Origin of the sequence: Pseudomonas sp. CFBP13509 (assembly GCF_005233485.1) — a bacterium.
Taxonomy (GTDB): domain Bacteria; phylum Pseudomonadota; class Gammaproteobacteria; order Pseudomonadales; family Pseudomonadaceae; genus Aquipseudomonas; species Aquipseudomonas marginalis.
In genome coordinates, this window is sequence record NZ_QGAA01000001.1 from 564852 (window position 1) to 677435 (window position 112584).

Sequence of the window (112584 nt, forward strand, 5' to 3'; positions counted from 1 at the left end):
GCATCCGTTCATGCCGTTCATCACCGAAGAAATCTGGCAGCGCCTCGCGCCGCTGGCCGGCAAAGACGGCAAGACCATCATGCTGCAACCTTGGCCGGTGGCCAACGAAGCACGTATCGATGAGGCGGCCGAAAGCGACATCGAATGGCTCAAGACCCTGATGCTCGGCACGCGCAACATCCGCGCCGAAATGAACATCGGCCCGGGCAAGCCACTGGCGGTATTCGTGAAGAACGCCAGCGCCGAAGACCAGCGTCGTCTCACCGAGAACGATGCGCTGCTCAAGAAGCTGGCGAAGCTGGAATCGATCACCGTATTGGCGGATGGCGCCGAAGCGCCACTGTCAGCGACCGCGCTGGTCGGCGAGATGGAAGTGCTGGTGCCGATGGCCGGCTTGATCGACAAGGGCGCGGAACTGGCCCGTCTCGACAAGGAAATCCTGCGCCTGCAAGGTGAAGTGGCGCGGGTGGGCGGCAAGCTGTCCAACGCGGCATTCGTCGACAAGGCACCGGCTGAAGTGATCGATAAGGAACGCGCCAAGCTGGCCGAGGCCGAACAGGCTTTGGGCAAGCTGGCGGAGCAACATGCGCGGATTTCCAGCCTCTAAGGGGCAATCCGTGTGAAAAAAGAGACCTTCGGGTCTCTTTTTTTGTGCTTGCGGTCAATGTGGGAGGGGGCTTGCTCCCACATTTGACCGAGTTATCCTCGGGAATGTGTGACAATGGCCGCCACTTTGAGCCAACACCAGAATCATCATGACCGCCCCCACTACGCCCAAACCTCCACGCAAGAAGCCTAAGACCGCAGCCACGGCCAAACCCGTCGCGCCGCGCAAAGAGGCTACCCTGCACCCACGCAACCGCCACACAGGCCGTTACGACTTCCAGGCGTTGATCAAGACCACGCCGGAACTGGCGCAATTCGTGATCATCAACCCCTATGGCAAAGAGAGCATCGACTTCGCCAGCCCGGACGCGGTGCGGGTGTTCAACCGGGCGTTGCTCAAGGCCTTCTATGGCATCCAGCATTGGGACATCCCGGCGGATTACCTGTGCCCGCCGGTACCGGGACGTGCCGACTACGTGCACTTCCTCGCCGACCTGCTGGCCAGTGTCAACGAGGGCAAGATCCCGCGCGGTTCAATCGTCAAGGTGCTGGACATCGGCATGGGCGCCAACTGCGTCTACCCGCTGATTGGCTATATGGAGTACCGCTGGAACTTCCTCGGCTCGGAGGTCGACCCTATCGCCGTGGCCGCCGCCAAGGCCATCGTGCAGTCCAACGACCTGAGCAAGGTCATCCAGTTGCGCCAGCAGGAAAACCCCAAGCACATCCTGCTGGGCCTGCTGGAACCGGGTGAGCGTTTTGACCTGACCATGTGCAACCCACCGTTCCATGCGTCCATGGACGAAGCCACCAAGGGCAGCGAGCGCAAGTGGCGCGCCCTGGGCCGGGCCGATCCCAAGCGCAAATTGCCGGTGCTCAACTTCGGAGGCCAATCGGCCGAGTTGTGGTGTGAAGGCGGTGAAGCGCGCTTCGTGACGCAATTGATCGCCGAGAGTGCGCACTTTGCCCACAAGGTGTTGTGGTTCAGCACCCTGGTGTCAAAAGCGTCAAACTTGCCCGCGATCGAGACCGCCCTGAAAAAAGCCGGCGTGCTGGAAAGCCAGGTGGTGGAAATGTCCCAGGGCCAGAAGCAGAGCCGTTTCGTGGCCTGGACCTTCCAGACCAAGAACGAACAGCAGATCTGGCGCCAGCGCTGGGTGCGATAGAGACAAATCCCAGGCAACAAAAAACCGTGCCCGGATCGCTCCGGAGCACGGTTTTTTTTGCTGCGTCTTACTTGTTAACAGCGTCGGTCAGGCCTTTGGCCACAACCAGCTTGATAACTTTCTTGGCAGCGATTTCGATGGCAGCGCCAGTCGAAGGGTTACGGCCAGTACGGGCAGGACGCTCGGTCACTTTCAGTTTGCCAACGCCTGGCAGAGTGATTTCGCCGCCGTTTTCCAGCTGGTCAGCAACAACTTGGCTCAGTTGGTCCAGCAGAGCGCGCACGGTGGTTTTCGGTGCGTCTACTGCTTCAGCCAGGTCAGCGATCAGTTGGTCTTTAGTAATAGCCATTGTGGTGTTCCTTCCCTATCAAATTCATATGGATTGCAGAGTGCAGTGTCAGCCGTCGAGCCCGACCGTCATGGCCTGGCACCCCCGGCTATAACCACGGAGATCGGGGTTATAGATGCTTGAAACGGGGATTGGTTCGACCTGACAGATGCTGAATGCACGCTTATCGCCGAGACTTGGCGTAAGACGGGGCAAAACTAGCACAGAGACGGGGAAATATCCGCCTCTACCTACCCATTTGGTCAGCTTTATCGCTCTAAACCGTGAAAAAAAGGCATATGCCTCGTCCGAGAGCACCCAAAATGCCCTTCGACGCGTGTCTTGACCAATGGGTGCGGTACACTGGGCGACTTTTCGGGGAGGCCGACCGCTCCCCTTCAACCAGCCGAGAAGCCCATGCCGATCCGTCATTGCATCGTCCACCTGATCGACAAAAAACCCGACGGCACACCTGCAGTTCTCCACGCCCGCGACTCCGAGCTTGCCGAGTCGGCCGCCATCGAGAACATGCTTGCCGATCTCAACGAGAGCTACAACGCCAAACAAGGCAAGGCCTGGGGTTTCTTCCATGCCGAATCCGGCGCGCACCCGTTCAGCGGCTGGTTGAAGGAATATTTCGAGGGTGGCCAGGATTTCACCACGTTCAGCCGCACCGCCGTCGAACATCTGCAAAAACTGATGGAAGAGTCCAACCTCTCCACCGGCGGCCACGTGCTGTTTGCCCACTACCAGCAAGGCATGACCGACTACCTCGCCATCGCCCTGCTGCACCACAGCGAAGGCGTGGCGGTAACCGACGAGCTGGACGTCACCCCGTCGCGCCATCTGGACCTGGGCCAGTTGCACCTGGCAGCGCGTATCAACGTGTCCGAGTGGCAGAACAACAAGCAGTCCAAGCAGTACATCTCGTTTATCAAAGGCAAGAACGGCAAGAAGGTCTCGGAATACTTCCGCGACTTCATCGGCTGCCAGGAAGGCGTCGACGGCCCGGGCGAGACGCGCACCCTGCTCAAGGCCTTCAGCGACTTCGTCGAAAGCGAAGACCTGCCGGACGAATCCGCCCGCGAAAAAACCAAGACCCTGGTCGATTACGCCAGCAGCCAGGCCAAGCTCGGCGAGCCCATGGGCCTTGAAGAGCTGTCGGGCTTGATCGATGAAGATCGGCCCAAGGCGTTCTACGACCATATCCGCAACAAGGACTACGGCCTGTCGCCGGAAATCCCGGCGGATAAACGCACCCTCAACCAGTTCCGCCGCTTCACCGGGCGCGCCGAGGGCTTGTCCATCAGCTTTGAAGCACACTTGCTGGGCGACAAGATCGAGTACGACGAGGCCGCCGGCACCTTGATCATCAAGGGCCTGCCGACCCAACTGACCGACCAGCTCAAGCGCCGCAACTGATGCTCGGCGGGGTCCTCAAGAAAGTCCTGCTGGTGTTGCTGGTGGTGGTGGTTATCCAGAACTGGGGCAAGATCGAGCGGCTGTTCAACCCCTCCCAGGTGGTCCCGGAGCAGACGCGAGCCTCGGCGCGGGTGGTGCTGTATGCCACCGAGTGGTGCGGCTACTGCAAGCAGATCCGCCGCTTCCTGGACCAGAAGGGCATTCCGTACCAGGCCGTCGATATCGAGAAGGACGCCCAGGCGCGCAAGGCGTATGAGGCGCTGGGTGGTGGCGGGATTCCGTTTGTGGACGTTAACGGGACGCTGATTCGCGACTACAACCCTGACGCGATCATGGCCGCGCTGAAATAATCAGCGCACCACGATTACCCGCCCCAACAGGCTGTGCTGCTCGAACCCCAATACCGCTTGCAAGGCGTTGAGTACCGCCTGCGGGTCTTTGCTCGGGAAGCTGCCGCTGACGCGCTTGGCACCCATCTCTTCGTTGAGCAGCAGGATGCGGCCAGGGTAGTAACGCCCCAAGTCCTTGACCACCTCCGCCAGCGGCGCCTTGTAGTAGTTGAGCCAGCCATCCCGCCAGGCCAGGCGGGATTCGCTGTCGACCGCGTGCAAGGGATCGGCGCTGCCATCGGCGTAGGCCACTTGCTGGCCCGCCGTCAGAATTTGCTGCGGACCCTGTTTCGACGCGGTCACGCCCACCCGTCCCGACAACACCGTCACCTCGGCCCCCGCCGGTTGCAGGCGCACTTCGAACTGCGTCCCCAGCACCCGCGCTTCGCCGCCGCCCGCCTCGACCACAAAGGACTCGCCGGTGTGGGTGACGCTGAAAAAACCTGCACCGCGACGCAATTGGATATGCCGCTCACCGTCGCTGAAGTCCACGGCAATGGCGCTGTCCGCATCCAGCGTGACCCGGGATTGATCGGCCAGGGTGACGGTCTTCACTTCTCCCGGTGCGCTCACGTAATCGGCGCCGAAGTCATCGATCCACCGCGAAGGCTGCCAACCGGCGCCCATGGACACCATCAACACCAGGCACGCCGCCATGGCTAATGCGCCGGACCAGCGCACCACCCGCGAGCGCGTCGGGGTGTTCATCGCATTGAGGTAACCCTGCAATGCCAGCGCGTCTTCATCCGCCAGTTGGCGTGCCGGCACTTCGCTCAACTCCCAGAGCACCTGGGCCTGGGCATAGGCTTCGACGTGCGCAGAATCTGCCCTTAGCCAGCGGCTGAACGTGGCCTGGTCGCCACTGCTGGGCTGGTCGTGCAACAGGCTCAGCCAGGCCAGTGCGGCTTGTTCCTGGTCAGGTGTGGGGGTCGGATTCACGGTGCTTTCCCTGGCGTGCGCGATGGCGATGGTTCGCGAAGGCTGGCTTTGCAGGCTTCGAGGGCACGCATCATATGTTTTTCCACGGCGCTTTGGGACAGGCCCATGGCCTTGGCGATTTGCGCGTACTTGCGCCCGTGAATGCGGTTGAGCAGGAAGATCTGCCGGGTGCGCTCCGGCAGGCTGCGCAGGGCGGCTTCGACATGCCGCAGGTCGTTGCCCGCCTCGAGCGCCGCCTGGGGTTCGGAGCCCTGGTTATCCTGCTGTTCCGGCAGCCAGCCTTCACTGCTGCGCACCCGCGCGCCTTCGCTGCGCAGGTGGTCGATGGCGATATTGCCGGCGCAGCGCAACAGGTAGGTGCTGAGTTCTTCGACCTGCACCAATGGCCGACGCCAAAACCGCAGGAAGAGGTCCTGCACCAGGTCGGCCGCCGTGGCGCGGCACCCGACACGGCGGCTCACCAACGCTTCCATCTGCGAACGCTGGGACAAGAACACCTGCAGGAAATGCGCGCGCCCACCCGCCGCGTCAGCCTGGGGGCTGTCCTGGGAATCGGGTGGGGTGCTGATCATCATGGCGGCGGCTCAGAACGTTGCGAAGGCGGCAACAGGGCAGGCCAGCAGGCCGACGCCTGCCAGGATCAAGGCCAGCCTTGGCCGATACGGCAACAACAGCACCAGCAACAGGGCGCTGAGCATCAACACCGCGCACCACTCCACCAGGCCCTGGCCCCAACCGGCGACAGCCACGGCGGGCCAGATCGAGACGGTCAGCAGCAGCCAACCGATGACGCGCAAAGCAATACGCCGCCGAGGTGATGGCCTGCTGTGCAGCAGTTCGCCGTGGTGACGGTCGGTGGACAGGCACAAGGCGGTAAACCCGGCGTAACACATCAGCAGCGCGAGGAGCATTCAGTTCGCCTCCTGCTTGAGCTGCAGCGGCCGCGCCCGTTCGGTCTTGGGCTGCGGGGCCTTGCGGTGCTGCATCTTCCAGGCTGCCCAGGCGAGGAACACACCGCTGGCCAGGCAGGTCAGGTCGAAGCCCGCCATGGCCCAGTCGCCCGTCGCCAGTGAAGCGCCCAAGTGCTGCGACGTGGTCAGGGCATTAAGCAACGGGATTGCGGCAAACAGCAGTGCTGCGAAGCTCAATTGCTCAACCCAACCCTGGCGGCCCCGGCGCAGGATCGCGTGCAACAGGCTCAGGCCCCAGGCGATAAAGAAGGCCTGCACTTCCCAATCGGAGCGCTCGGCAAAGCCCACCGGCAATAAACGGTTGGCCCAGAAGAAGGCTGCAATGGCGATCAACAGCCCGGACATGCTGGCGATGTTCAGCACTTCCACCAGCCGCAGTTCAAACGGCATCACGCCGTTTTTTGCATGTTTGAGTTGCCGCTTGCCGAGCCAGATCACCAGTCCCGTGCCGATCATCGCCGTGCCCGCCAGGCCGCAGATAAAGTACAACCAGCGCAGCACCGGACCGGCGAAATGGCCCATGTGCAGGCCATAGAAGCTGCCGCCGATCGCCGCCGGCAGCGATTGTTCAGCACTGACCCGCAACAACTCACCCGTGTTGCCGTTGAACGACACGGTACTGCCGAAGTCATGCACCACGCGGTCGGAGCTGGCACGGAACAGGTTCACCGAAGCGTTTACATCACTCGGGTTGTTCACCGCCAGCCGCCCGACATGCCCACCCGCCCACTGCGCCCTCGCCTGCTCGTACATCGGCAGCAATGACAGCAATTGGCCTGGCTGGCCCAGCGCCGGCGCGTTGTTGGTGGCGGGGAACACGTCATTGAAGAAGGCCCGGGTGTCGTTGCCATAGGAGGCCACGATCGGCGCCGGCATCACCATGCTCATGAAAATCACCAGGCTGCTGTAGGTGATCATCAGGTGAAACGGCAGCACCAGCACACCCACCGCGTTATGCCCGTCGAGCCAGGAACGCTGGCCTTTGCGGGGGCGGAAGGTGAAGAAGTCCTTGAAGATTTTCTTGTGGGTGATGATGCCCGTGATCAACGCCACGAACATCACCATCGCTGCAATGGTCGACAGCCAGCGGCCCCACGGGTAAGGCATTTGCAGCTGGAAGTGGAAGCGGTAGAAGAAATCCCCGCCCATGCTTTCCCGGGCCTCTACGGCCTGCCCGCTCACGGGGTCGAGGGTTTTCTGAATGAAATTGCCGCGTTTGCCGGGGTCGACTTTGTCTTGCCACATCACTGACAGGCCAGGGTCGCGGCTATCCGGCAAGGTGATGAACCAGCGTGCGGCCGTGGGTGCGACCTTCTGCAGGTAGTCTTGGGCGACACTCAGGCTGCGCGCATCATCCAGGGGATGGGCCTGCACTTCGGGCTGCATCCAGTGACTGATCTCATCCTTGAAATAGGCCAGGGTGCCCGTCAGGAAAATCGCAAACAGCAGCCAGCCAAAGATCAGCCCGGCCCAGGTATGCAACCAGGCCATGGCCTGACGAAAGCCCTCTTTCATGTGCGTGCCATCCACAAGCCCAGGCCTGCCAAGGTGGCGAACGCCGCGCTCGGCAGCATCACGCCGCACCACGCGCGCCATGCCGTACGGCAGGCGAAGCACCACAGCACTGCCAACAGGTAGAACACGAACGAACTCATCATCCCGGTGATCACCGCATCGGCGCGGGAGACAGGCATCCACAGTGCCAGGCAGATACTGGCCAGGGACGCCATCAGGTAACCGCCAACCACAGCGGCGAGCACCCGCGATGTGACAGCGAGACGATAGGAAGCAGGCAGTGAGGTTTTGCTTTTCATGCGGGAGGCGCCAGGTTCATCAGCGCGCAATATTAATGATAAATATTCTCATAAGCAAAACAGAACGGATGAAACACCTGCCTTCACGCATTGCCGAACGGTTGGCGGCGCCCTACAATGCGAACAATTCTTGTTCTCTAAAGCATGCCCATGCTTGTGGAGTGTTTGCGTTGCAGCCGTCCAACCCTGTCGAAGTGCTCTACAACGACCATCACCACTGGCTCACCGGCTGGTTGCGAGGCAAGCTCGGCTGCCCGGAAAGTGCTGCAGACCTGGCACAGGACACCTTCATCCGGGTCCTGACCGCACGGGAGGCGCCGACGCTGGTCGAGCCCCGCGCGTTCCTCACCACGGTCGCCAAGCGTGTGTTGTTCAACTTCTACCGCCGCCAGGACCTGGAGCGCGCCTACCTCGACGCCTTGGCGCAGATGCCTGAGCAGGTAGCGCCATCAGAAGAAGAGCGCGCGATCATCCTGCAAACCCTGCTGGAGCTGGACCAGTTGCTCGATGGCTTGCCCACCCAGGTCAAACGCACGTTCCTGCTGGCCCAGCTCGACGGCCTGACGTATGCGCAGATCGGCGCCGAACTGGGCATCTCCATCGCCACCGTCAAACGCCACCTGAATAAAGCCGCCATGCGCTGCTATTTCGCCCTATGAATGTCTCGACCCAGGTTGCCGAACAGGCCGTGCACTGGCTGATGGAAATGCAGCAAGGCGCGCTCAACCCACGCCAGCAGGCGGCCTGGCAACAATGGCTGAATGCCCATAGCGAACATCAGCGCGCCTGGGACCATATCCAGCGCGTCAACCAGCGCCTGCGCGGCATGCCCTCGCCCCTGGTCCATGCGGCGTTGAACGCACCTAAGTCCAGCAGCCGGCGCCAGGCGCTGAAGTTGTTGCTGATCCTCGGCGCCGGTTCGGCCGCCGCCTGGAGCCTGCGCCAGCAGCATATCCTGCCGCCGTTGAGCGCCGACTATCGCAGCCCCGTCGGCCAGCGGCGTAAGGTGCAATTGGCCGACGGCAGCCAGTTGCAACTCAATACCGGCAGCGCCGTGGATGTGCACTTCGACGGCCGGCAACGGCTGATCCGCCTGCTCGAAGGCGAGATCCTGCTCACCGGCAATGCCGGCAGCACGCCGCTGCAGGTGTTGACCGGCCAGGGCCTGCTCAGCAGCCAGGCGGCGCGCCTGAATGTGCGCCAGTTCAACGACCACACCCAACTGGCGGTCTTGGACGGCCGCGTCGAGGTGATGCCCAACACCTACAGCGGCCTGCCCCTGACGGTCGAAGCCGCGCGCCAGGTCAATTTCACCCGTAAAGGCTGGGACACTCCGCGCCCTACCGACGCCAACAGCGGCGCCTGGGCCGACGGCATGCTGGTGGCCGCGCATATGCGCCTGGAGGACTTTCTCGCCGAACTGGGTCGCTACCGCCGTGGCCAGCTCAATTGCGATGCGCAAGTCGCCAACCTGCTGCTGTCCGGCAGCTACCCGCTGGACGACAGCGAACGCATCCTCGACCTGCTGGAGGTCAGCCTGCCGGTCAAGGTGCGGCGTTTTACCCGCTATTGGGTGAGCGTCCAGGCACGTGCATAAATTATTTTCAGCCACCGTGAGCCGTTTTCCGCACCTCGCGTGACAGAGAAGGAAAGCCACCTTGATCCTTCCTTCTCAGGACCGCCCTCCATGCCCCAGCAACCCACCCTTCTCGCCCGCACCTTGCGCCAACTGCTGCTGGGCGCCAGCCTCAGCCTGACCGTACTGCCTTGCGTGATGGCGGCCGATACCAAGCCGTATCACATCGCCCCAAGCTCGCTGGAAGCAGCCCTGAACCAGTTTGGCCGTGAAGCCGGCGTGTTGATTTCCTTCGGTTCCGAAGTCACGGCGGGCATGCAAAGCCGTGGTTTGTCCGGCAGCTACAGCGCCGCCGAAGGCCTGCAGAAGCTGCTGGAAGGTACCGGCCTGCAAGCCCGCGCCGAAGGCGACAACGCCTACAGCCTGCAACCGGCAACGGCGCCGGCGGCTGTCGAGTTGGCGACCTCCAGCGTGGTCGGCGACTGGCTCGGCGATGCGGCGCAAACCAATGTCTTCGAACACCCCGGCGCCCGTGACGTGATCCGCCGCGAAGAGTTCGAACGCCAGGGCGCCACCCAGGCCAAGGACGTGCTCAACCGCATCCCCGGCGTCAACGCTCCGGACAATAACGGCACCGGCAGCCACGATATGGCGCTGAACTTCGGCATTCGCGGTCTCAACCCGCGCCTGGCCTCGCGCTCAACGGTGCTGATGGACGGCATCCCTGTGCCCTTCGCGCCGTACGGCCAGCCGCAGCTGTCCTTCGCGCCGATCAGCATGGGCAACATGGACGCCGTGGACGTGGTGCGTGGCGGCGGCGCGGTGCGCTACGGCCCGCAGAACGTCGGCGGCGTGGTCAACTTCGTGACCCGCGCGATCCCGGATGCACCCACCGTCAAAGGTGGCTTGCAGACCGAGACCAGCCCGTCTTCCAGCCATGACGGCTTCAAGACCACCGGCAACCTGCTGGCCGGCGGCACTGCCGAGAATGGCCTGGGCGGCGCGATTTTGTATTCCGGCACCCGTGGCGGCGACTGGCGCGAAAACAGCAACACGCGCATCGACGACCTGATCCTCAAAGGCAAATACCAGCTCGACGACGCCAACAGCTTCAACGCCATGGCGCAGTACTATGAAGGCCAGGCCGATATGCCTGGGGGCTTGAACGTCGCGGACTACAAGGCCGATCCATATCAGTCCACCCGCCCCTACGACAAATTCTGGGGCCGCCGTACGATGTTCAACGTCGGCTATCGCTACGAGCAGGACCGCCGCGAATTCACCGTCAACAGCTTCTTCACCAAAACCCTGCGCAGCGGCTACCTGGACCAGGGCACCTTCCTGTCGCTGTCCCCGCGTGAGTATTGGGTGCGCGGCTTGGAAACCCGTTTCGCCCAAGGCTTTGACCTCGGCCCGACCAGCCATGAAGTGGGCGTCGGCTACCGCTACATCAACGAAGCCGGCCACGAGTTGCGCTACCGCACGCCGATTTCCGCCAACAACCAGCAAATCCCCAGCACCGACAGCCGCAACGACCGCGACACCCGCGGCGGCACCGAAGCCAATGCGTTCTTCGTCGATGACCGGATTGATATCGGCAAGTGGACCATCACCCCGGGCATCCGCTACGAGATGATCGAGTCCCAGCAGAGCAACAACCTGACCAACGTCAAATACAAAGGCGACTACAACACCGCGCTGCCGGCGTTGAACGTGCTCTATCACCTGACTGACGACTGGAACCTGTACGCCAACACCGAAGGTTCATTCGGCAGCGTGCAGTACAGCCAGATGCCCAACCGTGTGACCAGCGGTGAAGTGAAACCGGAAAAAGCCCGCACCTGGGAACTGGGTACCCGCTATGACGACGGCACCTTGCGCGCAGAGATCGGCGCGTTCCTGATCAACTTCGACAACCAGTATGAAAGCAACCAGACCAACGATTCGGTGATCGCCCGCGGCGAAACGCGCCACCAGGGTATTGAAACCAGCGTCAACTACGCCCTCGATGGCTTGAGCCCGGCGCTGGCCGGTTTCGATGTGTACGCTACCTACGCCTACGTCGACGCCACCATCCGCGAAGACGGCCCGAACAAAGGCAACCGCGTGCCCTTCTCGTCCAAGCACAAGGGCACCCTTGGCGTGGGTTACACCGAAGGGCGCTGGAAACTCAATGTGGACAGCAGCTATCAGAGCAGCCAGTTCGCCGACAACGCCAACACTCAGGCAGAAAGTGCTGACGGCGCCAACGGTCGAATCCCCGGCTACATGCTGTTCAGCAGCCGCGCAGCCTATGACTTCGGCCCGCAACTTTCGGATCTGAATGTGGCGGTCGGCGTGAAGAACATCTTCAACACGCAGTACTTCACCCGCTCGTTCGACGACAACAACAAGGGCAAATACGTGGGTGAGCCGCGTACGCTGTACGTGCAGACCTCCATCGCGTTCTAACTGCCCGCCAGGCAACTGGGGGTGGCGGCGACCAGAGCGTCGATTGCACAACGCGTCTTGGCCGGCATATGCACGGCTGTCGGCCAGATCACATGGATCGGCGCAGGTTGCTCGCGATAGCCGGGCAACACCGCGACCAACTGCCCCCGCAGCACATAGTGCGCAATCAACCAACTCGGCAACCAGGCCAGGCCGACGCCCGCGATGGCGGCATCGGCCACCGCCTGGAGGTCGTCCATCATCAACGGCGAGGCCACGGGATTGCGCTGCGAGGTCGTGCTGCGATAGGCAATGCCGCGATGGCCGGCAAGGTCTTCGATGCATTCAATCGGCCCGACGCGCTGCAAGTACGCCGGTGACGCCGCCAGCCCAACGGCCTGTTCGCCCAGGCGACGTGCACTGAGGCGGTCGGTGTCGGGCAGCGGGCCGATCCGCACAGCGACGTCGAAGCCTTCCTGTGCCAGGTCCACCAGCCGATCGGCGAAGCTGATCTCGATCTCCAGTTCCGGATAGCGCGCCATCAACCCCCACAATGCCGGGGCCGCGTAGTGATGCCCGAAGGCCAGTGGCAAACTCGCCCGCAAGCGGCCGCGTGGGTGTTGCCGGCCGCTTTCCAGCACCGATTCGGCCGCCTCGAGCTCCGCCAACGCGCGCAGGCAATGCTCGTAGTACGCCTGGCCGTCCTCGGTCAGACGCTGGCGGCGGGTGGAGCGCTGCAACAGGCATGTGCCCAGGCGCGCTTCCAATCGCGCCAGGCCCTTGCCGACCGCAGAGCGGGTGAGGTTCAGCCGTTCGGCTGCCCCGGTCAGGTTGCCGCTTTCGACGATGTGCAGAAACAGCTCAACGCCATCAAAACGCGGTGTCGTCATGGCTCTATTGTCGCCCTGAATTCCCCTATGAGCGGAAAACTTATCACGAATAACGAAACAGATTCCCCTGAAAATAACACGACACTTCATCCACAGGAGAATCCCATGCCACCCGCCGCCACGTTAACTACCGCCAGCCCCCCGCGTACCGCCAGGAATGGGCTGGCCCTCACGGCCGTGTGCCTTGTCGCCCTGATGTTCGGCCTGGAGATTTCCAGCGTGCCGGTGATCCTGCCGACGCTCGAGCGGGAGTTGGGCACGGGCTTCCAGGACGCCCAGTGGATCATGAACGCCTACACCCTGGCCTGCACCAGCGTGCTGATGGCAGCGGGCACATTGGCCGACCGCTTTGGCCGTCGCCGCATGCTGGTGCTGTGCCTGTGGGTGTTTGGCCTGGCTTCACTGGCCTGCGGGCTGGCCGAGGATGCCTCGCTGCTGATCACGGCGCGGTTTATCCAGGGCATCGGTGCCGGGGCGATGATGATTTGCCAATTCGCCATCCTCTCGCACCTGTTCCGCGAACCGGCAGCACGGGCACGGGCGTTTGCGATATGGGGCGTGATTGCCGGCGTGGGCCTGGGCTTCGGGCCGATGATCGGCGCATTGATCCTGGCGGTGGCAGATTGGCGTTGGGTGTTCCTCGTACATGTGCCGCTCACCCTGTTCACCCTGGTGCTGCTGCGCATCAGCGTGCAGGAATCCCGCGACCCGGCCGCCCATCGCCTGGACATCGCCGGCATGCTCACCCTGACCCTGTCGGTGTTTGCCCTGGTGTACTTCATCACCCAAGGCAGCGAACACGGTTTCGGCACACCGGCCATGCTCGGTTGGGCGGCGTTGTCGGGGCTCGGCCTGCTGCTGTTCATCACGGTCGAGCTTCGCAGTGCGCACCCGATGTTCGACTTCTCGGTGTTCCGCATCCAGCGGTTCAACGGCGCGTTGATGGGTTCGATCGGCATGAACTTCAGCTTCTGGCCGTTCATGATCTACCTGCCGTTGTACTTTCAGGCAGGCCTGGGTTACGACACCTTGACCACCGGCGCCGCTCTGCTCGCCTATACCCTGCCGACCTTGCTGGTACCGCCACTGGCCGAGCGCCTGGCCCTGCGCTATGGCGCCGAACGCATCATCCCCCTCGGCCTGGGCCTGATGGGCGCGGGCTTTCTGGCCATGGCCGCCGTCAACGGCGCCGAGCACCCACGTATCGGGCTGGTGCTGCTCAGTTGCGTGATCGCCGGCGCAGGCCTGGCGCTGACCAACTCGCCCACCACCAATACCACCACCGGCTCGGTATCGGCCGACCGCGCGGGCATGGCCTCCGGCATCGACCTCAGTGCGCGGCTGATCACCCTGGCGCTCAACATTGCCCTGATGGGGTTGGTGCTGTTGCTGGGGATCAGCCATCACCTGGCCGAGATGCTGCCCGCCACCACGGCAATGGATTGGCCGGTTATCAGTCAAAACATTGCCGCAGGAAAACTCGAATCGATGGGGCTGACAGTCAACGACACCCAGGCGGCACTGCGCCACGGCGCCGGTTGGGCGATGCTGTTTGCCGGGTTGGGTGCTGGCGGGCTGGCGATGCTGAGCCGGTATTTTTTCCGACGCGGCGCCTGAACGAAAACGGGCCTGCAGATGCAGGCCCGTTTGCAGGGGGTGAAAAGAACGTCAGCCGTTGATGACCGCGTTTTCGTTTTCCAGGAATTCCTGTTCCAGCGCGTCTTCGTTCACTTTGTTGATGGGCTGGTTTTTCGCGGCAGCGCGGGGCTTGCCTTGCAGTCGACCAAACAGATGTTCCAATGCGTGATCCAGCTTGGTGGCCGCGCTGTCAATCGCTTGTTCCAGGGTATCGCCCTTGGCGGACACCGACAGCGGTTGATGGCCTTTTGGCCGCGCTTCCAGTCGGCAACTTAAATCGTGGGGACCGGGCTTATCGCCGTTCTCATCCCGCAGGTAGACCTCCACTCGGGTCAGGTCTTCTTCATAACGTTCGAGCGTGCTCTCAATGGTAGTACGTACCCACTCCTCCAGTCGGATGCTGCTTTCAATATGGTTATCGCTATTGACTTGGATTTGCATAGTTCTTCCCTTATTTCAGCTAGCTCGCGAGAGGTCACAAACTGCAACACCGGGGTGGTGAAACCATGACCTCTTGATTACACAATTGAGCAGCTAGAGAAACATTTCAACCCCTTTGCAAAGATAAATCCCACATTACAAATTAACCCTGACGACGAGCAGAAACGCTGTTAGGGTGGGGAGTTAGTTACATCTTCTTACGCCCCGCAATCCTCACAATTGCCCCTCCCCCAGCGGGTGCAAGGCGCGAAAAATCCCTGCTTCCTCCACCAGCCAGTCATGCACCGCGCGTACGCCCGGATGGCTCAGGGCGCCCGGCGCATATAGCAACACATAACGTTTATAGTTGGGCACCGCGAGGCCGAACGGCACAATCAAGGTACCGCGTTCCAGCTCATCGTTGAGCAAGGTGCGTCGCGCAATCGCCACGCCCATGCCGGCGATGGCGGCTTCGATGGTCAGGTGGTTGCGGTTGAAGGTGTGGCCACGGCGTACATCGGCGACGTGATAGCCGATGGCATTCAGGTAGAACTCCCACTCCGCATACTCATAACTCCCACGCCAAGCGGTAATGTCATGCAGCAGCGGGAAATGCACGAGATCGGCCGGCCCGTGCAAGGGCGGTCGACCCCGCAACAGGCTGGGGGCGCAGACCGGGAAAATCTGCTCATCCAGCAGGGCTGTGGATAACAGGCCGGGGTAGCTGCCGTCGTTGAGGTCAATGGCCAGGTCAAAGTCGCCCTCGTGCAGGGCGATGCTGCTGTCCTCGGCAACCATACGCAGTTGGATATCCGGGAAGCGCTGCTGCAAGCGCGGTAAGCGTGGGGTCAGCCATTTGCCGAGAAATGATGGAATCGAGCGCAGGCGAAGCGTGCCGCTGATCATCCCCGCATCCAGCCGCTGCAACTCGGCGTCGATGCTGCCGTAGGCCTCCCCCACCGTTGCCGCCAGGCGCTGGCCCTCGGCACTCAGCTCCACCCCCCGTGCCCGTCGATGAAACAGCCGAAACCCCAGGCGCTCCTCCAACTGGCGGATTTGCTGGCTCACCGCCCCCGGCGTGATGTGCAGTTCTTCGGCGCAGCGGGTGAACGACAGATGCCGGGCAGCGCAGGAAAACACGTGCAACCAGACATAAGTCTGGCCATGGAGAGGGCGAGCCATATAGTTTAGTCCTGCTAAAGGGTGTCTTAGGATAATTCGTTGGTCAGTGCCGATCTAGAGGCTCAGTATCGCGCCAATTGCGCTCGTCCTACAAAACATGGCAGCGATTCCTACTCCATTTCTTGTAAGGCTTTAGCATGGCTATCAGTGTTTTCGATCTATTCAAGGTGGGCATCGGCCCTTCCAGCTCCCATACCGTCGGCCCCATGCGCGCGGCGGCGACCTTCGCCCAGGCCTTGAACGACCAGCACTTGCTGAATGAAACGCGCCGGGTCGAAGTGCGCCTGTATGGTTCGCTGTCCGCCACCGGTGTCGGCCACGCCACCGACCACGCCTGCGTCATGGGCCTGATGGGCGAATGGCCGGATCAGGTCGATCCCACTTCGATCAACACGCGAATCCAACAGCTGCGCGAGTCCGGACGGTTGTTGCTGGCCGGTCAACAGGAAATTGCTTTCAACTGGCAAAGAGACCTCCTGCTGCTGGACGAAAGTCTGCCCTACCACCCCAACGCCATGTCCCTGCACGCCTACGGCGACAACGGCCTGCTCAGCGAGCAGACCTATTATTCGGTGGGTGGCGGTTTCATCATCGAAGCCGCTGAAGCGGCTTCGGGCATCGCGCCGGCCAACGATGTGCAATTGCCCTACGACTTCTCCAGCGCCGTCGAGCTGCTGGCCCTGTGCAACAAACACGGCCTGCGGGTTTCCGAATTGATGATGGCCAACGAACGCGCCTGGCGCAGCGATGAACAGATCCGCAGCGGCCTGCTGCATATCTGGTCGGTGATGCGCGAATGCGTGGAACAAGGCCTGCGCCGCGAAGGCATCCTGCCCGGTGGCCTGCACGTGCCACGGCGTGCAGCGAAATTGCACCGCAGCCTGTTGGAAATCGGCAAACCCAATGTGATCACCTCGACCTTGTCGGCCATGGAATGGGTCAACCTGTTCGCCCTCGCCGTCAACGAAGAAAATGCCGCGGGCGGGCGCATGGTCACGGCGCCGACCAATGGCGCAGCGGGGATCATCCCGGCGGTGCTGCATTACTACATGAAATTCAATGCCGACGCGTCTGACGACGATGTGGTCAATTTCTTCCTGGCCGCCGCAGCCGTCGGCATTCTGTGTAAGAAAAACGCCTCGATCTCCGGTGCCGAAGTCGGTTGCCAGGGCGAAGTCGGCTCAGCCTGCGCCATGGCCGCCGCCGGCTTGGCCGACATCCTCGGCGCCACCCCCGAGCAACTGGAAAACGCCGCCGAAATCGGCCTGGAACACAACCTCGGCCTGACCTGCGACCCGGTCGGCGGTCTGGTGCAGGTGCCGTGCATCGAGCGCAATGCCATCGCCGCGGTCAAGGCCATCAACGCCACGCAAATGGCCCTGCGCGGTGACGGCAAGCATTTCATTTCCCTCGACCGGGTGATCCGCACCATGCGCGATACCGGCGCCGACATGCACGACAAATACAAAGAAACTTCACGGGGCGGCCTGGCGGTCAGCTGGGTGGAGTGCTGATTGCGCTGTCAGCGATCGTTTTTTCCGTGTTGCCCTGAAACGGATCACCGATTTCAATAACAACATAGAACCCATGTGGGAGGGGGCTTGCTCCCGATAGCGGTGCATCAGTCAATGAATACTTGGCTGATGCACCGCTATCGGGAGCAAGCCCACACACATAAGGAGCTCATTGTTTGACAGATCGCTGTACGGCACGCCCTTTGCTGTACAGCTCATGAGGTAAACGGAATTTGTACAACCTCAGCGACGGAGTGGCCGGTGGTCAGGCAACGCGAACTAATCACGACACCGGTCGTCAATGACTGCATGTTCTTATCAGGCGGTAACGCACCATGGACAATCCTTTTCAGATCATCACCGACACCTTCACCCCAAAATACCGCGTCAACCTGAGCATCCAACGGCTCGACGGCAGCATCATGCTCACCCTCTCGGATGAGACGGGCGTAGTCGCCAAACGCATGATCAGTGCCGAACAACGCAACGACCCGCAACGGCTCAAACGCCTGGTGCAAAGCATTCAATTCGGCATCGCCATCGAGCAGGGTCACAGCGCCATGGAGATCCTGGCGGTGATGACGGACGGCGACAGCCACAAACTGCTGCAGCGGCCACCGACCCGTCCCCTGCCCTTCAGCGTCGGGCTTTAAAGCTCGCCCTTCTCGGTCTCCAGGTTCGCCTCGCCCTTGCGACGCGGGCCTTCGACCTTCACCGACGGGAACGCCGACGACGCGTAGCGCACCACCAGAATCGCAAACGCCAACAGCAGAATCCCACCGCACAGGTAGATGATGCCGATGTCGGGCGGGTTGTGGTGAGACACGTTAGAGATCAATAGGCGCGTCAGCGCGGTGATCGCCACGTAGATCAGGAAGCGCACCGGCATGTGGTTGGTCTTGAAATAAATCCCGACCATCGCGCCCAATTCCAGGTAGATGAACAGCAACAGGATGTCATCGATCTTGATGTGTCCATTCTCCAGCATTCCCAGAAATTCCATCACCGCTGCCCAGGCGGTCACCGCACCGATGGCGAACAACGCCAGGTAGTGGAACGACTCGACAAACAGGTTACCCAGGGACTCGGCCAGCCCATGGACGTTCTGGCGCAGCTTTTCGGCCCAATTAAATTTCACGATGGTGCTTCCTTAGGTCGGTTCGACCGGATAATGCGGGTTGGACGTGACGGTTGTTCTGCATGCAGAAAAAAGGCCAGAGGCGGGAAGTGAGATGGTGGCCGCTTGATATGAGGCACTTATTCGGGGGGAGGGGTTAAAAGCTTGGCCTTGATCAGTGCGTTCATTTCGCTCATGACTTGTTCATGAGCGACTCCAGGGCGAGGGTCATCCAAAGCTTCTTGCACTTTGGTCCGAAACCAAAGGTCGTAGGACGCTTCGGAATCAATGCCTTGCGCAATTTCAGGAAATTCACTTTTCAAAGGTATGAACGCCTATATCTGTGGCGAGCGAGCTTGCTCGCGTTGGGGTGCGAAGCTCCCCCCAACCTGTCACCGAGATTTATCTGGAAGAACACCTTCGCCTGACTCGGGGCTGCTGCGCAGCCCAACGCGAGCAAGCTCGCTCGCCACAACAGGCTCGCTAGGCAAAGGTATTGGTGAGTCCTCAGGCAGGTGCGACTTGCTCCAGTGCCCGGTCGACCAGCAGACCGCTCATTTCCACCAACTGGTGAATCGCCAAAACCAGGCTTCGCTGTGGCCCATCAAGATCAAATGCCAGCGTACTGGCCATTTCACGGACGCTGTTTAACGTTTCGCTGGCATGGGCCAGTAGAGTTTCTTTGTCTGCGTTGGGCGTTACGTTGAAAAGCGTGACAGGCGGCTCAGGACTCAAATAATCGGTATCACGGGGAGGATTTTTCCCCATGGTGCAACTCCGCTGGTTAACTGGATAGGTTCCCTTAAATTCAAGCCGCCAAGCTCGGCCCTGCACAATCAGGACCCGGAAAAGGTAAGCCGGCGTAGGATTACCCGGCAACCTCAGCGTGTTGTCAGAAATTTCCGTTGTAGTAACCCCCTATTTCCCGGCTACATTAAAAAACTGCTACCCAAACCCCACGGTTTGGCTTACCCTTTTAGCTGTATATAAATACAGTAATCGCAAAAGACAACTATCGTGAAGGCATGTGAGGTGGTGAATGGCCGTCGAAGTGGTATACCGCAGCAGCCGAGATCTGGAGCGTTTGTTCATGGATAAAGCCGAAGCTGACCGTCATGACAAGATGCTTGAACTCGCTGAGTTGCTCGCAGAAGTGTTGCAAAAAGCCGTGCCGTCACTGAGCGAGCAGCAGGTGGAGGAAGCCGGGATCTACATGGCGAAGAATCGCGATGTATTTGCCAAGGCCTTCAAGAGCCAACCGGACGCGTTGTCCGAGTTGCTGAACGCGCCGGCGGAATAAAGCCCGAATTGAACAGACCCTGAATCATGGATTCAGGGCCTTTTTAATGCGTGGTCTATTTGTAGAGCAATCGCTCGGCCAGTTCGTCCGCGACCCGTGCGGGTGAGCGTTTTTCGGCCTGGGCGTGGGCGAATATTTCCGTCAGGCGCGTGCCGATATTGGACAGGTGCGCGGTGATGGTAGGCAGCTCGGCGCCGCTGTGCTTGAGCGCGACGTAGATCAGGCCGCCGGAATTGATCACATAGTCCGGGGCGTAGAGGATGCCGCGGCCTTCGAGTTGGTCGGCCACTTGCAGGTTGGTCAGTTGTGCACTGGCGGAACCGGCGACGGCGGCGCAGCGGAGCTGGCCGACGCTCTGGCGGTTGAACACGGCGCCCAGGCCGCAGGGTGCGAGGATGTCGCACGGGGTGCTGAGCAAGGCGTCGTTGGCGATGGGATGCGCGCCGAGCTGTTCCATGGCCAGCTGCACCTTGCCGTGGTCGATGTCGCTGACCAGCAGCTCGGCGCCGGCGGCGTGCAGTTGTTCGGCCAGGGCGAAGCCCACGTTGCCCAGGCCCTGGATGGCCACGCGCAAGCCTTCGAGGTTGTCGCTGCCCAGGCGGGCCATGGCGGTGGTGCGGATACCGGCGAACACGCCCATGGCGGCATGGGGCGAAGGGTCGCCGGCGGCGGTGGTGCTGGTAACGAAGCGAGTGTGCTGGGCGATGCAGTCCATGTCGGCGACCGAGGTGCCGCTGTCGGTGGCGGTGATGTAGCGACCGTCGAGTTGCTCGATGCAACGACCGAAGGCTTCAAACAGCGCCGCACGGTTTTCCACATGGGCGGGGCGCAGGATCACCGCCGTACCGCCACCCACCGGCAACCCGGCCAGGGCGGCCTTGTAGCTCATGCCTTGGGCCAGGCGCGCGGCGTCCGCCACGGCGCTTTCATCGTCGGGGTAGGCAAGGTAGCGACAACCACCCAAGGCTGGGCCCAGGCGGCTGTTGTGGATGGCTATGACCGCCTTCAACCCCGTCACCGGGTCGATGCTCAGGTGCAGCGATTCAAGGCGGGTGCTGTGCATGAGAGCAAACATCGTCGAGCTCCCGAATCACTTCTTGTGTCGCCAAGTATAGGCTTGCGGCAGAAAACTGCCGAAGTGCGCTGGAATAAGCCGTCCGGTTTTGTAGGTCTTGTGACATAAGCGGATAGGATATTTCTTAAGCCACTGGACGAAAATTCCCAGCAAGGCTAAAACGGGGGCATTCGCCGGAGAATGCAATGAATCCCCGTCACGCTTTTTTCGCCTGCCTGGAACGTTCGCCCCCCGCGCTGTTTGAAGCCGCGCTGTGGATCGCCGCCGAGCATGACCCGACGGTGCAACCGGCGTTGATCATGCAGGACCTGAAACTGCTCGAGCAACAGGTCAGCCTGGGCATGCCCCTGCTGCCGGCGGATGAACTGGGCCAACCCTTGCTGCGACGCATGAATGACCTCGGCTTCGCCCAGGATGACTTCACCCCGCTGCGTCCCGCCGCCGCCCTGCTGGACAAGGTGTTGCAACGCAAACGCGGGCAGCCCCTGGCCATGGGGTTGATTGCCATGGAGCTGGCGCGACGCCTGGGCATTCCCATGGTCGGCGTCAACTTTCCCGGCCACTTCCTGCTGCGGGTGCCCGGTGCCGATCACCTGCTGGACCCCTGCGGCGGACGACGCCTGTACCCCAACGATTGCCGCGAGCTGCTGCAACGCCAGTATGGCCCCAACCTCAAGTTGCAGGTCGACCACTTGCACACCGCCGAACCCCGTTCGATCCTGCAACGGCTGTCCCGCAACCTGCGCCAGTTGCACCTGGCCAATGACAACCCCCTGGCCGCGCTGATCGACGCCGAGCGCGTGCTGGAACTGGGCAATGCCAGCGCTGCCGATTACCTCGCACGGGCCAGCCTGTATCAACGCCTGGACTGCCCCAACGCCGAGCGCTTCGACCTTGAACACGCGCTGATGCTCAGCGAAGACCCGATCCAACGCTTGCGCCTGACTGAACGCCTGGGGCACCTGCCGCCCAACTCCGTGGTGCATTGAACCCACTGCTCTCAAGCGCCTATTTCCCTGTGGCAAGCGGGCTTATGTGGTGAGCGGGCTTGCCCCGCGCTGGAGTGCGAAGCGCTCCCACGATTTTTAGGGCCGCTACGCAGCCCAGCGCGGGGCAAGCCCGCTCACCACAGTGATCCTGCTCGATGTAGATGCAACATCTTCAGTGATTGGCCGGTACCTTGAGGATATCGCCGTGCAAAGAGCTCTTCGGCGCGTCAGGCGCGGGCGAGCGCACTTGAATGATCAACAACGCCGCGATCACCGCCGGAATCGCGCAGAAGAAGAAAATCTGCTGCACCGGAATATGCATCGCCAGCAGCATGCTGCCCAGCAACGGGCCCAGGATCGAGCCGAAGCGCCCTACACCCAATGCCCAACCCGTACCGGTGGCGCGTACATGCGCCGGATAAAAATTGCTGGCGAAAGCATTAAGGGTCAGTTGCCCGCCGATGATGCAAAACCCGGCGGCAAATACACAGGCCACCAGATAGCGCGGATTGTCGTGGTTCAGCCCCAGCAGCACGGTACACACCGCCGCCGCCGCCAGCACGCCGGACAACAGCCGCACCTTGCGCTTCAATCGGTCGGCAAACCAGGCCATGCCGATGGCACCCAAGGTGCCGGCGAACAGGAACATCGAGGTCACCAGGTTGGCTTCACTCAACGCCAGGCCACTTTCCAGCAGCAGCGACGGCAACCAGCTGATCATGAAATACAGCAGGATCAGGCTGACAAAGAAGGTCGCCCAGATCAGCACGGTCGGGCGTGCATAGCCATGGCGAAACAGCTCCACCACCGTCAACGGGCTGCCCTGCTCGTGGCGGTTTTCTTCCTCGCCCGCCAGCGGCGCACGCCACCCAGGCAACATGCGCGCGGTGACCTTATGCAAGCGTGCATACGGCGGCGCATCGCGCAGCAGGCGCGGCAGGGATTCCGGCAGCAGCCACACCAGGAAAGGGAACAGCAGCAACGGCGTCACGCCGCCGGCAAGAAACACCGCCTGCCAGCCAAAGCCGTCGATAAATCCTGCGGCCACAAACCCACCGGCTGCGCCGCCGAACGAGAAGCCGCACGCCGCCAACGTCACCATCAAGGTGCGCAAACGTGGCGGGGAATAGTCCGACATCAACGCCATGGCACTGGGCATCGCGCCGCCCATGCCGATACCGCAAATAAAGCGCGCCGCCATCAGCGTTGTCAGCGAGCTGGCGAAGATCATCAACACCGTGAGGCTGGCATAGATCAGCACGCAGCCCAGCAGGATGCGGCGTACGCCAAAGCGGTCGGCCAGGGGTGTCACCAGCAACGAGCCCAAGGTCAGCCCCAGTAGGTTGGCACTGAACACCGGTCCGAACGCGGCCTTTTCCAGCCCCCAATCCGACGCCAGCGCCGGCACCACATAACCCAGCACCTGGGCATCGTAGCCATCGGTTACCAGCAACAAGGCCAGCAACAGGAGAATCAACCACTGGTAGCGCGACACCGGACGGGCATCGAGTGCCGCGCGAAAGCTGGCAATCTGATTGTGCATCGCAAGGTACCTGTTTTTATTATTGTGCTCACGCTCTGCGTGGGCACGATCACTCAGGAGTGTCGGGTTGATTGGCAGGATGGGCCTGGATAAATGCCGGATGCTGCGCCGCCAACGCCGCCACCCTGCCGATGCGTGGATACGCCCCCAACGGCACCTTGAAGCGCTCCGCCGCATACAGTTGGGGAATCAGGAAGGCTTCGGCCATGCCCGGCTGCTCGCCAAAGCAATACCCCTTATCGCCAATCAACTGTTCCACCGCACCCAGCCCCTGGCTGATCCAATGCCCGATCCACTCCAGCACCTGCGCCTCGTCATGTCCCCACTGACGCAACAGGTTCTGGGTGCTGGAGTTGTGCAGCGGGTGAATATCGCAGCCGATGATCGACGCCACTGCGCGTTCATGGGCACGGGTGGCCATGTCCTTGGAAAGCAGCGGCGCCTGTGGATAACGTTCGTCCAGGTATTCAATGATCGCCGCGGACTGAATCAGCAGCTCGCCGTCATCGGTGCGCAAGGCCGGAACGCGACCTTGGGGGTTGATGGCCAGGTATTCGGGCTGGCGATTGGCGCCACCCGCCGGCACCAGCAGGTTGACGGGCACCGCAGTGAAAACCAGGCCCTTGAGCGCAAGGGCGATGCGCACCCGGTAGGACGCCGTAGAGCGGTAGTAGGTATAGAGTTCCATCGCCCTGCCCTCCTAGCGCGCCGAGACCACAGTGCCACGGCATTCGCCGAAGCCGATGGAGGCGAAGCCTTCACGGTTGCAGCGGGCGCGCAGGATGACTTCATCGCCATCCTCCAGGAACCGGCGCACTTCGCCGGAAGGCAGCTCGATGACCTTCTTGCCGCCTTCGGTCATCTCCAGCAGGCTGCCGAACTGCCCGGCCTCAGGACCCGACAACGTCCCCGAACCAAACAGGTCGCCGGCCTGCAATTGGCAGCCGTTGACGCTGTGGTGCGCCACCAATTGCGCGACGGTCCAGTACATATGCAGGCTGTTGCTCAGGGCCAGGCGATGAGCCGGCAGGTTCTGTTCGCGCATGGCGGCGGTGGTCAACAGCACCTCAAGTTCGATATCCAAGGCGCCAGCGGCCTGGTCACGCTTATCCAGCAGGTACGGCAGTGGCTGCGGATCGCCTTCGGGCCGCGCCGGCTGTGCTTTGCGGAACGGTTCCAGGGCTTCGGCCGTGACCACCCACGGTGAAATGCTGGTGATGAAGCTCTTGGACAGGAACGGGCCCAGCGGCTGATATTCCCAGGCCTGGATGTCCCGCGCCGACCAGTCATTGAGCAGGCAGAAACCGGCGATATGCTCGGCTGCATCGCCGATGGCAATCGAGTCGCCGATGGCGTTGCCCTGGCCGATCCAGATGCCCAGCTCGAGTTCGTAATCCAGGCGCGCACAGGGGCCGAAGCTTGGTTCGGTCTGGCCGGCCGGCAAGGTCTGGCCTTTGGGGCGACGGACGTCAGCACCCGAGGGGCGAATGGTCGAGGCGCGGCCGTGATAACCGATCGGCACGTACTTGTAGTTCGGCAACAGCGGGTTATCCGGGCGGAACAGTTTGCCGACGTTTTGCGCATGCTCGATGCCGACGTAGAAGTCGGTGTAGTCGTTGATCTTCGCCGGCAGGTGCATCTGGCAATCGGCGGCGCGGTGCAGCACCTGCGCTTCACGGGCCTGCAGCTTGCTGCCCTCGGCGAGCAGCTCCAGGAGGCGCTCGCGCAAGGCCACGCGCGGGCCACGGCCCAGCTCGAAAAAGGCGTTCAACTGGCCGCCCGCAGTCGCATCAACGGCGCGGCGGGCTTCGCCTTCAAACTCATCCACGGCGGCGTGCAGGTCGAGGATCGCGTCGCCAATCGCCACGCCACTGCGCGGCACCGAGCCGTTGATGCTGAACACACCCAGCGGCAGGTTTTGCAGGGGGAAATCACGGTGACCATTGGCGGAGGCTACCCAACTGCGGGTAGGGGTTGGCTGCGTCATGGGTTATCTCCGGTTCGGGTTGAAGGTGACGGGCAACGAGGCCCAGCACGCGTCATAGGAAAGTTGCAGTTGCGGGCACTCCAGGGCGAACTGAGTGGGACGCAGCACTTGGCTGGTCTCGAACATGAAGGCCATGGTGTTATCGATCTTGTGCGGTGCCAGGTCCACGTTGATGGCCTTGGTGCAGGTCTCGCCGTCCGGGCCGTGGGCGCTCATGCAGCTGTGCAGCGACGCGCCACCGGGCAGGAAGCCTTCGGCCTTGGCGTCGTAGGCGCCCTGGATCAGGCCCATGTACTCGTTCATCAGGTTGCGGTGGAACCACGGCGGACGGAAGGTGTTCTCGGCCACCATCCAGCGCGGCGGGAAGATCACGAAGTCGAGGTTGGCCAGGCCGTGCACGCTGGTGGGCGATGTCAATACGGTGAAGATCGACGGATCGGGATGATCGAAACTCACGGTGCCAAGGGTGTTGAAGCGGCCCAGGTCGTATTTGTACGGCACGTTATTGCCGTGCCAGGCCACCACGTTCAGTGGTGAATGGTCCAGCTCGCACGCCCACAGTTCACCGAGGAATTTCTGCACCAGCGTGGTCGGTTGCCTGAGGTCTTCGTAGTGGGCCACCGGGGTGAGGAAGTCACGCGGATTGGCCAGGCCGTTGCTGCCGATAGGCCCCAGGTCCGGCAGGCGCAGCGGCGCGCCATGGTTTTCGGCGACGTAACCGCGCGCCTGTGCATCCAGCAGTTCGACACGAAATTTGAGGCCACGGGGCAACACGACAATGTCCAGCGGCTCGACGTCCAGCACCCCCAGTTCGGTGGCGATGCGCAGGCGGCCCTGCTCGGGCACGATCAACAGTTCGCCGTCGGCATTGAAGAACACGCGGTCCATCGAGCGGTTGGCGCGGTAGGTGTAGATGCTGATGCCTGAGGGTTTTTCCGCCCCTGAGTTGGCCACCATGCCGACCAGGCCGTCGATAAAGTCCGTCGGCTCACTCGGAATATCCAACGGGTTCCAACGCAGGCGATTGGGCGTCACCGTCCCCAACGGGCCGCCGGCCAGCTGCCGCTCCAGCTTGACGAACGCCGGGTGATTGGCCGATGGCTGGATGCGGTACAGCCAGGTGCGGCGGGCTTCGCTGCGCACCATGGTGAAGGCGGTGCCGGAAAACAGTTCGGTATACAGCCCGTAGGGTGCTTTTTGCGGAGAGTTCTGGCCGACCGGCAAGGCGCCGGGCAGGGCTTCGCTGGCGAATTCATTGCCGAAGCCCGACAGGTATTCGAGGTTCATGGATCATCCTCAAGGCGGAAGTTGTTTTTATCGTAATCCAGTTACGCATAACGTAATTTGATCACTATCGACCGTCAAGCTATAAAGACGCCCATTCATCTCTCGGATTCTCGCCCCTCCATGGAAAAGCCCCGCGACACCGGTAAACAGAAAGTCCGATCGGCCGAAGTAGGCACCGACATCCTCAAGGCCCTGGCCGAACTGTCGCCCTCCACGTCGTTGTCGCGGCTGGCCGATCATGTGCAGATGCCGGCGAGCAAGGTGCATCGTTATTTACAGGCGCTGATCGCCTCGGGTTTTGCCGAACAGAACGCCGCCACCAACCATTACGGCCTGGGGCGCGAAGCATTGCGCGTGGGCCTGGCCGCACTGGGCAGCATGGACGTGCTGAAAGTCGGCGCGATGCCCCTGGCAGAGCTGCGCGACGAGTTGAATGAAACCTGCTTCCTGGCGGTATGGGGCAACCAGGGCGCGACGGTGGTGCAGATCGAACCGGCAGTACGCGCGGTGACGGTGGTGACGCAATTGGGGTCGGTGTTGCCTCTGCTCAGTTCGTCCACCGGGCTGGTGTTCAGTGCCTTCCTGCCGTCGCGGGAAACCGTCGAGTTGCGTGAGCGTGAAATCCAGGCCGGCACCGCCCATGCCCTCGCCGACGACCAGGCCTACGCCATGGCCTGTGAACAAATCCGCCGGCGCGGCCTGCACTTTGTGCATGGCCTGCTGATGCCGGGGGTGGATGCGCTGTCGGCACCGGTATTCAACGCGGTCGGGCACGTGGCGGCGGTGATGACCGTGGTCGGCCCCACCTCGCTGTTCCACGCCGACGAAGATGGCCCGGCGGCGCAGCGCTTGCTGGCAGCGACCCGGGCCGTGAGCTGGCGGATGGGCTACCAGCCCTGAATCAGTCGTGCCAGTGCGCCAGGGCCACGGCCAGGCGGTTTTCCAGGGCGCGGATCGGTGCCGCATCGCTCAGGTAGTTGTTGCTGATCATCGAAAACACCAGCCGCCGCCCGTCGGCATCGGTGATATAGCCGCTCAGCGATGACACGCCGGCCATCGAGCCGGTCTTGGCATGCAGGTTGTTTTCGGCCGCCGTCCCGCGCAGTCGATAACGCAGGCTGCCGCCGGTCATACGGTCGGCATTGCCGGCAATCGGCAAGGCGTTGTACCAGGCGTCGAACCAGGGCTGTTTGGCGCTAGCCAGCAGCAGGTCGGTCAGGTTCTGCGACGAGACCAGATTGCGCCGCGACAAACCTGAGCCATCCACCTGGCTGAGCGTCGCCGGGTCCAGGCCCTGGCGCTGCATGAACGCCGCTACCGCCACCACGCCCGCCGCCGCCGTACCCGCGTTGGCCGTTTTGCGGCCCATGGCCTTGAGCAACGCTTCGGACATGTTGTTGTTCGAGAGCTTGAGCAGCGGTGTGATCAAGTCCTGTAACGGCGCCGATTGATGCTCCGCCAACACCGTCGCCGTCGCGGGGCTGGCGCCACCGATCACGCGCCGGCCCAGCACCTGGATGCCCTGCTGCGCCAAGGCCTGCTCAAACAGATTGGCCACCAGTTGCGTCGGTTCCCACACACTCACCCACTGCCGACTTTGCTTGCCCGGGGCGAGCGCGCCGCTGAGTTGCAGCAGGTTGGTACCGTGCTGGCGGGTAATGGCGTAGCTGTTGCCGGGGCCGCTGACGGCACGGTTGCTCAGTTGCACGTAGTCGGTGGACGGGCTCAGCATCACGCTTACTGGCTGGCCGAGCGCGACGGGCGCCTTCGCGGTGACAAGCAAGGTGCCCGCGTCAAAATCCGCATTGGGAGACACCGTCAATGCCGAAATCTGCGCGCCGTAGTAGGTGCTTTCATCGTCTTGCGCCCAATCCACGCCCAGGCGTTCGGCGTCGAACCAGGTGTCGTCGAAAACCAGGTCGCCTTGTACCTGGCGCACGCCCAGGCTCGCCAACTGGGCGGCCAATGCCTGGTAGTCGACGAACTGCGTGGTCGGGTCGCCGAGGCCGCGCAGGTACAGGTTGCCGGCCAGGCGCTCGCCTTGCCGGGTGCCGTTGCTCAACAGCTGGGTGGAAAAACGGTATTGCGGCCCCAGCACATCCATCGCCGCAGCGGTGGTGAGCAACTTAAGGTTGGAAGCCGGAATCAGACGGGTGCACGGGTTGTGCTGATAGAGGGTACTGCCGCTGCGGGCGTCGCGCACCATGATAGAAACCGTGGCGCCGTTGAGGACAGGATCGGCCAACAGCTGATCCAGGGTTGAAGGCGTGGAAGGCTGCGAAACACTCGCGCAGCCGCCCAGTAAAACGCTCAGGCACAGCAGGTGCAGCCATCGTCCAAAGTGCATCAGTACTGTGTTCCGCAAAGCCATTAATGGCCGCAACGCTAACAGCTCCGTACCTTTGTGGCGAGCGGGCTTGCCCCGCGTTGGGTGGCGAAGCCGCCCTTAATGATGCCGTCGCGTTCTTTCAGGAACACCATGGAGTCTGTTTTGGGGCTGCTTCGCAGCCCAACGCGGGGCAAGCCCGCTCACCACAGGAAGCCCACTCACCAGAGGAAGCCCACTCACCAGAGGAAGCCCGCTCACCAGAGGAAGCCTGCCCACAACAAGGAGCACACTTGCCATAGGGAGCTCGCCAGGTTTTAGAACTCCAGGGTGCTGGACACCGATACCTGCCGCGCATCGCCCATGGACACAAACAAGCGACTGGCCGCCGAGGTGTAGTAAACGCGGTCGAACAGGTTTTTCACGTTGACCTGGAACTTGACCTTCTGCCCGTCGATCCTGGTGTCGTAGGTGGCGAAGGCGTCAGCCACGGTGTAGCCCGGCAGGTTGAAGTCGTTGGCGGCGTCGCCTGCGCGTTCGCCGACGTAGCGTGCACCGGTGCCCACGCGCAATTGGTCGCCGCCGAAAATGTTGCCGAAGTCGTAGGCCACCGACAGCGAGCCGGTGTGCTTGGCCACGTTTTGCAGGCGGTTGCCTTCCAGCGTCGGGTCGTTGTCCTTGATGTCTTCGGCGTCGGTGAAGGCGTAGCTGCCGATCAGGCTCCACTTGTCGGTCAACTGGCCGCTGGCGTCCAGTTCCAGGCCACGGGAACGCACCTGCCCTGCGATGCTGTAGATGGTGTTGGCGCCGGAGCCCACCGACACCAACACATTGCGCTTGTCGATAGTGAACAACGCTGCGCTGGCGGTGATGCGCCCGGGGATGTCGAGCTTGGCGCCCAGCTCCCACGACTTGGATTCCTCCGGCGTGAGGTCACCGGTCAACGTGCTGCCATCGGCCAAGGCGGCGATGGTGGAGTTGGGTTTGAACGACTCGGTGTAGCTGCCGTAGAACGACAACTCATCGGTGTAGCGATACACCAGGCCGGCACGCGGCACCCAGGCCTGGCCGTTGCCGTCGGTGTTGGCCTTGAACGGCACGCCCTTGCCGGCGTACTGGTCATACATCTGATAGCGCGCACCGGCCACAAAGATCCACTGGTCGGTCAGGTGAATCGCGTCCTGGAAGAACAGCGAGTCGCTGCGCAACAGGTCGGTCTGGGCGCTGTCGGCGGCGCTGACGGTAGTGCCCGCGACTTCGTTGCCGTACACCGGGTTGTTGTAGTTGAACGTACCGCGCGAGTTCTGGCGAATCAGGTCGGCGCGGTAGATCTTGCGGTACTCGTCGTCCAGGCCGAACACCAGGTCATGCTGCATGCCCAGCACATTGACCTTGCCTTCCAGGCTGGCCGTGGCGAAACGGTCGGTGGTGATCGCACCTTTGGTGCCGTCCATCTTGCGGGTCAGGGTGCCGTTGGTATTTACCGCGCTGACACGCACCTGGCTGGCATCATAGGTCTCACGGTTCCAGCTGTAGCCGAAATGGGCTTTCCAGTCGTCGTTCAAATCGTGGTCGGCTTCAAAGCGGTACAGGTCGGAACGCCCTTCCATGTTGTTGAACGGCTCGTCCAGACGGCGAGTGGCCGGGATGTCCAGCGGGTGGTTGGACTTGTCGATGGCGGTGCCGCGGTCGAACGGCGAGAGAAATTCGCGGTGTTCGTAGGCGAACAACAACTTGGTTGAATCGCCGTACCAGGCCAGGGACGGCGCCACCAGCGACTCGCGGTGGGTGCCGAAATTGCGCCAGTAGTCTTCGTCTTCATGGTCGACGATCAGGCGATAGGCCAGGCCCGAGTCACCGATCGGCCCGGTGGTGTCGAGGCTGCCACCGCTGCCGTTCTTGCCGTTGCCGAAGGTGGAGCCGCGCACGGTCAGGGCTGTGGATTGGGTCAGCTCGGGCTTTTTGCTGACGATATTCACCACGCCGCCCGGGTCCTGGATGCCATACAGCAGCGAGGACGGGCCCTTGAGCACTTCGACACGCTCCGCCGTGGCGTTCAACGCACGGCCCTGCACCACCGGCATGCCGTCGCGCATGATCGAGCCGTTACGGTTGTCGCCAAAGCCGCGCAGCATCACCGCGTCCTGGGTGCTGGCCAGGGTGTTGGCCTGGGTGATGCCGCTGATGTTGCCCAGGGCGTCATCCAGATTGCGCGGGGTCTGGTCGCGCAGCACTTGGGCGGGGACCACGTTGACGGTCTGCGGGCTTTCCAGCAGCAAGGCACGGGAGCGCATCACCGAGCTGGTGGGCGGCGGCTGGTAGCTGGTGCTGTCCTGGGGTTGGCCGATGCCACTGATGGTGGTAGCGCCGAGGTTGACCGCGCCGTCGGTCGGCAGCGGCTCAAGCGCCAGGGTGCGGGCGTCGATCTGGCGGAAGGTGAACCCGGAGTTGCCCAGCAGGCGTTGCAAGGCCTGCGTCGCGCTCATCTGCCCGCTGACCGCCGGGGCGCTGAAGCCGTAGGGCGCTTCATCGGTGTAGATCACACTGATACCGGTGACCCGGCTGAAATCACTCAGGGCCTGGGGCAGCGGTTTGGCAGCCAGGGCAAACTTGAACTGGGCGCTTTGCTGCTCCTGCGCCTGTGCCACACACAGGGGCAGCAAGGCCAGCCCCGATACCGCCAGTACCGAGGCTCCCAGCCACTGTTTAACCAAACCGCCCGCCGTCGACTTCATGCTGTGAGAACCCGTGTAGAAAACGCTGTTAATGCGAATAGATCGCAGTTTCAAGAACTACACGGATGGGCCGCCGGTTTACCTCACGTTTATTTGCAAATATTTTCAGTTAGTGCGCCTGAAGGCGAAAACCAAAGCGCGGGAAGTGCACGTGCACGGTGCCGGCGCGTGGGTCGGTACGGCGCAGGATCAGTTCTTCGCGCCCGGCAAACAGCAATTCGCCGGCGACCGGGTCGACGCCGTAGTCGATGGCGCTGATGCTCACCTGCTGGCCGGCCTTAAAGCCATTCAAGTCCTCGAACACTTCGTCCGGCAACGCTGCCGGTGTGGCGTCGCGCGCAACCTCCAAGGCTTGCTCGGCCGTCATCTGGCTGGACGTGCCGTGGCCGAAACCGAGCACGCGACCCAGCCATGCAGACACAGCCGGATAAGCATCCACCAACGGCGCAGTCACCGGCGTGGCCTTGAGGAACCACAACGGGTGGGCCAGGGCAAAGTCGGCAATCGACGGCTCGCCAAACAGGAAGTCCCCGGCCTCGCGCTGCAATTGCTGCTCCAGGCGCGCCATGATCGCTGGCCATTGGTGCTTGGCCAGTTCGGCTGGCAACTTGCTCGCGGTGCCGCCGCTGAACAGCGCGGCGCGGTCGGCGAGAAACGCCTTGATCGCTTCCGGCGGCAGTTTGCCGAAGCGCACCGCCACCGATTCCGGCTGAAACACCAGGCTCACCGCGTGGGCAAACACCACGCTGTCGGCCCAGGTAGCAAAGGTTTGGGTGATCATTTCCTGGCCGAGCGGGAACAGCGCGGGCGCGGTTTTTTCCTGCTCCAGGCGGCGGGCGATCAAGGCGGTGTCGCAGTAGATATCGGCGCCCACTTGCAGCACTGGGGTTTTACGGTAGCCGCCGGTGAGGGCTGTCAGGTCTGGCTTGGGCATCACCGGCGAGATATGCACCGAATGCCAGGACAAACCTTTGAAGCCCAGCAGCAGCCGAGCTTTTTCCGCGAAAGGAGACGTTGGGTAGTGGTGCAGGATTAGCTCAGGCATGCTGGGGTCCACGGGGTAAATGAACCCGCAGCTTAGCGTGCAACCGGCTCTGGTGGCGTGATGGGAGCCTATCAGTCAGATCAATGAGCCCTGCGCCGCCAGACATTCCTTGGCGCTCTTCTTCAGTTTCTTGATCAACCGCTCCTGGCGCAGCGCCTCGCCCTTGCTCGCGCATTGCTCCGTATACACCAGCGCCACCGCCGGGCTGCTCAGGAAAAACCGCGCGCCTTTGCCGCTCTGGTGCGAGGCGAACCGGCGCAGCGGGTCATTGCTGATGCCGCAATACAGCGCGCCGTTGGCGGCGCGCACCAGGTAGACGTACCAGGGTTTGGGTTCAGCGGGATCAGTCACGGCAAGCTTCAACACACCAGAGGAGCGCCAAGCTTATCAACGACTGGCCTGGAATGCCTTCAAGCCTTTGTTCGCCTGGGCGCGCACGGCGTTTTTCACCAGCGGCGTCCAGCCCAGCAGCAGGCCCTTGGTGCCCAATGCCTGGCGCGACCAACGCCACAGGTCGAAGTGATCGTGGTGCTCGCAGATCTTGCCGTTACGAAACACAAAACGCGCCTGGATATCGTTGACCACAATATTGCCGGTCTGGCTGAACAGGTAAGTCGCCACCCAACGGGCACTGCCCGTGGTGTCATCGCTGCGAACCTGGTCGAACGTCAGCGAAAAATCCTTGGCCCGCGTGGTCAGCATGCGCCACATGTCGCCGGCATCGCGCCCGCGCAACTCGCCGAAAGCCGGGTCGCTGAACAGTACATCCTCGGTGTAGCAGGCACTCATGGCCTCGGCATCCAGCCGTTGAAACGCACTGTAGAACGTGGTGATCAGCGCGGTGTGGGCGTCACTCATGGGCAGCTTCCATCCATCAGGTTCAGGGCTCGGTACGATAAGCCCTGGCGCGGTTGAACACTATCGGCATTTATCCGGCGAATGCCGGTGCACCTACGGCACCATGCCGCAACTGCGGGCATAGGCGAACAAGTCGACATCGGTAGAGATGCACAGACGCTGCATCGCCGTACTTTTCTGCTTGCTGATGGTCGAGATGCTGCGATTGACCCGAGCGGCGATCTGGCTGACCGTCAGCCCACTGGCCAGCATGCGCACCACCTCCCGTTCCTTGCCCGACAACTGTGGCTGTTGCGACTGGTCGCCGGTTCCAGCCTGTATCAATTGCACCCGCAAGCACTCGCTGACAAAGGTCTGGCCTGCGCTGACCGAATTGATCGCCAGCGGCAACTCTTTGGCCGAGGCACTTTTGGCCACAATCGCCTGGGCCCCATGGGCAAAGGAGGCGCGCAACGTGGCGACGTTGGCGAACATCGTGACCAGAATCACCGGCAACTTCGGGTACTGGCGGTGCAACAGGCTCAACAAGCCATACCCGTCGGCCTGCTGGCCACCCGGCATGGCGAAATCGGTCACCAGCACGTCACAGGGGGTCGTTTCCAGCAAACGCAGCAGTTGGTCAGGCCCATCGGCCTCGCCGACCACTTTGCACCTGCCATTGGCCTCGACCACCACTCGCTGCCCGATACGCACGATGGGATGGTCGTCAGCAATAATCACGCGAAGCATAAACACCCACAGATGATGGCAACTTGATTCAGCGCAAAATACCCTCGCCCGCGGCCCTCAACAACCGTCTAAATCCAGGCGTTTGCGTTGCGATCAACGTTTCGTAGCTGCTCTATGCAGGCCTACAAAATAAAAAGAAAAACCCTACATCCATAGACTGCAATTCAGGCTTTATTTTTCCTACAAACAGCAATGGCTTCACAGGGAACCCAAGTACGTGAGGTAGTCACGCAGCTCCCGCTCAAAGGCTTCCAACGCAGGCGTGCTCTGCCTGATGCCCTGAGCATGGACTTGATCGATCAAGCTCATGCCTCGCCCCTCCAGTTCAGCCACGCCGAGAAACGCCAGGCTTCCCACCAGGCGATGCAGGCGTTCGACAGTCGAAGGGACATCCGAGGCCAGTCGGGCTTGAAACAAGGCAGCGCTGTCCTCCTGGGCTTCACAGAGCAGGCTGGCCAGCATCTGGCTCACCACTTGGGCATCTCCAAAGGTATCAATCAGCCCGGCACGGGTTGGCCAACGCGCTGACAGCCGATAAACCGGTGCAGCAACGGGCGGGCCGGGAAGCCACAGTGCCAGCACTTCACGCAGTTGATCGAAGGTCAATGGTTTGAGCAGCCAGGCGTCCATGCCTGCTTCGCGGCAACGTTGCGGATCGTCGTCTACCAAGTTGCCGGTCAAGGCAATAATCGGTACGCGTGCCGACGCATTCGCGCATTCGCGCCGTCGAATCGCCCGGCTCATGCTGTAGCCGTCCATGACGGGCATCTGGCAGTCGCTGATCACCAGATCGTAGGGGTATTCGGCGAGCGCCGCGAGGCCGTCCAGCCCATCGACGGCCAGCTGATGGCCAAGCCCCAGTTTATGCAGAAACCACCCCATCAAGGCGCGGTAGGCGGAGTGGTCTTCCACCACCAGCACCTTCAAATGCTGCCAGTGTGGTGGCAGCGCGGTCGAGGGAGTCAATTCACGGGAAAGCACTGCGCTCAACGATACGCCAGTCTCCATGGTCACCTCAGTGTTGCGATCGGTTCGCCAGCGCCCGGTTGGCGCTGGCGCAAGAGTCAGAGATGCGCCTAAGCACACTCATATGACCGTTATCGCCAGACTAAAATATCTTCATGACCACTTCTAAGACGATGCAACAACTACGAAAAACCAATTTTCCTACATGATCTCGCATCTATTCCGACATGGACCCGATTGACTTTCAGGCCCCCTCGGCATTGTCGTAAAAGTTGTATTTCTCGCGGCCCCTCCCCTCGCTACATTGCGCCCCACCCCGATCAGAGGGAACGGGCTCGCCGCACTGCGGCAGCCTCGACACAGCGCGCCAAGCCACCTTGCAACCTGCCCCTCAACGGGACTGGTAAAGGCTTGCGCACGCCTTAAACAGCCGACCTTGCACTGGAACAATCTGAACAATGAACAAGTCCCTGAATCTGGTGGGCACCGCCCTGTTACTCGCCAGCACAACATCGGCCTTCGCCGCCAGCTCCGTAGACCTGACAGTAAAGGGGTTGATCACGCCGAGCGCCTGTACCCCCAACCTGCCTGGCGCCGTCGACTTTGGGAAAATCTCCGCCAAAGACCTGAGTCAAGAGAGCCAAACCCTGCTTGAGGTCAAAACCCTGCAACTGACCGTGAGTTGTGAAGCCTCCACGCTGTTTGGCATCAACCCCGTCGACAACCGTGCAGGCTCCTCAATGCGCGCCGGTGCCTATGGCCTGGGTCTGATCAACGGAACAGAGAAGCTGGGGCGGTATTACATCACGCTGCGCAATCCCGTCACCGATATCCCCTCGATCATGCTGACGATGTTCACTGACGGGCGGTGGTCAGAGCTTTATGAGGACGATGCGGTGGAACCGAATCGATTGTTTGCCTTCGGCGATTTCAACGGTGAGAGCGGTTGGGCACCTCACCCCCTCAAGAATGCAGCCGTGGAAATCGTACTCAACACCGCTATCGCGCCAGCAAAAGACCTGACCTTGACCAATGAAGTGGCATTGGACGGCTCAGCGACACTGGAAGTGAAGTACCTGTAACCCGGTCGACGCTACGTAGACCCCTCTTGTAAAGAGCCCTTTGCCTATGAACGCTTTTGCCTCCCGACTCATGTTGACACTGTTGTTCGCGCCGCCGGTAATGGCCGCCAGCAACACCGACCTCACCGTCAAAGGCACGATCACACCCAGCGCCTGTGCGCCACTGATCTCCGGCGGCGGCACAATCGACTTCGGAAAAATGGCAGTCAAGGACCTCAACGCCGGGCAATACACCTCATTGCCCAACCAATCCATGCAATTGAGCGTGCGTTGTGAAGCACCGACGTTCTTCACCCTGACCACCGTCGACAACCGCGCCGGCTCCTCTGCCAACCACCAGTACTGGCATGGGCTGGGCCTGACCCAGGAAGGCGAAAAGCTCGGCGGCACGGTTTTCCATCTCTATGGTCCCGTGGCTGATGGTGTCGCGGTACGCACCATCACCTCACAAGACGGCGGCGTGACGTGGCTACCAACCAGCCTGCTGACGCACACCCTGCTGACCGCCGTCGCGGTGGGCAACCAACTGGTGCCGATCGCGGTGAAGGATTTCGACGCTGAAATCCGCCTGTTCACCCACATCGCCCCCGCCGATAGCCTGACGCTGACGGATGAAGTGCCCGTCGACGGGCACGCCACGGTCCAGGTCAGCTACTTGTAAGTGCCACACACAGACTCGTTCGAAAGGAACTCGCCCCTATGAAAGCCCTGTTAACCACCCTCACCACCAGCCTGCTGCTGCTCGGCTCCGCCAGCACCTACGCCGCGTCTACCGTCGACCTGACCGTCAAGGGCCTGATCGTGCCTAGCGCCTGCACGCCAAACATGAGCAGTGGCGGGATCATCGACCACGGCAAGATTTCCGCAAAAGACCTGCGTCCGGACAACCCTACACACATCGGGACCCATGTCATGACCCTGGTGGTGGTGTGCGATGCGCCCATTCAGTTTGCCCTGCACTCCATCGATAACCGTGCTGGTTCATCCATTTCCTCTTCCGACTACGGCTTGGGCCTGATCAACGGCACCCAGAAGCTGGGCTGGTACAAGCTGATGCTGCGTAACGCCGTTGCCGACGGCGCACAGATGCAACCGATTGCCTCCTCGGATGGCGGCAACACCTGGTACAGCGAAAAGTTCTGGGACGCCGGCTTGTACATGGCGCTGGCCACCCTGGACGACGCCACCCAACCGGCCTCCATCAAGGAACTGGTGACGGAGTTGGTAGTAGACACCTCCATCGCCCGCACCGATGGCCTGGACCTGAGCAACGAGGTGACGCTCGACGGCTCGGCCACCCTGGAAGTGAAGTACCTGTAAGCCTTGGGCGCCCATGCCTGGCGGGAACAGGCAGGCATGGGCATTTCTTCCGTTTCGGCCGTTTGCACGTCGGCCAGTGGCGCAAACCGATGACTACCTACCCTCGCCTCTTGGCGACAGTCCTTTTACTGACGAACGCTACGGCGGCCTTTGCCGCGTCGTTTGTCGACATCACGGTGACCGGTCGGCTGACGCCGGACGCTTGCCACGTGACGCTGTCTGACGAGGGCACGGTCGATCACGGCAAAATCCCGGCTCACACCCTCAGTCCCAGCGAGTTCACCCTACTGCCCAGCCAGGCATTGGCGCTGAATGTGCAGTGCGCCAGGCCCATGCTATTTGCCCTGGTTGGGATCGACAACCGCGCAGAGTCCGCCTTGGCCCCCGGGCTTTACAGCCTGGGCAGAAACATCCACGCGCCCGCCGAACGCCTGGGGTCGGTGGCGCTGTCTTATCGCAACCCGTTGGGCGATGCGCAACCCATGCAAGCGCTGGCTTCCAGCGACAACGGCGAAACCTGGGCACCGCACCCCAATGCCTCCCCCAGGACCTACGTCGGTTTTGCCCCCATCGGTGATCGCCAGCCCGACTTCATCGGCCAGTTGAGCGCCCAACTGCAAATCGACACCGCCATCAACCTGGCCCAGTACCTGACCCTGAACCAGGAAGTGCCGCTCGACGGCTCCATCGTCCTAGATTTGCGCTACCTCTGACTTCTTTATGCTGCCCCTATGGGAAACCCCGTCATGACGACGACATTGTTGAAAACCGCGGCCTGCCTGGCTGCCCTGACGTTGCTGCCGGCCACTTATGCACAGGCCGATGGCATGGTCCCAGACACCTCCGTGGTGATCATTTACGAAACCGATGGCGAAGCCGCCGTATCGGTGACCAACACCGACAGCCAACTCGCCTTGCTGCACGTCACCCTGGAAGATGTTCCCGAGGACACCGAGTCGTTACTGGTGGTCACGCCGCCACTGTCGCGGGTCGAACCGTCCAAATCGCAACTGGTGCGTTTCATCCTGCAAAGCCAGCAACCGTTGCTCACCCAGCGACTCAAGCGGGCAATCTTTGAAGGCATGCCCCAGGGCCGGCCGGCCACTGAAGCCGGGCATGCACGGGTAGGCGTGACGGTGCGCCAGAACTTGCCGGTGATCATTCATCCCAAAGGCCTGGCGCGCAATCGCACACCGTGGACTCTACTGAGTTGGTCGCAGCACGGCGCCACCTTGCAGGTGCGCAACGACAGCCCGTATGTGGTGCGCCTGGCCCAGGAACTGCGCCTGCTGCCCGGTGATGGCAAGGCGATGCTGCCGCGCACCTACGTGTTGCCGGGAGAAACCCTGAGCATGCCGGCCACCGGCGGCCCGGCCAGCACCGTACGGCTGCAACCGGCCACGGTGTATGGCTTTGCGGTAGCCGCCTACGAAGCCCCTCTGACCTGACGGCATACACCAGGCGCCCGGCGCCTGCATAACGAAGTGACGGCTCGAAGACCGTCACCAGGGCGCACAGACGCCCATCACTTGAGTGCCTTTCGTGAAAACAGTATTTAGCGACCGTGACGGCGAAGCCGTGCCCGACACACCTGCCCGCATCACTCGCCCGGCCATGCTGTTGGCGTGTGTGCTCTGGCCCGCAGCATCCTGGGCCGAAGCACGACCGGGGTTTGATGCCACGACCCTGCACCAGCGGGGCATTGATCCACAATTGGCCAGCCTGTTGCTCGACGCACCGCGCTTTGCCGCAGGCCGACATGCTGTCAGCCTGCGGGTCAACGGCCAGCGCCGGGGGCGGCTGGAGGTGGGGTTTGATCAGCAGGGGGCACTGTGTTTTGACCGCGCCCTGCTGGACGCCGCCAACCTGATCGTCCCCGCAGATGACGGCCCCTGCCATGACTTTCTGGAACGCTACCCACAAAGCCTGGTGGAGCCCGACCCGGCCAGCCTGACGGTGTCGCTGGTGGTGCCGACCGAGGCGTTGCGGCCTGCGCAACAAGACGTCTCGGGCTATGAAACCGGTGGGGTTGCCGGTTTGCTCAATTACGACCTCACCGGGTTCTACAACCGCTTCGGTGACGGTGACAGCCGTTTCGGCTCGGCCAATACCGAAGTCGGCTTCAACGCCGGCGACTGGATCGTGCGCAGCCGCCAGGTACAGACCTGGCAGGACGGTCTGTCGCGCAGCACGCACCTGGAGGCCTACGCCCAGCGCACGTTCGCCAGCCACCAGGCCGTGCTGCAACTCGGGCAGATCAACCTCTACAACCCAGTGCTGTCCGGCGCGCAGATCACCGGGGTGCAGGTCCTCACCGAACAGGCCCTTCAAGAGCAGGGCCAGGGCGCGACCATCGAGGGGATAGCCAACAGCCCGGCGCAGGTCGAGGTGCGGCAGAACGGCGCGTTGATTCACTCCACAGTGGTCCCCGCCGGGCCGTTTTCCCTGACGGACGTGCGCCGTTTGAACTCGCGCTCCGACGTCGAAGTCATCGTCCGCGAAAGCAGCGGTGGCGAGCGGCGTTTCACCGTCCCGGCGGCCATGCTCGGCCTTGGTTTGCCAGCACCGGGCTATTCGGTCGCAGCGGGGCGCGTGCGCAACATCGGCAATGCCCAGGGCGATGATCCTTGGGTGGTCAGCGCAGGCTGGACCGGCGCCGTGCACCCGCAACTGTCCCTGGGCAGCGGCGTGCTGGCGTCCAGCGAATATCGCGCGGGCGGGTTGAGCCTGGGCTGGCTGCCGTGGCTGGACAGTCAAATCCAGCTGTCCAGCCAACTCGCCGATACCCAGGCACGGGACAAGGTTCGCGGGCTGCAGACCGACCTGTCATGGGCCCAGCGCCTGAATGATCAGTGGTCGTTCAGCGTGGCCAATTCCTGGCGCACGGCGGGCTATCGGGAGCTGGAAGAAGCCACCTACGAACCCGAGACCACTCAGCAACGGCGCTCGCGTTATCGCGATCAACAAAGCGCGACGTTGGGATGGTCCCACCCGTGGTTGGGCGCGTTCAGTGCGGGGGCTTCACGCTCCAGCAGCTTTGATGGCGACAGCAGCAGCCGGGGCCTGGTCTCCTGGGGCACCAGCGTGCGCGGGGTGTCGCTGTCGGCCAGCGGCGAATGGCAGATGGGCGGCCGCCAGCAACAAGACAATGCGGTGTACCTGAACATCAGCGTGCCCTTGGGCGAGAGCCGCCGGGCCCGCGGCTGGGTGCGCAACTCCGGTGGCGAACACCGCGCCGGGCTGGGTTTGAGTGAGCAGATCGACGATCAACTGAGCTACCGCGTCAGTGCCGAACACGACACCCGTGATCGACAGGTGGAAACCACGCTGGGCCTCTCCGCCCTGCCGCGCTATAGCCAACTGGACTTCAGCTACAGCCGCTCCGACGCCGAGCGTTCGAGCTACCAAGGCAGCGCCCGAGGCGGTGTGGTGATGCATGGCGGCGGCGTCACATTATCGCCCTACCCAGTGCGCGACACCTTCGCCGTGGCATCGGTGGGCGACATCAGCGGCATCAAACTGAGCACCCCCAGCGGGCCAGTGTGGACCGACTGGCAAGGCCAGGCCGTGGTGCCGCAGGTCAGCGCTTACGGCCGCAGCCCGGTGGAAGTCCAGACCCGCTCGCTGCCACGCAATGCGGATATCAACAACGGCCTGGCAATGATCGCCGCCGGGCGCGGGGCCGTGGATCGGGTCGAATTTGGCGTGACCCGCACACGTCGGGTATTGCTGCACGCGCACAGCGAACAGGGCACACCCCTGCCGCGCGGGGCGTCCGTCAGTACCGCTGGCGGGGAGTTCGTGACCCTGGTCCAGGATGGCGGCCAGGTGTTCCTGCCCAATGTGCTGGAGCAACCGCAATTGTGGGTCAGCGCCCCTGGCATGACGCGTTGTGCCCTGCGCTTCGAGTTGCCGGAAAAGAGCGACCCCCAGGTGTATTTCGAAACCGCGTCCGCACGCTGCGATAAATCATGAGGACCCTCACCATGAATACCGCTTCTACCCTGTCCCGCCTGGCCATGAGCGTGATGCTGCTGATAGTCGCCAGCAACGCCCTTGCCGAGGACGAGTGCCAACTGAACCTCAGTGAATCACTGCTGGATTTCGGCCTGATGAGCCGGATCGCACAACAGGACAGCGCCCTTGAGCGCCCGTTGGGTGAGCGCCGCGTCAGCCTGAATGTGAGCTGCGCGCAGCCGACCGACATGAGCCTGTTTTATCAGGCGCTGGCGGCCACTTCGCAGCGGCTGCGGTTCACCGAGCATGGCAGCTACGCGATCCAGGCCAGCGACGCGGTGCTGGACGGCACCGCCGTGGAGCTGGGATTGATTTCCGCACTCGGCCAGCCGCCGGTGGCCCGTGGCGCGCTGCTGAACTGGCGCACCGGCCACGGCATCGCACCGGTCAACGGCGAGACGCTACTCAACGGCCAGCATTTTTCCGTGCAATTGACCTTCAGCGCCTTCGCCGATATCGCCGCCACACGGGTCACGGACGCCACCACCTGGGAAGCCTCCGGGACGTTCCATGGCCGTCATAGCGCGCGCGAAGTAAATCTGCGCGCCCACTTCGCCCCCGCCGCGTGCAAACCTCAACTGTCCAACGGTGGCCTGGTGGATTACGGCACGTTGCTGGCGAAAGATCTGAGCCCCACCCACGAAAACCCACTGCCCACCCGCACCTTGCAGTTCTCTGTCAATTGCGACGCGCCCACCCCCTTTGCCCTGCTGATGCACGACAACCGCTCCGGCACGGCCACCGGCGGCACCGATGAAACCGCCTATGGCTTGGACCTGGACAACAGCGGGAACAAGATCGGCCGCTACTACCTGAACATCGACCCGGCAGACTTCACCGCCGACGCCTACCGCACGCTCTACCGCACCGACTCCACCAGCAGCGGCCAGGCCTGGAGCACCTCCAGTGCGCGGCAGATTCCCATCGCCGCCCACAGCCTCATGGGTTTTACCGACAGCGCCGGCAACACCCGCGGCCCCATTGCCCTGCAGAACCTGGCCGGCACCGTGCGTATCAAGGCGTACCTGGCGCCCACCCAGTCCATGGACCTGCGCACGGTGGTGCACATCAATGGTTCCGGCACCCTTGAAATCATCTACCTCTAATCACTGGAATCCGCTGAATGAACAAGTACTGCCTGGTTTTTTCTTCACTGCTATTGCTGCCCTCGACCGCGCCGGCACTGGCGGCGTCGACCGTGGAGCTGATCGTCAAGGGCAGGATCACGCCCGTCGCCTGCACGCCGCTGCTGTCCGCTGGCGGCTTGATCGACTACGGCAAGATTTCCCAGCAGGACCTGAACCTCGACAGAGGCACACGACTGCCGATCAAACATCTGCAAGTCAGCATTGGCTGCAACGCGCCGAGCCGCTTTGCCTTGCGCATGCGTGACAATCGCGATGGCACGGCCACGGTCAATAGCGAGATTTACTACGGGTTGGGGCTGGACCAGAGTGGCAATCGCATCGGCCTCTATTCCATGAGCTTCGACCCGCGTAGCACCCAGGCAGACAGCACCACACCCCTGTACGGCACCGAGTCCACCACCGGTGGCCTGGCCTGGCGCACCGCCAACCTCAACCCTATCGATATCGGGGCCAACAGTTACCTGGGGTTCACCACCGCCGAAGGCAGCACCGCCGGGCCCTCGGCGATCCAGGCGTTAACCAGCACCGTCAAGGTCGAGGCGGTGATCAATGCCAAGCAGAACCTGGACCTGAGCAGCGACACCTTGCTCGACGGCTCGGCGACCCTGGAAGTGCTGTACCTCTAGACTTTCTCGCTGCTGACCTTCACATACAGCGCCCGCCCCGCCCCCAGCCCGGCAACGATGGCGCCCAGGCCGATCACCGCGAAAATCCAGCCGATGGCCGACCAGCCGCCCGTCCAGTCGTGCACCAGGCCCACCGCAAATGGGCCAATGGACGCCAGGGTGTAGCCAAAACCCTGGGCCATGCTCGACAGGTTGGCCGCCACATGGGAGTCGCGCGAACGCAGCACGATCAGGGTCAGCGCCAGGCTGAACGTACCGCCCTGGCCCAGGCCGAGCAGGATCGCCCAGCCCCAGAGGCCGTCCAGCGGTGCATACAGGCAACCGAACAAACCGCCGAGGGTCAGCAGCATCACCACTACGATCGCCAGGCGCTGGTCTTTGCCACGGGTGGCGAGCCAGGGTGCGGCGAGGGAACTGAACAATTGCATGACGATAGAGCCGGACAACGCCAACCCGGCTTCGGTGGCGCTCAGGCCACGACCGATCAGGATCGACGGCAGCCAGCCAAACACGATGTACGACAGGGACGATTGCAGGCCCATGTACAAGGTGACCTGCCAGGCCAACGGATCACGCAGCAGGCCCTTCACTCGATAGGCGACCTGGTGGGTAGCGTGTTTGCGGCCGACCTGCGGTAACCAGAACAACGCCGCCGCCAACGCCGGCAGAATCCAGAAGCCCAGGCCAATGGTCCAGCGGTCACCGAAGTAATGACTCAGCGGCACCGTGGCACCGGCGGCCAACGCCGCGCCCAGGCACAGGGCCATGGTGTAGACCCCGGTCATGGCACCGGCCTGCCTGGCGAAATCACGCTTGATCAGGCCCGGCAGCAAGACGCCGATGATGCCGATGCTCGCACCGGCGATCAGGCTGCCGGCGAACAAGCCCACTTCGCCAAAAGCGCTGCGCAGGAGGATGCCGGCGGCCAGGGTCAGCAAAATCCCCAACACCACCCGCTCGGCGCCAAACCGCCGGGCCAGGATCGGCGCCGTGGGTGCGAACAGGCCGAGGCACAACACCGGCAGGGTGGTGAGCAAACCGGCCTTGGCCGCCGACAACCCCAGGCTGCTGGAGACGTCGGCCAGCAATGGCGCCACGCTCGACAGCGCCGGACGCAGGTTCAAGGCCACCAGAATCAGGCCCAGCAGCAGCAACCAGGGGCGACTCACCACCGGGTGGCTGCTTTGCACCACTTCGTCGTCGGCCTCGGCGTCGATCAACAGTTCGTCCAACTCGCTCGTACGTTTGGTTTCAGGGTTCATTGATCAACTGCCGGCAAAGGGATTTGGCGCGTTCCGGGTCCTGGTGTTCCACGGCTTCGAGCAGGGCGATATGCAGGTCGAACACCGCCTGGCGACGCGGCGAAATGTTCAGGGTCTGGCGCAACTGCGCGCCGACGATGGCGGAAAAGTACTGGTACAGCTCGCTCAATGCCGGGTTGTGCGCGGCGTCCACCAGGCGTTTGTGGAACAGCAGGTCGGCGCTGATATAGGCCTCGAGGTCACCGTGGTACAGCACCGCGCTGGCCTTGAGTGCCTCATGCAAAGCGGTGAGGTCGGCTTCGGTACGGCGCACCGCCGCGAGCCCGACGGCCTCCACTTCCAGTATCTGCCGCGTCTCCTGCGCCTGCTCCAAGGTGCAGTGGGATAACGCGCGCATGGCCCCCAGCGGGTCGGTCATGGAGCGCAGGTAACTGCCGTCGCCCTGGCGGATCTCGATCAACCCGGAAAACGCCAGCACGCGCATGGCCTCGCGCACGGTGTTGCGGCTGATGCCCAGTTCGGCGGCCAGCTCCGGCTCGGTGGGCAGGCGTTCGCCGATGGCCCACCGGCCTTCGCTGATACGCCAGCGCAATTGCTCAAGGGCCTGGTCCACCAGGGAGCGTTTGATCAAGGGGGCGATGTCTGTCATGGGATGCAGGCTTTCGTCCAATCATAGGATGAATTTTCCTACAGCCTATTCAGAGTTGCCTACAAAGGCAACGCACTACGGTTCTTAGGCAGCAAAAGGAGCAGTATTTTCGATTGGTAAAATTACCCTCAAAGGGTAATTATTCGGCTCAGGTGTCTTATGGAAAAGTACACACCTCATTACGATCTGGCGGTGATCAAGGCGGATGTCAGGCGGCTTGGGAGGAAAGCGTTCACCCAGTCAGCACAACGATGCGGCTGGGATCTGCGCTTTAGCCTTGAGGACATGCAGGACGTCATCTATGAGTTGCAAAACTGGATGTTGTACAAGTCGATGACCACTTATGGAGACCATCGAGTCTGGCAGGACGTGTACCACACTCATTCGAAAGGCATGGAGATTTACATCAAGGTCACTTACCGCACAGACGGTAGGCCTCCGGTGATCTCCTTCAAGGAGAAAAAACCATGAAAAAAACCGAGCTGTGCTACATCTGTGGCGCCCCTGATGCGTTGAGCTATTTCGAGGGCCGCAGCGAAACCATCAGCGTCAAAGGCATGGAACGTCGAGTCGACAATCTGGCAGGCTGGGAATGCAACGTATGCGGCGACGGCTTTTGGGACCCCGATACCGATAGTGCAGATCGCTATGGACAAGCGGGTGACGAGCTAGTCCTCGCCGCCCGAAAAATGATCGGCGCCGAGATGAAGCGCATCCGCCGAAAACTGCACCTTACGCAAAAGGAAGCAGTGGATCTGCTGTCCGGTGGCGGCCACAACGCATTCTCTCGCTACGAACGCGGCGAACTTCTTGCCCCCAAGCCCTTGGTGCTGCTGATGCGATTACTGGATCGCCACCCGCATCTGCTTGCGGACGCGAAAGTCCTGGCTGAAGGCGCGGATATGCGCGGCGCCTTCACCTACACCGTGAACAACGACATTGAAGCAATCAAAGCGTCCTAACCCTCAAAAATAAACCCGGCCAGGCCGGGTTTATTTTTTCAGGCATCGATCAATGCAGGATCTGGCTCAAGAACAGCTTGGTCCGGTCATTCTGCGGGTTGTCGAAGAAGTCATTCGGCGCCGCCTGTTCGACGATCTCGCCCTTGTCCATGAAGATCACGCGGTTGGCCACGGTGCGCGCAAAGCCCATTTCGTGGGTGACGCACAACATGGTCATGCCGTCTTCGGCCAGGCCGATCATGGTGTCGAGTACTTCCTTGACCATTTCCGGGTCGAGGGCCGAGGTCGGCTCGTCGAACAGCATGATTTTCGGCTTCATGCACAGGGCACGGGCAATCGCCACGCGCTGTTGCTGGCCGCCGGACAGTTGCCCCGGAAACTTGTGAGCCTGCTCCGGGATGCGCACACGCTCCAGGTAGTGCATGGCGATTTCCTCGGCCTTGCGCTTGGGCATCTTGCGCACCCACATCGGCGCCAGCGTGCAGTTCTGCAGGATGGTCAGGTGCGGGAACAGATTGAAGTGCTGGAACACCATGCCGACTTCACGGCGGATCGCTTCGATCTGCTTGAGGTCGTTGGTCAGCTCCACGCCATCGACCACGATGCGGCCCTGCTGGTGCTCTTCCAGGCGGTTGAGGCAACGGATGGTGGTGGACTTGCCCGAACCCGACGGGCCGCACAGCACGATACGCTCGCCCTGCTTGACGTTGAGGTTGATGTCTTTCAACACATGGAACTGGCCGTACCACTTGTTGACGCCCTGCATCTGGATAATGCCTTCAGGGCTCACAGGCTGTTTGATCGCTTCGCTCATAACATCAACTCCTAACGCTTGTGGCCTGTGTCGAGCTTGTGTTCCAAATGAATGGAATAGCGCGACATACCAAAACAGAAAATCCAGAACACCAGGGCGGCAAACACATAGCCTTCGGTGGCCATACCCAACCATTTAGGGTCGGCGGCGGCTTGCTTGACGCTGTTGAGCAGGTCGAACAGGCCGATGATGATCACCAGGCTGGTGTCCTTGAACAACGCGATAAACGTGTTGACGATGCCCGGGATCACCATCTTCAGGGCTTGCGGCAGGATCACCAGGCCCATGCTGCGCCAGTAACCCAGGCCCATCGCCGCAGCCGCTTCGTACTGACCTTTGGGAATCGCCTGCAAGCCACCGCGCACCACTTCGGCCACGTAGGCCGACTGGAACAGGATCACGCCGATCAACGCCCGCAGCAGCTTGTCGATGCCCATGCCTTCGGGCAGGAACAAGGGCAGCATCACCGAGGACATGAACAGCACGGTGATCAACGGCACGCCGCGCCAGAACTCGATGAAGGTCACGCAGACCACACGAATCGCCGGCATGTTCGAGCGCCGCCCCAAGGCCAGCACAATGCCCAGAGGCAAGGCGCCGGCGATGCCGACGGTGGCGATGACCAGGGTCAGCATCAGGCCGCCCCATTGGCTGGTGGCCACATTGGTCAGCCCGAAGATCCCGCCGTGCAGCAGGAAGTAGGCGATGATCGGGTACAGCACCAGGAAGCTCAGGCCATAGACCGCCTTGCGTGGGAAACGCGAGATGAACAACGGCGCCACGCCGACGATGGCCAGCCACACGGTCAGGTCCACACGCCAGCGCAGGTCGCCGGGGTAATAGCCGTACATGAACTGCCCGAAGCGCTGCTGGATAAACACCCAGCACGCGCCTTCCTTGGTGCAGTCGGCGCGGGTGGTGCCGACCCAGTTGGCATCGAGGATGGCCCACTGCAGGATCGGCGGCACCACCAGGTAGATCAGGTAGAACGCCAACAGCGTCAGCAGGGTATTGAGCCAACTGGAGAACAGGTTGGCGCGCATCCAGGCCATCGGTCCGAAGACTTTGCTCGGCGGCGGCATATCAGGTTTGAAAGTATGCGAACTCATGTGCGTTTCCTCACCGCTCGATCAGCGCAATGCGCTTGTTGTACCAGTTCATCAGCAGGGAAATGCTGATGCTGATCGCCAGGTACACGCTCATGGTGATGGCAATAACCTCGATGGCCTGGCCGGTCTGGTTGAGCACCGTGCCGGCAAACAGCGAAACCATTTCCGGGTAACCGATACCGGCGGCCAGCGACGAGTTCTTCGCCAGGTTCAGGTACTGGCTGGTCAGCGGCGGAATGATCACCCGCAGGGCTTGCGGGATGATGACCTTGCGCAGCGTCGGCCCAGGGCGCAGGCCCAGGGAGCGCGCAGCTTCGGTCTGGCCGTGGCTGACGGACTTGATGCCCGAACGCACGATCTCGGCGATAAACGCTGCCGTGTACACGGTAAGCGCCAGGGTCAGCGCCAGCAGTTCAGGGATCAGTACCCAACCGCCGACAAAGTTGAAACCTGAAAGCTTTGGTATTTCCCAGTGCAGCGGCGCGCCGAAGATCAAGGCACACAGCGCCGGGATCACGATAAACAGCGCCAGGCCCGCCCAGAACTTATGGAAGGGTACGCCGGTCGCTTCAAAATGCTTGTTGGCCCAACGCGCCATCAGCACGATGGCCACGATGGCAACCACGATACTGGCCACAAACGGCCAGAACCCGTCAGCGGCCAGCGCTGCCGGCATGTTCAGGCCACGGCTGCTGACAAAGAAGGTGTCACCGAAGTTATGGCTGTTGCGCGGTCCCGGCATGGTCAGGAACACCGCGAAGTACCAGAACAGGATCTGCAGCAGCGGCGGAATGTTGCGGAACACTTCCACATACACGGTCGCCAGCTTGTTGATCATCCAGTTCGGTGACAGGCGCGCCACGCCGATGATGAAGCCCAGCAGGGTCGCCAGGATCACCCCGATAAAGGTCACCAGCAAAGTGTTGAGCAGCCCGATCACAAAGACGCGGGCATAACTGTCCGATTCGGTGTAGTCGATCAAATGCTGCGCGATGCCGAAGCCGGCACTGCGCTCAAGAAAGTCGAAACCAGAGGTAATGCCCCGGTGCTGAAGGTTGGTCTGGGTATTGTCGAAGAGGTACCAGCCCAGCGAGATCACCGCCACAATCGTGATGATCTGGAAGAGCCACGCACGCACTTTGGGATCGCTGAAGCTGAGCTTCTGCTTTGGTGCGCCGATTTGATTTTGCATGAAGTGCCCCGGAAAGAATGGAACAGAACATCACCCGGCGGTTGGCCCACCGGGTGACAGAACCATCAGCGATCAGCGCACAGGGGGTGCGTATTGAATGCCGCCGGCGTTCCACAGCGCGTTCAGGCCACGGTCGATTTCCAGCGGGGTGCTCTTGCCCAGGTTGCGCTCGAACACTTCACCGTAGTTACCGACTTGCTTGACGATCTGTACGACCCAATCCTTCTTCACTTTCAGGTCTTTGCCGTATTCGCCGTCAGCACCGAGCAGACGCGCAACGTCCGGGTTCTTGGTGGACTTGGCTTCAGCTTCAACGTTTTTGGACGTGATGCCGGCTTCTTCAGCGTTGAGCATGGCGTAGCCCACCCAGCGCACGATGGCCAGCCACTCGTCATCGCCGTTACGCACGACCGGGCCCAGCGGTTCCTTGGAAATGGTTTCCGGCAGAACCACGTAGTCCTTCGGCGCGGCCAGCTTGCTGCGCTGGGCGAACAGTTGGGACTTGTCGGAGGTCAGTACGTCGCAACGACCGGATTCCAGCGACTTGGCGCTTTCATCGGAGGTGTCGAAGGTGATCGGGGTGTATTTGAGGTTGTTGCCACGGAAGTAGTCGGAGACGTTCAGCTCAGTGGTGGTACCGGCCTGGATGCAGATGGTTGCACCGTCCAGTTCCTTGGCACTTTTGACGCCCAGCTTGTTGTTAACCAGGAAGCCGATGCCGTCGTAGTAAGTGATGAAGCCCGGGAATTTCAGGCCCATGCCCGCATCGCGGGAGCTGGTCATGGTGGTGTTGCGCGACAGGATGTCGACTTCGCCGGATTGAAGCGCGGTGAAACGCTCCTTGGCGTTCAACTGGCTGAATTTGACCTTGGTGGCGTCGCCGAAAACGGCAGCGGCCACGGCGCGGCAAACGTCAGCATCGATCCCGAGGATCTTGCCGCTGGCATCCGGTACCGAGAAGCCCGGCAAGCCGTCACTCACGCCACATTGCACAAAGCCTTTCTTCTGCACGGCGTCCAGAGTGGCGCCAGCCTGGGCGAAACCACTGACACCCAGTACAGCCGCCGCGCTAACGATGGCCAGGGTGGATTTCAATACCTTCATTCAAACCTCCAGTTGCTCTTGTTGTGTCGAAGCTCCAACCTCAGCGCACCCTTATGAGGCGATATCGACCCGTGTTGGCTTTTTTTGGGGTCAAGCGGCATGAGGCTTTCGCGGTAATTCCAGCGGCTATCCTGAAAGCGGCAGTCACTGATAGTGTTACCGTCCCAGGAAAGTTCTGACATCGACCTACACATAGCAAGGCGCGTACCAGAGTGGCGGCTGAGTCGTTTCAGCCCCTCGTCAATGGAAAAAGATTCAACCTTGCGACATTCTCTTAACAGATCAACCTGTCGCGCACCGTTACGACGCACCCAATCGGAGCGCACGCACATATATGGAGCAGACATGACCGAACCCTTGATTCTTCAGCCCGCCAAGCCCGCAGACGCCTGCGTAATCTGGTTGCATGGCCTGGGTGCCGATCGCTACGACTTCCTGCCGGTGGCCGAGGCGCTGCAGGAAAGCTTGCTGTCCACCCGCTTTGTATTGCCCCAGGCACCGACCCGTCCGGTGACGATCAATGGTGGCTACGAGATGCCCAGCTGGTACGACATCAAGGCCATGAGCCCGGCCCGCTCGATCAGCCTGGAAGAGCTGGAAGTGTCGGCAAAAATGCTGACCGATCTGATCGAAGCACAGAAGAGAACCGGAATAGACGCTTCGCGGATTTTCCTCGCGGGCTTTTCCCAAGGTGGCGCCGTGGTATTCCACACCGCGTTCCTGAATTGGGAGGGGCCATTGGGCGGCGTCATCGCCCTCTCCACCTACGCGCCCACCTTCAGCGATGAGCTTGAATTGTCGGCCAGCCAACAACGCATTCCAACGCTATGCCTGCATGGCCAGTACGACGAGGTGGTACAGAACGCCATGGGCCGCAGCGCCTACGAGCATCTGAAAACCCGTGGTGTCACCGTGACATGGCAGGAATACCCAATGGGCCACGAAGTGTTACCCCAGGAGATACACGATATAGGGACTTGGTTGACCGCTCGCCTGGGCTGAACCCCAAGTTTATGTAGCCGTATGACAGACGCACTACGCCGCGCCCGATTCTTGCATTACACTGGCCGGCGTACATTCCTTAACCAATTAATGAGATCACCGTGCTCAAAGCACTCAAGAAGATGTTCGGCAAAAGCGAGGCTGAGCCGCTCGCGCCTGTTCCCAGTGCTCCTGTCCCCACCTCCGGCAGCCGCAATGACGGTCAACAGCCAGGCCGGACTGCACCTGTCGCCCAGCCGAAGACGCCGACGGTGACACCGCCCGAACAGGCAAAACTCGAGACGCAAGCCGCACCCGCCCCCAAGCCTCGCCGGGAACGCGCGCCCAAACCGCCGGTGATCCCGTGGAAACTCGAAGACTTCGTCGTCGAGCCCCAGGAAGGCAAGACCCGCTTCCACGATTTTGACCTGGCCCCGGAACTGATGCACGCCATCCAGGACCTGGGGTTCCCGTACTGCACGCCGATCCAGGCGCAGGTATTGGGCTTTACCCTCGCCGGCAAAGACGCCATCGGCCGTGCCCAGACCGGTACCGGCAAGACCGCCGCGTTCCTGATCTCGATCATCACCCAGCTGCTGCAAACGCCGCCGCCGAAAGAACGCTACATGGGTGAACCGCGTGCGCTGATCATCGCGCCTACCCGTGAACTGGTGGTGCAGATCGCCAAGGACGCCGCCGACCTGACCAAGTACACCGGTCTCAACGTCATGACGTTCGTCGGCGGCATGGACTTCGACAAGCAGCTCAAGCACCTCGAAGCCCGCCACTGCGACATCCTGGTGGCGACCCCCGGCCGCCTGCTGGACTTCAACCAGCGCGGCGACGTGCACCTGGACATGGTCGAAGTGATGGTGCTGGACGAAGCCGACCGCATGCTCGACATGGGTTTCATCCCACAAGTGCGTCAGATCATTCGCCAGACCCCGCCAAAGGCCGAGCGTCAGACCCTGCTGTTCTCCGCGACCTTTACCGAAGACGTGATGAACCTCGCCAAGCAGTGGACGACCGAGCCGTCGATCGTCGAGATCGAAGCGCTGAACGTCGCCAGCGAAAACGTCGAACAGCACATCTATGCCGTGGCCGGTGCCGACAAGTACAAGCTGCTCTACAACCTGGTCAACGACAACGGCTGGGAACGCGTGATGGTGTTCGCCAACCGCAAGGACGAGGTGCGCCGCATCGAAGAACGCCTGGTGCGCGATGGCGTGAATGCCGCGCAGCTGTCCGGCGATGTGCCGCAACACAAGCGCATCAAGACCCTGGAAGGCTTCCGCGAAGGCAAGATCCGCGTGCTGGTGGCCACCGACGTGGCCGGGCGCGGGATTCACATCGACGGCATCAGCCACGTGATCAACTTCACCCTGCCGGAAGTGCCGGACGACTACGTGCACCGCATCGGCCGTACCGGCCGAGCGGGGGCTGCGGGCGTGTCGATCAGCTTTGCCGGGGAGGATGACTCGTATCAGTTGCCGTCGATCGAGACGTTGCTGGGGCGCAAGATCAGTTGCGAGACACCGCCGACGCACTTGCTGCGGGCTGTAGAACGCAAACGCCCGTAAGCTGAAATGCGATAAAAAATGTGGGAGGGGGCTTGCTCCCGATGGCAGTGGGTCAGTCACAGATAAAGTGACTGACACCCTGCCATCGGGATGCAAGCCCCCTCCCACATTTGGTTCTGTGTTCGGCTGGCTATTTCCAGCGATCCGCTGCAGCGTGGTCGCTGTCTCGCCCTTCCACCCAGCGCGCGCCTTCGCTGGTATTTTCCTTCTTCCAGAACGGCGCACGGGTTTTCAGGTAATCCATCACAAACGCACAGGCATCGAACGCGGCCTGGCGATGGGCACTGGCGGCGGCCACGAACACTATCGGCTCGCCAGGCTCGAGCGCACCGATACGATGCAGCACTTCGAGCTTGAGCAGCGGCCAGCGTTGCTCGGCTTCGACGGCGATCTTGGCCAAGGCTTTTTCAGTCATGCCCGGATAGTGTTCGAGGAACATGCCAGACACCTCGCGCCCCTCGTTGAAGTCGCGCACATAGCCGACAAAACTCACCACCGCGCCCACGCCCACATTCGCCGCGTGCATCGCGTTGACCTCGGCACCGGGGTCAAACGGTTCGACCTGTACACGAATGGCCATGTTCAGCCTCCGGTCACGGGCGGGAAGAACGCGACTTCATCACCGGCCTGCAACGGCTCGTCGAGAGCGCACAACTCTTGGTTGCGAGCACACATCAAGCTGGTTTCGTTGAGTACTTCAAAGCCCGGATCAGCGGCCAACGCCTGGCGCACGGCATCGACCGTGGCGAAGTCGCCTTCCATCTCAAGTGAATCCAGGCCTATTTTTTCGCTGTAACGCGCGAAAAACAGTACGTTGATGCTCATTGTCCATCCGCCTTGAAATGCCCGCTCTTACCGCCAAGCTTTTCCAGCAGGCGAATGTTTTCGATGGTCATGCCGCGATCCACGGCCTTGCACATGTCGTAGATCGTCAGCGCCGCGACGCTGGCCGCCGTCAACGCTTCCATCTCTACGCCGGTCTGCCCGGACAGCTTGCAGCGTGCGACGATGTGCACCGAGTCTGCGCCATCGGCACTCAGTTCGACCTTGACACCGGTCAACATCAGCGGGTGACACAGGGGGATCAAATCACTGGTTTTTTTCGCCGCCTGGATCCCGGCGATGCGGGCCACGGCAAACACGTCGCCCTTGGGATGGGCGCCGTCGACAATCATTTGCAGGGTCTCGGGCAGCATGCGCACCCGCGCTTCGGCCACCGCCTCCCGGAACGTCACGGACTTGTCGGTGACGTCGACCATATGGGCGCGACCTTGGGAATCGAGATGAGTTAGCACGAGGCCTCCTTGAGGCAGCAAAAAAGCTACAAGCTGCAAGCGGCAAGTGAAAAGCTCACAGGACGCACTTGCAGCTTGTAGCTTAAAGCTTGCTACTCAGAGATGCGACTCTGCGTATTCAGCCAGAATCGAGCGAGGCACCCCTTGCAGCGCGATATGCACGCCGTTCGGGAAGTCCTTGAAGCGTTCCGTCAGGTAGGTCAGCCCGGAGCTGGTCGCGGACAGGTAAGGAGTGTCGATCTGTGCCAGGTTACCCAGGCACACCACTTTGGAACCGGCGCCGGCACGGGTGATGATGGTTTTCATCTGGTGCGGGGTCAGGTTCTGGCATTCATCGATCAAAATCAGGCTCTGCTGGAAGCTGCGACCTCGGATGTAGTTGAGGGATTTGAACTGCAACGGCACTTTGCTGAGGATGTAGTCGACGCTGCCATGGGTGTTTTCGTCATCCATGTGCAAGGCTTCGAGGTTGTCGGTGATCGCCCCCAGCCACGGCTCCATTTTTTCCGCCTCGGTACCGGGCAAAAAGCCGATTTCCTGGTCCAGGCCCTGCACGGAGCGAGTGGCGATGATGCGGCGATAGCGCTTGGTCACCATGGTCTGCTCGATGGCGGCAGCCAGGGCAAGGATGGTTTTACCGGAACCGGCAGCGCCCGTCAGGTTGACCAGGTGGATGTCCGGGTCGAGCAGCGCATACAGCGCCAGGCTCTGGTAAATGTCACGCGGTTTCAGGCCCCAGGCTTCCTGGTGCAACAGGGGTTCCTGATGCAGGTCGAGGATCAGCAGCTTGTCGACCTGGATCTCTTTGATCCAGCCCACGAAGCCCTGTTCGTCGACGATGAATTCATTGATATGCACGGCCGGCAGATTGTCGATCAGTTGTACCTGGTGCCAGGTACGGCCATGGTCCTGACGGGTTTCGACCTTGCTGACACGGTCCCAGAACGAGCCGGTCATCATGTGATAACCACGGGACAGCATCGACACGTCGTCGACCAGTTGGTCGGTACTGTAGTCCTCGGCAGCGATCCCACACGCTCGTGCCTTGAGGCGCATATTGATGTCTTTGGTCACCAGCACCACGCGCAGGTCCTTGTCGCGAGCGTGCAGGTCGATCAATTGGTTGATGATTTTGTTGTCGTTCAGGTTTTCGGGCAGCAGGCTGTTGGGCTCGCTGCGCTTGCTCATCAGGATCGACAGCAAGCCCTTGGGCCCGCTTTTGCCGCGCTGGATCGGCACGCCGACCTCAACGTCCTCGGGTGACGCTTCGCCCAGGGTCTTGTCGATCAGGCGGATGGCCTGGCGGCATTCGGCAGCCACGCTGTGGTGCCCACTTTTGAGTTTGTCGAGCTCCTCAAGCACGATCATCGGGATGGCGACGTGGTGTTCTTCGAAGTTAAGCAGTGCGTTTGGATCGTGGATCAGTACATTGGTATCAAGCACATAAAGGATTGGCTGGTCGGAAGAAGGGTTACGTCCATGATCATCCATACTCGGTCACCTTTGTGGGAGCCAGTCGACGCAATACCACAACAGTGCTGCGCCTCGATTCGACCACCGACTGCACCTGAGTGACGTCAAGCGCAGTGCCCACATGAGGAGTCTTGGAAGACGCCACCTGTGTTGCAGGTTTCGGCGATCTGACTTCGTAATACCGCAAAACCCATGACAGGAAAAAGCACTTTGACGCTTTTTTGAAGTTTATTTTTCAGGATGACGAATAGCACTAGCCGAGTGCCCCATGCACCGTTAAAGTCGGAAGTCCGCCTGCATCGAAATGTCGCACAAAATCAGCGTAAAAATGCCTCGCACCCAACAGGGCCGGGCACTTCATCCTTTTAACGAAACGCCTCCCGGCAGTCCTGCCAACCCAGCCCACTCTGCGCCGTTGCCTGCAGCAACATCGGCAGTGCTACCCGCGCCTTGTCCTGGGTGTCGTGAAACACAATCACGCCTTTGCGCCACAACAGCATCAACGTCAGCACCCGTTGCGCCGACTCATCGGCCTTGAGCTTGCCCGGCTCGTCCTGGGAATCGATGTCCCATAACGCCACCTGCAAGCCCTGGGACTGGAAGAACCCCTGGCTGTCCGCGCGCCGCTGCCCGTAAGGCGGGCGGAACAGCGGCACGTAGTTTTCCGGCATCAGGTTCTGCACCAACTGCGCGCTGCGGGTGATGGAACTCTGCCAGTCCACCCAATGGCTGTGGGAACGGTACTGCCAGCCCTGGGTGCCGACGCACTGGCCCTGGTACAACGCCTCCACCTCAGCGGCGGAACTGCGCTCCACACGGGTTTGCAGGCTGCTGCCGAGGACAAAGAAGGTGGCGTTCATCTTCTGCTTGCGCAGGTAGTCGGCGAGCCAGTCGGTATTGCCGCTGACCGGTGCCGGACCGCCGTCGAAGGTCAGCAGGAACAGGCGGTCGTTGAACTCGTCGCCGTTGCGTTCATGGTCGCCAAAGCGCGCGACTTCGCTGCTGATCTGCGGAAACAGCGCGGCCTTGCGCAGCAGTTCGTCCAGATAACGCTCATGGAAGGCATGGCTGGGTGCAGCCCAGCCTATATAGAAAGAGTCTTCGCTGATCGCCAGCTTGCCGGCCTGCTCCCGCAGGTCGTCCATGCTCTCCACCAGGTAGCAGAACGAGGCGTCGACTTCGCAGCTCTGCTGGGCGAACGTGTAGTTCTCCAGCAGGCGCTGCCACAGCTCGCGGCGCAGGTCGTCGATGGCCGCCAGGTTGATGATCTTCAAGCCCAGGCGCTGCTTGAGTGCGGTTTCATCCTGGGATTCACTGGCCAGCAGGCTGTGGGCGAACATCAGGATTTCCGCACGCGAGGCCACATCGAACAGCGCCGGGCTGCTGAGTTTTTCCGGCCAGGTGCCACGGTCCAGGCTGGCTACATCCACCGGCGCCGCCTGGGCATTCAGGCACAGCAGGCACGCCGACAACAAAAGCGCTATTCGCACACAGGGTCTCCCTCTCCAGAGTCACCGGCCATCATAGCGGATCGCGTCTATCGCCATCATAGGTGGAGTCAAATCGCCCCAGCCCCTAGAATCCCCGCACGATTTACAGGAGACGACTTCATGCTGATGGTGATTTCCCCCGCCAAGACCCTCGATTTCGAGACCCCAGCGGTGACCCAGCGCTTTACCCAGCCACAGTACCTGGACCATTCCCAGGCGCTGATCGAGCAACTGCGCGAACTGAGCCCGGCGCAGATCAGCGAATTGATGCACGTGTCCGACAAGATCGGTGGCCTCAATGCCGCCCGCTTCGGCAGCTGGAACCCGGCCTTCACCCCGGAGAATGCCAAGCAGGCCTTGCTGGCGTTCAAGGGCGACGTGTACACCGGCCTCAACGCCGAGACCTTCAGCGATGCCGACTTCAGCTACGCCCAGGACCACCTGCGCATGCTCTCGGGCCTGTACGGCCTGCTGCGCCCCCTGGACCTGATGATGCCGTATCGCCTGGAGATGGGTACCAAACTCGCCAACGCCCGTGGCAAGGACCTGTACGCCTTCTGGGGCACGCGCATCAGTGAGTGGCTGAACGAAGCCCTGGCCGAACAAGGCGACGACGTACTGCTCAACCTGGCCTCCAACGAGTACTTCTCGGCGGTCAAGCGCACAGCCCTGAACGCGCGGATCATCAACACCGAGTTCAAGGACCTGAAGAACGGCCAGTACAAGATCATCAGCTTTTACGCGAAAAAGGCCCGGGGCATGATGAGCCGCTTCGTGATCGAAGAGCGCATCAACGATCCGACCAGGCTCAAGCAGTTCGATGTGCAGGGTTACCGCTTCAATGCGGAGCAGTCCAAGCCGGACAATCTGGTGTTCCTGCGCGATCGTGCACCGGAATAAGGCCGTACCCGCCTCTTTCAGACAATGAAATCCAAATGTGAGAGGGGGCTTGCCCCCGATTGCGGTGGTTCAGTCACGAATCTATCGACTGATGCACTGCCATCGGGGCAAGCCCCCTCCCACATTTTTATCCGCGCTTCACGCCAAGAATCGTCATTTATTTGACGTCAAAAAATATCCCGACACATCCCTAACATTTCTTTCACTCGACATTTGCGATTTTTTTTCGTAGTGGCACCACTTTTTTAAAACACTAGTGGCACAAAACTATCCCTTCGCGCCAACTACCCGTAACTACTGGCCCAAATAGCAAGTGCTATCAATATAGTACCAGTGCCATCTTTACCTATATTTCAAGAAATTTCGGGAAACAGGATGAGCGGCCAGGAACTTCGTCCTGAAGCGCCGCTCATACCACCGGTAACGAAATTCTCTGTTTCTGTAGGAGATGACTTACAAGGCGGACCAACGGAAGTAGCGAAGTTGTCATATTCAACTTTGACTCAGTGGTCACATTACCAACCGATTAGTTGAGAGCGGCGATAAGGATCCATTGCCACGAACTATAAGGCCAAGGCTGTGCTTACCCTAATGGGTCAGTGAGACAACCCAAGGCATTGATATGTAAAGGCTTACAGCCTCTATCAAGGCCCTGCGGCACTGGCGTCAGGCCCTTCTCCCAGGAAGGCTGGCTGCATTTCAGGGCAGGCCCCAATAACAAGGCCAAGTTGCGCACAACTTGAGTGCAATAGTTAGTCACTCGTTATTCAACATGCCTGCACGCGGCAAGTCGGCGTCTATTCGCCCAACTTTCGCGGCATTTGTGACGTTTGCAAACATGAACTCCGGCCATCTAATGGCATGATTTAAATACAGAGGTAATTGCGATGCGCATCAGCATATTTGGTTTGGGTTACGTTGGCGCAGTGTGTGCCGGTTGCCTGTCTGCCCGTGGCCACGAAGTGGTCGGCGTAGACATCTCCAAGGAAAAGATCGACCTGATCAACGCCGGCAAATCGCCGATCGTCGAGCCGGGTCTGGGCGAACTGTTGAGCCAGGGCATCGCAAACGGTCGACTGCGCGGCACCACCAACTTCGCCGAAGCCATCCGTGATACTGACCTGTCGATGATTTGCGTCGGTACGCCGAGCAAGAAGAACGGCGACCTGGAACTCAACTACATCGAATCGGTATGCCGCGAGATCGGTTTTGTCCTGCGTGACAAGACCACCCGCCACACCATCGTGGTACGCAGCACCGTGTTGCCGGGCACCGTCGCCAACGTGGTGATCCCAATCCTCGAAGACTGCTCCGGCAAGAAAGCCGGCGTCGACTTCGGTGTTGCGGTCAACCCGGAATTCCTGCGCGAATCCACCGCCATCGCCGACTACGACCTGCCACCGATGACCGTCATCGGCGAATTCGACAAAGCCTCCGGCGATGTCCTGCAGTCACTGTACGAAGAACTCGACGCACCGATCATCCGCAAGGACATCGCCGTAGCCGAGATGATCAAGTACACCTGCAACGTGTGGCACGCCACCAAGGTCACCTTCGCCAACGAGATCGGCAACATCGCCAAGGCGGTCGGCGTCGACGGTCGCGAAGTGATGGAAGTGGTCTGCCAGGACAAGACCCTCAACCTGTCCCAGTACTACATGCGCCCAGGCTTCGCGTTCGGCGGCTCCTGCCTGCCTAAAGACGTGCGCGCCCTGACCTACCGCGCCGGCTCCCTGGACGTGGAAGCGCCGCTGCTCAACTCGCTGATGCGCAGCAACGAATCCCAGGTGCAGAACGCCTTCGACATCGTCGCCGGCCACGACAAACGCAAAGTCGCCCTGCTGGGCCTGAGCTTCAAGGCCGGTACCGACGACCTGCGCGAAAGCCCACTGGTCGAGCTGGCGGAAATGCTGATCGGCAAGGGTTACGACCTGAGCATCTACGACAGCAACGTCGAGTACGCCCGTGTCCACGGTGCGAACAAGGACTACATCGAAGGCAAGATCCCCCACGTGTCGTCACTGCTCAACTCGGACTTCGATGATGTGATCAACAACTCCGACGTGATCATCCTCGGCAACCGCGACGAGAAGTTCCGTGCCCTGGCGCAGAACGCACCGCACGGCAAGCAAGTGATCGACCTGGTGGGCTTCATGTCCAAGGCCACCAGTACGACAGGCCGTACCGAAGGCATTTGCTGGTAACAGCAACGGTAAGTTTCGAGCCGCAGGCGTACCAATCCCCAGCGCTTGCAGCTCGAAGCCTTCTTCACCTTCGGATGACGCTTATGTCCAAGTTAAAACACGTACTGCTCCAATCCGCCGGCTGGCTGTTCTTTCTGAGCCTGCTGATGGGTCTCGCCCTGCTGTTGCCGGCGAGTACGTTCGACTCCGAGTCGAAGAATTTTATTTTCCTGATTGGCGCCGTCGGTATCTGGCGCTACTCGATGGGTGCTACGCATTTCTTTCGCGGCATGCTGTTCCTGTATGTGGTCTACCCGCACCTGCGCCGTAAAGTGCGCAAGCTGGGCAAGGCTGCCGACCCGTCCCACGTGTTCCTGATGGTCACCAGCTTCCGTATCGATGCGCTGACCACCGCGCAGGTCTACAGCTCGGTGATTCGTGAGGCCATCGAATGCGGCTTCCCCACCACCGTGGTCTGTTCGCTGGTGGAAATGTCCGATGAGCTGCTGGTCAAGAGCCTCTGGGAACGCATGAACCCGCCGGATCACGTCAAGCTCGACTTCGTGCGGATCGCCGGTACCGGCAAGCGCGACGGCCTGGCCTTCGGTTTCCGCGCCATCTCCCGCCACCTGCCGGACGACCGCGCGGTGGTTGCCGTGATCGATGGCGACACCGTGCTCGCCGAAGGCGTGGTGCGCAAGACCGTGCCGTGGTTCCAGCTGTTCGGCAACGTCGGCGGCCTGACCACCAACGAATTCTGCGAAGTGCGCGGCGGCTACATCATGAGCGAGTGGCACAAACTGCGCTTCGCCCAGCGCCACATCAACATGTGCTCCATGGCCCTGTCCAAGCGCGTGCTGACCATGACCGGCCGCATGTCGGTGTTCCGCGCCAACGTCGTGACTGACCCGGGCTTTATCGCCGACGTGGAAAGCGACTCGCTGCAGCACTGGCGCCTGGGCCGCTTCAAGTTTCTCACCGGTGACGACAAGTCCAGCTGGTTCAGCCTGATGCGCCTGGGCTACGACACCTTCTACGTGCCGGACGCCGCGATCCACACCGTGGAACACCCGCCGGAAAAGAGCTTTATCAAAGCCAGCCGCAAGCTGATGTTCCGCTGGTACGGCAACAACCTGCGCCAGAACTCCCGCGCCCTGGGCCTGGGTGTACGCCGGCTGGGCCTGTTCACCAGCATCGTGTTGTTCGACCAGCGCGTGTCGATGTGGACCTCCCTGCTCGGCCTGACCGTGGCAATCATCGCCACCTTCAAGTACGGCGGCGCGTTCATCCTCGCGTACCTGCTGTGGATCGGCATCACCCGCCTGATCCTGACCCTGCTGCTGTCGTGCTCCGGCCACAAGATCGGCCCGGCTTACCCGGCGATTCTCTATTACAACCAGATCATGGGCGCGTTGGTGAAGATCTACGTGTTCTTCCGCCTTGATCAACAGTCCTGGACCCGCCAGGACACCAAACTGACCCGCGATTTGGCCAGCTTTCAACGTTGGTTCAACACCTGGTCGTCTCGGACCATGACCTTCTCCGCCGGCAGCATCTTCGTTGCCGTGTTGCTGATGATGGTCTGACCCTGCCAAGCCTGAATTAACCAAGGAATTACACCGTCATGAACAGCCAAGTAAACGCCAACGTTGTCCACGAATCCGAAGCACAGCGCCAACATGCCCGGGTCAAAATCCCGGCCAAGCTGCGCTTCTTCAACACCGACCGCACCCAGACCGAAGCACGGGTGATCGACCTCTCGGCCGGCGGCCTGGCGTTCACCGCCACCCAGCCGTTGACCGTGGGTGAAGTGCACAAGGGTCGCCTGCAATTCGTCATCGATAACCTCGGCCTGGCCATGGACGTAGAGCTGCAGATCCGCTCCTACGACCGCCAGACCGGCCGCACCGGTTGCCAGTTCCAGAACCTCGACGCCCAGGATATTTCCACCCTGCGCCACCTGATCACCTCGCACCTGTCGGGCGACATCGTGACCATGGGTGACGTGCTGGCAACCCTGCAACGCGACAACTTCACCAAGGCGCGCAAGGTCAAGGACAGCGGCAGCAACATGAGCGCCTTCGGTCGCCTGCGCGCCGTGACGTTCAGCCTGGCGATCTTCCTCGTCGGCCTGGCAGCCTTCGGCTTCGTGTTCAAATCGGTGTACGGCATGTACTTCGTCAGCCACGCCCAGGCGGGCCTGGTCAGCGTGCCCGGCATGAACGTGACCATGCCCCGCGACGGCACCGTGCAAAGCCTGCTCAAAGGTGACGCGGTGGCGGCCAAAGGTGCACCACTGGCGACCTTCAGCACCAGCATGCTGGATGTGCTCAAAGGCCACCTGGACGAAGACCAACTGCAACCGGCCAAGGTCGAAGAACTGTTCGGCAAGCAAATGACCGGCACGCTCACCTCCCCATGCGATTGCGTGGTGGCGCAGCAACTGGTCGCCGACGGCCAGTACGCCAGCAAAGGCGACGTGATCTTCCAACTGGTGCCACGCGGCAGCCAGGCTAACGTCGAAGCTCGCTTTACCTACCGCCAGTTCGGTGACGTGCGCCCAGGCACCCCGGTGAGCTTCCAGGTGGCCGACGAAGAACAGACCCGCACCGGCACCATCGTCAGCAGCACCAGCCTGAACAGCGCCGACCTGTCCTCCGACATCCGCGTCCAGATCAAGCCTGACGCCCCGCTGGACAGCGCCTACGCCGGCCGCCCGGTGGAAGTGACCAGCGACCGTGGCCCATCCCTGAACTGGCTGATCGATAAAGCCATGGCTGCGGGTCTTTAATCATGAGCGCCCTTCGAACCCTGCCGGTGCCCCTGGCGCTGGCCATCGCCCTCGCCGGTTGTGCCGGCCTGCCCGACCAACGCCTGGCCAATGAAGCGCTCAAGCGTGGCGACACCGTCACCGCGCAGCAGAATTACCAGCAACTGGCAGAACTGGGTTACAGCGAGGCCCAGGTGGGCCTGGCCGATATCCAGGTAGGCACCCGCGATCCGGCGCAAATCAAACAGGCCGAGGCCACTTACCGTGCCGCGGCGGATACCTCGCCGCGCGCCCAGGCCCGCCTCGGTCGCCTGCTGGTGGCCAAGCCGGGCTCCACCGAAGCCGAACATCATGAAGCCGAAGGCCTGTTGAAAAAAGCCTTTGCCAATGGCGAAGGCAACACCCTGATCCCGCTGGCGATGCTGTACCTGCAATACCCCCACAGCTTCCCCAACGTGAATGCCCAGCAGCAGATCAGCAAGTGGCAGGCCGCCGGTTACCCGGAAGCCGGCCTGGCCCAGGTCCTGCTGTATCGCACCCAGGACACCTACGACCAGCATCTGGATGATGTGGAGCGCATCTGCAAGGCCGCGCTGAACACCACCGATATCTGCTATGTCGAGCTGGCCACGGTCTACCAGAAAAAAGCCCAGCCGGAAAAACAGGCCGAACTGCTCAAGCAGATGGAAGCCGGCTACAGCCGCGGCACCGTCACCGCACAACGCGTCGACAGCGTCGCCCGCGTATTGGGCGACGCCACGCTGGGCAAGACCGACGAGAAAACCGCCCAGGCCCTGCTGGAAAAAATCGCCCCCGGCTACCCGGCTTCCTGGGTCAGCCTGGCGCAACTGCTCTACGACTTCCCCGAACTGGGCGACGTCGACCAGATGATGAAATACCTGGACAACGGCCGCGCCGCTGACCAGCCGCGCGCCGAGCTGTTGCTGGGCAAGCTCTACTACGAAGGCAAGTGGGTGCCGGCGGACGCCAAGGCGGCTGAAGCGCACTTCCAGAAAGCCGTGGGCCGCGAAGTAGCTGCCGACTACTACCTCGGTCAGATCTACCGCCGTGGTTACCTGGGCCAGGTCTATTCGCAAAAAGCCCTGGACCACCTGCTGACCGCTGCGCGCAACGGCCAGAACAGCGCCGACTTCGCCATCGCCCAATTGTTTTCCCAAGGCAAGGGCACCAAGCCCGACCCATTGAATGCCTATGTCTTCAGCCAATTGGCCAAAGCCCAGGGCACGCCAGAGGCCAATGACCTGGCCACGCAGCTCGAAGCCCCGCTCACACCGGAACAACGCGCCCAAGGCCAACGCCTGGTGCAACAGGAACTGGCCGCCCGCGGCACCCTGGCCCAGAGCACGCTGCAACTGCACGCCCTGGAAGAAGAAGACGGCGAGGAATCCCTATGAAGCTCAATCCATTCGTGCAGGCCGGCATCGGCCTGACCTTCGCCCTGCTGTGGTCGTGCCCGACCCTGGCCGCGCTGACCGAAGCCAAGAATTTCGGCCTGGAAGTCAAAGTCACCGGCCAGTCCGAAGATGACCGCGACCTCGGCACCCAGAAAGGCGGCGACGTCAACGGCATCGGCCTCGACCTGCGCCCGTGGATCTACGGCGAAAGCGGCAACTGGAGCGCCTACGCCATGGGCCAGGCGGTGGCTTCGAGCGACATCATCGAGACCGACACCCTGCAACAGTCGGCGGATGACGAAAACCAGCAAACCACCAACAACGACCGCAAGACCAAGAAAAACTACCTGGCCATGCGCGAGTTCTGGGTCGGCTACAGCGGCTTCACGCCCTACCCCGGCGAGATCCTCAAGCTCGGTCGCCAACGCCTGCGCAATGACGACGGCCAATGGCGCGACACCAACATCGAAGCGCTGAACTGGACCTTCGACACCACCCTGCTCAAGGCCAACGTCGGCGCCGCCGAACGTTTCAGCGAATACCGTACCGACCTCAAGGAACTGTCGCCCAAGGATAAGGACCGTCAGCACCTCTACGCCGACGCGTCCTACCAGTGGACGCCGGGCCAGTGGATCGGCCTGCGTGGCCACCACACCCATGACAACGGCAAGCTCGACTACCCGGAACCGGGCGTCGCCACCGACTCCCTGGACAAGCGCGAGAACGGCGACCTGACCTGGCTCGGCATCGAAGCCAACAGCGACGCCTACAACTGGCGCAACACCAACACCGTCAACTACTGGGCCAGCATCACCGGCATGAAAGGCGACCGCGACTCGGTCAATGCCTTGAACGCCGACGGCACCCGCCCGACAGAGGCCAAGCGCAGCGATGACGTGAGTGGCTGGGCGACCGACCTGGGTATCCGCCTGCGTCTGGACCCGCAATGGCAAGTGGGTGCGGCCTATGCCCGCGCCAGTGCCGAGTACGAGCAGAACGGCCTGCAAAGCAACCGTTCGAACTGGACCGGTACCCAGTCCCGCGTGCACCGTTTCGGCGAAGCGTTTCGTGGCGAGATGAACAACATGCAGTCCATGAGCCTGTTCGGTTCCTGGCAACTGCGTGAGGACTACGACGCCAGCCTGGTGTACCACAAGTTCTGGCGCGTCGACGGCAACAAGCCGGTGGGCAGCAATGGCATCGACGCCGTGCAGAACAACACCGATGACGTCACCGGCGCGATCCTGTCCAGCACTTCCCTGCCCCTTGAAGACGGCAAGAAAGACCTGGGCCAGGAGATGGACCTGGTCGTCACCAAGTACTTCAAGACCGGCCTGCTGCCAGCCGCACTCAGCCAGTCGATCGACGAGCCGTCGGCCCTGGTGCGTTTCCGTGCCGGTGTGTTCAAGCCAGGTGATGCCTACGGCAGCCAGGTCGACTCGTACATGCACCGCGCGTTTGTCGACGTGATCTGGAAATTCTGATGGGAGCCTGCGCAATGAATGCTCAAAGCCTACTCGTCGCGGCAATGCTGATGGCCAGTGCCACAGCGTTTGCCGATACGGCGGCCAAGGCGCCGACCATCGCCAAGGAACTGCAACAGGCCAAGACCTACACCATTTCCAGCCCGCCGACCGCGCCGCTGGAAATGGCCAAGCCAGCCCTGCCGGACCTGTCGGGCTACACCGCCGCAGCCATGGAAAAGAAGATCGTACGCACCAAGCCCGGCAAGATCAGCATCCGCCGCATGATGCAGGAAGACGCCCTGAAGGACTTTATCGGCGGCGACAACAAGATGGCCGAATGGGTGGTGCGTCAGCACGGTATTCCCCAGGCGATCTTTGTCGACGACGGTTACATGAACCTCAAGGACCTGCTCGGCAAAGTGCCCAAGCAGTACTTCAGCGAAACCTCGCCGGGCGTGTTCCTGGCCAAGTTGCCGATCGTGGTCGGCCGCAAGGGCATCCTGGACATCGATAAAAACACCCAGGAACTGCGCCTGTCCCAGCAAGCCGGTTCGTTCCTGATCAACGACGGCCAGCTGTTTGTGCGTGACACCAGGATCACCGGTTGGGACGAAAAAGCCAACGGCCCGGCGCTGTTCAAGTCGCCCAAGGAATTCCGCCCGTTCCTGCTGGCCTGGGGCGGCACCGAGACTTACGTCTCCAAGACCAAGATGGCCAGCTTCGGCTATGCCAACAGTAAGTCGTACGGGGTGAGTATTTCCCAGTACACGCCGAACATGGCCAAGGTGCTCAAGCGCCCTGAGCCGACCGGCTGGATCATCGATTCCGAGTTCTCGGACATGTGGTACGGCTTCTACTGCTACGAGACCACGGGCTTCGTGATCAAGGGCAATACCTACAAAGACAACATCGTCTACGGCATTGACCCCCATGACCGTTCCCACGGCCTGATCATCGCGGACAACACCGTCTACGGCACCAAGAAGAAGCACGGCATCATCATTTCCCGTGAGGTGAACGACAGCTTCATCTTCAACAACCGCAGCTACGACAACAAGCTTTCGGGCCTGGTGATCGACCGTAACAGCGTGAACAACCTGATCGCCGACAACGAGATCTACCGCAACCACACCGACGGCATCACCCTCTATGAGAGCGGCGACAACCTGCTGTGGGGCAACAAGGTGATCAGCAACCGTCGCCACGGCATCCGCGTGCGTAACAGCGTGAACATCAAGCTGTACGAAAACACCTCGATGGCCAACGGCCTGACCGGCGTGTACGGCCACATCAAGGATTTGACCGACACCGACCGCGACATCGCCCTCGACCCGTTCGACGCCAAGGTCTCGCTGATCGTGGTCGGCGGTGAACTGGCGGGTAACGGCAGCGGGCCGCTGTCCATCGACTCGCCACTGAGTATCGAGCTGTACCGCGTATCGATGCTGGCGCCGACCAAATCCAGCGGCATCAGTTTCTCCGGCGTGCTGGGCGATCGTCAGGAAGAAATTCTCGACCTGCTGGTGCGCCAGCAGAAAGCCGTGCTGATCGACCCTGTCGAACGCCAGACCGAAATGCAGGACTGAGGATGACCCTTATGCACCCACACATGATCAAACTGCTGAGCCTCTCGGGTCTGACCCTCGGCCTGCTTGCGGCCAGCCAGGGCGTGCGCGCCGACGAAATCAAGGCGCCGACCTTCACCGCCGAGCCCTGCTGCAGCCTGTGCCCGGCCGCCCACGACGCGAAGAACTACACCACGCGCTACCAGCAGAACTTCACCACCCTGGTGCAAGCCCAGGGCGACTGGCTGTTCCGTACCCAGGAAGACCTGCGCACCGAATTCGACACCAGCCCGGCCGGCTACAAGCGCATGCAACAACTGCACGACGCGTTCAAGGCCAAGGGCGTGGAACTGGTGGTGGTCTACCAGCCGACCCGTGGCCTGGTGAACCGCAACAAGCTCAACCCCGCGGAAAAAGCCTCGTTCGATTTCGACAAGGCCCTGGGCAACTACAAGACCATGCTCGGCCGTTTCGCCAAGATGGGCTACGTGGTGCCGGACCTGTCACCGTTGACCAATGAGCAACTGCCGGACGAACTGCCGGCCCACGACTTCTACTTCCGCGGTGACCAGCACTGGACCCCGTACGGCGCCCAGCGCACGGCGAAAATCGTCGGCGCCAAGGTGCGTGCAATGCCTGAGTTTGCCGATATTCCCAAGCGCGAATTCGAGACCAAACGCTCCGGGCGCATGGGCAAGACCGGCACCCTGCACAACATGGCCGGGCAATTGTGCGGCACCAGCTACGCGATCCAGTACATGGACCAGTTCACCACCGAGCCGAAAGGCGAAGCCGGTGACGGCGACCTGTTCGGCGATTCGGGCAACCCGCAGATCACCCTGGTGGGCACCAGCCACAGCGGCAAGAACTACAACTTCGCCGGCTTCCTGGAACAGGAAATCGGTGCTGACATCCTCAACGTCGCCTTCCCCGGCGGCGGCCTGGAAGGCTCGATGATCCAGTACCTGGGCAGCGACGAATTCCAGAAGAGCCCGCCGAAAATCCTTATCTGGGAATTCTCGCCGCTCTATCGCCTGGACCAGGAGACCATCTACCGCCAGATGATGGCGCTGCTCGACAACGGCTGCGAAGGCAAGACCGCGCAGATGAGTGCGAGCACAACATTGAAACCCGGCAAGAACGAATTGATGGTTAACAGTTCGAATAAAGACCTGCGCAACGCCAACCATCAGGTTGATATCCGCTTCGCCGACCCGTCGGTGAAAACCTTGCAAGCCACCCTCTGGTACATGAACGGGCGCCACGAGGACATCAAGATCGAGAAACCCGAAACATCCGATACAGATGGGCGTTTCGCCTTTGAACTGCGCACCGATGAAGACTGGGCCTCGCAGAACTTGCTGGCCGTGGAAGTGCAGGGCCCCGAAGCGGGCGCTGCCGCGCAGAAGGTCGAAGCGAAAATTTGCACACGCAACGTATTCCCAGCGGGCGGTCAACAGACCGCCTCGACGCCGTGAAATAAGCGTGCAATGAGGTTACTTATGCAGAAGTTATGGATTCCATCGTTGCTGGGCCTGGCGATCTTCGCCGGTGCAGCCAACGCCGCCGCCCCGCTGCGTCCGCCCCAGGGCTACTTCGCACCGATTGAAGCGTTCAAGACCGGCGACTTCAAGGAAAACTGCGACACCATGCCGACGCCCTACACCGGGCCTCTGCAATTTCGCAGCAAGTACGAAGGCTCCGACAAGGCCCGTTCCACGCTGAATGTTCAGTCGGAAAAAGCCTTTCGCGACAGCACCGCCGACATCACCAAGCTGGAAAAAGACACCAGCAAGCGCGTGATGCAATTCATGCGCGACGGTCGCCCGGAGCAGCTCGAATGCACCCTGAACTGGCTGGTGTCGTGGGCCAAGGCCGATGCGTTGATGTCCAAGGACTTCAACCACACCGGCAAGTCCATGCGCAAATGGGCCTTGGGCAGCATGGCGTCGGCCTATGTACGCCTGAAGTTCTCCGACTCGCACCCGTTGGCCAACCACCCGCAGGAATCACAACTGATCGAAGCCTGGTTCAACAAACTGGCCGATCAGGTGGTGAGCGACTGGGACAACCTGCCGCTGGAAAAAACCAACAACCACTCCTACTGGGCCGCCTGGTCGGTGATGGCAACCTCCATCGCCACCAACCGTCGCGACCTGTTTGACTGGGCCGTGAAGGAATACAAGGTCGGCGTGAACCAGGTCGACGACCAAGGCTTCTTGCCCAACGAATTGAAGCGTCAGCAACGCGCCTTGTCGTACCACAACTACGCCCTGCCGCCGCTGGCGATGATCGCCAGTTTTGCCCTGGTCAACGGTGTTGACCTGCGCCAGGAAAACAACAGCGCACTCAAGCGCCTGGGCGACAAAGTGCTGGCCGGGGTCAAGGACCCGGAGATCTTCGAACAGAAGAACGGCAAGGAGCAGGACATGAAGGACCTCAAGGAGGACATGAAGTATGCCTGGCTCGAACCGTTCTGCACCCTCTACACCTGCGCGCCGGATGTGATCGAGCGCAAGCACGGGATGCAACCGTTCAAGACCTTCCGCCTCGGGGGTGACCTGACCAAGGTCTACGACCCGACGCATGAAAAAGGCAACAAAGGTAGCTAAGGCTGAATGGATTACCTGTAGTGAGCGGGCTTGCCCCGCGCTGGGCTGCGAAGCAGTCCTAATCGATCCGCCGCCGTGTGCCAGGCATACCGCGGTGTAGGGTTTTGGGGCGGCTTCGCCACCCAGCGCGGGGCAAGCCCGCTCACTACAAAAGCTGCATCGCCGCCCATGAAGTTGTGGGGGGTTTGGGGGGGCTCTGGCCCTTGACTGTTGGTTAAACATGGAGAGATCGGGATGGTTTTCTCGTCCAATGTGTTCCTGTTTCTGTTCTTGCCGATCTTTCTCGGCTTGTACTACTTGAGCGGGCAACGCTATCGCAACCTGCTGCTGCTGTTGGCCAGCTACGTGTTCTACGCCTGGTGGCGAGTGGACTTCCTGGCGCTGTTCGCCGCCGTCACGCTGTGGAACTACTGGATCGGCCTCAAGGTCGGTGCCGCCGGCGTGCGCACCAAGCCGGCCCAACGCTGGCTGCTGCTGGGCGTGGCGGTCGACCTGTGCATCCTCGGCTACTTCAAGTACGCCAACTTCGGCGTCGACAGCATCAACGTCATGATGAAGTCGGCCGGCCTGGAGCCGTTCATCCTCACCCACGTGCTGCTGCCGATCGGGATCTCGTTCTACATCTTCGAGTCCATCAGCTACATCATCGACGTGTACCGTGGCGATACCCCGGCGACCCGCAATCTCATCGACTTCGCGGCGTTCGTGGCGATCTTCCCGCACCTGATCGCCGGCCCGGTGTTGCGTTTCCGCGACCTGGCCGACCAGTTCAATAACCGCACCCACACCCTCGACAAATTCTCCGAGGGCTGCACGCGGTTCATGCAGGGTTTCATCAAGAAGGTCTTCATCGCCGACACCCTGGCGGTGGTGGCCGACCATTGCTTCGCCCTGCAAAACCCCACCACCGGCGATGCCTGGCTCGGCGCGCTGGCCTATACCGCGCAGCTGTACTTCGACTTCTCGGGCTACAGCGACATGGCCATCGGCCTGGGCTTGATGATGGGTTTCCGCTTCATGGAAAACTTCAAGCAGCCGTACATCAGCCAGTCGATCACCGAGTTCTGGCGGCGCTGGCACATCAGCCTGTCCACCTGGCTGCGTGACTACCTGTACATCACCTTGGGCGGCAACCGTAAAGGCACGCTGACCACCTACCGCAACCTGTTCCTGACCATGCTGCTCGGTGGCCTGTGGCACGGTGCGAACATCACCTACATCGTGTGGGGTGCCTGGCACGGCATGTGGCTGGCGATTGAAAAAGCCATCGGCCTCAACACCGCACCGCGCAGTTTCAATGTCCTGCGCTGGGCCTTCACCTTCCTGCTGGTGGTGATGGGCTGGGTGATCTTCCGCGCCGAGAACCTCCACGTCGCCGGCCGTATGTACGGTGCGATGTTCAGCTTCGGCGAGTGGTCGCTGTCGGAACTCAACCGCGCCAACCTCACCGGCCTGCAAGTCGCGACCCTGGTGGTGGCGTACGCAACATTGGCGTTCTTCGGCCTGCGCGACTTCTACACCAACCGCCCTGCCGAGAAAACCAAGCCGGCCGACCCGAGCCTGATCAAGGCCGTGCCGGGCGACAACCCGGGCAGCATCCACGAGCCAGGTTTCACCGTTGGCCGTGACGCTGCCGTGCAACCGGCCTACTGGACTGCTGACTGGCCACGCTACGCCATGCGCGCTGCAGTGCTGCTGCTGTTCGTGGCGTCGATTCTCAAACTGTCGGCGCAGAGTTTCTCGCCGTTCCTTTACTTCCAATTCTGAGGGAGCCGACCATGACCCGTTCATTACGCGTCCTCTATATCGGCCTGTTCCTGGTGCTGCTGCTGGCCCTGGGCGCCTGGTCGCTGCGCAGCTTCCTGGACTTTCGCACCAACGCCGACGCGACCGTGCTCAACGGTCGCTGGACCAAGGCCGTCGAGACCCATTACGACGAGGAGTTCCCGATCAAGCGATTGGGCACCAACCTCTGGGCCGCGCTGGACTACAAGCTGTTCAATGAAGGCCGCCCTGGGGTGGTGCTGGGCCGCGATCACTGGTTGTACAGCGACGAGGAGTTCAACCCCGCCGTCAACGAAGACCAGAACCTTCAAGGCAACTACGCGCTGGTCGAAGGCGTGCGCCAGAAGCTCAAGGCCCAGGGCATCCAACTGGTGATGGCGATCGTGCCGGCCAAGGTGCGCCTGTACCCGGAACACCTGGGTGAAGTGAAACCGGCGAGCATCCACGCCAACCTGTACCAGGACTTCCACGCCCGTGTGGCCGCCGACAAGATCATCGCCCCGGACCTGCTCGGCCCGCTGCAACAGGCCAAGCTGGGCGGCAAGCAGGTGTTCCTGCGCACCGACACCCACTGGACCCCGGACGGCGCCGAAATCGCCGCCAAGCAGTTGGCTAAAACCATCGCCGACAAGACCCCGCTCCACGGCGAGCCGCAGCGTTTTGTCACCGAGGCCGAGAAGACCGAGCCGCATAAAGGCGACCTGCGTCTGTTCCTGCCCCTGGACCCGCTGTTCGAAAACCTGATGCCACCGAAAGAGCCGCTGGAAAAACGCGTCACGCACCTGGCCGAAACCAAAGGCGACGACGCGCTGTTCAGCGACAGCGAAACCCCGGTGGCGCTGGTGGGCACCAGCTACAGCGCCAACCCCAACTGGAACTTCGTCGGCGCCCTCAAGCAAGCCCTGGGCAGCGACGTGGTCAGCTACGCCGAAGACGGCCACGGCCCGATCCTGCCGATGCTCAGCTACCTGAAAAGTGACGACTTCAAGAACAGCCCGCCACAGGTGCTGATCTGGGAGTTTCCTGAACGTTATCTGCCCGTGAACAACGAAATCGGTGATGCCGACCCATCGTGGGTTGCGCAACTTAAACAAGCCGGTTCGCGCCAACAAAACATGGCACTGAACACCCCAGCTAAAAACCCAAAATCCGAGACGCCCGACCGGGCGCAAAACTGAAAGAGAGGTAACTCACATGACTTTCACTACTACTCCGCGTCGTCTCGCTAAGACTCTGGCCCTGGCTGCCGGTATGAGCTTGGTATCCCTGTCCGCCTTCGCCGGTGACGCTGCCTTGTACGGCCCAGTCGCACCGAAAGGCTCAAGCTTCGTGCGGATCTACAACGCCTCCAACCAGGAAGTCAGCGCCACTGTCGGCAGCACCAACCTCAGCGACGTGGCCCCGCTGGCCAGCAGCGACTTCAGCTTCATGCCCGGCGGCGACTACAGCGCCAAGGTCGGCAGCCAGACCGTGCCGGTCAAGCTCGCCCCGGACCACTACTACACCCTGGTCAACAACAACAGCGGCCAGCCACAGCTGATCGAAGAACCGCCGTTCAAGAACAAGCAGAAATCCCTGGTGCGCGTGCAGAACCTCAGCGACAAGGCCCTGACCCTGAAGACCGCCGACGGCAAGACCGACGTGGTCAAGTCGGTGGCTGCCAAAGGCCGTGGCGAACGTGAAATCAACCCGGTGAAGGTGAGCCTGGCGTTGTATGACGGCGACAAGAAAGTCGGCGACGTGAAGCCAGTGGCCCTGGAGCGTGGTGAGGCAGCGGTGCTGTACGTCACCGGTTCGGGTTCGAGCATTTCGCCAGTCTGGGTAAAACGCCCGGTGTCGACCCGCTGAATGAATTTTCCGGGTCGGCTTCGGCCGGCCCGGACACGAGACAAAAACAAGAGTGAAACGACAAACCTTCGTAGCTCTGACCCAAATTGATTCAAGGAGAAACACATGATCCCAGTAATCCTTTCCGGTGGTAGCGGCTCACGTCTTTGGCCGCTTTCCCGTAAACAGTTCCCAAAACAATTCCTGGCCCTGACCGGCGAGCACACGCTGTTCCAGCAAACCCTGGAACGCCTGGTGTTCGAAGGCATGGACGCCCCGATCGTGGTCTGCAACAAGGACCATCGCTTCATCGTCAACGAGCAACTGGCCAACCGTAAACTGGAGTGCCAACGCATCCTGATGGAACCCTTCGGCCGCAACACCGCGCCGGCCGTGGCCCTCACCGCGATGATGCTGGTCAACGAAGGCCGTGATGAACTGATGCTGGTCCTGCCGGCCGACCACGTGATCGACGACCAAAAAGCCCTGCAACGCGCCCTGGCCCTGGCCACCGTGGCCGCCGAGCGTGGCGAGATGGTGCTGTTCGGCGTGCCGGCGACCCGTCCGGAAACCGGCTACGGCTACATCAAGTCCACCAACGATTCGCTGCTGCCCGAAGGCGTGAGCCGCGTACAGCAATTCGTGGAAAAACCCGATGAAAAACGCGCCGTCGAGTTCGTCAAAAGCGGTGGTTACTTCTGGAACAGCGGCATGTTCCTGTTCCGCGCCAGCCGCTTCCTGGAAGAGCTGAAAAAGCACGATCCGGACATCTACGACACCTGCGTGCTGACCCTGGAACGCAGCCAGCAAGACGCCGACACCGTGACCTTCGACGAAGCCACCTTCGCCTGCTGCCCGGACAACTCCATCGACTACGCCGTGATGGAAAAAACCCAGCGCGCCTGCGTGGTGCCGTTGAGCGCCGGCTGGAGCGACGTGGGTTGCTGGGCTTCGCTGTGGGCGGTCAACGATAAAGACGCCAACGGCAACGTCACCAAGGGCGACGTGGTGATCCAGGACAGCAAGAACTGCATGATCCACGGCAACGGCAAGCTGGTATCGGTGATCGGCCTGGAAAACATCGTCGTGGTGGAAACCAAGGACGCGATGATGATTGCCCACAAGGACAAGGTCCAGGGTGTCAAGCAGATGGTCAACACCCTCAACGAACAGGGCCGCAGCGAAACCCAGAACCACTGCGAAGTCTATCGTCCGTGGGGCTCCTACGACTCGGTGGACATGGGCGGCCGCTTCCAGGTCAAGCACATCTCGGTCAAGCCGGGCGCGTGCCTGTCGCTGCAGATGCACCACCACCGCGCCGAACACTGGATCGTGGTCAGCGGCACCGCCGAAGTCACCTGTGACGAGAACGTGTTCCTGCTCTGCGAGAACCAGTCCACCTACATCCCGATCGCCTCGGTGCACCGCCTGCGCAACCCCGGCAAGATCCCGTTGGAGATCATCGAAGTGCAATCGGGCAGCTACCTGGGCGAAGACGATATCGAGCGGTTTGAAGATATCTACGGGCGCTCGACGCCGGTTGAACGCGGCGTTTCGGTGAAAACTATCGCGCAGTAAAACAGTCGTACAAGAAGCCCTCACCCAGCCCATTGCGTCCCCTATCCGCAGTGGGTTGGGTGGGGGCTTTTTGTTTGGGATTTGCGCTGGCGGTGAGGGCCTCATCGGGGCATGGGTATCTACACAACTTCCAGTGAATACGGAATCTATGGCAATCAGGCTTCTGTGGTGAGCGGGCTTGCCCCGCGCTGGGCTGCGAAGCGGCCCCTAAAACGTTCACCTCGACTGATTCTGGCACTCTGCGGTGACCTTATTGGGGCTGCTGCGCAGCCCAGCGCGGGGCAAGCCCGCTCACCACAGAGTTATGTGTCAGCCTTTAAGAGTTGTGTAGATACCTATGCTCATCGGGGGCAAGCCCACCACAGCACTCAAGCTACCCAATCCCACCTACGCTTAAGTTAGGATGCTCGTTCCCTACTCGAGGTGGTCTCCATGTTCTTCGGCGTTCTACTGATCATCACCTGGCTGATCCTCCTGCTGCGCTACCCGGCCAAGGCATTGCCGGTGTCGTTGGCCGCTGCCGTCGGCCTGGGTCTTGTCGCGGTGTGGGTGGTGTGGCTGGACAACCGCGAAGCCTCGCAACTGGCGCGCCTGGAACTGCGCATCACCTACGCCCCGCAGGAATGCCCGGCCGACCGACCACTCAAGCTGACCCTGAACAACGGCAACGACGTCCCCCTCACCGAACTGCGCTGGCGCGTCGCCGCCTATGCGCCGGGCGATACGGTCAACCTGGCCGACAACGTCTATGCTGCCCCGCGCTATCGCGGCCCCGGCGAGTTGCAGGCCGGCGCCACTTGGGACGACTGCCTGCCGACCCCGCCCCTGCGCCCCGGCTACCGCGCGCAAACCCTGGAATTTCGCGCCGAGCACCTGCAAGGCAGCTTCTCGGACTGACAAAGGACTGATCCATGCCCAACGTACTCATCACCGGTTGCTCCAGCGGTATTGGCCGCGCCCTGGCCGAGGCCTTCAAATCCGCCGGTTTCAACGTGTGGGCCAGCGCCCGCCGCCCGGAAGACGTCACCGCCCTCGCCGCCGCGGGTTTCAATGCCGTCGAACTCGACGTCAATGACAGTGCCGCTTTACAGCGCCTGGCCGAACAACTGGGAGAGCTGGATGTACTGATCAACAACGCCGGCTACGGCGCCATGGGCCCGCTGCTCGATGGCGGCACCGAGGCGATGCAGCGCCAGTTCGAGACCAACGTATTTTCCATCGTCGGCGTGACCCAGGCGCTGTTCCCTGCCCTGCGCAAGCGCAAAGGGCTGGTGGTGAATATCGGCAGCGTTTCCGGCGTGCTGGTCACGCCGTTTGCCGGCGCCTACTGCGCGTCCAAGGCGGCGGTGCATGCGTTGAGTGATGCACTGCGCATGGAGCTGGCGCCGTTTGGCATCCGAGTGATGGAGGTGCAGCCAGGCGCCATCAATACAAGCTTCGCAAAAAACGCCGGCGCCCTGGCCGAACTGTTAATCAACGAAAAATCGCCGTGGTGGCCGTTGCGCGAGGGCATTCGCGCACGCAGCCAGGCCTCTCAGGACAAGCCCACCCCGGCCGGCGTGTTTGCAGCGGATGTGCTCAACGCCGTGCAACAGGCAAAGCCGCCACGCCTGTTACGCTCGGGCAATGGCAGCCGGGCGTTGCCGTTGATGGCGGCGTTGTTGCCCAAAGCATTATTGGAAAGCGTGTTGAAAAAACGCTTTGGTTTGAAGGGGAGTTTGTAAATGATCGACTACAGCGACTTTTTCGAAGAAGTCATCCAGACCCACGTCGAGATCGAGCAATGGTTTGCTGGGGTTGCGCCTGACGGCACCTTGCAAAACCTGCTTGCGCGCTTCTCGCCGGAGTTCAGCATGATCGCCCCCGCCACCGGCACACGCGTCAATGCAGCCGGGGTCAACGCGCTGTTCACGCGCCTGGGCGGAATGCGTCCGGGGCTGAAAATCACCTTGAGTGAAATGGCTGGGATTGACCGGCATGCACGCGGTGCGACGGTGACTTATCGTGAGCATCAGGTGGACAACAGCGGCACCCAAACGGATCGGCGGGCCACCGTGGTGTTTGAGAAGCAGGCGAGTGGCGCGCTGTTGTGGCGCCATTTGCATGAAACCTATGTAGCTCAATGAACTAACTGCCCAGCCGGATCCTACAAAAAACAGCGAATGGGCTGACAGCATTACAAGGAAACTATCCCCAGGCTCTTTCACCTCTGTCTACTCACAGGTGAAAGGATGCCAAGGGATTTTATGCGAAGCGGTGTGCCGGATGCGCACACCACGACTCGCCAGCGGCTGACCAGCCTGCTGGACCTGCCCAAACTTTATCGAACCATTGACGCCGACCCGGCCATCGTCGGGGCAGGTGTGGTGCATATCGGCAGTGATTATCAGGTGACGGTGCTGCGTGAGTTTGTGCCGTTGTGCAGTATCAGGCCCAAACGGGTGATTCTTCGGGAAGTGGCAGGTCCGATGATGACTGCCGAGGAGTACGCACAGTGGATGGCAAACTCGCCGCGCGAGTCGCAGCTATGGCGCGAGGCAGCGGGGATGACCCTAGCGTGTGGTGGGGCTGTGATCGGGATTATCGTTGCCAAGGCAGGTATCGCATCGGCGCCTCTCAGCTTAGGTTCCAGCCTTGCAGTTACTTACATTGCTTACACCGCTGCGGCTGCCAGTGCTTTGCAGTGTGGCAACGGCATATGGAGAACCTACAAAGAACTAACCAACCCGGCTGAAAACGATTATTACGACAGCCTTAGTTGGTATCAGGCAATGACCGTAGCCTTGGATGGCATTTCGCTGGTGGGCGCGGGCAGTACCACGTTTGTCACGGTAAAGGCTGTGATGACGATCAAAAATACGACGGGCCGCAACCTGACCGACATTTTGAGGCGCATGAGCCGCCAGGAACGCGCAAAGCTGACAAACGAAGTTCTGCGCCTGCAGAACCCTAGTCATCCTCGCGAAATAATTCGGCTAAAGCAGCTGGCCGGAACACTCCCCAAGCGCTTCAACAATGCCCAGTTACGCCAAGACCTTCTCATTCAACTCTCCGATCAGGTGGGTGCCGCTCTGGCAGTTACCGGCAGCGGCCTGTCCGGAAACATCCACGCTATTGTTATCGGCATTTATGAAGAGTTCAGCAGCCATGAACAATGACATCAATACCCTGCAAGATCCCCGAACGTTAACTCGATACACCCGACGGTTTGCATTTACCGTGGGTATGGGGATCTCAATGAACCTAGTCAGTATTTCAGGCAGCCTGTCACATAGCCTGTCGTATTACGCACGAATAAATTATCTCCCTGGCGAATATGCGGTCGTGGCGAGCATGGCACTGCTACTGGCCATGTGCATTGGCCTGACCTTGGTGGCGCTGGGGTTTCGCTCTGGGCCGCCACTGCTTGCAGGCGTCGCGGCCTTGAACGCCTTGCTGTCGGCAGGCTACCTGGGGAACAACCCAGTTACGTTGTTTGCACTATTCCCACTATTTCAATCGCTGTTCTGCCTGCTGATTCTTAATACAAGAAACCACCGCCGCTTCGTCAGCATGCTGCGGGTAAAACGTCGACGAAAAATCAGAGCCAACACACAAACCTGAAGCGGCGCCCAATCTGCCTGTCAACAAAAATCGAATGTGGGAGGGGGCTTGCTCCCGATTGCGGAGTATCAGTCACTTGATACGTTGACTGAGTCACCGCAATCGGGAGCAAGCCCCCTCCCACATTTCAGTTCGGCGTTTGGTTGACGATCACCGTGCACGTAATCCCCGCCGCCAACAACACCCCCTCCGGCACTTCATCAATATGAAGCCGCACCGGCACCCGCTGGGCCAGGCGCACCCAGTTGAAGGTCGGGTTCACATCGGCGATCAATTCGCGGCTCTCGGGGTTGTCGCGGTCGTAGATACCGCGGGAGATGCTTTCTACGTGCCCCTTCAACGTCTCGCCGCTCATCAACTGCATGTCAGCTTTGTCGCCGACGTTCACATGGGGCAGCTTGGTTTCTTCGAAGAAGCCATAGACCCAGAACGAGTTCATATCCACCACGGCCATCTTGGCTTCGCCGATGCGCGCGTAGTCGCCGCGATGCACGTTGAGGTTGGTGACGTAGCCGTCCACTGCCGCCACGACCTGGGTGCGTTTCAAGTTGAGTTCGGCCGCTTCGAGTTGTGCCAGTGCGTGCTGGTAATCCGCCAGGGCCGAGTCAGCGATGTTGCTGGCGTCGTCGCGGTTTTCCCTGGAGATCACCAGGGCGTCGAGGTCGGCGCGGCGGTGGGCGTTGACCTTGCGCATTTCCCAGGTGGCCTTGCGCGAGGCGACCAGGGACTGCGCCTGCTTGACCGCGATGCGGTAGTGCTCGGGGTCGATCTGCATCAACAGGTCGCCCTTTTTCACCAACTGGTTATCGCGCACCGGCACGTCGACCACTTCGCCGGTGACGTCGGCGGCGACGTTGATGATGTCGGCACGCACGCGGCCGTCGCGGGTCCACGGCGTTTGCATGTAGTGCACCCACAACGTGCGGCCAATCCAGATCGCCAAAGCCAGTACCAGCAAGGTCGCGAGCAGGCTGAAAAACTTTTTCATCGGGGCATTCTCAACGGTAGACGGTCAGCGCCAGGGCGCCGAACAGGCAAACGAACAGGCTCAGGCGCAGCAGCGCCGGGTGCCAGAAAAACCGGTACAGGTCGAAGCCGGCCAGGAGGCGGTCCAGGGCCCAGGCCAACGCGGCCGCGATCAGGAACATCAGGGTCATGGTCGGCATATAGATGCCGTGGAATGCGATTTCACGAGGCATTCGGGGTTCCTTTGAGGGCCGCCAGCGGTGATTGCGGGTCCAGCAACGAGGTGCGGATAAAGTGCAGGTAGCTTTTCACCCGGCGCAGGGCCGAGGTATCGAAGTGCGGGGCGAAGGGTTCGTCTGTGGCCTGCACGCGGCTGATCGCGTGGTCGACGGCGATCAGGCCACGCTCCAGGTTGCTGGCGCTGGGTTGCAGGAACAGGCGCACCAACGAACGCCCCATGACCCGGATCGCCTGGCGCCACGGCTGGGATTCGGCATAGGCCGGGTGTACCGGCAGGATCGCCTGTTCCTTGCGCAACTCGATGATCGCGTGGCCGACTTCCAGCACCACGAACATCCAGCGCAGCAGGTCGCGTTGCACTTGCGGCTGGCCGACAGCGAGGCCGTAGGCCTGGTGCAGGAGGTCTCGGGTGCGGCTTTCGAAACTCGACGCCAACCCCTTGAGCTTGCCGCTGATGGCATACACCACCTGTTCGCGCAGGTCCTGCTCCAGGCGCCGCCACAGCCAGCGGCTGTTGGGCGGCAGGATGATCGCCCCCGCCGCCGCGCATACCAGCATGCCAATGATCATGGCGATGTAGTCGTTGATAAAGATGTAGGGGTTGTAGACCGTGAGGTTGTCCGGCACCGAACCGGTGCTGAAGAAAATCAGCAGGCCTACGCCCACACCGGCATATTGCGGGCGTGAGGCGAGGAACGCGCCGAGGATGATCACCGGGGCGAGCATCACGCACAGCAGCGGGAAGCCGTCGATCCACGGGAACACGAAGAACATTTCCACAAAGCCCACCAACGCGCCGATCAAGGTGCCGCAGGCCATCTGGAACGCCATGCGCTTGGGGTTGGGCGTGGCGGCGGACAGGCCGACGGTGGCAGCGGCGATCAAGGTCATGGTGGCACCGCTGGGCCAGGCCGTGGCCACCCAGTAACTGCCCAGCACAATCAGGATGAACGACGCGCGAATCCCCGAGGCGGCGCAGGCCAGCCAGTTGGTTTTCGGGCTGAAGGTTTCGTCCCATTGCTCCCGTGCATGGCTGTGATCGGCCAGGGAGGCATGGGTTTGCGCGTAGTTGTGCAGGTCATCGACGAAGCGGTAGAGCAGTTCATAAGCGGTGTGAAAATCCAGCTGTTCGGCCTCACTCGGGTTGCCCTCCTGGAAGGTCGCACGCAGGCTGCGGACTTTGGCAGGCAGGCTGTCCTTGTAGGCACTGAGCTGGTTGACCAGGCGCGCGGCATCGGGGCTGGTGAGGGCACGGCCGGAGAAGCCGTCGAGGACTTCGGCGAGGTCCTGCAGGCCCGGTTTGATCGCCGCCACCACATGATCCGCGGAATCCGTGCGCAGGCGTTCGAGCAACTGGTGCAAGGCATTGAAGCGCGTGGTGATGCTCATGAACTCGCTGTTGAGGCGACTGAGCCGACCGTTGCGCCGGCGCATATGCGGGTCTTCGAACACCGTGAGGCTGCGCAGCCCTTCCAGGCCCACGGCCTCGGCGATAAAGCGCACGTTGCTGGCCTCGAACCCTTCACGTTGGCTGCGCCCGCGCAGGCCGTCGGTGACGAACAGCGCGAACACGCCAAAGCGCTGATAGAGCGCGTTGCGCATCGCTGCACTGGAGGTCTGCGGCAGGATCGCCGCGCTGACCAGGGTGGAACACAGGATCCCCAGGGAGATTTCCAGCACCCGCCACACCGCCGCCATAAAGGCGCCGTCCGGATGGGCCAGGGCCGGCAGGCCGACCATCGCTGCCGTGTAACCGGCCAGCACGAAGCCGTAGGCGCGAAAGTTACGGTTGCGTGTCGCGCCAGCGGTGCAAATGCCGACCCAGATCGCCAGCGCCCCCAGGAACAACTCGGTGTTCTGCGCAAACAACGCGATCAACACCACCATCACCGCCGACCCGGCCAGGGTGCCGAGGAAGCGATAGAAGCTCTTGGCAAACACCTGGCCGCTCTGCGGTTGCATCACGATAAACACGGTGATCATCGCGGTGCGTGGTTGCGGCAGCTCCAGGCGCATGGCCAGCCACAGCGTGAGGAACGCGGCGATCAGCACCTTGAAGATGTACACCCAGGTCACGCCGTCGCTGCGTGCCCAGTCGAAAAAACCACGGCGCCACTCAAGGGAATGCAGCCAGCGCAGCGGTGCAGGCATCGGAGTCATTAAATCCTACTCAGTGACCAAACTATTCAGTGATCAAACATGGCAAGCGCCGCCGGGGTCTTGCTCGGGAGGGTCTTGGCGTCCTGCGGTAGGTCTTTGCCGGCGTCGAGACCGCCACCCAGTGCGGTCACCAGTTCGGCATGGGCGCCAAGCCGCGCGGCCTGGACCTGCTGCTCGACCTGTTGTTGGCGAAACAGCAGGGTCTGGGCATTGAGTACATTGAGGTAATCGGTCAGGCCGCGCTGGTAGGCGATCATCGCGATGTCGTAGGTCTTCTGCGCCGAGGCCACCGACTGCGCCGCAAATGCTGCTTGTTTGTCCATGGATTCACGGCGAATCAACTGGTCGCTGATGCCCTTGAGCGCATTGACCAGGGTCTGGTTGTAGCGCGCCACGGCGATGTCATAGCCGGCGCTGGCTTCCCCCAGCTCGGCACGCAGGCGGCCGCCGTCGAAGATCGGCAAACTGATCGCCGGGCCGACGCTGTAGTTGAATTTCTTGCCGGCGAGAAACGCCAGCATGCCGCCGCCGGTGGCCATGTAGCCGAGGCTGCCGACCAGGTCGACGTTGGGGTAGAAACCGGCGTGGGCCACATCGATGCCACGGGCTTGCGCCGCGACCTGCCAACGGCTGGCAACCACATCCGGGCGCTGGCCGAGCAATTGCGCGGGCAGGCTCGAGGGCAGTTTCAGTGGTGCGGCAAGGGACAGCGTCGGACGCTGCAACGTGGCCCCCTCCCCCGGGCCTTTACCGGCAAGCGCCGCCAGCTGGTTACGGCTCAGGGCGATTTCCTCGTCCAGGGCATCCAATTGGCGATGGGTTTCCGGCAGCGGCGTTTCGGCCTGGCTCACGTCGAAATGGGTGCCGATCCCGGCGTCCAGGCGTTTGTTGGCCAGGTCGAGGATCTGCTGTTGCTGGGCCAGGGTCGCCGCGACGATATCGCGGTTGGCGTAATGCAACGACAGCTGGATATAGGCGCGCACCACGTTGTTCTGCAGTTCAAGCTGGGCCTGGCGGGCTTCGGCCGCGCTCATGTGGGCCAGGTCGACGGCACGCTCGGTGGCGTTGCTTTCGCGGCCCCACAGGTCGAGGGCGTAGCTCAACCCCAGGGACGCATTGTTGTCCCAGGTGTTGGCACCGCTCAATTCCCCCGGGCCGTAGAACTGATCCTTCGGCCAATTGTGGCGTTTGAGGGTGGTATCAGCGTTGATCTGCAGCGACTCGGCCGACTCGGCAACCCCGGCCATGGCCCGCGCTTCCCGCACCCGCGCGGCAGCCATCGCCATGCTCGGGCTGTTTTGGGTGGCGAGTTCGACCCAGCGGTTGAGCTGGGGGTCGCCGTAGGCCTGCCACCATTGTGCGGTGGGCCAATGGGCATCCTGAGCGGCGCTGCGGATCGCTTCGTCGGTGGCCAGGGTAGTGGCATTGAGGGCCTGGCCTTGGGGGGCGATTCCTCCGGTTCCGATGCAGCCGCTGATTGCTAACGATAAAGCGCAAACACTGAGAGCCTTCAGCGCTCGGTTAATGAGAGTCTTCAGCTCTCTGCTGATGCGACGCGGCACGGCGAACGAATTCCTGAGGTGGTGTTGCGGGGGGAGGTGGCGCAATTCTAGGCGGCGGCATGGAGGACGATAAGCTGGCATTCCTGTGAATCTTTGTTACCGTTCAAGCGATAATCCGTTGGTAGGGATCCCTGGACGGCGTAACTTTCTGTCACAATTTGGCATCTCCCCTGAGAACTCTCCATGGACACTTTGCAAAACATGCGCGCCTTCAGTTGCGTGGCCGAAGCGGGCAGCTTCACCGCCGCCGCCGCGCAACTGGACACCACCACCGCCAACGTCTCGCGCGCGGTCTCCAATCTTGAGGCCCACCTGCAAACCCGCTTGCTCAACCGCACCACCCGCCGCATTGCCCTCACCGAGGCAGGTAAACGCTACCTGCTGCGCTGCGAGCAGATCCTGGCCTACGTCGAAGAAGCCGAGGCCGAGGCCAGCGACGCCCACGCCCGCCCCGCCGGACAGCTGAAAGTGCACACCATGACCGGTATCGGCCAGCACTTCGTCATCGACGCGATCGCCCGCTACCGCCGCACCCACCCGGACGTGACCTTCGACCTGACCCTGGCCAACCGCGTGCCGGACTTGCTGGACGAGGGCTACGACGTGTCCATCGTGCTCGCCAGCGAGCTGCCGGACTCGGGCTTCGTCTCCCAGCGCCTGGGCATCACCTACAGCATCGCCTGCGCCTCGCCGGACTACGTCAAGGCCAAAGGCTGTGCGCAGCGCCCCCAGGACTTGCTCAACCACGCCTGCCTGCGCCTGGTCAGCCCGGTGATCCAGTTGGACAAGTGGACCTTCAACGGCCCTGAAGGCCAGGAAAGCGTGGCGATCAATACGTCGCCGTTCCTGGTCAACTCCGCCGACGCGATGAAAACCGCGATCACCAGCGGCATGGGCGTCGGCCTGCTGCCGGTGTATGCGGCCATCGAAGGCCTGCGCAACGGCACATTGGTGCGGGTCATGCCCACCTATCGTTCCCAGGAGTTGAATCTGTACGCCATCTACCCGTCTCGCCAGTACCTGGATGCGAAGATCAAGACCTGGGTGGAATACCTGCGCGGTTCGTTGCCGGAGATCCTGGCGGCGCACCAGGCGGAGCTGGTGGCGTATGAGTTGAGCGGCAGCCTCAGCGGTGCACGGCTGGCGAACTGATTTCTACCAGGCGATACACGTCTTTAAATGTGGGAGGGGCGGTGTCCTGACAATTGCCGGCAGGAATGTTAGCGTGCTTGGCATTCTTCCGTAGTCGATGAGCCCGCCTGCAATGAAAAAGACCGTCCTCGCCTTCAGCCGTGTCACCCCGCAAATGATCGAACGCCTGCAACAGGATTTCGACGTGATCGCGCCCAACCCCAAGCTGGGCGACATCAACGCTCAATTCAATGAAGCCCTGCCTCACGCCCACGGTTTGATCGGCGTGGGTCGCAAGCTGGGCCGCGCGCAGCTCGAAGGCGCGGGCAAGCTGGAGGTGGTGTCCAGCGTGTCGGTGGGCTACGACAACTACGATGTGCCGTACTTCAACGAGCGCGGGATCATGCTCACCAACACCCCCGACGTACTGACCGAAAGCACTGCCGACCTGGCCTTCGCCCTGCTGATGAGCAGCGCGCGCCGGGTGGCCGAGCTGGACGCCTGGACCAAGGCCGGCCAATGGAAAGCCAGCGTCGGCGCGCCGCTGTTCGGCTGTGACGTGCATGGCAAGACCCTCGGTATCGTTGGCATGGGCAATATCGGCGCGGCCGTGGCCCGGCGTGGGCGCCTGGGCTTCAATATGCCGATCCTGTACAGCGGCAACAGCCGCAAGACCAAGCTGGAACAGGAACTGGGCGCGCAATTGCGCAGCCTCGACCAGTTGCTGGCCGAGGCGGATTTCGTCTGCCTGGTGGTGCCGTTGAGCGACAAGACCCGCCACCTGATCAGCACCCGTGAGTTGGGTCTGATGAAGTCCAGCGCGATTCTGATCAATATCTCCCGTGGTCCGGTGGTCGACGAACCGGCGCTGATCCAGGCCCTGCAAAACCAGACCATTCGCGGTGCCGGGCTGGATGTGTATGAGCAGGAGCCGTTGGCCGAGTCGCCGCTGTTCCAACTGAGCAACGCGGTGACCCTGCCGCATATCGGTTCGGCGACCCATGAAACCCGCGAAGCCATGGCCAACCGCGCGCTGGACAACCTGCGCAGCGCCCTGCTGGGCCAGCGCCCGCAGGACCTGGTGAACCCGCAGGTGTGGAAGGGCTGACACGGGCCCAGCCCGACAAAAAATCGGGTTAAAGCCTGGCTCTCCCGAGTCGATAACCTTCAATAGAAGTTCGTCATCCCTGATCCACAGAAGGTTTTTATGTCCACCACCAAAGCCCGCGCAGACTCACTCTCGCTTCTGCTCTTTACCTTGCGCAGCGGCAAGCTGATGGCCATCAACCTGCTGAAAGTCAGCGAGATCATCCCTTGCCCGCCGCTGACCAAGCTGCCGGAGTCTCATCCCCACGTCAAAGGCATCGCCACCCTGCGTGGCAATTCGTTGGCGGTGATCGACCTGAGTCGCGCCCTGGGGGAAATGCCCCTGGAAGACCCGAACGGAGGCTGCCTGATCGTCACCGACGTGAGCCGTTCCAAGCAGGGCCTGCATGTGCAGGCCGTCAGCAAGATCGTGCACTGCCTGACCACCGATATTCGTCCACCGCCCTACGGCTCCGGCGGCAACCGCGCGTTTATCACCGGGGTAACCCAAGTGGAAGGCGGCCTGGTGCAGGTGCTGGACATCGAAAAAGTCATCCACGGCATCGCCCCGGCGCCGATTGAAGCGGCGCCTACCGACCTGACCATGGAAGAGGCGGAAGTGCTCGGCAATGCGCGGATCCTGGTGGTGGATGACAGCCAGGTCGCCCTGCAGCAGTCGGTACACACCCTGCGCAACCTTGGCCTGACCTGCCACACCGCACGCAGCGCCAAGGAAGCCATCGATGTGCTGCTGGAGCTGCAAGGCACCGCCGCGCAGATCAATGTGGTGGTGTCGGACATCGAGATGTCCGAAATGGACGGTTATGCCCTGACCCGCACCCTGCGTGAAACCCCGGACTTCCAGGATCTCTACGTGCTGCTGCATACCTCCCTGGACAGCGCGATGAACAGCGAAAAGGCGCGCCTGGCCGGTGCCAACGCGGTGCTGACCAAGTTCTCCTCGCCCGAACTGACCAAATGCCTGGTGGTCGCCGCCCAGACCGTGGCGCAACAGGGGCTGTAACCGGTGGCGGAGCATTTCCAACTGCTGCGCCGCGACCTCACCGGCAGCCTGCCTGCACCTCAATGGCCGGCCCATACGCAGTTGGATCACTACCGCGACGAGCTGGCCCCGGCGATCCATGCGGTGCTGCGCATGACCCAGGAGCAAGGGGGAGGCCGCGTTCCTCATCTGCACGCCTGGCAGCATCTGTTTGTCAGCGACGCCGAATTCGATCCCACGCTGTGCCTGGTGGCCAGCAATGGCGATGGCATTCTCGGCGTGGCGCAGTGCTGGACCAGCGCGTTTATCAAGAACCTGTCCGTGCATCCTTGCGCTCAAGGCCAAGGCTTGGGCCGCGCGTTGCTGCTGCACTGCTTCCAGGTGTTCAAGCAGCGTGGCGAACCCTATGTCGACCTCAAGGTACTGGAGAGCAACCGGCGCGCCCGGCAACTGTACGAAAGCGCGGGCATGGTCTTTGTGCTGCGGGATGTGGTCGCCGAGGACTGACAGGCGCTGGCGCATAACTTGCTTCCAGAGCAGCACAACGGTGGATAGAGGTAAAAACCCGTCACTGTTCCTGTGTGCCCTCTGACCTAGCCTGGTGACAGATCCGCCATGAACACCCATTTTTCCTGCGTCGGTTGCGGCAAATGCTGCAGCGATCACCACGTCCCCCTGACCCTCCAGGAAGCCCGCCAATGGGCGGCTGACGGCGGTAACGTCATCGTTCTGGTGGAGGGTTTCCTGAGCAATGGCCTGGGCCTGCCTCAGCAGCAGCGCGAACATGCCGAGCGCCGTTCGGTGGTGGTGCCCAGCGGCAACACCGAGGCGTTTGTGGCAATCACCTTTGCCGCCTACAACGCCGGGCGCTGCCGGAATCTTGACGCAGACAACCTATGCCGCATCTACGAGCGCCGCCCGTTGGTGTGCCGCATCTACCCGATGGAGATCAACCCCCATATCCCGCTCAACCCCGCCGCCAAGGATTGCCCGCCGGAATCCTGGGAACAGGGCCCGGCGTTGATCGTCGGGGGTGAATTGATGGACCAGGAACTGGTGGAGCTGATCCAACGCTCGCGCCAGGCCGACCGAGACGACGTGCAGACCAAAGAGGCGGTGTGCGCCTTGCTCGGCATTCGCACCACGGCGCTCAAGGGGGATGGATTTACCGCGTACCTGCCGGACATGAGCGCGTTTGCCCAGGCGATTGAGCTGGCGGTGGACCAGCCGTCCGTGGCCAGTGAGTGGGTGTTTCATGTCTCGGGGATGGACATCGCCGAGCAGATGCTGGATGCCGGGGCGCAGATTGCCACCGAGGTGCCGGCCAACTATGCGTTTATCTCGCTGCGGGCGGCGTAGACCTTAAAGGCCGCCTCGTGCGGCGGTCGATCAGTGCTCGGCAGGAACGGCGTCAAGGCGGTAGGGCTGGATGATCCGCTGGTACTCGCCGCTCTGCTTCAGTTGTTCAAGGGCGCAGTTGAGTTCGTTGCGCAATGCGGTGTCAGGTTTGCGCACTGCGATGGCCACACCATCGCCCAAAAGCTCGGACGAAATGGCAGGGCCGACGAAGTCGAAATCGTGGCCGTCTTCGGTGTCGAGCAAGGCTTCACGAATTTCTACCGTGCCTTGCAGGGTCGCATCAATCTCGCCGGCTTTAAGGCTGCTGACTAATTCATTGTTGAGCCAGAAGCTCTTGACGATGACGCCATTTGGCGCCCACATCGAGCGGGCAAAAGCCTCACGGTTACTTCCCAGCAACACGCCGACACGCTTGCCCTTGAGCGACTTTACCCGCGGCTGCAAGTTGGACATGCGACGGGCCACCAGGCGCGTGGTGAAGGGGTAGAGGTTATCGGTGAAGCCCACCCAGCGTTGCCGTTGCGACGTCGGCGCCATCCCCATGATCGCGTCGAATTTCCTGGCTTCAAGGGAGATGAAATCTTCGGCAAGCACCTGGTCGACCCAGATGCAGCGTGCATTCAACTGCACGCACAGGGCGTTGCCCAACTCGATATTCAAGCCGACCAACTGCCCTTGCGGGTCGCGGCTCTGGAACGGGGGGAACTGTGCAGCAACGGCGAAACGGATTTCACGCAGCGGTGGATCATCGGCCGCAGAGACATCCGCCGCAAGCAACAGGGCAAACACTACACAGATGTGTATCAGAGCCAAGGGAGACGTCCTTTTCCGGAAAGACCAGCATCGCCCTGCTTCCCCCTGAAATCACAGGGGCAGAGCAAAGGCTGTGCAAGCTTTCAAGAAACGGTCGTAGGCCTACAATCAGAAATTTCAGCAGAGGCTGTAGGCAATAATCGACACGATGTGCGACTTGTTAATCTCAGCGTTTACCCATCGAACGACGAGTACCCGGCGGTGCCATGCCTGGCGACTTGGTATGGCCGTTCTTGGCGCCGTTTTTGTACCACGGTTGGGCCGCATTCCTGGCCCCAGCCAACTCACCCGGCTTGAACGGAAACTTGAACGCCGGGATCTCGGCTTTTTCAACGCCTTCGGCGCTGGCCGGATCGACGATGTCGGTCGCTTCAACAGGGGGTTGTGTCGGGGAAGTCATGAAAGCTCCGGGGCGTGCAAAAAATGATGCGGGGCCGGCTTGCGGGCCACACTGGCGCGCAGTATACCTGCGAGCTTCAGATCTTTAACCACCACCGGTACGAATGGTCGGAGTTTGCTGACAGCGCTGTCAGTTAGCCGTCACCGTGCTGACCGGGTTGAAGGGCTATAAAGACCGCTCACTCTCCCCATCCTTTGCCCCGGCGCCTCACCCATGCACATTCAACGAAAAACTGCCCTGATCGTGGGTGTCCTCGTGGTCGTGGCGGTTGCAGCCTGGGCGCTGACCCGGCCAGCCAAGGCCAGACTGGCGGCACCCACCGCGATCCCGGTGCGGGTGGTGAGCGTAGCGCAGCAGGACATTCCACGCTTTGTCAGCGGCATCGGCACGGTGCTGTCCCTGCACAGTGTGGTCATTCGCCCGCAGGTCGACGGCATTCTCACCCAATTGCCGGTCAAGGAAGGCCAGTGGGTCAAGGCCGGCGACTTGCTGGCCAGAATCGATGATCGCTCGATCCGCGCCAGCCTCGACCAGGCCAGGGCGCAACTGGGCGAGAGCCAGGCGCAGTTGCAGGTGGCGCTGGTCAACCTCAAGCGCTACAAGGAATTGAGCGTCGACGACGGCGTGTCCAAGCAGACCTACGACCAGCAACAAGCCCTGGTCAACCAACTCAAGGCTACCGTCCAAGGTAACCAGGCCGCCATCGATGCAGCCCAGGTCCAGCTGTCCTACACCCAGATTCGCTCACCGGTCAGTGGCCGCGTCGGTATTCGCAATGTGGATGAAGGCAACTTCCTGCGCACCAGCGATACCCAGGGCCTGTTCTCCGTGACCCAGATCGACCCGATTGCCGTTGAGTTCTCTTTGCCGCAACAGATGCTGCCGACCCTGCAAGGCCTGATCGCCGCGCCTGCCAAGGCCAGCGTCGACGCCTACCTGGGTGCCGACACCGACGGCCAGACCGGCGACCTGCTCGGCGAAGGCCACTTGAGCCTGATCGATAACCAGATCAGCTCCACCACCGGCACCCTGCGCGCCAAGGCCGAGTTCAACAACGCCTCGCAACGCCTGTGGCCGGGACAACTGGTGACCATCAAGATCCAGACCGCCCTCGACAAAAATGCCTTGGTGGTGCCGCCGACCGTGGTGCAACGCGGCCTGGATTCGCACTTCGTGTACCGGGTCAACGGTGACAAGGTCGACGTGGTGCCGGTGCAAGTCACCTATCAGAACAGCGACGTCAACATCATCAAGGGTGTGCAGGCCGGTGACGTGCTGGTCAGTGATGGCCAGTCGCGGCTCAAGGCCGGTGCCCAGGTGGAGGTGCTCAAGGAGCCCCCGCAGGTGATCCAGACCGTCGATGCCAAGGTGCAGCCATGAACGGCAGCCGGTCGCCCTCGGCCTGGTGCGTCGACCACCCGGTCGCCACCCTGCTGCTGACCTTCGCCCTGGTGCTGCTCGGGGTCATTGCCTTTCCGCGCCTGGCCATCGCGCCACTGCCGGAGGCGGAATTTCCGACGATCCAGGTCACCGCACAACTGCCTGGCGCCAGCCCGGACACCATGGCCTCCTCGGTAGCGACGCCGCTGGAAGTGCAGTTCAGCGCCATCCCCGGCATGACCCAGATGACCTCCAGCAGTGCCTTGGGCTCAAGCCTGTTGACCCTGCAATTCACCCTCGACAAGAGCATCGACACCGCCGCGCAGGAAGTGCAGGCAGCGATCAACACCGCATCCGGCAAGCTGCCCAGCGACATGCCAAGCCTGCCCACCTGGAAGAAGGTCAACCCGGCGGACAGCCCGGTACTGATCCTCAGTGTCAGCTCCGACAGCATGCCCAGCACCGAGCTGAGTGACTATGTGGAAACCCTGCTGGCGCGGCAGATCAGCCAGATCGACGGCGTCGGCCAGATCAACATTACCGGCCAGCAGCGCCCGGCGATCCGCGTGCAGGCTTCCCCCGACAAACTCGCGGCCATCGGCCTGACCCTGGCCGATATCCGCCTGGCCATCCAGCAATCGAGCCTCAACCTGGCCAAGGGTGCGATCTACGGCGAGAACAGCGTGTCGACCCTGTCGACCAACGACCAACTGTTTCACCCGGAGGACTACGCCCGACTGATCGTGTCCTACAAGGATGGCGCCCCCGTTCAACTGCGCGATATCGCCAAAGTCATCAACGGTTCGGAAAACGCCTACGTGCAGGCCTGGTCCGGCGACACTCCGGGCGTCAACCTGGTGATCTCGCGCCAGCCCGGCGCCAACATTGTCGAGACGGTGGACCGCATCCAGGCCGAACTGCCGCGCCTGCAAGGCATGCTGCCGGCTTCGGTGCAGGTCAGCGTGTTGACCGACCGCACCAAGACCATCCGCGCGTCCCTGCATGAAGTGGAAGTCACCCTGCTGATCGCCATCCTGCTGGTGGTGGCGGTGATGGCGCTGTTCCTGCGCCAGTTGTCGGCGACGCTGATTGTGTCCAGCGTGCTCGGCGTGTCGCTGGTCGCCAGTTTTGCCCTGATGTACCTGATGGGCTTCAGCCTGAACAACCTCACCCTGGTGGCGATCGTGATCGCCGTGGGCTTTGTGGTCGACGATGCCATCGTGGTGGTGGAAAACATTCACCGCCACCTCGAAGCGGGGCTCGACAAGCGCGAAGCGGCGATCAAGGGCGCCGGCGAGATTGGCTTTACCGTGGTGTCCATCAGCTTCTCGCTGGTGGCGGCGTTTATTCCGCTGCTGTTCATGGGCGGTGTGGTCGGACGGCTGTTCAAGGAATTCGCGCTGACGGCCACTTCGACCATCCTGATTTCGGTGGTGGTCTCCTTGACCCTGGCACCGACATTGGCCGCGCTGTTCATGCGCGCCCCGACCCATCCGGCCCACGACAAACCCGGCTTCAGCGAACGCCTGCTGGCCGGCTATGCGCGCAACCTGCGCCGCGCGCTGGCCCATCAGCGCAGCATGGCCGCGCTATTCGTGGTGACCCTGGCCCTGGCCGTGGCCGGCTACGTGTTTATCCCCAAGGGCTTCTTTCCGGTACAGGACACCGGTTTTGTGCTCGGCACCAGCGAAGCGGCGGCCGATGTGTCATACCCGGACATGGTCGCCAAGCACAAGGCCCTGGCTGAGATCGTCAAGGATGACCCGGCGGTGCAGGCGTTTTCCCACTCGGTGGGCGTGACCGGCAGCAACCAGACCATCGCCAACGGGCGCTTCTGGATCGCCTTGAAAGACCGCGGCGATCGCGACGTGTCCGCCAGCCAGTTCATCGACCGCATCCGGCCCAAGCTGGCGAAAGTGCCGGGCATCGTGCTGTACCTGCGCGCGGGGCAGGACATCAACCTCAGCTCCGGCCCCAGCCGCGCCCAGTACCAGTACGTACTCAAGAGCAACGACGGCCCGACACTCAACACCTGGACCCAGCGCCTGACCGAAAAACTGCGCGCCAACCCGGCGTTTCGCGACCTGTCCAACGACCTGCAACTGGGCGGCAGCATCACCCATATCAGCATCGACCGCCAGGCCGCCGCGCGCTTTGGGCTGACCGCCACCGATGTCGACCAGGCGCTCTACGACGCCTTCGGCCAGCGCCAGATCAACGAGTTCCAGACCGAGATCAACCAATACCAGGTGGTGCTGGAGCTGGACAGTCAACAGCGCGGCAAGGCCGAAAGCCTGAACTACTTCTACCTGCGCTCGCCACTGACCAATGAGATGGTGCCGTTGTCGGCAGTGGCCAAGGTCGACGCGCCGACCGTGGGGCCCTTGTCCATCAGCCATGACGGCATGTTCCCCGCCGCCAACCTGTCGTTCAACCTGGCACCCGGTGTGGCGCTGGGTGACGCGGTGATCATGCTCAACCAGGCCAAGAATGAAATCGGCATGCCGACCACCATCATCGGCAACTTCCAGGGCGCGGCACAGGCGTTCCAGAGTTCGCTGGCCAGCCAGCCCTGGCTGATCCTCGCGGCGCTGGTGGCTGTCTACATCATTCTGGGTGTGTTGTATGAGAGCTTCGTGCACCCGCTGACGATTATCTCCACCTTGCCCTCGGCGGGGCTGGGCGCGCTGATCATGCTGTCGCTGATGGGCCAGGACTTTTCGATCATGGCGCTGATCGGCCTGGTGCTGCTGATCGGCATCGTGAAGAAGAACGGCATCCTGATGATCGACTTCGCCCTGGACGCCCAGCGGGTACGCGGGCTGCCGCCGGAAGAGGCAATCTATGAAGCCTGCATCACGCGGTTCCGGCCGATCATCATGACCACCCTCGCCGCTCTGCTGGGCGCGGTACCGTTGATGCTCGGCGCTGGCCCTGGCGCGGAAATGCGCCAGCCCCTGGGCATCGCGGTGGTCGGCGGCTTGCTGGTGAGCCAGGCGCTGACGCTGTTCACCACACCGGTCATATACTTGTACCTTGAGAAATTTTTCCACCGGCCCAAGCCAGGTGCCGAGCTGGCGACCACACACTGAGGCCAAGGCACCGCCCTGGAGCAAAAGGCTCATGCGCGTACTGATTGTTGAAGATGAAGAAAAAACCGCCGATTACCTGCACCGAGGCCTGACGGAGCAAGGCTACGCCGTCGATGTGGCGCGCGAGGGCGTCGAGGGCCTGCACCTGGCGCTGGAGAACGATTACGCGGTGATCGTGCTCGACGTGATGCTGCCCGGCCTCGATGGCTTTGGCGTGCTGAGGGCGTTGCGTGCGCGCAAACAGACACCGGTGATCATGCTGACCGCCCGCGAGCGCGTGGAAGACCGTATCCGCGGCCTGCGCGAAGGCGCCGACGATTATCTTGGCAAACCGTTTTCCTTCCTCGAACTGGTGGCGCGCCTGCAAGCCCTGACCCGCCGCAGCGGCGGCCACGAGCCGGTGCAAGTGACCGTTGCCGACCTGTGGATCGACCTGATCAGCCGCAAGGCCAGCCGCAATGGTGTGCGCCTGGACCTGACCGCCAAGGAGTTCTCGCTGCTCAGCGTATTGGCGCGGCGCCAGGGCGAGATCCTCTCCAAGACCTCGATTGCAGAAATGGTCTGGGACATCAATTTCGACAGTGACGCCAACGTCGTGGAAGTGGCGATCAAGCGCCTGCGCGCCAAGCTTGACGGGCCGTTCGAACACAAGCTGCTGCACACCATTCGCGGCATGGGTTATGTGCTGGAGAATCGCAGTGTCGGCTAATTCCATTGCGCTGCGCCTCAGCAGCATGTTCACCCTGGTGGCGGCGCTGATATTCCTGTTGATCGGCGGCGCGCTGTATCAGCAGGTGGATCGCAGCCTGGGCTTGCTGCCAGGGGCGGAGCTGGATGCGCGCTACAGCGTGTTGGAATCCTCTGTGAACCGCTTCGGCACGCCGGACCATTGGGTGAAGATTCAAGCCAAGCTCAAATTATTGGGTGAGGAAGACAAGCGTATCCGCTTCTGGGTCGTCAGCAGCGATCCGAACTACGAGTACGGCAACCCCGATGCGCGGATCCGCACCTTCGCCGAAGGCCCGACGGGCAAGCGCGACCTGCACCTGCCGGGGCGCGAATACCCGTTCAAAGTGCTGGTGAGCCAGTTCCCGGCCAAGGACCAACGCCCGCCGCTGCGTTTCATGATCGCCATCGACACTGAGAACTTCCGCGCGACCCAGCACCATCTGCTGGTGGCACTGGTCAGCCTGGCGCTGGTCGGCGTGGCGCTGGCGGCGCTGCTGGGGTTCTGGGTGTCGCGCATTGGCCTCAAGCCGCTGGGCAAACTCTCGGATGAAGCACAGAAGCTGGCGCCGCCGAAGCTCTCCGGGCGCCTGCAACTGTCACCGCTGCCGCCGGAGCTGAGCCAGTTCGTCAACTCGTTCAACTCCACACTGGACCGCGTGGAACAGGCCTACTCGCGCCTGGAGTCGTTCAACGCCGACGTCGCCCACGAACTGCGCTCACCGCTCACCAACCTGATCGGCCAGACCCAGGTCGCCCTGACGCGCGGGCGTTCGGCCGAGCATTATTTCGAGGTGCTGCAATCCAACCTCGAGGAATTGGAACGCCTGCGCTCGATCATCAACGACATGTTGTTCCTCGCCAGCGCCGACCAGGGCAGCAAGGCCACCAAGCTGATTGAAAGCTCATTGGCCGACGAGGTAGCCACCACCCTCGACTACCTGGACTTCATCCTCGAAGACGCCCAGGTCCGGGTGCAGGTCCACGGCGACGCCCAGGTACAGATCGAAAAAGCCCACCTGCGCCGCGCGCTGATCAACCTGCTGAGCAATGCGGTGCAGCACACCGCGCCCGGGCAGGTGATCGACGTGAACATCGACGTGCTGGAGCATCAGGTAGCAATCGGCGTGACCAACCCTGGCGATGTGATTGCCAGCGAACACCTGCCCCGGCTGTTCGAACGTTTCTATCGGGTGGATGCGTCGCGCAGTAACAGCGGGGCGAATCACGGTTTGGGGCTGGCGATCGTCAAGGCGATTGCGCTGATGCATGGCGGCGATGTGTTCGTGCGTAGCGATGTCAGCGGCAATACCTTTGGCATCACTCTGCCGGTCTAGACATCTCCCCCATCGCCCCAGCATCACTGTTGCTGTTTTGGCAACAGTCATTATCTTGTTACACTCTGTATCGCAGCGCTCGCCTGCGTTAATTTGACGCATCGATGAGCGCGACGGCAAAGGCAGCTGACCCGCTTACCCGAATTTCCCTCGACTTATTTCCAGGGCTCTACACTGGGAATCTGTCTTAAAGCCGCTGACTTCAGCGGCTTTTTTTTGCGGTAAAAAAAGGCCAGGCACACCCCCACGACACTGGCCGTTTTCGATTGACCAAAGGAGCTCCACCGGTGAAGAACTCGCTGACGTTCACCCCGTTATTCCTCGCGATTGCAGCAACGATCGTTCCCCTTGCCCACGCGGCAGACACCACCCCCGCCGACGGATTCGTCGAAGGCTCGCACCTCAACATCAACACCCGCAACTACTACATGAACCGCGACCGTCGCGACATCCACACCGATGACAGCAAGGAATGGGGCCAGGGTTTTATAGGCACCTTCGAGTCCGGCTACACCCAGGGCACCGTCGGCTTCGGCCTGGACGCCCACGCCATGCTCGGCCTCAAGCTCGACGGCGGTGGCGGCACCGACGGTTCCAGCATCCTTCCCTACGGCAGCACTGACGGCAGCGGCAAAGCGCCCGGTTCGTTTTCCACCGCAGGGGGCACCTTGAAGATGCGCGCCTTCGATACCGAGTTGAAGGCCGGCGACCTGTTCCTCAACAACCCGGTGATCGCCGGCGGCATGACGCGCATGCTGCCGCAGACTTTCCGTGGCGTGAGCCTGAGCAACCACAGTTTCGACGGCTGGATGCTCGAAGGCGGCCAGGCCAGCTTCACCAAGCTCTACAACCAGAGCGGCCACCGACGCATCGGCACCAGCTATGGCGCATTGCCGAGCAACGCTGACAGCCAGCACATGAATTGGGCGGGCGTGTCGTTCAGCGGCATCCCGGGAGTGACCAGCAACCTGTACGCTTCCGAACTCAAGGACGTGTGGCACCAGTACTACTACGACCTGGACTACACCTACGCGCTGAACGACCTGGTCAGCCTCAACCCGGGCCTGCACTACTACCACACCCAGGACACCGGCCAGTCGCTGCTCGGGGATATCGACAACAACACCTACAGCCTGCACTTCACCGTCGGCGTGGGTCACCACAGCGTCACCGCCGCCTACCAGCGGGTCAACGGCAACACGCCGTTCGACTACATCAGCCAAGGCGACAGCGTGTACCTGGACAACTCCCAGCAATACTCGGACTTCAACGGTCCCAATGAGCGCTCATGGAAGCTCAAGTACGCCTACGACTTCGCCGGCCTCGGCATGCCTGGCCTTACCTCGGCGGTGTCCTACATCAGCGGTAAGACCGATCTGACCAAAGTCGACCCGCAAAGCCGTGGCTACAGTGCCTGGTACAGCGCTGACGGCAAGGACGCCAAGCACTGGGAACGGGATATCGATTTGAAGTATGTGGTGCAGGGTGGCAAGGCCAAGGATTTGGCGGTGCGCCTGCAATGGGCGACCAATCGCGGCAGTCATGGCTACTCGGCGGTAGACCGGGATGTGGATGAATACCGGGTGATCGTCGACTACCCGATCAACGTGTTCTAACGCGTAGATCTTTCTTTTTAACCGAGTATTTAATTTTCATCGGGTAGAACTAAACTGCCAGCATCCACATCGCTGAAGTCTGCCCGATGAGCCAACGCCATGTCCGTATCCTGCCCGCACGCCCAGAACTGTTAATGGTTTTGGGCAGCGGTATCACTGTTGTCTTGATCGTGGTCATCGTCGCAGCGTTGCTGATCCGCGAACACGCCAGCACCCTGCAGGCCGCTAAGCGCTCAACCACCAATATTGCGCAGTTGATCAATGCCGACGTGCTGCGCAACGTCGAACTCTACGACCTGGCCCTCAAGGGGTTGATTGCTGCCAGGCAACGCGATGACCTGTCCCAGGTTACGGCGAATATCCAGCACCTGGTGCAGTTTGAGTTGTCTACCGCTGCGCCGTTCAAAGGCGAAGTCCTGTTGCTGGACGCAGATGGCGCAGTGATCGCGGACTCTTCTACCCTGCAGCCCACCCCGCGCAACTTTGCCAGCCGCGATTACTTCCAGGTGCATGCCAAAGACGCCCAGGCCGGTTTGTTCATCAGCCGACCGTTCAAGATCCACTGCGATTGCGACCAGGTCTGGCGCATGGCGTTCAGTCGGCGCGTATCAGGCCCCAATGGTGAATTTGCCGGCGTTGCCGTCGCAACCATGCGCCTGGCGTACTTCGATCAGCTTTTCAGTACGCTCACCATCGGCAACGGCAGCAGCGTCAACCTGCTGAGCAACCGAGGCATTTTGCTCGCCCAGCAACCGCTGCTGGAGCGCGACATGATCGACAAGGACCTGAGCGAACGTCCTAACTTCAAGCGCATGCTGCGCGAAGGCAGTGGCAGCTTCCAGGCCATCTCTGCCATCAGCGGCAAGGAGCGCCTGTACACCTTCACCAATGTCGGAGACCTGCCGCTGATCGTGGTAGTAGCCCTGTCCAGTGAAGATGTATTCGCCCCCTGGAAGCGCGCCGCACTGCTGACCAGTGGCGCCACGGGCATCCTGTGTATCGGCTTGTTATGGCTGACCTGGATGCTGCGCCGGGAACTGCGCCGCCGTTATCGCGCAGAGCGCGTACTGTCAGAACTGGCAGCCACCGACGCCCTGACCGGCCTGGCCAACCGCCGCATCCTCGACGAACGCCTGCGCCTTGAATGGGACCGCGCGCAACGTTCGCTCGAACCACTGACCGTGCTGATGATCGACGTGGACCACTTCAAAGCCTTCAACGACCGCCACGGCCATCATGGTGGCGATGCAGCACTGCGTACGGTGGCCCAGGTGATCAACAGCAATATCCGCCGTCCTGCCGACCTCGCGGCGCGTTACGGCGGCGAGGAGTTCGCGGTTGTACTGCCCAATACGGACGCCAAGGGCGCGTGGGTCATCGCCGAGCATATCCGCAGCAGCATCGAACATTTGCCGCGGGTGGCGGGGGATGAGCAGCCGATCACGGCGAGCATCGGCATGAGCACCCGGGACAAGCGCAGCCGGATGTCCCTGGAGGCCTTGCTGCTCAGTGCGGACCGCGCGTTGTATGAGGCCAAGCACACGGGGCGCAATCGGATTGTGGATGCCAGTGAGGGGTGATGATCGCCCCCACGCTGCGCATGGGAACGAGGGAGGCGCGCCACAGGCACATAAAAAAAGGCCACCCGAAGGCAGCCTTTAAAAACTAAAGAAAGAGAGTTGTTACTTACACCGCCGCAACGGGACGCATGTAAGAGATCGGTGCGGTGCTGGCATCTTCGAAGGTCACGACTTCCCAAGCGTCTGTCTGCTCAATCAACTTGCGCAGCAGCTGGTTGTTAAGGGCGTGGCCCGACTTGAAGCCTTTGAACTCGCCTATCAGGCTATTGCCCAGCAGGTAGAGGTCACCGATTGCATCGAGGATCTTGTGCTTCACGAATTCGTCTTCATAGCGAAGGCCGTCTTCGTTCAGTACACCATCCGCGTCGACCACAATGGCATTTTCAACGCTGCCGCCGAGTGCGAGGTTGTGCTTGCGCAGGTACTCGATGTCACTCATGAAACCAAAGGTACGGGCGCGGCTGACTTCTTTTACGAACGAAGTGCTGGAAAAATCCACGCTTGCACTCTGGGTGCGGTCACGGAATACCGGGTGATCGAAATCGATCTCAAAGCTCACTTTAAAGCCTTCGAACGGGACGAAGGTGGCGCGCTTGTCGCCGTCTTCTACTGTCACTTCCCGCAGAATGCGTATGAACTTCTTGGCTGCGTCCTGTTCTTCCAGGCCGGCAGATTGAATCAAGAATACGAAGGGTCCAGCGCTGCCATCCATGATCGGGACTTCGGACGCGGAGAGCTCGACGTAGGCGTTATCGATGCCCAAACCGGCCATGGCCGAGAGCAAGTGCTCCACCGTGTCCACTTTGACGTCACCGTTGACCAACGTGGTCGACATCGTGGTTTCGCCAACATTTTCCGCGCGAGCAGGAATCTGCACCACAGGGTCCAGGTCGGCACGCACAAACACGATGCCGGTGTCGACAGGTGCAGGCTTGAGGGTCAGGTATACCTTCTCCCCGGAGTGCAGACCTACACCTGTGGCACGAATAATATTCTTCAGGGTGCGTTGTTTAATCATGGCTTGGACCGCTTCAGCGCAAATTGCGAACTGGTATCAACAAAGGCTGGCGATAATAGCAGACCAGACCTTTGCTGAACACCAATCACCTTCATAGCCCTGATACATTCCATTAATCGGCCTGACGACGCAGGAATGCCGGGATGTCCAGATAGTCCAGATCATCTTGCGGATTCGGGCTACGGGACGCCGCAGCACCGGCCTGAGCCTGGTTGCGCATCACGGTCGGACGATCCAGGTCACGGTAGTTCACCGACGGCAGTTCCTGGCGCGAAGGCGCTGGAGCGGCAGCCGCTTGGCTCGCGTGGCTGGCCTGGCTGTTATGCAGGGTGTTGTCGATGACCTTCACAGGCTTCTCGATTTTCGCGCCCAGGCCGGTGGCAACCACGGTCACGTGCAGCTCGTCGCGCATGTCCGGGTCGATAACGGTACCGACCTTGACCATGGCGTGCTCGGAAGCGAAGGCTTCGATGATGCTACCCACGTCGGAGTACTCACCCAGGGACAGGTCAGGACCGGCGGTGATATTCACCAGGATGCCGCGTGCGCCTTGCAGGTTCACGTCTTCCAGCAACGGGTTGCGGATGGCCGCTTCAGTGGCTTCGCGTGCACGGTTCGGACCGCTGGCGCAGCCAGTGCCCATCATCGCCATGCCCATTTCGCTCATGACAGTACGGACGTCGGCAAAGTCGACGTTGATCATGCCCGGGCGCTTGATGATGTCGGAGATACCGCGAACGGCACCGGCCAGTACATCGTCAGCCTTGGCGAACGCGGACAGCAGGCTCGCGTCCTTGCCCAGGATGGTCAGCAGCTTCTCGTTGGGAATGGTGATCAACGAGTCGACGCTTTCAGACAGCAGACGGATACCTTCGTCGGCGATCTGCATGCGCTTGCGGCCTTCGAACGGGAACGGACGGGTCACGACCGCAACCGTCAGAATCCCCATTTCCTTGGCCACTTCGGCAATGATCGGCGCTGCACCGGTACCGGTACCGCCACCCATGCCCGTGGTGATGAACACCATGTTGGTGCCCTGCAGCACTTCGGCAATACGCTCGCGGTCTTCCAGGGCGGCTTGACGGCCGACTTCCGGATTGGCGCCGGCGCCGAGGCCCTTGGTCACGGCTGTGCCCAATTGCAGGATGGTCCGCGCGCCGATGCTTTTCAGCGCCTGGGCGTCAGTGTTGGCGCAGATGAATTCAACGCCTTCAATGTTGCTCTTGACCATATGGTTGACAGCGTTGCCGCCGCCACCGCCGACACCGATCACTTTGATGACCGGGCTGGCGGGGATGTTGTCTACGAGTTCGAACATGTTCCCTCTCCTTTCGTTTTCTCTAGTTTTTTCGCCTACTACTTGAAACGGTGTTGCGGTAAATCTTTAGAAATTGCCTTTAACCCAAGCCTGCAACCGCTCGAACAACGGCGCCTTGGCCTCGTCGTCGCTGCGGTAGCTGTCACGGTTGCTTGGGCCCGACAGGGAAATGCCGTCGGTCTGCTTTTGCAGCCCGTACAACAGCAAGCCCACACCGGTGGAATAAATCGGGTTGCGCACCACGTCGCCCAGGCCTTTGACGCCATGGGGAACACCCAGGCGGACCGGCATGTGGAAGATTTCCTCGGCCAGTTCGACCGCGCCTTCCATCTTCGAGGTGCCACCGGTCAGCACGATGCCGGCCGGGATCAAATCTTCGTAGCCGCTGCGACGCAGTTCAGCCTGGATCAGGGTGAACAGCTCGTCGTAGCGCGGCTCGACCACTTCGGCCAGGGCCTGGCGCGACAGCTCACGCGGTGGACGGTCGCCCACGCTCGGCACCTTGATGGTTTCACCGGCACCGGCCAGCTTGGCCAGGGCGCAGGCGTAGCGGATCTTGATTTCTTCGGCGTACTGGGTCGGTGTACGCAGCGCCATGGCGATGTCGTTGGTCACCTGGTCGCCGGCAATCGGGATCACGGCGGTGTGACGAATAGCACCCTCGGTGAAGATCGCGATGTCGGTGGTGCCGCCGCCGATGTCCACCAGGCATACGCCAAGCTCTTTTTCGTCGTCGGTCAGTACCGAATACGCGGAGGCAAGCTGCTCGAGAATGATGTCGTCGATTTCCAGGCCGCAGCGGCGCACGCATTTTTCAATGTTCTGCGCGGCGTTGACGGCACAGGTCACCACGTGGACCTTGGCTTCCAGACGTACGCCCGACATGCCCAGTGGCTCGCGGACGCCTTCCTGGTTATCGATCACGTAGTCCTGCGGCAGGGTGTGCAGCACGCGCTGGTCAGCCGGGATCGCCACGGCCTGGGCGGCGTCGAGGACGCGCTCAAGGTCGGCCGCGCTGACTTCGCGGTCGCGAATCGCCACGATGCCGTGGGAGTTCAGGCTGCGGATATGGTTGCCCGCCACGCCGACGAACGCCGAGTGAATCCGGCAACCGGCCATCAGCTGCGCTTCTTCGATGGCGCGCTGGATCGATTGCACGGTGGACTCGATGTTGACCACCACGCCCTTCTTCAGGCCACGGGACGGATGCGTGCCAATACCGACGATTTCGATCGTGCCGTCTTCCCCGACCTCGCCCACCAGCGCCACCACCTTGGAGGTGCCGATATCGAGACCGACGATCATTTTGCCGCTTTGCACGTTTGCCATGGGTCCTGCCTCTTCTTAATTCTTCGCGACAGCGGGTTGCGCTGCCGTGGGCGCAGCCGGTTCACGCCAGCCGACGGCAAGGCCGTTGGCGTAACGCAGGTCGACGCTCGCAATGTTCGTAATCTGTTCTTTCAAGGTCTTGTCATAGATGGCGATGAAGCGGCGCATCTTTTCCACCAAGCGGTCGCGTCCCAGCAACAACTGGATGCCCGGGCCGGAACTGCCTGCCCCGGTCGTCAAAAACCAGCTACCCCGTTCACGCAGTTCCAGGCGTGCAATGGAGAAGCCCATTGGCCGCAGCATCTGGCTCAGGGCCTGGTACTGCTGCATCACTTGCTGCTGCGCCCGCTGCGGCCCGAACAGCTGCGGCAGGTGCTCGTAGTTGGCCAGCTCACGCGGAGTGAACGCCTGGCCCTGGTTGTTCAACAGTGCCTCATCGCCCCAACGGGCCACGGGGAGCTGTTCTTCCAGGCGGATCGTCACCTGGTCCGGCCAGACGCGGCGGACTTCGGCGTGGGCGATCCACGGCATCTGTTCCAGCTCCCGGCGCATACCCGCCAGGTCAATGGTGAAGAAGCTCGCCGCCAGGAACGGGCCGATACGCTGCTGCACCGCTTGCTGGCTGATGTAGCTCAAATCGCCCTGTACGCTGATCTTGGTGATCGGCCGGTCGGCATAGGGCAATAGACGCTGCGCGCCCTCGTAAGTGCCGAAGCCCAGCACCACCAGCATCACCGGCCAGAACAGCGCCTTGAGGAAACCAAAGTTGGCTTTCGGCAGGCGCGCCGACATCGGCTCTTTAGCCACCATTCGACTGGCACCCCGTGGCACCGGCTTGCGGCTCGGTGCTTGTGGGGGCTGATGACGAAGCGATGCGCCTTTCATGTCCTTAGCCTCTTGGCTCAATGCTGGCGGCCAGAATCGCCAGCACCAATTGCTGGAAATCCAGGCCGGCTGCGCGAGCGGCCATCGGTACCAGGCTGTGGTCGGTCATGCCCGGTGCGGTGTTGACTTCCAGGAACCAGAAATTCCCTTGGTCATCCTGCATCACGTCTGCCCGTGCCCAACCGGCAATACCCAACGCCTCACAGGCTTTCGCCGTGAGGTCCATCAATTCCTGTTCTTTGGTTGCGTCAAGGCCGCACGGGATCCGGTACTGGGTATCGGAGGCCAGGTACTTGGCGTCGTAGTCGTAAAAGGTGTGGGGCGTGCCCAATGCGATGGGCGGCAATACCTGGCCACGCAGGGTGGCGATGGTGTACTCGGGACCCTGGATCCACTGTTCCACCAACACTTGCGAATCGTAGGTACTTGCCGCTTTCCATGCGTCGATCAATTCGGCGGCCGAGTTCACTTTAGCCATGCCGATACTGGAGCCTTCATGGGCAGGTTTGACGATCAAAGGCAGGCCCAGTTCCTTGGCAGCAGAAATACAATCGTCTTCGCTGCACAGAACGCTGTGACGCGGGGTGGGAATACCCAGGCTGTGCCACACCTGCTTGGTGCGCAACTTGTCCATGGCCAGTGCCGAAGCGAGGATGCCGCTGCCGGTGTAAGGGATACCGGCACACTCCAACAGGCCCTGCATGCTGCCGTCTTCACCGCCACGGCCGTGCAGGATGATGAAGGCACGGTCGATCTTCTCGGCCTGCAGGCGGGCGAGGAAGTCATCGCCCACGTCGATCCCGAACGCATTCACGCCGGCACTTTGCAGCGCTTCGAGCACGGCGTTGCCGGACTTGAGCGACACTTCGCGCTCGGCGCTCTTGCCGCCGAACAGCACGGCCACGCGGCCGAAGTCGGCTGGCGTGATGGTGGAGAACAGGGAGCCGTAGTCAGCGGTCATTTCGACGCCCCCTTCTTGGCGGCCGCAAACAGCGGGCTCGCCAGCAACTTAGGCGCAAGGCCGCCGATATCACCGGCGCCCTGGCACAGCAGGATATCGCCGGCACGCAGCAGCGGCTTGACGATCGGTGCCAGGTCCACACCGCGCTCGATGTAGATAGGGTCCAACTGGCCGCGCTGGCGGATGCTGTTGCACAGCTTGCGGCTGTCGGCGCCCGGGATCGGTTCTTCACCGGCCGGGTAGACCTCCATCAACAGCAGCACGTTGGCATCGGCCAGCACATTGACGAAATCGTCGTACAAATCGCGGGTGCGGCTGTAGCGGTGCGGCTGGTAGACCATCACCAGGCGACGCTCCGGCCAGCCACCGCGCACGGCCTTGATCACCGCGGCAACTTCGGTCGGGTGGTGACCATAGTCATCCACCAGCATCACGTCACCGCCTTCCACCGACAGTTGGCCGTAGACCTGGAAGCGTCGGCCGACACCGGCAAAGCGCGACAGGCCCTCGACGATGGCTTCATCGCTGACGCCCTCGTCGGAGGCGATACAGATGGTCGCCAGGGAATTCAATACGTTGTGGTTGCCCGGCATGTTCACCGACACATCCAGCGGCTCGCGGTCGGGACGCAGCACGGTGAAGTAGGTCTGCATGCCTTCCTGGCGCACATTGATCGCGCGCACGTCGGCGTCTTCGCTGAAGCCGTAGGTCACGGTCGGACGCTTGACCTGGGGCAGGATTTCACGCACCACCGGGTCGTCCAGGCAGAGCACGGCCAGACCGTAGAACGGCAGGTTGTGCAGGAACTCGACGAAGGTTTTCTTCAACTTGTTGAAGTCACCGTCGTAGGTGGCCATGTGATCTTCGTCGATGTTGGTGACCACAGCGACCAGCGGTTGCAGGTGCAGGAAACTGGCGTCGCTTTCATCGGCTTCGGCGATCAGGTAGCGGCTGGTACCAAGCTGGGCATTGGTACCGGCTGCATTCAGGCGGCCACCGATGACGAAGGTCGGGTCCAGGCCACCGGCGGCGAACACCGAGGCGATCAGGCTGGTGGTGGTGGTCTTGCCATGGGTACCGGCGACGGCGATGCCGTGGCGATAGCGCATCAGCTCGGCGAGCATCTCGGCGCGTGGCACCACGGGAATGCGGCGCTCAAGAGCAGTGGCCACTTCCGGGTTGGAGGTGTTCACGGCGCTGGACACCACCAGCACGTCAGCCTCGGCAGCGTTCTCGGCGCGGTGACCGATAAAGATCTGCGCGCCAAAGGACTTCAGGCGCTCGGTGACCGGCGACTCTTTCAAATCCGAGCCGGACACCTGGTAGCCCAGGTTCAGCAACACTTCGGCGATGCCGCACATGCCCACGCCGCCGATACCGACGAAGTGGATGCGACGGATGCGGCGCATTTCCGGTTGTGGCATGGCTTTCTGATTCTCAACCATGGGCCACCTCCAGGCAGATATCGACCACGGTGCGGGTTGCGTCAGGTTTGGCCAGGCGGCTTGCGGTGCTCGCCATGTTATTGAGTCGTTCCGGTTGCATCAAAACCTCGGTCAGGCGTGCGGCCAAATCGGCGGCGCCAGTCGTTCTTTGCGGCAGCAGGAAGGCAGCGCCCTCCCCGGCCAAATATTCGGCGTTGCGGGTCTGGTGATCGTCGATGGCGTGGGGCAAGGGCACCAGCAAGGACGGCAGACCGGCAGCAGCCAGTTCACTGACGGTCAACGCACCCGCGCGACAGACCACCAGGTCGGCCCAGCCATAGGCATGGGCCATGTCTTTGATAAAGGGCTGCACATTGGCCGCCACACCGGCGTCGCGATAACGCGTGGCGGTGACTTCATCGTGGTTCTTGCCGGCCTGGTGGAAGATCTCCGGGCGCAATTCCACAGGGAGTTGCGCCACGGCTTCCGGCAGCAATTTATTCAGCGGCTCGGCACCCAGGCTTCCGCCCAGGATCAGCAGGTGCGCCTTGCGCCCTGCGAGTGCTTCGCGGGCGATATCCATAAACAGCTCGGTGCGCACCGGGTTGCCGGTGGTACGGCGCTTATCCGACACACTGAAGGTGTTGGGGAACGCCTCGCACACCCGTGCAGCCAACGGCACCAGCAGACGGTTGGCGGTACCGGCCACGGCGTTCTGCTCGTGCACGATCACCGGCACGCCGGCAAGCCTGGCGGCGACGCCACCGGGGCCGGTCACATAACCACCGAAGCCGAGCACACACACCGGCTGCAATTCACGGATGACCTTGCGCGCCTGCCACACCGCCTTGAGCAACACGAACGGTGCCTTGAGCAGGGACAACTTGCCCTTGCCGCGCAGGCCCGTGACGTTGATCAGGTGCAACGGCAAGCCCGCATTCGGCACCAACTCGTTTTCGATGCCGCGCGGTGTACCCAGCCAGTGCACGGTGTAGCCACGGTTCTGGAATTCCCGGGCGCACGCCAGGGCCGGGAACACATGGCCCCCGGTGCCGCCGGCCATGATCAGCACGTTAGCGCCCATGGGTCGGCTCCTCGGCGAAGTCGCTTTCGCTGAACTCCATCTCTTCGCTGCCCAGGTGGGTTCGACTCTCCCACTCGATACGCAGCAACAAGCCAAGACAGGCGCAGCAGATCACCAACGAACTGCCGCCGTAACTGAGGAACGGCAAGGTCAGGCCCTTGGTCGGCAGCAGGCCGACGTTCACCCCGATGTTGATCAGGAACTGGCCGATCCACAGGAACGACAAGCCGTAGGCCACATAGGCGGCGAAATACTGTTTGGCCTTCTCGGCCCACAGGCCGATGTACATGCCGCGTACACACACGAACACGAACAGGGCGACGGTGCACAGCGAGCCGACCACGCCGAGTTCTTCGGCGAGTACGGAGAACACGAAGTCGGTGTGCGCTTCCGGCAGGTAGAACTGCTTCTGCACGCTGTTGCCCAGGCCCACGCCCAACCATTCGCCGCGACCGAAGGCGATCAAGGCCTGGGTCAATTGGTAGCCGGAACCGAACTGGTCGGACCAGGGGTCGGTAAAGGTGATCAGACGCGCCATCCGGTACGGTTGCGCCTGTACCAGGATGGTCACCGCAGCCACTGCCAGCACCACCATCAAGCTGAAGCGGAACAAGCCCACGCCGCCGAGGAACAGCATCGCCGCCGCCGCGCCCATCATCACCACGGTGGCGCCGAAGTCAGGCTCCATCAGCAACAGGCCGGCCATGGGCAGCAGCACGATGAATGGCTTGAAGAAGCCCATCCAGCTTTCGCGCACTTCCTTCTGGCGACGCACCAGGTAACCGGCCAGGTAGATCACCACGAACACCTTGGCGATTTCCGACGGCTGCACGTTGAACGCACCGAAGCCAATCCAGCGCATCGAGCCGTTCACCTCGCGGCCAATGCCGGGCAGGATCACCATGATCAGCAAGCCGAACGCGCCGATCAGCATCAGCCAGCCCAGGCGCTGCCAGGTAGCGATGGGAATCATCATGGTGACGATGCACGCGCCCAGGCCGATGATCAGGTAGACCAGGTGACGGATCATCATGTACAGGGTATTGCCCGATTGCACGGCGGCCACTTCGGAAGAAGCCGAGGTGATCATCACCAGGCCCAGGCCCAGCAGCGCGAGGCAACCGGCGAGCATCGGGAAATCAAGGTCGATGCCGCGCCCGGTAATGATCGGCGACGGGTACGGCTTGATGATGTTTCTGAAGTCAATGCTCATGCCAAGCCCTCCACGGTGCGGGCGAACAACTGGCCGCGCTCCTCGTAGTTCTTGAACATGTCGAAACTGGCGCACGCCGGCGACAGCAGCACCGCATCGCCTGGCTGGGCCAGGGCTTTGCATTGGGTAATGGCGTCGTCCAGGGAGGTGGCGCGCACCTGTGGCACGGCATCGCCCAGCGCGGCAGCGATCAAATCGGCGTCGCGGCCCATCAACACCACGGCGCGGCAATGGGCAGCCACCGGTGCCTTGAGGTCCTTGAAATCGGCACCCTTGCCGTCGCCACCGGCGATCAGCACCAGTTTGCCTTCGATATCGGCGCCCAGGCCTTCGATGGCGGCCAATGCGGCCCCCACGTTGGTGGCCTTGGAGTCGTTGTAATAGCTGACGCCGTCCAGGTCGCGAACCCACTGACAGCGATGCTCAAGGCCGCCGAAGGTGCGCAGGCTCGACAGCATGGCGTCGAACGGCAAGCCCACGGCGTGCCCCAACGCCAATGCGGCCAAGGCGTTGGATTGGTTATGGGCGCCACGGATTTTCAGCTCGCGCACCGGCATCAGGTTCTGGAATTCGAAGGCCAGGTACTTCTCGCCGTTCTCTTCACGAATGCCGAAGGCCTTGAAGTCGGGTTTGCCCAGGCCGAAGGTCCAGCACGGCATGCCCTCGCCCATCAGCGGACGGCTCAGCGCATCCTGGCGATTGACCACAAATTGCTTGGCGCCGCGGAAGATCCGGTGCTTGGCCAGGTGGTACGCCGGAAGGCCGCTGTAACGGTCCATGTGGTCTTCGCTGACGTTCAACACGGTGGCCACTTCAGCACCCAGGTCGTGGGTGGTTTCCAGCTGGAAGCTCGACAGTTCCATCACGTACAGCTCGACGTCGTCGCTGAGCAGGTCCAGCGCCGGCGTGCCGAGGTTACCGCCCACGGCCACGCGCTTGCCGGCCGCCATCGCCATCTCGCCGACCAGGGTGGTCACGGTGCTTTTCGCGTTGGAACCGCTGATGGCCACGATCGGCGCCTTCGCATTGCGTGCAAACAGGTCGATGTCGCCGGACAGCTTCACGCCACGGGCCGCTGCGGCTTGCAGGGCCGGTGTCGCCAGGGCCAGGCCGGGGCTCACGTAGAGCTCATCGGCGCGGCACAGAAACTCAACATCCAGCTCGCCACAACGCACTTCCACGTGCGGGTAGTCACGGCGCAGCGTGACCAGCTCCGGTGGATTTTCCCGCGTATCGGCCACGGCAAACGACGTGCCCCGGTTCGCCAGGAAGCGAACCAGGGACATGCCGCTCTTGCCGAGGCCGACAACGATGCGGAAGTGGTCTGAAGCGATCAGGGACACTCGTTTCTACCTCAGTTTCAGGGTGGCAAGGCCGACCAGGACCAGAATCACGGTGATGATCCAGAAACGGACAATCACACGCGGCTCAGGCCAGCCCTTGAGTTCAAAGTGGTGGTGAATCGGCGCCATGCGGAACACGCGGCGCCCGGTCAACTTGAAGGACGCCACCTGGATGACCACCGACAGGGTTTCCATCACGAACACGCCGCCCATGATGAACAACACGATTTCCTGGCGAACGATCACCGCGATGGTGCCCAGGGCCGCGCCCAGCGCCAGTGCGCCGACGTCGCCCATGAAGACTTGTGCGGGGTAGGTGTTGAACCACAGGAACCCCAGGCCGGCACCGATCAAGGCGCCGCAGAACACGATCAGCTCACCCGCGCCCGGTACGTAGGGGATCAGCAGGTATTCAGCGAATTTCACGTTACCCGACAGGTAGCAGAAGATACCCAGCGCGCCGCCTACCATCACCGTCGGCATGATCGCCAGGCCGTCGAGGCCGTCGGTCAGGTTCACCGCGTTGCTGGAGCCGACGATCACGAAGTAGGTCAGCACCACGAAGCCGATGCCCAACGGGATGCTGGCGTCCTTGAGCATCGGGATGATCAAGGTGGTTTCCACTGCGCTTGGCGCCGTGGTGTAGAGGAAGATCGCGGCGGCAAGGCCGAACACCGACTGCCAGAAATACTTCCAGCGGCTTGGCAGCCCCTTGGAGTTTTTCTCGATCACCTTGCGGTAGTCATCGACCCAGCCGATGGCGCCGAACAGCAAGGTCACCAGCAGCACCACCCATACGTAGCGGTTGTGCAGGTCGGCCCACAGCAAGGTGCTGATACCGATGGACGACAGGATCAGCGCACCGCCCATGGTCGGGGTGCCGGACTTGGACAGGTGCGACTGCGGGCCGTCATTACGAACCGATTGACCAATTTGCAGGTTCTGCAGGGTGCGGATCATCCACGGCCCTAAAAACAGCGACAAAGACAGCGCGGTCAGCACACCCAGGATCCCGCGCAGGGTCAGGTACTGAAAGACCGCGAAGCCTTTGTGGAACTGTTGCAGATACTCAGCCAGCAGCAGCAGCATTAATGTTTCTCCGTACTTGAGCCACACAAGGCCGCGACGACGTTTTCCATCACCGCGCTGCGCGATCCCTTGATCAAAATGGTTGTGTGTTTGTCTTGTTCTGCCACGCCCAGTGCCTGGATCAACTCGGCCTGGGTGGCGAAATGTCGCGCACCGGGGCCGAAGGCAGCCACGGCATGGGCCATGTTCGGGCCGACGGCGTAGAGGGCGTCGACTTTACCGGTGGCATAGGCCCCGACTTCGCGATGACCTTGTTCAGCCCAGTCGCCCAACTCGCCGATATCGCCCAACACCAGCACCTTGCGCCCGTCGAAGCCTTTGAGCAGGTCGACAGCGGCATTGATGGACGACGGGTTGGCGTTATAGGTGTCATCGATCACACGCATGCCGTTGTTCGCCAGTTGCGCAACAGTACGGCCCTTGACCGGCTGCACCGCGCCCAGGCCCGTGGCGATACCGAACAGCGACACGCCCAAGGCGCCAGCCGCAGCCGCAGCGGCCAAGGCATTGGCGACGTTATGGTTGCCGAGCAAATTCAGTTGCACGTGCTCGCTACCTTGCGGGGTATGCAACGTGAAGGACGGGCAGCCACGGGCATCGACGGTGATGTCGGCGGCATGGAAATCAGCTGCGGCGTTAAGCACGGCAAACGTCAGGACCTTGCGACCGGCGGCGCGTAGACGCCAGGTCTCGAAGGCCTTGTCGTCCAGGTTCAAGACTGCGGTGCCCGATGCATCAAGGCCCTCAAGGATTTCACCCTTGGCCTCGACGATTTTTTCCGGGCCACCGAACTCGCCGACGTGGGCCGTACCGGCGTTATTGATAATGGCGACGTGGGGCTTGGTCAGCGCCACGGTGTAGGCGATTTCGCCGATGCGCGATGCACCCAGTTCGATCACCGCCGCGGTGTGTTCCGGGGCGAGTTCGAGCAGGGTCAGCGGAGCGCCGAAATCATTGTTCAGGTTGCCACGGGTGGCCAGCACGGGGCCGCGCGTACGCAGGATACCGGCGAGCAGTTCCTTGACCGTGGTCTTGCCGCTGGAGCCGGTGATGGCGGCAACGGGCTTATCGAAAGCGGCACGGTTCAGCGCCCCCAATTGGCCGAGGGCCAGGCGGGTGTCGGCGACCAGCAGTTGCGGCAAGGTGGAATCAGCCACTTCGCGCTGCACCAAGGCACCTGCGGCGCCTTTGGCGGCGACTTCGTTCAGGTAGTCGTGACCGTCGAAACGCGGACCGGCCAGGGCGACAAACAGTTGCCCCGGCTGGATCGCACGGCTGTCGATGCTCACACCCCTGAAGCTGCAATCGCTCGACAGTACGCGTGCCGACAAGGCCTGGGTCAGTTCGCTGAACGTCATCGCCTTAAGCATGGGCGACCTCCCAGGCGGTCAAGGCATGATCGGCCTCGACCAGATCGGA

Annotated in this window: 107 protein-coding genes (2 of these 107 running past the window's edge); 54 read left to right on the forward strand and 53 right to left on the reverse strand. The window is 61.8% G+C overall.

What is annotated here, in order from left to right:
* Together PspCFBP13509_RS02685 and rlmF are read left to right on the forward strand one after the other, a co-directional pair.
* Positions 1 to 607: the 3' portion of a valine--tRNA ligase gene (locus PspCFBP13509_RS02685; RefSeq protein WP_074843998.1), read on the forward strand. It extends 2240 nt beyond the left edge of the window; the window shows 607 of its 2847 coding nt (coding positions 2241–2847); the start codon falls outside the window, past its left edge; its stop codon occupies positions 605 to 607.
* A gap of 148 nt (positions 608 to 755) precedes the next feature.
* A complete protein-coding gene (gene rlmF, locus PspCFBP13509_RS02690; protein WP_027604671.1) occupies positions 756 to 1772 on the forward strand; it encodes a 23S rRNA (adenine(1618)-N(6))-methyltransferase RlmF in 1017 nt (338 codons plus the stop codon).
* Positions 1773 to 1839: 67 nt separating this feature from the next.
* Here the strand turns inward: rlmF and PspCFBP13509_RS02695 are convergent, their stop codons facing one another.
* Entirely contained in the window at positions 1840 to 2121 is a 282-nt protein-coding gene (locus PspCFBP13509_RS02695) for an HU family DNA-binding protein (protein WP_003188840.1), read from the reverse strand.
* A gap of 396 nt (positions 2122 to 2517) precedes the next feature.
* On the opposite strand from PspCFBP13509_RS02695, the gene yejK reads away from it, so the two are divergent.
* Together yejK and PspCFBP13509_RS02705 are read left to right on the forward strand one after the other, a co-directional pair.
* Positions 2518 to 3522, forward strand: a complete 1005-nt coding sequence (gene yejK, locus PspCFBP13509_RS02700; protein WP_012722392.1) for a nucleoid-associated protein YejK — start codon at positions 2518 to 2520, stop codon at positions 3520 to 3522.
* Positions 3522 to 3872, forward strand: a complete 351-nt coding sequence (locus tag PspCFBP13509_RS02705; RefSeq protein WP_065924185.1) for a glutaredoxin family protein — start codon at positions 3522 to 3524, stop codon at positions 3870 to 3872. The genes yejK and PspCFBP13509_RS02705 overlap by 1 nt, the downstream gene beginning before the upstream one ends.
* On the opposite strand, the gene PspCFBP13509_RS02710 is transcribed toward PspCFBP13509_RS02705, so the two are convergent.
* Genes PspCFBP13509_RS02710 through PspCFBP13509_RS02730 form a run of 5 tightly spaced genes read right to left on the reverse strand, consistent with a single transcriptional unit; the run spans position 3873 to position 7635 of the window.
* Positions 3873 to 4850, reverse strand: a complete 978-nt coding sequence (locus PspCFBP13509_RS02710) for a FecR family protein (protein WP_065924186.1) — start codon at positions 4848 to 4850, stop codon at positions 3873 to 3875. It abuts the gene before it with no gap.
* The gene (locus PspCFBP13509_RS02715) at positions 4847 to 5425 is read right to left on the reverse strand and encodes an RNA polymerase sigma factor (RefSeq protein WP_027604674.1); all 579 of its coding nucleotides are present in this window, start codon (positions 5423 to 5425) and stop codon (positions 4847 to 4849) included. The genes PspCFBP13509_RS02710 and PspCFBP13509_RS02715 overlap by 4 nt, the downstream gene beginning before the upstream one ends.
* Positions 5426 to 5434: 9 nt before the next feature.
* Complete coding sequence (locus PspCFBP13509_RS02720) at positions 5435 to 5761, reverse strand: DUF3325 domain-containing protein (protein WP_065948902.1); 327 nt, start codon at positions 5759 to 5761, stop codon at positions 5435 to 5437.
* A complete protein-coding gene (locus PspCFBP13509_RS02725; protein ID WP_137211519.1) occupies positions 5762 to 7336 on the reverse strand; it encodes a PepSY-associated TM helix domain-containing protein in 1575 nt (524 codons plus the stop codon).
* Entirely contained in the window at positions 7333 to 7635 is a 303-nt protein-coding gene (locus tag PspCFBP13509_RS02730; protein WP_065924190.1) for a DUF3649 domain-containing protein, read from the reverse strand. The genes PspCFBP13509_RS02725 and PspCFBP13509_RS02730 overlap by 4 nt, the downstream gene beginning before the upstream one ends.
* A gap of 170 nt (positions 7636 to 7805) precedes the next feature.
* On the opposite strand from PspCFBP13509_RS02730, the gene PspCFBP13509_RS02735 reads away from it, so the two are divergent.
* The 3 genes from PspCFBP13509_RS02735 to fecA all read left to right on the forward strand — a co-directional run bounded on the left by PspCFBP13509_RS02735 (position 7806) and on the right by fecA (position 11662).
* Entirely contained in the window at positions 7806 to 8294 is a 489-nt protein-coding gene (locus PspCFBP13509_RS02735; RefSeq protein WP_137211520.1) for a sigma-70 family RNA polymerase sigma factor, read from the forward strand.
* A complete protein-coding gene (locus tag PspCFBP13509_RS02740; RefSeq protein WP_137211521.1) occupies positions 8291 to 9232 on the forward strand; it encodes a FecR domain-containing protein in 942 nt (313 codons plus the stop codon). The genes PspCFBP13509_RS02735 and PspCFBP13509_RS02740 overlap by 4 nt, the downstream gene beginning before the upstream one ends.
* Positions 9233 to 9322: 90 nt before the next feature.
* Positions 9323 to 11662, forward strand: coding sequence for a TonB-dependent Fe(3+) dicitrate receptor FecA (fecA, locus tag PspCFBP13509_RS02745; RefSeq protein WP_065948905.1), 2340 nt, complete (start codon positions 9323 to 9325; stop codon positions 11660 to 11662).
* Here fecA and PspCFBP13509_RS02750 read toward each other — a convergent pair.
* Positions 11659 to 12531 (reverse strand): LysR family transcriptional regulator, encoded by an 873-nt coding sequence (locus PspCFBP13509_RS02750; protein ID WP_065924193.1) that lies wholly within the window; start codon positions 12529 to 12531, stop codon positions 11659 to 11661. The two genes, fecA and PspCFBP13509_RS02750, sit on opposite strands and share 4 nt — an antisense overlap.
* A 105-nt stretch (positions 12532 to 12636) precedes the next feature.
* On the opposite strand from PspCFBP13509_RS02750, the gene PspCFBP13509_RS02755 reads away from it, so the two are divergent.
* Positions 12637 to 14148 carry an MFS transporter gene (locus PspCFBP13509_RS02755; protein ID WP_137211522.1) on the forward strand — a complete coding sequence of 504 codons (1512 nt, stop codon included), beginning with the start codon at positions 12637 to 12639 and terminating at the stop codon, positions 14146 to 14148.
* Between the two features lie 51 nt (positions 14149 to 14199).
* Here PspCFBP13509_RS02755 and PspCFBP13509_RS02760 read toward each other — a convergent pair whose 3' ends face one another.
* On the reverse strand, positions 14200 to 14610 hold the full coding sequence (locus tag PspCFBP13509_RS02760) for an HPF/RaiA family ribosome-associated protein (RefSeq protein WP_027604683.1): 411 nt from the start codon (positions 14608 to 14610) through the stop codon (positions 14200 to 14202).
* 213 nt (positions 14611 to 14823) lie between these two features.
* A complete protein-coding gene (locus PspCFBP13509_RS02765; protein WP_065924195.1) occupies positions 14824 to 15771 on the reverse strand; it encodes a LysR substrate-binding domain-containing protein in 948 nt (315 codons plus the stop codon).
* Positions 15772 to 15908: 137 nt separating this feature from the next.
* On the opposite strand from PspCFBP13509_RS02765, the gene PspCFBP13509_RS02770 reads away from it, so the two are divergent.
* Together PspCFBP13509_RS02770 and PspCFBP13509_RS02775 are read left to right on the forward strand one after the other, a co-directional pair.
* Entirely contained in the window at positions 15909 to 17285 is a 1377-nt protein-coding gene (locus PspCFBP13509_RS02770; RefSeq protein ID WP_137211523.1) for an L-serine ammonia-lyase, read from the forward strand.
* A gap of 335 nt (positions 17286 to 17620) precedes the next feature.
* Positions 17621 to 17938 carry a DUF3509 domain-containing protein gene (locus PspCFBP13509_RS02775; protein ID WP_065924197.1) on the forward strand — a complete coding sequence of 106 codons (318 nt, stop codon included), beginning with the start codon at positions 17621 to 17623 and terminating at the stop codon, positions 17936 to 17938.
* On the opposite strand, the gene PspCFBP13509_RS02780 is transcribed toward PspCFBP13509_RS02775, so the two are convergent.
* The 3 genes from PspCFBP13509_RS02780 to PspCFBP13509_RS02790 all read right to left on the reverse strand — a co-directional run bounded on the left by PspCFBP13509_RS02780 (position 17935) and on the right by PspCFBP13509_RS02790 (position 19170).
* Complete coding sequence (locus tag PspCFBP13509_RS02780; RefSeq protein WP_137211524.1) at positions 17935 to 18423, reverse strand: phosphate-starvation-inducible protein PsiE; 489 nt, start codon at positions 18421 to 18423, stop codon at positions 17935 to 17937. The two genes, PspCFBP13509_RS02775 and PspCFBP13509_RS02780, sit on opposite strands and share 4 nt — an antisense overlap.
* A gap of 119 nt (positions 18424 to 18542) precedes the next feature.
* Positions 18543 to 18725: a type II toxin-antitoxin system RelB family antitoxin gene (gene relB / locus PspCFBP13509_RS02785; protein ID WP_137211525.1), complete on the reverse strand. Its 183-nt coding sequence runs from the start codon at positions 18723 to 18725 to the stop codon at positions 18543 to 18545.
* A gap of 184 nt (positions 18726 to 18909) precedes the next feature.
* A complete protein-coding gene (locus tag PspCFBP13509_RS02790) occupies positions 18910 to 19170 on the reverse strand; it encodes a DUF6124 family protein (RefSeq protein WP_074843990.1) in 261 nt (86 codons plus the stop codon).
* 271 nt (positions 19171 to 19441) lie between these two features.
* Here PspCFBP13509_RS02790 and PspCFBP13509_RS02795 point away from each other — a divergent pair, with 271 nt between their 5' ends.
* Positions 19442 to 19702 (forward strand): YebG family protein, encoded by a 261-nt coding sequence (locus tag PspCFBP13509_RS02795; protein WP_012722374.1) that lies wholly within the window; start codon positions 19442 to 19444, stop codon positions 19700 to 19702.
* A 55-nt stretch (positions 19703 to 19757) separates the two neighbouring features.
* Here PspCFBP13509_RS02795 and PspCFBP13509_RS02800 read toward each other — a convergent pair whose 3' ends face one another.
* Positions 19758 to 20777: a Leu/Phe/Val dehydrogenase gene (locus PspCFBP13509_RS02800; protein WP_027604689.1), complete on the reverse strand. Its 1020-nt coding sequence runs from the start codon at positions 20775 to 20777 to the stop codon at positions 19758 to 19760.
* Positions 20778 to 20962: 185 nt separating this feature from the next.
* On the opposite strand from PspCFBP13509_RS02800, the gene PspCFBP13509_RS02805 reads away from it, so the two are divergent.
* Positions 20963 to 21766 carry a SirB1 family protein gene (locus PspCFBP13509_RS02805; RefSeq protein ID WP_137211526.1) on the forward strand — a complete coding sequence of 268 codons (804 nt, stop codon included), beginning with the start codon at positions 20963 to 20965 and terminating at the stop codon, positions 21764 to 21766.
* 172 nt (positions 21767 to 21938) lie between these two features.
* Here PspCFBP13509_RS02805 and PspCFBP13509_RS02810 read toward each other — a convergent pair whose 3' ends face one another.
* The 4 genes from PspCFBP13509_RS02810 to hmgA are packed head-to-tail and all read right to left on the reverse strand — an operon-like array spanning position 21939 to position 26583.
* Entirely contained in the window at positions 21939 to 23309 is a 1371-nt protein-coding gene (locus PspCFBP13509_RS02810) for an MFS transporter (protein WP_065948970.1), read from the reverse strand.
* A gap of 49 nt (positions 23310 to 23358) precedes the next feature.
* A complete protein-coding gene (gene maiA / locus PspCFBP13509_RS02815) occupies positions 23359 to 23997 on the reverse strand; it encodes a maleylacetoacetate isomerase (protein ID WP_074843986.1) in 639 nt (212 codons plus the stop codon).
* 12 nt (positions 23998 to 24009) lie between these two features.
* Positions 24010 to 25296, reverse strand: coding sequence for a fumarylacetoacetase (fahA, locus tag PspCFBP13509_RS02820; RefSeq protein ID WP_065924205.1), 1287 nt, complete (start codon positions 25294 to 25296; stop codon positions 24010 to 24012).
* Positions 25297 to 25299: 3 nt separating this feature from the next.
* A complete protein-coding gene (gene hmgA, locus PspCFBP13509_RS02825) occupies positions 25300 to 26583 on the reverse strand; it encodes a homogentisate 1,2-dioxygenase (RefSeq protein WP_137211527.1) in 1284 nt (427 codons plus the stop codon).
* 120 nt (positions 26584 to 26703) lie between these two features.
* On the opposite strand from hmgA, the gene PspCFBP13509_RS02830 reads away from it, so the two are divergent.
* A complete protein-coding gene (locus PspCFBP13509_RS02830; protein WP_065948972.1) occupies positions 26704 to 27483 on the forward strand; it encodes an IclR family transcriptional regulator in 780 nt (259 codons plus the stop codon).
* A 1-nt stretch (position 27484) separates the two neighbouring features.
* On the opposite strand, the gene dacB is transcribed toward PspCFBP13509_RS02830, so the two are convergent.
* From dacB to PspCFBP13509_RS02865, 7 genes are all read right to left on the reverse strand, one after another.
* Positions 27485 to 28930, reverse strand: coding sequence for a D-alanyl-D-alanine carboxypeptidase/D-alanyl-D-alanine endopeptidase (gene dacB / locus PspCFBP13509_RS02835; RefSeq protein WP_137211528.1), 1446 nt, complete (start codon positions 28928 to 28930; stop codon positions 27485 to 27487).
* Between the two features lie 296 nt (positions 28931 to 29226).
* On the reverse strand, positions 29227 to 31644 hold the full coding sequence (locus PspCFBP13509_RS02840) for a TonB-dependent siderophore receptor (protein WP_137211529.1): 2418 nt from the start codon (positions 31642 to 31644) through the stop codon (positions 29227 to 29229).
* A gap of 109 nt (positions 31645 to 31753) precedes the next feature.
* Positions 31754 to 32689: a glutathione S-transferase family protein gene (locus tag PspCFBP13509_RS02845; protein ID WP_137211530.1), complete on the reverse strand. Its 936-nt coding sequence runs from the start codon at positions 32687 to 32689 to the stop codon at positions 31754 to 31756.
* Positions 32690 to 32764: 75 nt separating this feature from the next.
* The gene (locus PspCFBP13509_RS02850) at positions 32765 to 33040 is read right to left on the reverse strand and encodes a GIY-YIG nuclease family protein (RefSeq protein WP_065924326.1); all 276 of its coding nucleotides are present in this window, start codon (positions 33038 to 33040) and stop codon (positions 32765 to 32767) included.
* 36 nt (positions 33041 to 33076) lie between these two features.
* Complete coding sequence (locus PspCFBP13509_RS02855) at positions 33077 to 33547, reverse strand: nuclear transport factor 2 family protein (RefSeq protein WP_065924211.1); 471 nt, start codon at positions 33545 to 33547, stop codon at positions 33077 to 33079.
* Positions 33548 to 33640: 93 nt separating this feature from the next.
* A complete protein-coding gene (locus PspCFBP13509_RS02860; protein WP_065924212.1) occupies positions 33641 to 34276 on the reverse strand; it encodes a response regulator transcription factor in 636 nt (211 codons plus the stop codon).
* 198 nt (positions 34277 to 34474) lie between these two features.
* A complete protein-coding gene (locus PspCFBP13509_RS02865) occupies positions 34475 to 35284 on the reverse strand; it encodes a response regulator (protein WP_065924213.1) in 810 nt (269 codons plus the stop codon).
* 416 nt (positions 35285 to 35700) lie between these two features.
* Here PspCFBP13509_RS02865 and PspCFBP13509_RS02870 point away from each other — a divergent pair, with 416 nt between their 5' ends.
* The 8 genes from PspCFBP13509_RS02870 to PspCFBP13509_RS02905 all read left to right on the forward strand — a co-directional run bounded on the left by PspCFBP13509_RS02870 (position 35701) and on the right by PspCFBP13509_RS02905 (position 43435).
* Entirely contained in the window at positions 35701 to 36324 is a 624-nt protein-coding gene (locus PspCFBP13509_RS02870; RefSeq protein ID WP_065924214.1) for a DUF1120 domain-containing protein, read from the forward strand.
* Between the two features lie 46 nt (positions 36325 to 36370).
* Positions 36371 to 36985 (forward strand): DUF1120 domain-containing protein, encoded by a 615-nt coding sequence (locus PspCFBP13509_RS02875; protein ID WP_137211531.1) that lies wholly within the window; start codon positions 36371 to 36373, stop codon positions 36983 to 36985.
* Positions 36986 to 37023: 38 nt separating this feature from the next.
* Positions 37024 to 37644 carry a DUF1120 domain-containing protein gene (locus PspCFBP13509_RS02880; protein WP_065924216.1) on the forward strand — a complete coding sequence of 207 codons (621 nt, stop codon included), beginning with the start codon at positions 37024 to 37026 and terminating at the stop codon, positions 37642 to 37644.
* 89 nt (positions 37645 to 37733) lie between these two features.
* The gene (locus PspCFBP13509_RS02885) at positions 37734 to 38357 is read left to right on the forward strand and encodes a DUF1120 domain-containing protein (protein ID WP_137211532.1); all 624 of its coding nucleotides are present in this window, start codon (positions 37734 to 37736) and stop codon (positions 38355 to 38357) included.
* 33 nt (positions 38358 to 38390) lie between these two features.
* Complete coding sequence (locus PspCFBP13509_RS02890; RefSeq protein WP_065924218.1) at positions 38391 to 39092, forward strand: fimbria/pilus chaperone family protein; 702 nt, start codon at positions 38391 to 38393, stop codon at positions 39090 to 39092.
* A gap of 94 nt (positions 39093 to 39186) precedes the next feature.
* A complete protein-coding gene (locus tag PspCFBP13509_RS02895; protein ID WP_178084535.1) occupies positions 39187 to 41619 on the forward strand; it encodes a fimbria/pilus outer membrane usher protein in 2433 nt (810 codons plus the stop codon).
* Positions 41620 to 41630: 11 nt separating this feature from the next.
* The gene (locus PspCFBP13509_RS02900; RefSeq protein WP_137211533.1) at positions 41631 to 42767 is read left to right on the forward strand and encodes a DUF1120 domain-containing protein; all 1137 of its coding nucleotides are present in this window, start codon (positions 41631 to 41633) and stop codon (positions 42765 to 42767) included.
* A 17-nt stretch (positions 42768 to 42784) separates the two neighbouring features.
* A complete protein-coding gene (locus tag PspCFBP13509_RS02905; RefSeq protein WP_074843973.1) occupies positions 42785 to 43435 on the forward strand; it encodes a DUF1120 domain-containing protein in 651 nt (216 codons plus the stop codon).
* On the opposite strand, the gene PspCFBP13509_RS02910 is transcribed toward PspCFBP13509_RS02905, so the two are convergent.
* Together PspCFBP13509_RS02910 and PspCFBP13509_RS02915 are read right to left on the reverse strand one after the other, a co-directional pair.
* On the reverse strand, positions 43432 to 44697 hold the full coding sequence (locus PspCFBP13509_RS02910; protein ID WP_074843971.1) for a CynX/NimT family MFS transporter: 1266 nt from the start codon (positions 44695 to 44697) through the stop codon (positions 43432 to 43434). The genes PspCFBP13509_RS02905 and PspCFBP13509_RS02910 overlap by 4 nt on opposite strands.
* Complete coding sequence (locus PspCFBP13509_RS02915) at positions 44687 to 45346, reverse strand: FadR/GntR family transcriptional regulator (protein WP_027604711.1); 660 nt, start codon at positions 45344 to 45346, stop codon at positions 44687 to 44689. The genes PspCFBP13509_RS02910 and PspCFBP13509_RS02915 overlap by 11 nt, the downstream gene beginning before the upstream one ends.
* A gap of 159 nt (positions 45347 to 45505) precedes the next feature.
* On the opposite strand from PspCFBP13509_RS02915, the gene PspCFBP13509_RS02920 reads away from it, so the two are divergent.
* The gene (locus PspCFBP13509_RS02920; RefSeq protein WP_137211534.1) at positions 45506 to 45817 is read left to right on the forward strand and encodes a type II toxin-antitoxin system MqsR family toxin; all 312 of its coding nucleotides are present in this window, start codon (positions 45506 to 45508) and stop codon (positions 45815 to 45817) included.
* On the forward strand, positions 45814 to 46308 hold the full coding sequence (locus PspCFBP13509_RS02925) for a type II toxin-antitoxin system MqsA family antitoxin (RefSeq protein ID WP_137211535.1): 495 nt from the start codon (positions 45814 to 45816) through the stop codon (positions 46306 to 46308). Before PspCFBP13509_RS02920 ends, PspCFBP13509_RS02925 begins: the two co-directional genes overlap by 4 nt.
* Positions 46309 to 46357: 49 nt before the next feature.
* Here the strand turns inward: PspCFBP13509_RS02925 and PspCFBP13509_RS02930 are convergent, their stop codons facing one another.
* From PspCFBP13509_RS02930 to PspCFBP13509_RS02945, 4 genes are all read right to left on the reverse strand, one after another.
* Positions 46358 to 47122: an amino acid ABC transporter ATP-binding protein gene (locus PspCFBP13509_RS02930; RefSeq protein WP_003171943.1), complete on the reverse strand. Its 765-nt coding sequence runs from the start codon at positions 47120 to 47122 to the stop codon at positions 46358 to 46360.
* A gap of 11 nt (positions 47123 to 47133) precedes the next feature.
* Positions 47134 to 48231: an amino acid ABC transporter permease gene (locus PspCFBP13509_RS02935; protein WP_027604714.1), complete on the reverse strand. Its 1098-nt coding sequence runs from the start codon at positions 48229 to 48231 to the stop codon at positions 47134 to 47136.
* A 10-nt stretch (positions 48232 to 48241) separates the two neighbouring features.
* Positions 48242 to 49423, reverse strand: coding sequence for an amino acid ABC transporter permease (locus PspCFBP13509_RS02940; RefSeq protein WP_137211536.1), 1182 nt, complete (start codon positions 49421 to 49423; stop codon positions 48242 to 48244).
* Between the two features lie 72 nt (positions 49424 to 49495).
* The gene (locus PspCFBP13509_RS02945; RefSeq protein ID WP_065875000.1) at positions 49496 to 50527 is read right to left on the reverse strand and encodes an amino acid ABC transporter substrate-binding protein; all 1032 of its coding nucleotides are present in this window, start codon (positions 50525 to 50527) and stop codon (positions 49496 to 49498) included.
* Positions 50528 to 50872: 345 nt separating this feature from the next.
* Here PspCFBP13509_RS02945 and PspCFBP13509_RS02950 point away from each other — a divergent pair, with 345 nt between their 5' ends.
* Together PspCFBP13509_RS02950 and rhlB are read left to right on the forward strand one after the other, a co-directional pair.
* Positions 50873 to 51529 (forward strand): alpha/beta hydrolase, encoded by a 657-nt coding sequence (locus PspCFBP13509_RS02950; protein ID WP_027604717.1) that lies wholly within the window; start codon positions 50873 to 50875, stop codon positions 51527 to 51529.
* 95 nt (positions 51530 to 51624) lie between these two features.
* Positions 51625 to 53088, forward strand: coding sequence for an ATP-dependent RNA helicase RhlB (gene rhlB, locus PspCFBP13509_RS02955; protein WP_137211537.1), 1464 nt, complete (start codon positions 51625 to 51627; stop codon positions 53086 to 53088).
* A gap of 130 nt (positions 53089 to 53218) precedes the next feature.
* Here the strand turns inward: rhlB and moaE are convergent, their stop codons facing one another.
* The 5 genes from moaE to PspCFBP13509_RS02980 form a co-directional block, all read right to left on the reverse strand.
* On the reverse strand, positions 53219 to 53668 hold the full coding sequence (gene moaE / locus PspCFBP13509_RS02960; protein WP_065924226.1) for a molybdopterin synthase catalytic subunit MoaE: 450 nt from the start codon (positions 53666 to 53668) through the stop codon (positions 53219 to 53221).
* A 2-nt stretch (positions 53669 to 53670) separates the two neighbouring features.
* Entirely contained in the window at positions 53671 to 53913 is a 243-nt protein-coding gene (gene moaD, locus PspCFBP13509_RS02965) for a molybdopterin converting factor subunit 1 (RefSeq protein WP_065938595.1), read from the reverse strand.
* Positions 53910 to 54383 carry a cyclic pyranopterin monophosphate synthase MoaC gene (moaC, locus tag PspCFBP13509_RS02970; protein ID WP_027604721.1) on the reverse strand — a complete coding sequence of 158 codons (474 nt, stop codon included), beginning with the start codon at positions 54381 to 54383 and terminating at the stop codon, positions 53910 to 53912. Before moaC ends, moaD begins: the two co-directional genes overlap by 4 nt.
* Positions 54384 to 54479: 96 nt before the next feature.
* On the reverse strand, positions 54480 to 55874 hold the full coding sequence (locus tag PspCFBP13509_RS02975) for a PhoH family protein (RefSeq protein WP_005785025.1): 1395 nt from the start codon (positions 55872 to 55874) through the stop codon (positions 54480 to 54482).
* A gap of 347 nt (positions 55875 to 56221) precedes the next feature.
* Positions 56222 to 57346, reverse strand: coding sequence for a polysaccharide deacetylase family protein (locus PspCFBP13509_RS02980; RefSeq protein WP_137211538.1), 1125 nt, complete (start codon positions 57344 to 57346; stop codon positions 56222 to 56224).
* 120 nt (positions 57347 to 57466) lie between these two features.
* Between PspCFBP13509_RS02980 and yaaA the strand changes: the two genes are divergently transcribed.
* The 18 genes from yaaA to PspCFBP13509_RS03075 all read left to right on the forward strand — a co-directional run bounded on the left by yaaA (position 57467) and on the right by PspCFBP13509_RS03075 (position 79050).
* Complete coding sequence (gene yaaA, locus PspCFBP13509_RS02985; protein ID WP_065924228.1) at positions 57467 to 58246, forward strand: peroxide stress protein YaaA; 780 nt, start codon at positions 57467 to 57469, stop codon at positions 58244 to 58246.
* 887 nt (positions 58247 to 59133) lie between these two features.
* Complete coding sequence (locus PspCFBP13509_RS02990; protein WP_065924229.1) at positions 59134 to 60450, forward strand: nucleotide sugar dehydrogenase; 1317 nt, start codon at positions 59134 to 59136, stop codon at positions 60448 to 60450.
* 83 nt (positions 60451 to 60533) lie between these two features.
* A complete protein-coding gene (gene alg8, locus PspCFBP13509_RS02995) occupies positions 60534 to 62015 on the forward strand; it encodes a mannuronan synthase (protein WP_161985711.1) in 1482 nt (493 codons plus the stop codon).
* 38 nt (positions 62016 to 62053) lie between these two features.
* The gene (locus PspCFBP13509_RS03005) at positions 62054 to 63220 is read left to right on the forward strand and encodes an alginate biosynthesis protein Alg44 (RefSeq protein ID WP_027604726.1); all 1167 of its coding nucleotides are present in this window, start codon (positions 62054 to 62056) and stop codon (positions 63218 to 63220) included.
* A gap of 2 nt (positions 63221 to 63222) precedes the next feature.
* A complete protein-coding gene (gene algK / locus PspCFBP13509_RS03010; protein WP_027604727.1) occupies positions 63223 to 64614 on the forward strand; it encodes an alginate biosynthesis TPR repeat lipoprotein AlgK in 1392 nt (463 codons plus the stop codon).
* Entirely contained in the window at positions 64611 to 66098 is a 1488-nt protein-coding gene (locus PspCFBP13509_RS03015) for an alginate export family protein (protein ID WP_137211539.1), read from the forward strand. The genes algK and PspCFBP13509_RS03015 overlap by 4 nt, the downstream gene beginning before the upstream one ends.
* A complete protein-coding gene (algG, locus tag PspCFBP13509_RS03020; RefSeq protein WP_065948986.1) occupies positions 66098 to 67666 on the forward strand; it encodes a mannuronan 5-epimerase AlgG in 1569 nt (522 codons plus the stop codon). The genes PspCFBP13509_RS03015 and algG overlap by 1 nt, the downstream gene beginning before the upstream one ends.
* Before the next feature lie 11 nt (positions 67667 to 67677).
* Entirely contained in the window at positions 67678 to 69123 is a 1446-nt protein-coding gene (locus PspCFBP13509_RS03025) for an alginate O-acetyltransferase (protein ID WP_137211565.1), read from the forward strand.
* Positions 69124 to 69147: 24 nt separating this feature from the next.
* Positions 69148 to 70257 (forward strand): mannuronate-specific alginate lyase, encoded by a 1110-nt coding sequence (locus tag PspCFBP13509_RS03030; RefSeq protein WP_137211540.1) that lies wholly within the window; start codon positions 69148 to 69150, stop codon positions 70255 to 70257.
* A gap of 234 nt (positions 70258 to 70491) precedes the next feature.
* Positions 70492 to 72024, forward strand: a complete 1533-nt coding sequence (locus PspCFBP13509_RS03035) for an MBOAT family O-acyltransferase (protein ID WP_065924234.1) — start codon at positions 70492 to 70494, stop codon at positions 72022 to 72024.
* 11 nt (positions 72025 to 72035) lie between these two features.
* Positions 72036 to 73220, forward strand: a complete 1185-nt coding sequence (locus PspCFBP13509_RS03040) for an alginate O-acetyltransferase (protein WP_074843953.1) — start codon at positions 72036 to 72038, stop codon at positions 73218 to 73220.
* Between the two features lie 16 nt (positions 73221 to 73236).
* Entirely contained in the window at positions 73237 to 73890 is a 654-nt protein-coding gene (locus PspCFBP13509_RS03045) for an alginate O-acetyltransferase AlgF (protein ID WP_027604734.1), read from the forward strand.
* A gap of 105 nt (positions 73891 to 73995) precedes the next feature.
* Positions 73996 to 75447, forward strand: a complete 1452-nt coding sequence (locus PspCFBP13509_RS03050) for a mannose-1-phosphate guanylyltransferase/mannose-6-phosphate isomerase (protein WP_065924237.1) — start codon at positions 73996 to 73998, stop codon at positions 75445 to 75447.
* Between the two features lie 432 nt (positions 75448 to 75879).
* Positions 75880 to 76344: a hypothetical protein gene (locus PspCFBP13509_RS03055; RefSeq protein ID WP_027604736.1), complete on the forward strand. Its 465-nt coding sequence runs from the start codon at positions 75880 to 75882 to the stop codon at positions 76342 to 76344.
* A gap of 14 nt (positions 76345 to 76358) precedes the next feature.
* Positions 76359 to 77171, forward strand: a complete 813-nt coding sequence (locus PspCFBP13509_RS03060) for an SDR family oxidoreductase (RefSeq protein WP_137211541.1) — start codon at positions 76359 to 76361, stop codon at positions 77169 to 77171.
* Positions 77172 to 77573 carry a DUF4440 domain-containing protein gene (locus tag PspCFBP13509_RS03065; RefSeq protein ID WP_074843947.1) on the forward strand — a complete coding sequence of 134 codons (402 nt, stop codon included), beginning with the start codon at positions 77172 to 77174 and terminating at the stop codon, positions 77571 to 77573.
* Positions 77574 to 77678: 105 nt separating this feature from the next.
* Positions 77679 to 78605, forward strand: a complete 927-nt coding sequence (locus PspCFBP13509_RS03070) for an NAD synthetase (RefSeq protein ID WP_083221296.1) — start codon at positions 77679 to 77681, stop codon at positions 78603 to 78605.
* The gene (locus PspCFBP13509_RS03075; protein ID WP_242001048.1) at positions 78595 to 79050 is read left to right on the forward strand and encodes a hypothetical protein; all 456 of its coding nucleotides are present in this window, start codon (positions 78595 to 78597) and stop codon (positions 79048 to 79050) included. Before PspCFBP13509_RS03070 ends, PspCFBP13509_RS03075 begins: the two co-directional genes overlap by 11 nt.
* A 127-nt stretch (positions 79051 to 79177) precedes the next feature.
* On the opposite strand, the gene PspCFBP13509_RS03080 is transcribed toward PspCFBP13509_RS03075, so the two are convergent.
* The 4 genes from PspCFBP13509_RS03080 to PspCFBP13509_RS03095 are packed head-to-tail and all read right to left on the reverse strand — an operon-like array spanning position 79178 to position 83978.
* Entirely contained in the window at positions 79178 to 80038 is an 861-nt protein-coding gene (locus PspCFBP13509_RS03080) for an efflux RND transporter periplasmic adaptor subunit (RefSeq protein WP_137211542.1), read from the reverse strand.
* Between the two features lie 10 nt (positions 80039 to 80048).
* Positions 80049 to 80249 (reverse strand): DUF1656 domain-containing protein, encoded by a 201-nt coding sequence (locus tag PspCFBP13509_RS03085; RefSeq protein ID WP_065924242.1) that lies wholly within the window; start codon positions 80247 to 80249, stop codon positions 80049 to 80051.
* Complete coding sequence (locus tag PspCFBP13509_RS03090; protein ID WP_137211543.1) at positions 80239 to 82416, reverse strand: FUSC family protein; 2178 nt, start codon at positions 82414 to 82416, stop codon at positions 80239 to 80241. Before PspCFBP13509_RS03090 ends, PspCFBP13509_RS03085 begins: the two co-directional genes overlap by 11 nt.
* Positions 82417 to 82442: 26 nt before the next feature.
* Positions 82443 to 83978: an efflux transporter outer membrane subunit gene (locus tag PspCFBP13509_RS03095; RefSeq protein ID WP_137211544.1), complete on the reverse strand. Its 1536-nt coding sequence runs from the start codon at positions 83976 to 83978 to the stop codon at positions 82443 to 82445.
* A gap of 183 nt (positions 83979 to 84161) precedes the next feature.
* Here PspCFBP13509_RS03095 and PspCFBP13509_RS03100 point away from each other — a divergent pair, with 183 nt between their 5' ends.
* From PspCFBP13509_RS03100 to PspCFBP13509_RS03120, 5 genes are all read left to right on the forward strand, one after another.
* Complete coding sequence (locus PspCFBP13509_RS03100; protein ID WP_027604744.1) at positions 84162 to 85130, forward strand: LysR family transcriptional regulator; 969 nt, start codon at positions 84162 to 84164, stop codon at positions 85128 to 85130.
* 112 nt (positions 85131 to 85242) lie between these two features.
* Entirely contained in the window at positions 85243 to 86217 is a 975-nt protein-coding gene (locus PspCFBP13509_RS03105) for a 2-hydroxyacid dehydrogenase (protein WP_065924245.1), read from the forward strand.
* Between the two features lie 99 nt (positions 86218 to 86316).
* Entirely contained in the window at positions 86317 to 87219 is a 903-nt protein-coding gene (locus PspCFBP13509_RS03110; protein ID WP_027604746.1) for a chemotaxis protein CheV, read from the forward strand.
* A 3-nt stretch (positions 87220 to 87222) separates the two neighbouring features.
* Positions 87223 to 87705 carry a GNAT family N-acetyltransferase gene (locus tag PspCFBP13509_RS03115; RefSeq protein ID WP_065924246.1) on the forward strand — a complete coding sequence of 161 codons (483 nt, stop codon included), beginning with the start codon at positions 87223 to 87225 and terminating at the stop codon, positions 87703 to 87705.
* A gap of 108 nt (positions 87706 to 87813) precedes the next feature.
* Positions 87814 to 88557, forward strand: coding sequence for a YkgJ family cysteine cluster protein (locus PspCFBP13509_RS03120; protein WP_074843937.1), 744 nt, complete (start codon positions 87814 to 87816; stop codon positions 88555 to 88557).
* A gap of 30 nt (positions 88558 to 88587) precedes the next feature.
* On the opposite strand, the gene PspCFBP13509_RS03125 is transcribed toward PspCFBP13509_RS03120, so the two are convergent.
* Positions 88588 to 89370: a transporter substrate-binding domain-containing protein gene (locus tag PspCFBP13509_RS03125; protein WP_065924248.1), complete on the reverse strand. Its 783-nt coding sequence runs from the start codon at positions 89368 to 89370 to the stop codon at positions 88588 to 88590.
* A 166-nt stretch (positions 89371 to 89536) separates the two neighbouring features.
* Positions 89537 to 89770 (reverse strand): hypothetical protein, encoded by a 234-nt coding sequence (locus PspCFBP13509_RS03130; RefSeq protein WP_027604750.1) that lies wholly within the window; start codon positions 89768 to 89770, stop codon positions 89537 to 89539.
* Between the two features lie 213 nt (positions 89771 to 89983).
* Here PspCFBP13509_RS03130 and PspCFBP13509_RS03135 point away from each other — a divergent pair, with 213 nt between their 5' ends.
* The 6 genes from PspCFBP13509_RS03135 to PspCFBP13509_RS03160 all read left to right on the forward strand — a co-directional run bounded on the left by PspCFBP13509_RS03135 (position 89984) and on the right by PspCFBP13509_RS03160 (position 99501).
* Positions 89984 to 91150 carry an efflux RND transporter periplasmic adaptor subunit gene (locus PspCFBP13509_RS03135; RefSeq protein ID WP_065948996.1) on the forward strand — a complete coding sequence of 389 codons (1167 nt, stop codon included), beginning with the start codon at positions 89984 to 89986 and terminating at the stop codon, positions 91148 to 91150.
* Positions 91147 to 94242, forward strand: a complete 3096-nt coding sequence (locus PspCFBP13509_RS03140; RefSeq protein WP_137211545.1) for a multidrug efflux RND transporter permease subunit — start codon at positions 91147 to 91149, stop codon at positions 94240 to 94242. The genes PspCFBP13509_RS03135 and PspCFBP13509_RS03140 overlap by 4 nt, the downstream gene beginning before the upstream one ends.
* Before the next feature lie 31 nt (positions 94243 to 94273).
* Positions 94274 to 94951, forward strand: coding sequence for a heavy metal response regulator transcription factor (locus tag PspCFBP13509_RS03145; protein WP_027604753.1), 678 nt, complete (start codon positions 94274 to 94276; stop codon positions 94949 to 94951).
* Entirely contained in the window at positions 94941 to 96305 is a 1365-nt protein-coding gene (locus tag PspCFBP13509_RS03150) for a heavy metal sensor histidine kinase (RefSeq protein WP_074843934.1), read from the forward strand. The genes PspCFBP13509_RS03145 and PspCFBP13509_RS03150 overlap by 11 nt, the downstream gene beginning before the upstream one ends.
* A 287-nt stretch (positions 96306 to 96592) precedes the next feature.
* Positions 96593 to 97921: an OprD family porin gene (locus PspCFBP13509_RS03155; RefSeq protein ID WP_137211546.1), complete on the forward strand. Its 1329-nt coding sequence runs from the start codon at positions 96593 to 96595 to the stop codon at positions 97919 to 97921.
* Between the two features lie 86 nt (positions 97922 to 98007).
* Positions 98008 to 99501, forward strand: coding sequence for a sensor domain-containing diguanylate cyclase (locus PspCFBP13509_RS03160; protein ID WP_137211547.1), 1494 nt, complete (start codon positions 98008 to 98010; stop codon positions 99499 to 99501).
* 106 nt (positions 99502 to 99607) lie between these two features.
* Here the strand turns inward: PspCFBP13509_RS03160 and lpxC are convergent, their stop codons facing one another.
* From lpxC to PspCFBP13509_RS03220, 12 genes are all read right to left on the reverse strand, one after another.
* Positions 99608 to 100519, reverse strand: a complete 912-nt coding sequence (gene lpxC / locus PspCFBP13509_RS03165) for a UDP-3-O-acyl-N-acetylglucosamine deacetylase (RefSeq protein ID WP_003171886.1) — start codon at positions 100517 to 100519, stop codon at positions 99608 to 99610.
* Between the two features lie 112 nt (positions 100520 to 100631).
* On the reverse strand, positions 100632 to 101837 hold the full coding sequence (gene ftsZ, locus PspCFBP13509_RS03170; protein ID WP_017526184.1) for a cell division protein FtsZ: 1206 nt from the start codon (positions 101835 to 101837) through the stop codon (positions 100632 to 100634).
* Positions 101838 to 101903: 66 nt separating this feature from the next.
* Positions 101904 to 103166 (reverse strand): cell division protein FtsA, encoded by a 1263-nt coding sequence (gene ftsA / locus PspCFBP13509_RS03175; RefSeq protein ID WP_027604757.1) that lies wholly within the window; start codon positions 103164 to 103166, stop codon positions 101904 to 101906.
* Positions 103167 to 103181: 15 nt separating this feature from the next.
* Positions 103182 to 104051: a cell division protein FtsQ/DivIB gene (locus PspCFBP13509_RS03180; protein WP_027604758.1), complete on the reverse strand. Its 870-nt coding sequence runs from the start codon at positions 104049 to 104051 to the stop codon at positions 103182 to 103184.
* A 4-nt stretch (positions 104052 to 104055) separates the two neighbouring features.
* Positions 104056 to 105012, reverse strand: a complete 957-nt coding sequence (locus tag PspCFBP13509_RS03185) for a D-alanine--D-alanine ligase (protein ID WP_065949001.1) — start codon at positions 105010 to 105012, stop codon at positions 104056 to 104058.
* Positions 105009 to 106457, reverse strand: a complete 1449-nt coding sequence (murC, locus tag PspCFBP13509_RS03190; RefSeq protein ID WP_074843928.1) for a UDP-N-acetylmuramate--L-alanine ligase — start codon at positions 106455 to 106457, stop codon at positions 105009 to 105011. The genes PspCFBP13509_RS03185 and murC overlap by 4 nt, the downstream gene beginning before the upstream one ends.
* Entirely contained in the window at positions 106450 to 107520 is a 1071-nt protein-coding gene (gene murG, locus PspCFBP13509_RS03195) for an undecaprenyldiphospho-muramoylpentapeptide beta-N-acetylglucosaminyltransferase (protein ID WP_065949002.1), read from the reverse strand. Before murG ends, murC begins: the two co-directional genes overlap by 8 nt.
* Entirely contained in the window at positions 107510 to 108733 is a 1224-nt protein-coding gene (ftsW, locus tag PspCFBP13509_RS03200; protein WP_065924256.1) for a putative lipid II flippase FtsW, read from the reverse strand. The genes murG and ftsW overlap by 11 nt, the downstream gene beginning before the upstream one ends.
* Positions 108730 to 110076, reverse strand: coding sequence for a UDP-N-acetylmuramoyl-L-alanine--D-glutamate ligase (gene murD, locus PspCFBP13509_RS03205; RefSeq protein WP_065924257.1), 1347 nt, complete (start codon positions 110074 to 110076; stop codon positions 108730 to 108732). The genes ftsW and murD overlap by 4 nt, the downstream gene beginning before the upstream one ends.
* 6 nt (positions 110077 to 110082) lie before the next feature.
* Positions 110083 to 111165: a phospho-N-acetylmuramoyl-pentapeptide-transferase gene (gene mraY / locus PspCFBP13509_RS03210; RefSeq protein ID WP_003171875.1), complete on the reverse strand. Its 1083-nt coding sequence runs from the start codon at positions 111163 to 111165 to the stop codon at positions 110083 to 110085.
* Positions 111165 to 112535 (reverse strand): UDP-N-acetylmuramoyl-tripeptide--D-alanyl-D-alanine ligase, encoded by a 1371-nt coding sequence (locus PspCFBP13509_RS03215; RefSeq protein ID WP_137211548.1) that lies wholly within the window; start codon positions 112533 to 112535, stop codon positions 111165 to 111167. The genes mraY and PspCFBP13509_RS03215 overlap by 1 nt, the downstream gene beginning before the upstream one ends.
* A protein-coding gene (locus PspCFBP13509_RS03220; protein ID WP_065924259.1) for a UDP-N-acetylmuramoyl-L-alanyl-D-glutamate--2,6-diaminopimelate ligase crosses the window boundary here: on the reverse strand, positions 112528 to 112584 show its final stretch. The gene runs 1407 nt beyond the window's last position; 57 of the gene's 1464 nt are visible here — the last part of the coding sequence; its start codon lies off the right edge, out of view — the gene reads right to left on this strand; the stop codon is at positions 112528 to 112530. Before PspCFBP13509_RS03220 ends, PspCFBP13509_RS03215 begins: the two co-directional genes overlap by 8 nt.

What these genes read in the sequence shown, in the direction of transcription:
- rlmF (WP_027604671.1), top strand. Translation starts at nt 756, where the DNA reads ATGACCGCCCCCACTACGCCCAAACCTCCACGCAAGAAGCCTAAGACC.
- PspCFBP13509_RS02695 (WP_003188840.1), bottom strand. Translation starts at nt 2,121, where the DNA reads ATGGCTATTACTAAAGACCAACTGATCGCTGACCTGGCTGAAGCAGTA.
- yejK (WP_012722392.1), top strand. Translation starts at nt 2,518, where the DNA reads ATGCCGATCCGTCATTGCATCGTCCACCTGATCGACAAAAAACCCGAC.
- PspCFBP13509_RS02705 (WP_065924185.1), top strand. Translation starts at nt 3,522, where the DNA reads ATGCTCGGCGGGGTCCTCAAGAAAGTCCTGCTGGTGTTGCTGGTGGTG.
- PspCFBP13509_RS02715 (WP_027604674.1), bottom strand. Translation starts at nt 5,425, where the DNA reads ATGATGATCAGCACCCCACCCGATTCCCAGGACAGCCCCCAGGCTGAC.
- PspCFBP13509_RS02720 (WP_065948902.1), bottom strand. Translation starts at nt 5,761, where the DNA reads ATGCTCCTCGCGCTGCTGATGTGTTACGCCGGGTTTACCGCCTTGTGC.
- PspCFBP13509_RS02725 (WP_137211519.1), bottom strand. Translation starts at nt 7,336, where the DNA reads ATGAAAGAGGGCTTTCGTCAGGCCATGGCCTGGTTGCATACCTGGGCC.
- PspCFBP13509_RS02730 (WP_065924190.1), bottom strand. Translation starts at nt 7,635, where the DNA reads ATGAAAAGCAAAACCTCACTGCCTGCTTCCTATCGTCTCGCTGTCACA.
- PspCFBP13509_RS02740 (WP_137211521.1), top strand. Translation starts at nt 8,291, where the DNA reads ATGAATGTCTCGACCCAGGTTGCCGAACAGGCCGTGCACTGGCTGATG.
- fecA (WP_065948905.1), top strand. Translation starts at nt 9,323, where the DNA reads ATGCCCCAGCAACCCACCCTTCTCGCCCGCACCTTGCGCCAACTGCTG.
- PspCFBP13509_RS02750 (WP_065924193.1), bottom strand. Translation starts at nt 12,531, where the DNA reads ATGACGACACCGCGTTTTGATGGCGTTGAGCTGTTTCTGCACATCGTC.
- PspCFBP13509_RS02755 (WP_137211522.1), top strand. Translation starts at nt 12,637, where the DNA reads ATGCCACCCGCCGCCACGTTAACTACCGCCAGCCCCCCGCGTACCGCC.
- PspCFBP13509_RS02760 (WP_027604683.1), bottom strand. Translation starts at nt 14,610, where the DNA reads ATGCAAATCCAAGTCAATAGCGATAACCATATTGAAAGCAGCATCCGA.
- PspCFBP13509_RS02765 (WP_065924195.1), bottom strand. Translation starts at nt 15,771, where the DNA reads ATGGCTCGCCCTCTCCATGGCCAGACTTATGTCTGGTTGCACGTGTTT.
- PspCFBP13509_RS02770 (WP_137211523.1), top strand. Translation starts at nt 15,909, where the DNA reads ATGGCTATCAGTGTTTTCGATCTATTCAAGGTGGGCATCGGCCCTTCC.
- PspCFBP13509_RS02775 (WP_065924197.1), top strand. Translation starts at nt 17,621, where the DNA reads ATGGACAATCCTTTTCAGATCATCACCGACACCTTCACCCCAAAATAC.
- PspCFBP13509_RS02790 (WP_074843990.1), bottom strand. Translation starts at nt 19,170, where the DNA reads ATGGGGAAAAATCCTCCCCGTGATACCGATTATTTGAGTCCTGAGCCG.
- PspCFBP13509_RS02795 (WP_012722374.1), top strand. Translation starts at nt 19,442, where the DNA reads ATGGCCGTCGAAGTGGTATACCGCAGCAGCCGAGATCTGGAGCGTTTG.
- PspCFBP13509_RS02800 (WP_027604689.1), bottom strand. Translation starts at nt 20,777, where the DNA reads ATGTTTGCTCTCATGCACAGCACCCGCCTTGAATCGCTGCACCTGAGC.
- PspCFBP13509_RS02805 (WP_137211526.1), top strand. Translation starts at nt 20,963, where the DNA reads ATGAATCCCCGTCACGCTTTTTTCGCCTGCCTGGAACGTTCGCCCCCC.
- PspCFBP13509_RS02810 (WP_065948970.1), bottom strand. Translation starts at nt 23,309, where the DNA reads ATGCACAATCAGATTGCCAGCTTTCGCGCGGCACTCGATGCCCGTCCG.
- maiA (WP_074843986.1), bottom strand. Translation starts at nt 23,997, where the DNA reads ATGGAACTCTATACCTACTACCGCTCTACGGCGTCCTACCGGGTGCGC.
- fahA (WP_065924205.1), bottom strand. Translation starts at nt 25,296, where the DNA reads ATGACGCAGCCAACCCCTACCCGCAGTTGGGTAGCCTCCGCCAATGGT.
- hmgA (WP_137211527.1), bottom strand. Translation starts at nt 26,583, where the DNA reads ATGAACCTCGAATACCTGTCGGGCTTCGGCAATGAATTCGCCAGCGAA.
- PspCFBP13509_RS02830 (WP_065948972.1), top strand. Translation starts at nt 26,704, where the DNA reads ATGGAAAAGCCCCGCGACACCGGTAAACAGAAAGTCCGATCGGCCGAA.
- dacB (WP_137211528.1), bottom strand. Translation starts at nt 28,930, where the DNA reads ATGCACTTTGGACGATGGCTGCACCTGCTGTGCCTGAGCGTTTTACTG.
- PspCFBP13509_RS02840 (WP_137211529.1), bottom strand. Translation starts at nt 31,644, where the DNA reads ATGAAGTCGACGGCGGGCGGTTTGGTTAAACAGTGGCTGGGAGCCTCG.
- PspCFBP13509_RS02845 (WP_137211530.1), bottom strand. Translation starts at nt 32,689, where the DNA reads ATGCCTGAGCTAATCCTGCACCACTACCCAACGTCTCCTTTCGCGGAA.
- PspCFBP13509_RS02855 (WP_065924211.1), bottom strand. Translation starts at nt 33,547, where the DNA reads ATGAGTGACGCCCACACCGCGCTGATCACCACGTTCTACAGTGCGTTT.
- PspCFBP13509_RS02860 (WP_065924212.1), bottom strand. Translation starts at nt 34,276, where the DNA reads ATGCTTCGCGTGATTATTGCTGACGACCATCCCATCGTGCGTATCGGG.
- PspCFBP13509_RS02865 (WP_065924213.1), bottom strand. Translation starts at nt 35,284, where the DNA reads ATGGAGACTGGCGTATCGTTGAGCGCAGTGCTTTCCCGTGAATTGACT.
- PspCFBP13509_RS02870 (WP_065924214.1), top strand. Translation starts at nt 35,701, where the DNA reads ATGAACAAGTCCCTGAATCTGGTGGGCACCGCCCTGTTACTCGCCAGC.
- PspCFBP13509_RS02875 (WP_137211531.1), top strand. Translation starts at nt 36,371, where the DNA reads ATGAACGCTTTTGCCTCCCGACTCATGTTGACACTGTTGTTCGCGCCG.
- PspCFBP13509_RS02880 (WP_065924216.1), top strand. Translation starts at nt 37,024, where the DNA reads ATGAAAGCCCTGTTAACCACCCTCACCACCAGCCTGCTGCTGCTCGGC.
- PspCFBP13509_RS02885 (WP_137211532.1), top strand. Translation starts at nt 37,734, where the DNA reads ATGACTACCTACCCTCGCCTCTTGGCGACAGTCCTTTTACTGACGAAC.
- PspCFBP13509_RS02890 (WP_065924218.1), top strand. Translation starts at nt 38,391, where the DNA reads ATGACGACGACATTGTTGAAAACCGCGGCCTGCCTGGCTGCCCTGACG.
- PspCFBP13509_RS02900 (WP_137211533.1), top strand. Translation starts at nt 41,631, where the DNA reads ATGAATACCGCTTCTACCCTGTCCCGCCTGGCCATGAGCGTGATGCTG.
- PspCFBP13509_RS02905 (WP_074843973.1), top strand. Translation starts at nt 42,785, where the DNA reads ATGAACAAGTACTGCCTGGTTTTTTCTTCACTGCTATTGCTGCCCTCG.
- PspCFBP13509_RS02910 (WP_074843971.1), bottom strand. Translation starts at nt 44,697, where the DNA reads ATGAACCCTGAAACCAAACGTACGAGCGAGTTGGACGAACTGTTGATC.
- PspCFBP13509_RS02915 (WP_027604711.1), bottom strand. Translation starts at nt 45,346, where the DNA reads ATGACAGACATCGCCCCCTTGATCAAACGCTCCCTGGTGGACCAGGCC.
- PspCFBP13509_RS02920 (WP_137211534.1), top strand. Translation starts at nt 45,506, where the DNA reads ATGGAAAAGTACACACCTCATTACGATCTGGCGGTGATCAAGGCGGAT.
- PspCFBP13509_RS02925 (WP_137211535.1), top strand. Translation starts at nt 45,814, where the DNA reads ATGAAAAAAACCGAGCTGTGCTACATCTGTGGCGCCCCTGATGCGTTG.
- PspCFBP13509_RS02930 (WP_003171943.1), bottom strand. Translation starts at nt 47,122, where the DNA reads ATGAGCGAAGCGATCAAACAGCCTGTGAGCCCTGAAGGCATTATCCAG.
- PspCFBP13509_RS02935 (WP_027604714.1), bottom strand. Translation starts at nt 48,231, where the DNA reads ATGAGTTCGCATACTTTCAAACCTGATATGCCGCCGCCGAGCAAAGTC.
- PspCFBP13509_RS02940 (WP_137211536.1), bottom strand. Translation starts at nt 49,423, where the DNA reads ATGCAAAATCAAATCGGCGCACCAAAGCAGAAGCTCAGCTTCAGCGAT.
- PspCFBP13509_RS02945 (WP_065875000.1), bottom strand. Translation starts at nt 50,527, where the DNA reads ATGAAGGTATTGAAATCCACCCTGGCCATCGTTAGCGCGGCGGCTGTA.
- PspCFBP13509_RS02950 (WP_027604717.1), top strand. Translation starts at nt 50,873, where the DNA reads ATGACCGAACCCTTGATTCTTCAGCCCGCCAAGCCCGCAGACGCCTGC.
- moaE (WP_065924226.1), bottom strand. Translation starts at nt 53,668, where the DNA reads ATGGCCATTCGTGTACAGGTCGAACCGTTTGACCCCGGTGCCGAGGTC.
- moaD (WP_065938595.1), bottom strand. Translation starts at nt 53,913, where the DNA reads ATGAGCATCAACGTACTGTTTTTCGCGCGTTACAGCGAAAAAATAGGC.
- PspCFBP13509_RS02975 (WP_005785025.1), bottom strand. Translation starts at nt 55,874, where the DNA reads ATGGATGATCATGGACGTAACCCTTCTTCCGACCAGCCAATCCTTTAT.
- yaaA (WP_065924228.1), top strand. Translation starts at nt 57,467, where the DNA reads ATGCTGATGGTGATTTCCCCCGCCAAGACCCTCGATTTCGAGACCCCA.
- PspCFBP13509_RS02990 (WP_065924229.1), top strand. Translation starts at nt 59,134, where the DNA reads ATGCGCATCAGCATATTTGGTTTGGGTTACGTTGGCGCAGTGTGTGCC.
- alg8 (WP_161985711.1), top strand. Translation starts at nt 60,534, where the DNA reads ATGTCCAAGTTAAAACACGTACTGCTCCAATCCGCCGGCTGGCTGTTC.
- PspCFBP13509_RS03005 (WP_027604726.1), top strand. Translation starts at nt 62,054, where the DNA reads ATGAACAGCCAAGTAAACGCCAACGTTGTCCACGAATCCGAAGCACAG.
- algK (WP_027604727.1), top strand. Translation starts at nt 63,223, where the DNA reads ATGAGCGCCCTTCGAACCCTGCCGGTGCCCCTGGCGCTGGCCATCGCC.
- PspCFBP13509_RS03015 (WP_137211539.1), top strand. Translation starts at nt 64,611, where the DNA reads ATGAAGCTCAATCCATTCGTGCAGGCCGGCATCGGCCTGACCTTCGCC.
- algG (WP_065948986.1), top strand. Translation starts at nt 66,098, where the DNA reads ATGGGAGCCTGCGCAATGAATGCTCAAAGCCTACTCGTCGCGGCAATG.
- PspCFBP13509_RS03025 (WP_137211565.1), top strand. Translation starts at nt 67,678, where the DNA reads ATGCACCCACACATGATCAAACTGCTGAGCCTCTCGGGTCTGACCCTC.
- PspCFBP13509_RS03030 (WP_137211540.1), top strand. Translation starts at nt 69,148, where the DNA reads ATGCAGAAGTTATGGATTCCATCGTTGCTGGGCCTGGCGATCTTCGCC.
- PspCFBP13509_RS03035 (WP_065924234.1), top strand. Translation starts at nt 70,492, where the DNA reads ATGGTTTTCTCGTCCAATGTGTTCCTGTTTCTGTTCTTGCCGATCTTT.
- PspCFBP13509_RS03040 (WP_074843953.1), top strand. Translation starts at nt 72,036, where the DNA reads ATGACCCGTTCATTACGCGTCCTCTATATCGGCCTGTTCCTGGTGCTG.
- PspCFBP13509_RS03045 (WP_027604734.1), top strand. Translation starts at nt 73,237, where the DNA reads ATGACTTTCACTACTACTCCGCGTCGTCTCGCTAAGACTCTGGCCCTG.
- PspCFBP13509_RS03050 (WP_065924237.1), top strand. Translation starts at nt 73,996, where the DNA reads ATGATCCCAGTAATCCTTTCCGGTGGTAGCGGCTCACGTCTTTGGCCG.
- PspCFBP13509_RS03055 (WP_027604736.1), top strand. Translation starts at nt 75,880, where the DNA reads ATGTTCTTCGGCGTTCTACTGATCATCACCTGGCTGATCCTCCTGCTG.
- PspCFBP13509_RS03060 (WP_137211541.1), top strand. Translation starts at nt 76,359, where the DNA reads ATGCCCAACGTACTCATCACCGGTTGCTCCAGCGGTATTGGCCGCGCC.
- PspCFBP13509_RS03065 (WP_074843947.1), top strand. Translation starts at nt 77,172, where the DNA reads ATGATCGACTACAGCGACTTTTTCGAAGAAGTCATCCAGACCCACGTC.
- PspCFBP13509_RS03070 (WP_083221296.1), top strand. Translation starts at nt 77,679, where the DNA reads ATGCCAAGGGATTTTATGCGAAGCGGTGTGCCGGATGCGCACACCACG.
- PspCFBP13509_RS03075 (WP_242001048.1), top strand. Translation starts at nt 78,595, where the DNA reads ATGAACAATGACATCAATACCCTGCAAGATCCCCGAACGTTAACTCGA.
- PspCFBP13509_RS03080 (WP_137211542.1), bottom strand. Translation starts at nt 80,038, where the DNA reads ATGAAAAAGTTTTTCAGCCTGCTCGCGACCTTGCTGGTACTGGCTTTG.
- PspCFBP13509_RS03085 (WP_065924242.1), bottom strand. Translation starts at nt 80,249, where the DNA reads ATGCCTCGTGAAATCGCATTCCACGGCATCTATATGCCGACCATGACC.
- PspCFBP13509_RS03090 (WP_137211543.1), bottom strand. Translation starts at nt 82,416, where the DNA reads ATGACTCCGATGCCTGCACCGCTGCGCTGGCTGCATTCCCTTGAGTGG.
- PspCFBP13509_RS03100 (WP_027604744.1), top strand. Translation starts at nt 84,162, where the DNA reads ATGGACACTTTGCAAAACATGCGCGCCTTCAGTTGCGTGGCCGAAGCG.
- PspCFBP13509_RS03105 (WP_065924245.1), top strand. Translation starts at nt 85,243, where the DNA reads ATGAAAAAGACCGTCCTCGCCTTCAGCCGTGTCACCCCGCAAATGATC.
- PspCFBP13509_RS03110 (WP_027604746.1), top strand. Translation starts at nt 86,317, where the DNA reads ATGTCCACCACCAAAGCCCGCGCAGACTCACTCTCGCTTCTGCTCTTT.
- PspCFBP13509_RS03120 (WP_074843937.1), top strand. Translation starts at nt 87,814, where the DNA reads ATGAACACCCATTTTTCCTGCGTCGGTTGCGGCAAATGCTGCAGCGAT.
- PspCFBP13509_RS03130 (WP_027604750.1), bottom strand. Translation starts at nt 89,770, where the DNA reads ATGACTTCCCCGACACAACCCCCTGTTGAAGCGACCGACATCGTCGAT.
- PspCFBP13509_RS03135 (WP_065948996.1), top strand. Translation starts at nt 89,984, where the DNA reads ATGCACATTCAACGAAAAACTGCCCTGATCGTGGGTGTCCTCGTGGTC.
- PspCFBP13509_RS03140 (WP_137211545.1), top strand. Translation starts at nt 91,147, where the DNA reads ATGAACGGCAGCCGGTCGCCCTCGGCCTGGTGCGTCGACCACCCGGTC.
- PspCFBP13509_RS03145 (WP_027604753.1), top strand. Translation starts at nt 94,274, where the DNA reads ATGCGCGTACTGATTGTTGAAGATGAAGAAAAAACCGCCGATTACCTG.
- PspCFBP13509_RS03160 (WP_137211547.1), top strand. Translation starts at nt 98,008, where the DNA reads ATGAGCCAACGCCATGTCCGTATCCTGCCCGCACGCCCAGAACTGTTA.
- lpxC (WP_003171886.1), bottom strand. Translation starts at nt 100,519, where the DNA reads ATGATTAAACAACGCACCCTGAAGAATATTATTCGTGCCACAGGTGTA.
- ftsZ (WP_017526184.1), bottom strand. Translation starts at nt 101,837, where the DNA reads ATGTTCGAACTCGTAGACAACATCCCCGCCAGCCCGGTCATCAAAGTG.
- ftsA (WP_027604757.1), bottom strand. Translation starts at nt 103,166, where the DNA reads ATGGCAAACGTGCAAAGCGGCAAAATGATCGTCGGTCTCGATATCGGC.
- PspCFBP13509_RS03180 (WP_027604758.1), bottom strand. Translation starts at nt 104,051, where the DNA reads ATGAAAGGCGCATCGCTTCGTCATCAGCCCCCACAAGCACCGAGCCGC.
- PspCFBP13509_RS03185 (WP_065949001.1), bottom strand. Translation starts at nt 105,012, where the DNA reads ATGACCGCTGACTACGGCTCCCTGTTCTCCACCATCACGCCAGCCGAC.
- murC (WP_074843928.1), bottom strand. Translation starts at nt 106,457, where the DNA reads ATGGTTGAGAATCAGAAAGCCATGCCACAACCGGAAATGCGCCGCATC.
- murG (WP_065949002.1), bottom strand. Translation starts at nt 107,520, where the DNA reads ATGGGCGCTAACGTGCTGATCATGGCCGGCGGCACCGGGGGCCATGTG.
- ftsW (WP_065924256.1), bottom strand. Translation starts at nt 108,733, where the DNA reads ATGAGCATTGACTTCAGAAACATCATCAAGCCGTACCCGTCGCCGATC.
- mraY (WP_003171875.1), bottom strand. Translation starts at nt 111,165, where the DNA reads ATGCTGCTGCTGCTGGCTGAGTATCTGCAACAGTTCCACAAAGGCTTC.
- PspCFBP13509_RS03215 (WP_137211548.1), bottom strand. Translation starts at nt 112,535, where the DNA reads ATGCTTAAGGCGATGACGTTCAGCGAACTGACCCAGGCCTTGTCGGCA.